This window comes from Marinobacter sp. ES-1 (assembly GCF_000475255.1).
GTDB lineage: Bacteria > Pseudomonadota > Gammaproteobacteria > Pseudomonadales > Oleiphilaceae > Marinobacter > Marinobacter vinifirmus.
On the sequence record NZ_AXBV01000052.1, the window covers coordinates 1 to 115,343 of the forward strand.

Sequence of the window (115,343 nt, forward strand, 5' to 3'; positions counted from 1 at the left end):
TGCCTGGCGCACCAAAAAAAAAAGCAGATCCGCTTGGATCTGCTTTTTTCAAAACTGGTGGGTGGTGCAGGGATCGAACCTGCGACCCTCGCCTTGTAAGGGCGATGCTCTCCCAGCTGAGCTAACCACCCGGGAAAAAGGTTGGCGGAGCGGACGGGACTCGAACCCGCGACCCCCGGCGTGACAGGCCGGTATTCTAACCAACTGAACTACCGCTCCGCAACGATCCAACTTTATCGAAAAAGTTAAACCGGCAATCCGCTTTAAAAGTGGTGGGTGGTGCAGGGATCGAACCTGCGACCCTCGCCTTGTAAGGGCGACGCTCTCCCAGCTGAGCTAACCACCCACTTCGTAGCCTTACTGTTCTTCAGGCTTAAAGCGGTCACTTGCTGCGCTTGGCGCTTGCTGATTCAGCGTTGCTGTCTCAACCAAGTGAGACGCGCATTTTAAGCATTTCGCTCACAGTGTCAAATGTTTTCCCGAAAATTTCTTAAATTTTTTCCGGCACCGGCAATATTGACCATTTGTTGATCAAAATCATAAGCTTGAGCGCTAAAAGATCCACCATCTCCCGCCGGATTCCTCTTCACGCCTGCGTTCGCGCTCACGCTCGAGCATGGCATATTCCCGCTCAAGCTCCTCCATCTTGCGATCCGCCTCAAGCGGCACGGTTGGGCCGCCACCGAAGGGCCAGTACCAGGAGGCAGACTCGTACCTGCCTTCCTCCTTCAGGCGTTCGATTTCGATCTCTCTCTCTTCTTCCAGTGCGGCTTTGCGCTTTTCGTAATCTTCATCCTCATTCACTTCAACAATGGAAGTAGCCGCATGGTTCGGCGCCAACAGATCGCTGTTCAGAAACAGCGTAGACACAATCTGGTCTGCCTGCATGGCGTAGTCACGGGTCACCAGCTGCAAATCGCCGGACGCCAGCGGATGCTCCGGGTCCAGGCCCGGGTTCGGCTGTTCCGGCTCGGTCAGTTCGTTATAGCGAAGGTAGTAAATCTGCCCCGGCTTAACTTCCAGCGTAGCATCGGCAATCAGGCTCAGGCTGAAGGAGTTCAGACCCTCCAACCCCAAAAGCGGCCGGCGCATGGCAATATGCCGCTCACCCGGTTTTACCTCAAGCCAGGTGTAGCTGTTGTTGCGGATATTGAAGTAATGATGGTCATCAATATAGACACTGGGCGATTCGATCTCATCGGCCGCCCATTGGGAGTGGGTCCGGTAGAAATACAACAGGGCGTTGTTCTGGTCCCACTGGTCGTTGTCGATATGCACAAAGTCGTGGCCGGAAACCGGGTGCAGAAATGCCCCCACGCTTTTACCAATCGACTGGTAAACCGTACAGCCGGACAACATCGCCACACAAAGCAGTGCAGCCACTGGCTTCGCAGGCACCGCAACCGGCCTCAGGAAAGGTACTCGGATTTTCATTGTTATGTGCTCTTCATCCCTTATCGAGTTGGCTGATCATAACAACTGCCAACTCCAAGAAATGAGAGCTACCGCAAGGGATGGCTACAAACCGTTACACGACGCCGGAAAAGCTCCTGCCTAAGCTTACTGGGCGCGCAGCTGATTAACCTCCTCAGACAAACGAACCAGGCGGGAAGTCAGCTGCGAACGGGAAGCATCAATCGCCGCTACGGTTTTCTTCAGCTGAGCCAGCTCATTACGCAACGCCCTCACCTCCGCATCGCCGGCACTGCTGTCTGATGCTTTCTCCAAAGACCCAATCCGGCTTTCGATGCCATCCAGTGTCAGCTTCTGTTCCTGCTGGAACCGGCGAATACGACCATCAACCAGCTCATCAACCCCGGCCACCTGCTCAGATACCTCCGCAACCTCCCCTTGCAGCGCTTCACCCGCCTTGGCCAGCTCGGCCACCCGGGTTTCCACCGCGTCCACATCCGAAGCCAACCCAGCCCGGACCTGCTCAACCTGTTCGCCCACCCCGGTAATTGCCTTCTCGGCCTCAACGAGCTTGCCATCTATCGACGCCAGCCGCTCCTGGTGCTCGTCCAGTCGCTTCTTGTTGCGTTCATTGGCAATCGCCCAGAGTTTGCGGATCTCGCTGTCGGCCGCATCAATCTGCTTCTTATTGGCCGCCAACTGCTCCTCAAGAGAAGCGCCCCGCTCCTGCAAAGATTCTCCGGTCTCCGACAGCTCACCCTCAAACCGCGCCAGCGCCAGCTTACTCTGCCGCGCCCAGTAATCAGCCTCCTCCAGCTGCCCCTCCAGGGCCTGAATCCGCTGCTCCTGAAAATACCAGCCCGCCCCGGCACCCGCAGCAACCACCAGCAACAACAACCAGACCAACCCGGAACCACCCCCCGAACCCCCGGCCTTATCCTGCTTCGGCGGCCTGGGTGGTTTTGGCGGCTTCTCAGCCTTCTGCTTCGGCTTATCCGCCTTCACCGGCTTCTGCTTTCCGGGCGCAGTTTCCCTGGGCTCTGCGGCACCAAAAGGCTCGTCAGCAATCAGCTCGTCATCATCCGGGCGGATAGGTTCCATTACAGCTCCTGAAAAATGCGTATTAACAATAATGGCCTCGATAATACCCGCTGTTACGTGACTCTTAAAATGACAGCTTATAAAGGTTTATCAGTGGCGGATAACTGCACCGAATTCCGGGATTCGTCCGGGCCGTCTTTTCCGGAAATTTCGAAGGCCATGGATGGCCTGAGAGAAGCGCCCATGGACGGGCTTGTAGCGGTTTCCGGAAAAGACGGCCCGGACGGATCCTATAACAAAGCAGAAGTTGCATGGTAAGTAGCCAAAACATACAATGGCCGGCTTTCCAATTATCACAGGACAGTTGCACATGCAGCCGCTTGTAGGACTCATCATGGGCTCGAAATCCGACTGGCCCACCATGGAACACGCCGCCGAAATGCTCGAAAAACTCGGCGTAGCCTACGAAACCCGGGTAGTCTCCGCCCACCGCACCCCAGACCTGCTCTTCGACTACGCCAAAACCGCCTCAGACCGCGGTTTAAAGGTAATCATCGCAGGCGCCGGCGGGGCCGCACACCTTCCCGGCATGGTTGCCTCGCAAACCTCTTTGCCGGTACTGGGTGTACCCGTACAATCAAAGGCCCTGAACGGCCTGGACTCATTACTGTCCATCGTACAAATGCCCGGCGGCATCGCCGTCGGCACCCTGGCCATCGGCAAAGCGGGTGCCACCAACGCCGGCCTGCTGGCGGCCCAGATTATCGGCACGCACGATGACAGCGTGCGAAAGGCCGTAGACGAATTCAGGGCAACCCAAACACAAACGATTCTGGACAACCCTGATCCGAAAGATCAGTAGAACCAGCTCCGGAGGCTGAATGAGAATTGGTGTACTAGGCGCTGGCCAACTAGGGCGCATGCTCGCCCTGGCCGGATACCCGCTGGCCAAAGACTTCGTTTTCTATGACATGTCCGGCAGCCCAAGCGCAGGCCTGGGCGAGACCATCGTAGACCGCGACGGCAAGTACCTGGACGACTTCCTGTCCAGGGTCGACCGCGTAACCTACGAATTCGAGCACCTTCCCGTAGAAGTTGCCGAAGAACTCGCCAAACACAAACCGGTACACCCCTGCCCCCGGGCCCTGCAGGTCTGCCAGAACCGCGTCGCCGAGAAAACCCTGTTCGGCCAGCTCGGCATTCCGACCCCGGAATGGAAAGTGGCCGACAGCGCAGATTCCCTCAAAGCTGCTGCTGAAGAGCTCGGCTGCCCGGTAGTCGCAAAATCCATCACCGAAGGCTACGACGGCAAAGGCCAGGCTGTACTGAAAAGCCCGGACCAGGCCGACGACGCCTGGGATATGATCGGCCACCCACAGGTTATCGTAGAGAAATTCGTCAATTTCAGCCGCGAAGTCTCCATCATTGCGGTACGGGCCGAAGACGGTGACGTTGCCTTCTATCCCATTGCCGAAAACACCCACCACGAAGGCATCCTGCGCTACTCCATCGCCCCGGCACCAGGCCTTCAAGCCCACGTCCAGAAAGACGCCGAGCGCTACATCAAGGCCCTGCTGAACGAACTGAACTATGTGGGCGTATTAACCCTCGAACTGTTCGAAACACCGGAAGGACTGGTAGCCAACGAAATGGCACCCAGAGTGCACAATTCCGGCCACTGGAGCATCGAAGGCGCCATGACCAGCCAGTTCGAGAACCACATCCGTGCCGTCAGCGGCCACCCGCTCGGCAGCGTGGAATCCCGTGGCCTGAGCTGCATGATCAACATCATCGGCGAGCATGGCGACATTGAACGGATACTGGAACTGCCCTACGCTCATGTGCACCTTTACAACAAAGGCGAACGGGCGGGGCGCAAGCTGGGCCATGTGAACATCCTGGCAGACAGCTACAAAGAACTGGTATGGCGCGTGCGCACCTGCGCCCAGTTCCTGCCGGGCTGCCCGGAGTTTAAAAGTTCATTAACGGCAAAGGGTTGATTTAACTCAAACCGCCCTTATATTGCTTGAACGTACATCCATAAACACAGAGAGACAGGGAGAACGACCTCATGGCATTTGAACTTCCCGCACTGCCTTACGAAAAGAATGCACTCGAGCCGCACATGTCCCAGGAAACGCTGGAATACCATTACGGCAAGCACCACCAGACTTACGTAACCAAGCTGAACGGTCTGGTTGACGGCACCGATAATGCCAGCAAGTCCCTGGAAGACATCATCAAGAGCGCCAGCGGCCCGCTGTTCAACAACGCCGCCCAGGTATGGAACCACACGTTCTTCTGGAACTGCCTGAGCCCGAACGGCGGTGGCGAGCCCACTGGCGCAGCCAAGGAAGCCATCGAGAAGGCTTTCGGCTCTTTCGAAGATTTCAAAAAGGAATTCAACGACAAGGCCGCCAACAACTTCGGTTCCGGCTGGACCTGGCTGGTGAAGAAGGCTGACGGCAGCGTTGCCATCGTAAACACCAGCAACGCGGAAACTCCGCTGACTGGCGCCGACAAGCCGGTACTGACCGTCGACGTATGGGAACACGCCTACTATATCGACTACCGGAACAGCCGCCCGAACTACCTGGAGGGCTTCTGGAACCTGGTGAACTGGGATTTCGTGAACGAAAACCTGGCCTGATCAGCCACCAAGCGCATCAGCGGGTAAACTGCTGACGCCCCAAACGCCCGCCCGGGGTTACCCGCGCGGGCGTTTGTGTTTCTGAACACCATCAATCCGCTACAATCAGATACAAGGCAAATCACAAAACTCCGAAAAAATCGTCCATACTCCATGCAGTTACAGTAAATCTGGACCATACTGTTGTCCTGATCGGACAAACCGTGACAAACCCTCAAAAACACCCGTGCCGTTAACACAAGAAACTGCAGGATGCCCAGAGCCTTGGATGTAGAGCAACACCTCGGATACCGGATTCTACGCTGGATGCTGGCTACAGCCGTCATCTGCGGCGTGCTGGTGAGTTCCGTACAGGTGGTCCTTGATGCCCGCAGAGTCTCCAAGGAACTGGAAGCCCAGGCAGCGCAAACCATCAGCATGGTCCGCGATGCCGCCACCCAATCGGTGTTCAGCATTGACGACATACTGGCCCGGCAAGTCATCGACGGCCTCTTTGCGCTCAAACCTATCCATCTCGCCAGGATCACCCACCCTACGGGCGAAGAACTGGGCGGCCGCGTTCGCCCCCTGAGGGATAACGCTTTCCGACCGATCACCGACCCGATTTTCGGTGCTGTGCAGGAGTACCGCGAAAGCCTCAGCCGCAGCGCCAGCCCGGACACCGTCTACGGTTACCTGGAAATCCACTTTGATACCGCTCCGCTGGCAGCCACCTGGCTCACCCGGGCCGCCGTTACCTTTGCCTCCGGCATTGCCCTGGCGCTGATACTGGGCCTGATCATGTTCGTGGTGTTCCACCTGCTGCTGACCCGCCCCCTACTGCGCATTGTGCATTCGGTAAAGAAAGTCGACCCGGAAAAGCCCGACGACCGGCTGATTGCCTTGCCCAGGGGCCACAGAAACGATGAGCTGGGGCTCTGGGTCAATGCCACCAACAACCTTCTGGTTGGCATCGGAGACAGCCAGAAACGCCACCGAGAGGCGGAAGACCGGGTCAACAAGCTGTCCCGCTACGACCAGCTCACCGGCTTGCCAAGCCGGGATACCTTCCTGGAATCCCTTCGGGACGAAATAATCACGGCCCAGAAGAACAGCCGGACACTGGCACTGATGGTCTGCGGCATTGATGACTTCAAGTCGGTAAACGACCAATGCGGCTTCCGCACCGGCGACATCATCCTGCAAACCATGGCCAGCCGCCTGACCGCCAACCTGCCCGCCGAGCGCTTCATGGTGGCGCGCCTTGGCAGTGACCAGTTCGTCATCGTGGAGAAAAACCTGAAAGACGGCTTCCAGGCTGCAGAAACCGCAGAAAAGATCCTCGCCAGCTTCGCAACACCGGTGAATGCGGGCAACCACCGAATTTCACTGACGGCCACCATCGGCATCGCCCTTTATCCATCAGATGCCAAGAAAGCAGACCCCTTGCTGCAAAGCGCCGAGCAGACCATGGCACTGGCCAAGCGCAGCAGCCACAACCACTTCCAGTTTTACGTGGCCAGCATCGACAAACAGATCCGCGAGCGCAAACAGCTGGAGAAAGACCTGGCCTCCGCCCTGGTAAACCACGAATTCCACCTGGTGTACCAGCCCCAGATCAACCTGAGCAACAAGCAAGTGATTGGTGCCGAAGCCCTGCTGCGCTGGGAGCACCCGGAGAAAGGCCTGGTTCCGCCGGATTATTTCATCCCGGTAGCGGAAGCCAACGGATCCATCGTGGAAATCGGCCAGTGGGTTCTGGACCAGGCCTGCTGGCAGGCCGCCCGCTGGGCCAGCGAGGGCAAGTCACTGCGTGTGGCCGTTAACCTTTCGGCGGTTCAGCTACGGCAGGAGTCTATTGTGGAGGATATCCTCGGTGCACTGGATCGCCATCACCTGCCCGCCGCCCTGCTGGAACTGGAAGTGACAGAAACCAGCTTCATGACCAACATGGCCGACGCCATCCGAAAGCTGAACCAGCTACAGCAGGCAGGCATTGTGATCTCGGTGGATGATTTTGGTACCGGCTACTCCTCCCTGACCTATCTGAAGAAGATGCCGGTACACAGCCTCAAAATCGACAAACAGTTTATCCGGGACCTCCTGGTCAACGAGGAAGACACCCGCATTGCCAACATCATCATCGACCTGGGCCGCAGCCTGAATCTCAAGGTTATTGCCGAGGGCGTGGAGACTGCGGAACAGGAGGCTTACCTTACCCGCAGAGGCTGCGATATCGGCCAGGGCTACTTTTTCAGCAAACCGGTACCACCCAGGGATTTTGAGAGCTTCTTAAAGACATTCCACCGGAATATCGTGGAAAATAACACCTGAACAACCTGTTAACCCTCCAAGGAGTCGTCATGGGAACCACTGTCATCGGCCTTGTTGTTATTGCCGTTGTCGTTTTCTACCTGGTTTTTATCTATAACCAGCTGGTATCACTGCGCAACCAGTTCAAGAACGGGTTCGCCCAGATTGATGTGCAACTGCAGCGCCGGCACGATCTGATTCCCAACCTGGTGGAATCCGCCAAGGCGTATATGGATCATGAAAAATCCACCCTCACCCAGGTGATGGAAGCCCGAAACAACGCCGTCAGCGCCCAGAAAGATGCCGCCACTGACCCCAGCGACAGCACCAAGATCCAACGCCTGGGTGGCGCTGAAAACCTGCTGACCAAGGCCCTGGCCAATTTCTACGCGGTTGCCGAGAACTACCCGGACCTCAAGGCCAACGAAACCGTACAGCAGCTGATGGAAGAACTGTCCAGCACCGAAAACCGGGTTGCCTTCGCGCGGCAGGCCTATAACGACGGTGTCATGAGCTACAACATCTTCCGGGAGAAATTCCCCAACAACATTGTTGCCGGCATGTTCGCCTTCAAGGAAACTGCCCAGCTGCAACTGGAGACCCCGGAAGCCCGCCAGGCACCGAAAGTCAGCTTCTGAGGCCTGAGCCATGGCAAACCCCGGTTTCTTTCAGCGCCAGGCCCACGCCCGGCGCAACACCGGCCTGCTCGTTGTCCTGTTCCTGACCGCTGTTATCCTCATTACCCTCGCGGTATGCCTGGTGGGCTACGCCACCACCCGCAGCGACACCTCCTACCTGCCCTTCCACACCTGGCTGATGTCGAGCCATGGCCTGGTCACTGCCGTGGCCGTGGTATTGCTGGTCGGGATCGGCTCGCTGATCCGCTGGGTGGACCTAGCCGGCGGTGGCAGCCGGGTAGCGAAGATGGTCGGTGCACGGCTCATTGAACCCGACACCCGGGACCCGGAAGAGCGGAAGCTGCGCAACATTGTCGAAGAAATGGCTATCGCCAGCGGCGTGTCGGTACCGGAACTCTATGTAATGGACCAGGAAACCGGCATCAATGCCTTTGTGGCGGGCTACACACCCGGTGAGGCGGTGATGGTGGTAACCCATGGCGCCCTCACCCACCTGAGCCGCGACGAGCTTCAGGGCGTGGTGGGCCACGAATTCAGCCACATCTTCAACGGCGACATGCGCCTGAACGTGCGCCTTATTTCCCTGCTTGCGGGTATCCTGATGATTGGCCAGATCGGCCACTTCCTGCTGCGGGCCGGTTTTTACAGTGGCGCCCGCAGCCGTGGCAACCGGGATGGCCGTGCCCAGGCATTGATCGGCCTGATGGGCCTGGCCCTGATGATCATCGGTTATGTGGGGGTATTCTTCGGCCGGCTGATTCAGGCGGCAGTCTCCCGCCAGCGGGAAATGCTGGCCGATGCGTCATCGGTGCAGTTCACCCGTAATCCGGAAGGCATTGGTGGTGCACTGTTTAAAATCGGGATGAAAGGCGGCTACCTGGACACCACCAGCCACGCCAGCGATATGAACCATATGTGTTTTGGCGAATCCGCCCGGATGAAATTCACCAGCCTGCTGGCTTCGCATCCCCCCGTCGACGAACGCATCAACGCCATCCAGCCCGGGCTACTGGCGCGCCTGCGCAGCCGGCTGAGGGATACCGAACCGGACAGCGCCCTGCGCAAGAGGCCGGCAGAGAGCGCCAGCACACACGTTGGCGACCTGGTCAATCAGGTCGTCGAACCCGCCCGCGGTAGCCATGGTGGCAACCGCTTCTCCCCTGTGCGCTCCTCGCTGGCCGCCGGCACCGGAGAAAACGCAGCCACCCTGTCGAAAAGAGTGGGCACCGTTACCCCCCAAAGCGAGGCTTTCGCGGCCCACCTTCTGCAGCAACTGCCATCCACCTTCCGCAGCCTGCTCTATACCCGGGCCGGCGCCATTCAGCTCTGCTATGGTCTGTTGATCCGTGAACTGCCGGGCCAGCAACAGCAGGAATGGCTTGCTCTGATTCCCGAGCATTCGCTGCTGGGCGCCAAGGCGACCCTGCTCGACAAATTACTGCCCACCCTGGCAAGGCTGGGCGATTCCGCCCGTTTCCCGGTACTGGAGCTGGCCATGCCCGCCCTGAGAAAGCTGGACCCGGACGAACGACAACAGCTGATCAGCAATGTTCAGAAGCTGGTGGCAGCAGACAAGCGGGTGAACCTGTTCGAGCTGGCACTCACCACCTTCCTCAACCGCCACCTGGGTGCCGGTGCCGAAGAGATCATTCCGGTGAAATACCGCAACTACCGGCAGGTATTGCCGGCGATCAGCCGCGTGCTGAGCCTGTTTGCCCGGGCGGGCAGCGACTCAAGCGAGCAAGCCGGTCAACTGTACCGGCAGGCCATGGCCGGTTTTGGCAGCGGCACAGAGCAGGACGCAGAACAGAAAGTGTCTATGCGCCAGCTGAGCGAAGCCCTGCATATGCTGAGCCGCCTGTCGCCACTCTTGAAACCGGGCATCATCGACGCCTGTGGCTACTGCATCAGCCACGACGGCAAGGTAGATGTAAAAGAATACGAACTGATGAGACTGGTGGCAGACCAGCTGGATTGCCCGATGCCACCACTTTGATTTCGCCCGGCAGAAATAAAAAGGCCAGGCTCTTGAATGGGAGCCTGGCCTTTTTCGATTCGGCGTCTGTTACTGGCGACGACCTTCAAACAGCATGTCGACAGATGGCTGCTGGTCCGGGGCTGGCAAGCCAAGCTTCTCACGCACGCTCAGGTCCACATCCCACAGGCGATTAAACTTCTCGGTGGTTGCCGCCACGCTCTCGTCTTTGCCCAGCATAATGGTCGGGCGCAGGAACACCAGCAGGTTACGCTTCACGCGGGTTTCGGATTCCGAGGAGAACAAACGGCCCAGCAGCGGGATATCTCCCAGCAGCGGCACCTTGCTTTTGCTCACCTGGTAGTCGTCTTTGATCAGACCACCCAGCACCACGGTTTCGCCGTCATCGGCCAGCACCGTGGTTTTGATTTCCCGCTTGTTGGTGATCAGGTCAGAGGCACCGGCCACGTTGGTGGTAGAGATATCCTCGGTGGTCTGCTCAACCACCAGCCGTACCAGGCCATCGGCACTGATGGTTGGCGTCACCTTCAGGGACAGGCCCACATCCCGTCGCTCGATGGTAGTGAACGGGTTGGTGGTACCGTCCCCGGTTACCGTGGACTCACCGGTCCGGAACGGAACGTTCTGGCCCACGATGATTTCGGATTCCTGGTTATCCAGGGTAATGATGCTCGGCGTCGACAACAGGTTGGCGGCCGAGGAAGACGACAGCGCCTGAATCAACACGCCCCAGGTAATACCGTTTTCGTCACGCTCGCCGGCACCGATGGTAATACCGCCGCCAAGCTGGGGAATCATATCGCCCACCAGCGCACCGATAACCGAGTTCAGGCCCACCATGCCTTCACCGCTGGTCAGGTTGGTGCCGATTGCTGGTACCGAGCCAACAGATTCATCACCGGCCGCAAGCTGAACGCCCAACTGGTCGCCCAGCTCGTCGCTGATTTCAACGATGGCGGCCTCAATCATCACCTGGGCACGACGCACATCCAGGGCCGCCACAATCTGCTCCGCTTCCTGCATGAGAGAAGGCTCACCGCGAACCACCAGGGCGTTCAGGCCTTCATCAGCAAACACGGAGAACGAGGAAGACTGGCGACTGCCAGACCCACCACCGGCAGCACCGCTGGCACCGGGCGCTTCACGGGCGACTTCACCCATCACACCCTTGAGAATCTCGGTCAGCACCTTGGCATCGGCATGGCGAAGGCGGATTACATTGGTGGTACCGCCGGTAGCAGAGGGCTGGTCCAGTTGGCGGATCAGGCCGCGCATCTTGTCGCGGAAGGTCTGGTCGCCACGCAGAATCAGGCGGTTACTGCGCTCATCAGCCGTCACGTTATACTTGCGCGCCACGTTATCGCCACCGGAGCGACCCAGCTCATCCGGGGCCAGTTCCTGCAGCAGCTTAACCATGTCACCGACCCAGGCTTCTTTAAGCTGGATAACTTCGACTTCGTATTTCGACGGGCTGTCCAGTTCGCGCACAATCTGCTCAATGCGCTGAATGTTGGAGGAATGGTCGCTGACAATCAGTGCGTTGGCTGCCGCCACACCGGCCAGGTGGCCATACTTTGCCACTAGCGGGCGCAGGATGGGCACCAGCTCCAGGGCGTTGGCGTTGTCGATCTGGATTACCCGGGTGATCAGCTGTTCCGAAGGGGTAACAGTGAAGCGATCCAGAATCTCGGCAGACTGCTTGGCATCCACCTGCTGAACAATCTTCACCACTTCCTCACCGGGTATGGCGGTGAAACCGTGAACGTTCAGCACGGCCAGGAACAGGTCGTAGATTTCGTCTTTGTTCATGGGGGCGCTGGACAACACCGTTACCTTGCCCTTTACCCGGGGGTCCACCACAAAACTGTAGCCGGTTATATCGGCAACCTGGGTGACAAAGGCCCGGATATCAGCATCCTTGAGGTTAAGCCGCCAGGTTTCCTCCTGGGCCTGAACCACCGACATCACCGGCAGCAGGATTACAAACAGAAGGGTCCGGAGAAGATTGGTTTTGTGGTTATACATCTGGCGATATCATCCTGTTGTAAATTACCCGTTCAGCGCCACTGTTCGGGTATGGCATAACTGACGGTGAGTATGGATCCGTCACGCTCTATTTCTATATCCAGCTGGCTCTGGTTCCGCCAGTCATCCAGCAACGCCTTGTCCTGTTCTACATCACCCAGGCGCTGGCCGTTAATGGCTGTAATGACATCCCCCGGGCGCAGATTGACCGCATTCAGCATCGGGTTGGAACCATCATACACATAACCCGACTGCCCGGACTCGTCTGCCGGGCTCAAACCGTAGGCTGCCAGCGCTGCCGCGCCTTCGGAATCCAGCCTGGCCCGGGCATCGGCAAGATAGGAGTCTGGCGATTGTGCCGCCTGTTGCGGCTGTTCCGCAACCATTGCCTCCACTCCGATGTCTTCCTCGAACGCCAGGGATTCGTATCGACCACCCCGGCGCAACAAAATCCTTTGAGGCTCTACTTCCGCTAACTCGGCGTTGCCCGGTAGCGTATCCCCTACCCGATAATACTCGGTTTCGCCGTTACTGCCGGCGACAATGGCTCCGGACTCTTCCGGCACGGGGCCAATCAGCACACCTTCAAGTTTCAACCGAAGGCCGGTTTCGGGTGCCGAGCGACGTACAACATCCGCCACGCCAGCCTGCCCTTCCGGCCGCCCGAAAAACTCGTACCCGGCCACCGAAGCCAGCTCGCCACCGGCCGGCCCTGACGCAGGTCCACCGGCCTGGCCGTATATCTCCGGAACCGGCCGGTCGTTCCATGCGAACAACCAGGTGATCTTCGCCAGCTCAACGCCAAGAACCACGACCAACACCACCAGCAACAGATTGGCGACCATGCGCGCCATGCGCTCCTGAACCTGTACCGACAAACCTGCCACCTCAGAACCCTCCGGGCAGCAGCGGCTGCCTGACCCGGAAGACTACATCATCCGGGCTTGCGGAATCCGGCCAGGGTTGTCCTGCCAGGTCCACCATGCGTTTGTACACGCGAATCCCCATCATGCCATCGCGGCCTATGCTGGCATCGGCTGCCGGGCCACTGGCACCCTGCTCGGCGATGGTCAGGGCGACTCCGTCTGCCACGGTGTCCAGGTTGGCCTGCATGGGCGGGAACCGTGCCTGGCCGGTGTCGTTACCCATGGGCCAGGTGACCAGCCCTCCGGGCCAGCGTCCTGAACCTTCCGCCTGCTGCAAACGGTTATCGGCCCAGGCCACCTGAAAACGATCAACCGATACCTGCCCTTCTATCATCGCACCACCGCTCTGGCGAATCAGGTCCCTGAATTCGGCCACGGTAACGGCACCCTTGCCGCTTACTTCAAAATTAGCGGGCCAGCCCAGGCTGGCAAGGCATTCAATGCGGGATTGTGACGAAGACACTGAAAATTCGACAGGCAATGCCAGTTCCGTGACCGAAGGCCAACGTAACTGCCAGTGCACCCTTGCCGGGAAGCCTCCGAGGTTCAATCCGGCGGCGCCATTCCAGAGCTGCCCGGAAACCTGCTGCACCTGAATCTGGGGAGGTAACTGGATGTGCCCGGAAGCCTTGTGCCAAAGCCATCCGGCGGGCACCCAGAACACCAGCGTTACCCCATAAACCACAAGGCCGAGCAGCAGCAGAAGAATAAACTTGCCGGGGCCAAGGAAGGATTTTTTCGGGGATTCGCTCATTGCATCCTGCACATTTAAAAACCGGTAGCCGAGTCTATCAAAGCCACCCTGCAAGTTCATGACAAAAAAACGAAAAACCCCGCGCCAGTGTGAACCAGCGCGGGGTTTCTCAGGGGTAGATCGGGCCAAGCCTCAAAAACTGAGACCTGGTCGGGACCTGGCCGGCATCACATCATGCCGCCCATGCCTCCCATTCCGCCCATACCACCCATGTCCGGCATGCCGCCGCCGGCTTTCTCGTCTTCCGGCTCATCTGCAACCATCGCCTCGGTGGTGATGATCAGAGACGCAACAGAAGCCGCAGCCTGCAGTGCAGAGCGGGTTACCTTGGCAGGATCCAGGATACCCATCTCCAGCATGTCGCCGTACTCTTCAGTGGCCGCGTTGTAACCGTAGGCGCCCTGGCCTTCTTTTACCTTGGCCACAACAACTGAGGACTCACCACCAGCGTTGAATACGATCTGACGCAGCGGAGCTTCCATGGCACGACGCAGGATGTTAACACCGGCCTTCTGCTCTTCGTTGATGGCATCAACCTTGTCCAGCGCAGCGATAGCGCGGATCAGGGTTACACCACCACCGGCTACGATGCCTTCTTCAACGGCAGCGCGGGTAGAGTGCAGCGCGTCTTCAACGCGAGCCTTCTTCTCTTTCATTTCCACTTCAGAACCGGCACCGATCTTGATTACGGCAACACCGCCAGCCAGCTTGGCTACGCGCTCTTGCAGTTTCTCTTTGTCATAGTCAGAAGTGCTGTCTTCGATCTGCTTGCGGATCTGCTCAACGCGGGCTTCGATGTCGCCCTGGGCACCGGCACCGCCAATAATGGTGGTGTTTTCCTTGGTTACGTTAACACGCTTGGCCGTACCCAGGTCATCCAGAGTGGTGTTCTCCAGAGTCAGGCCTACTTCTTCGGAAATCACAGTACCACCGGTCAGGATGGCGATGTCCTGCAGCATTTCCTTACGACGGTCACCAAAGCCAGGCGCCTTGACGGCGTTGACTTTAACGATGCCACGCATGTTGTTCACAACCAGGGTTGCCAGCGCTTCGCCTTCGATGTCTTCAGCGATGATCTGCAGCGGCTTGCCCGCCTTGGCGACAGCTTCCAGCACCGGCAGCAGTTCGCGGATGTTGGAGATCTTCTTGTCTACCAGCAGGATGTACGGGTCATCCAGTTCAGCAGACATGCTGTCCTGGTTGTTGATGAAGTACGGGCTCAGGTAACCACGGTCGAACTGCATACCTTCGACTACGTCCAGCTCGTCTTCCAGGCCACGGCCTTCTTCAACAGTAATAACGCCTTCTTTACCTACACGCTCCATGGCGTCGGCAATGATGCGGCCGATTGTCTCGTCGCCGTTGGCAGAGATAGTACCAACCTGGGCGATGTTGCGGCTGTCGTCACAAGGAGTTGCCATTTCACGGATGGCCTTTACGGCTTCAGCGGTGGCTTTGTCGATGCCGCGCTTCAGGTCCATCGGGTTCATGCCGGCGGTTACCGCCTTGATACCCTCACTCACAATGGCCTGGGCCAGAACGGTTGCGGTGGTCGTGCCGTCACCGGCGGTTTCGTTGGCCTGGGAAGCAACTTCCTTGACCATCTGCGCGCCCATGTTTTCGAACTTGTCTTTCAGTTCGATTTCCTTGGCTACGGAAACACCGTCTTTGGTTACAGTCGGAGAACCGAACGACTTCTCCAGAACCACGTTACGGCCTTTCGGGCCCAGCGTTACCTTTACGGCGTCTGCCAGAACATTTACACCTGCAACCATGCGTTTGCGGGCGCTATCACCGAACTTAACGTCTTTTGCTGCCATGTCTTCTATTCCTGTTCGTTAAACCGAAGTTGAATCAGATCGGGTTAATGAGCGTTCGTGCTTATCGCGGTTGCGATCACTCAAGCACGCCGTAGATTTCGCTTTCGCTCATAATGAGCAGCTCTTCACCATCAACCTTAACGGTGTTACCGGCATACTGGCCGAAGACCACGGTGTCACCCACCTTGACCGCCAGTGCACGGGTTTCGCCGTTATCCAGAACACGGCCGTTGCCTACTGCAACAACCTCGCCCTGGGAAGGCTTCTCTTTGGCGTTACCCGGCAGCACGATGCCACCCGCAGTTTTCTCTTCTTCTTCCTTACGGCGTACGACAACACGATCGTGGAGCGGACGAATTTTCATTGCTCTGTTTCTCCAATAGTCAGATTAATGTGGCAATGACAATTGCATGTTAAAAATGTCTGGCCGGAACCCCGGACCGGACAAACTGCCCCGGCATCCAAGCCACTGATAGTCAGTAGTTTTCAGCCTGAGACGAATCTGTGGTGAGTTAATGGGGTTGCCGGAAACGTTTTCAACACCCCTGAACGAAAAATTTTTCACTTTTTTTCGAGGCGATCGCGGTCTGTCCGGGTCTGATCCTGGTACTCGCCCTCGATAATGTCGCCATTGGCGCCCCGGGATTGATAGAAAAAACTCCGGCTGTGAACCTGCCCGGCCACGGTCATCCGCTTCAGCGCCTGCGCCGCCAGCCAGTGCCGCGTACCCGGCAACAAACACAGAAAACCGAAGGTGTCGGTAATGAAGCCCGGAGTCAGCAACATGGCACCACCCACCGCAAGAATCAGCCCTTCGGCCACTTCCTTCGCCGGCAGTTCACCACTGTTGAGCCGTTCATTCGCCCGCAATAACGTGGCCAGCCCTTGCTGGCGCAACAACCAGGCACCGATTACCGCAGTAAGAAAAACCAGCCCGACGGTGTTCAGCACGCCAATCAAGCTGCCAACCTGAATCAGCACCGCCAGCTCGGCGATAGGCATAACGATGAAAAGAAAAAAGAAAACGGGCAAAATGCCTCCCATAAAAACGACGCAGACACACAGAACGTAGAACCACTTCTGACTTTAATTAGGGCAAACAATGAAACTTCAAGACTCGGTAATTGCAATCACCGGCGGTGGCCAGGGCCTCGGCCGCGCCATGGCGGAATACCTGGCAGCCAAGGGCGCCAGGATCGCCCTCATCGACCTGATGGAAGACAAACTCGTTGAGGCTGCCGAAGCCTGCAAAAAAGCCGGTGGCGATGCCAAAACTTACGTCTGCAACGTGGCTAAAGAAGAGGATGTAGAGGCTACCTTCCAGGCCATCATCAACGACTTCGGCCACCTGAATGGCCTGGTGAACAACGCCGGCATTCTGCGCGACGGCCTGCTGGTGAAGTTCAAAGACGGCAAGCTGGAAAAGCGCATGGAGCTGGCACAGTGGCAATCCGTTATCGACGTAAACCTCACCGGCGTGTTCCTGTGTGGCCGTGAAGCCGCCACCCGCATGATCGAAAACGGCGACCAGGGCGCGATCATCAACATTGCCTCCATCTCCCGCGCAGGCAACATGGGCCAGAGCAACTATTCTGCCGCCAAGGCCGGCGTGTCTGCCCTGGTTCCGGTCTGGGCCAAGGAGCTCGCCCGCTACGGCATCCGCTGCATGGGCATCGCCCCGGGCTTTATCGAAACGGAAATGACCGCCTCCATGAAGCCGGAAGCCCTGGAGAAAATGACCGCCGGCATCCCGCTCAAGCGCATGGGCAAGCCGGAGGAAATCGCCTCTGCGGTGGCATTCATCCTGGAGAACGACTATGTCTCCGGCCGCATGATCGAAGTGGACGGCGCCTTGCGCCTGTAACCCGGCCAAACCCGGAGCTCTGAATGAACGAGTCCGAAAAGGAACCGACAAAGGAGCAGAAAATCTGGCAGGTAGTGGCCGCTATTCCCGAAGGGAAAGTGGCCAGCTACGGCCAGGTAGCCGCCATGGCCGGCCTCGGCCGCCAGGCGCGCTTCGTTGGCCGGGCGCTGGGCAAGCTGCCCGCCGGCCACAGCATCCCCTGGCACCGGGTTATCCGGAGCAACGGCCAGATCGCTTTTCCTGAAGGCACAGAAACCTGCCAGCTTCAAACCGAGAAGCTGAGGCTCGAAGGGGTGGATGTATATAAAGGAAGGGTAAAAATGAAAGACTTTCAGTGGCAGCCCTGAGCCAAAAGCCCAGGGCCGCACTGATATTACCGCAGACTCAGATCAAACCGCCTTGGCAGCAATGATCTTGTCGTGCCACTCAACCGGGCCGGTCTGGTGCACGGAGCTGCCGCGGGAATCTACCGCTACGGTGACCGGCATGTCTTCCACTTCAAACTCGTAAATGGCTTCCATACCCAGCTCTTCGAAGGCCACAACCTTGGCACCCTTGATGGCCTTGGACACCAGGTAAGCGGCTCCGCCTACGGCCATCAGGTACACCGCGCCGTGCTTTTTGATCGCGTCGATGGCAACCTGGCCGCGTTCGGCTTTACCGATCATGCCGGTCAGGCCGGTTTTCTCCAGCATGGTGTCGGTGAACTTGTCCATACGGGTGGCGGTGGTGGGGCCAGCCGGGCCAACCACTTCTTCGCGAACGGGATCAACCGGGCCCACGTAATAAATGAAGCGACCTTTCAGATCCACCGGCAGCTCTTCGCCGCGCTCGATCATATCCACCATCTTCTTGTGGGCAGCATCACGGCCGGTCAGCATCTTGCCGGACAGCAAAACAGTTTCACCCGGCTGCCAGTCTTTCACGTCTTCCGGTGTCACGGTGTCCAGGTTCACGCGGCGAACATTCTCGCCCACTTCCCAGGTGATTTCCGGCCAGTCGTCCAGGCTCGGCGGCGTCTGCAGGGACGGACCAGTGCCATCCAGCACAAAGTGCGCGTGGCGGGTAGCGGCACAGTTCGGGATGATCGCCACCGGCTTGTTGGCCGCGTGGGTCGGGTAATCTTTTACCTTCACATCCAGCACGGTAGTCAGGCCACCCAGACCCTGGGCGCCGATACCCAGATCGTTTACCTTCTCGAACAGCTCAAGGCGCAGCTCTTCAGCGCGGTTGGAGGCGCCACGGGCCTGCAGATCGTGAATATCGATCGGATCCAGCAGGGCTTCCTTGGCCAGTTCCATCGCCTTCTCGGCGGTACCACCAATACCGATACCCAGCATGCCAGGCGGACACCAGCCGGCACCCATCTGCGGAATCATTTTCAGAACCCACTCCACCACAGAGTCAGAGGGGTTCAGCATGGCAAACTTGGACTTGGCTTCAGAACCGCCGCCCTTGGCTGCCACGTGGATTTCCACGGTGTTACCCGGCACCATCTTGTAGTGGATGATGGCCGGGGTGTTGTCCTTGGTGTTCTGGCGCTTGCCGTCCGGGTCTGCCAGCACAGAGGCCCGCAGCACGTTGTCCGGATGGGTATAAGCGCGGCGAACGCCTTCGTTGATCACATCGTCCAGCGCCATGTCGCACTCGAACTTCACATCCATACCGATGTTCACGAACACGGTAACAATGCCGGTGTCCTGGCAAATCGGGCGATGGCCCTGGGCGCACATACGGGAGTTAATCAGAATCTGGGCCATGGCATCCTTGGCCGCCTGGGACTCTTCCCGCTGGTAGGCCTCGTACACGGCCTGGATGAAATCCTTCGGGTGGTAGTAGGAAATAAACTGCAGCGCATCGGCTACGCTTTCGATCAGGTCGTCCTGGCGGATTACGGTGGTCATAGTCGCCTCATCAGCTTTCTGATTATGGGAATGGTGCGGAACTGCCAAGGCAGCCCCTGCCTTTAAATAAGGAAGCGAGAGTTTACCAGAAATTCCCGCCGGCGCGTGATGCGACGGAAGGCGAACGGCGCTATTACCTGAAACGGCAAAATCTATGGCCCGTTCCGTTGATATTCGCAACAAATTGTTAAAAGCGACGGTTCTGTGCACCCGGCCACTCGACAAACCCCTCACAGCCCACTATTTTTCAGGAAGGCCACTCCAACCGTGCGAGGAGGGATTCCAGAAGCAGAATCACACTTTTGGCTGATCAACACTTGCCACTGTGTCGCTATAGTCAAAGCTACAGAAATTGGCTAAACGTGCTGGCTACAATTTCAGACAACCAAACAGACAAGCAGAACAGGCAAAAGAGCGGAATTCAGGGGCCGACCGGTTCCGTCTAAGCCGGATATAACGAAACAACAACAGGAAAAGGTTCCACCCATGTTCAAGAAAACTCTAATAAGTCTTGCCGTGGCTTCTTCCCTTGGGTTGACTGGCTGTTTTGACAGCGCTTCCAGTGGGAAAAATGCGAATCCGGACTATCAGATCGAAGACACGACGATTGATAAAAGCCTCGTGAGACCGATCTTCGACCCGAACCCGCTCTCTCAGAACTTCAGCGTACCTACCCACTTCGACCTTCTGTTACTGTTAGGCGCAACGCTTGGCGCGAACCACGATTTTACGGCCCCTGCATCTGGGCCCGAGCCGGTAAGCAGCGCACTGGATAGTCTGTCTGGCTTTTCGACTACGAGTGCTTTTAATGTACGTTTCGATGGTGAGCTAAATGCGGATTCTGTAATCGCAGGGCAGACAGTTTTCCTTATCGCACTTGAAACCGACTCGCCTCTAAAGGGAACGCCAGCAGAGCTCGCATTGCCAGCGGTCAACCCAGCTGATATCGCAGGACTGGCCCCAGATGCAAATCAACCAAAGTTCAGAGCTGAAGCTGTCAACGTCGATAACGGCGTCAACAATGCCATCCGTATTACTCCTCTCGAGCCACTAGAAGAAGGCCGCAAGTACCTTGTTCTTGTTGGTAATGGCGTTAAAGGAGCCAACGGGAAAAGTGTAGACCAGTCAGTTCAGGGCCGAGCAATCGCTGAAGGCGCTCTCGGCAATGCAGCACTTGCAAACGTAAAAGCTATCGTTAGCGGGCTTAATGATCTGGGAACAAGTATAATTGGCGTGTCCGGCCAGGAAGTCGCACTGTCATACACGTTCACCACCAATAGCGACTCTGATGTACTTCGCGCCATGGCCGCACCGATCCCTTACTTGACAGCCCTGGGACAGAAAGTTGGCTTTACAGCACAGCTCAAGGCCGTACGGGATAATTTCCCTGATCTGAACTTCTCTGAGTTGACTGCAAAACTGGCCGATCTCGGAGAAAAGGCAACCCAACTTGAAGCTGGCGCCATCACACCGGCAGACCTCACCGCAGAAGAGCTGAATGCCTTGACGGACCTCGGTGCCGCAAGTGCTATTGCGGAAAACATCCCGGCTGCAGTCCAGGCACAGATCGGCACAACACTGCACGTGGCGCAACCCCGTCCGTTCGTAAAACTGAGCGATAAGCCGGCAACGGATCTGCTGACAATCCAGAGCCTGGCACCTGCCGATGGCACCCCTGTGAATGAATGGAATCCGATCTATGCCGCTGCCACACAGGTAACCGTTTCTCAAGGCGCCGTTACATTGCCCTACTACCAGCACCTGCCTGGCGAAAGTGGTGATGGCATTACTGACGGGTTCTGGACTGGCAACACAGATCTTGAAGACTCCCTGAACACCATCCTTGCGGGTGAAGGGCAGGAAATTTTCAAGTTCCTGAGAGATGCCGATGGCTCTCTGAATGTGAACGGTAATTTCCCGTTCCCGCAACTCCAAGGAACGACAACCGTCCCTGTCGTTGTTTTCCGACCCAATGTAGGTGCAAATCAGCCTGATGCATGTCTGAAACCTGATGAAACGACCTATGCTCCAGCCAAAGGCGTGACCATCCTCCAGCATGGCATTACTGTGGATCGCAGTGCGGCCATGCTTCCAGCAATTTCGCTAGCAGCGTCGACTTGTCAAGCTGTGGTAGCGATAGACCAGCCGCTGCACGGCCTTGCTGGTGATAACGAAGATATCCCTGGAATCCAACCGGGCACGCTGATAGGCCTTGATACCCTTGACGATGCTGCAACCACAGAACTTAAAACTAAAGCTGAGCAAATCCAGGCAGCGTACGTTGGGGCTTTGGGAGGCGATCCCTCAGCAGTGTGTGGTGAACCTCCAACTCAAGAAGCTCAGTATGCGTGCCTTCAGGTAGACTTGATGGGCAAACTGCTTTCTTCTGACTACTTCGGTGAACGCCACTTCAACTTCACCAATGATGGCAACCTGAACGCAGTTTCAGCACCAATTGAAGATGTGAGCTCTGGCAGCTTGTTCATAAACCCACTGAATATGCTGAACAGCAGGGACAACCTTCGCCAAGGCGTAATCGACTTGCTCAACCTGTCTTCTACCGTTCAGTTGATGCCAATTCTCGACGTAGACGATAACAAACTGGATGATCCAATCTTCGCCGATCTGCCAGTTAATTTCGTGGGCCATTCCCTTGGCGGGATTTCTGGATCGGTCTATGCCTCGCTGGCTAATGATCCCGCTACCCAGTTCATCGGTGTAGATCCGGAGACAGGCCCGATCTCAAGCCCTACTGCGGAGTACCTGCCTGAACTGAACTCTGTCGTCCTGCACGACACAGGTGGTCAGGTAACCAGGCTGATCGAGAACTCGCCAAGCATTTCTCCAGCAATTCTCGGAGGTCTTGCCAGCAAAGGAGTTGCCCAGGGAACCAGTGACTTCGAGAATTTCTTCTACATCTTCCAGTCGTTGCTCGATGGCGGTGACCCTGTCACCTTTGCAAATGAGCTGGGAGCGTTTGGAGACAGTCTATTGATCACGGAAGTTGTTGGAGACAGCACCGTACCTAACGAGGCAAACGTTAACCCGCTTGACAGCGCTTACTCCGCGCCACTCGCGGGAACAGAACCTCTGATGGCACTTCTCGATATCGGGGCTGGCGGCGCCACTCTGGCAGACGGAGCTGAAGGACTGGGCATCATGGAACTGGGAGCTGATAGTGGTGTCCAGATGCCCGTTGCAACGTTCTTTGACGGCACGAACCCATGTTCCGATGCTAACCACGGAACCTTCGTAGCTCCGGTTGCTCCAAATGCTCAGTGTCCGGGTGGTTTCGCCGACACCAGCATTGCATTCAGCGCTATGGTAAGACAGACCGGTGCAGCGCTTTCCGGCTTGACCATCCAGGCAACACCCGAGGATATCGCGGCCTCTCTCGGCGACAGCACTACCCTGGAAAATGCACTGGACCAGGATCAGTCCCAGTAAAACACCAAGGACACGGTGAAACAGAAAGCCCCGGAAATTTCCGGGGCTTTCTCGTTAGTAGGTGCCGGGAAGCCAATTAGAACTTCCCGACCCTTTACAAAGCTACCTCACTCCTGCGTAACCACTACCTCACTCTGAGGCAACAGGTTCGCCTCAATGTCCTCCTCAGCAAAAGGCAGCAGACGATACTCCTTATTGGAATACATCTCGCTCTGATCACTAAAGTACGGTGACATGGCGTCCGTAGACTGCGAGTAGCTAACCAGCCCGTAGGCCTCCGGTCCGTTATCCGTAAACTCCAGACCAAAGTGCCAACTGGTTCCGCGCGCCATCAACCAGCCATCAATCCCATCAGTTCCATCCGATAGGCCGGCTGTATTCGAAATAGTGGAAGGGACAATACGCGGGAAACGGGTGTCCTCCAGGAACGGATCCGTCACCACACCGATGGCATTGAATGCACCATCAATGTTGCCGTCACCACCGTGCCAGGGAATAGGCTGCGTTAGGGTCACAGGAACACCGTCAGTGCCCGGAACAACCCCACCCGAGGCCTGGTAATATTGAAGGTCACCAAGAACAGCTGTGGGCGCAATTCCCTGTGAGTCCAGCGAGCTTGCACCGGCGGCAAGAGCGATAAGCATCGGATCGCTTGCGGTTCCTGCGTTCTCTTCAGACGGGTCTGCAGGCGTATAAACCGGATCTGTAGGATTAAATGAAGTAGCCAGATCAGAATCCATGTCATCAATGTAGTTGGCCATGAAGACCCGAAAAATGTGGGCACCCACACTGTCCTTGTCATAGAGACCATCCCAGTTCGCCAGAGCCTGGCACCACGAAGTCAGATCTACTTCGTTCACAGGCGTGGCGCCAATTGCAGCACATCGATCACGCAACTCCGGCAAGAACTGTTCGGCGTACCAAGCCCGGTTGTTCCAGATCACGCCAATCAGGTCCTTTGCCCCGAACTTGCCATCCTGGCCAGCGGGAAGCGGTGCATCCGGGAAGCCGGCATCCATTGGGTTCTGGAGCATCTTGATACCGAGACGCGTCCTGGCATTAATGGGAGCATTTTCTTCCCCGAAGAGCGGAGAATACCCAGTCAGGAATTCATCAGGATTCGTGGCCCAGTAACTGCTGTTGGAATTCTGCACCCAGTCAGCACGTACCAGCTTTGGCTTCTGGTCATAAGGAACCAACGGACCACATTCGGTTTCAACCCAGTCTTCCTGGGAAAGACGGCCATCCAGTAACGTCACTCCCTGATCGAATAGACCAGCATAGGAGGAACTGGCAGCCCGTCGGAAATTGACCAGCGCAATGGCTTTCTCCGAGAGGTTTGGCACCGAACTGCTGTCGATATAGAAGGCATTGCCCTGATCATCGGCATAGGTCGTGTTGGTCCAGAGCGTGGAACCGCAGTTTCTGAAGACGCCCTGGAACTGCTCCAGATTGGTTGCCCGACTCATCTGTAACCATGTATCCAGCAATCCGCCGGTATTGGCGTTGGCATCACGATAAGTGATTGCCACCGGCACCTCAGAGTTCAGTGCTCCGGTATCTCCCCATGCCGGCAACTGACTGCTGACAGCATTCGCTGCAATCATCGGGCCGTACTCAGAGAAGTAAAAATCTCTCTCCAGAACCACCGGCTCCATGAGCCCCATGTCGACCTCGATCTGATAGGTCTCGACCTCAATCGGCTTTTCAACACCATCCTTCACATAGGCGAGATTGTCACCGTCCTTGAGAACCAACTCATACCAGGTGAATCGGCGGCTGGTCGTTACAGTATGAGACCAGGCGAGGTTCTGGTTGAAGTTGATAAGCGGGATTGCTGTACCCAGCAAACCGGCACCATGCACATTCAGATAACCAGGTACTGTCATCTGCACCTCATAAAGGCGGCGGTGTCCGGTGTACGGGAAATGCGGGTTTGCCAACAAAGCGCCCCTGCCCTGCTCGGACATGGTTTTACCGATACCCCACGCGTTACTGGCCAGCCCTATATCACTGAAGTTCTGAATCGACTTGGCCCCGGCACTGGCAGTGGCTACCACCTGCTTCCGGAGTTGCTCAACTTCCTCAGCCTGGGCCACATCATTTGCTGCGACAGGCGCGGGGCTTACGCCAGGGGGAGCAGCAAGAAAAACCGCCCCCGTGGCAAACAGGGCGCCACTGGCGTACTGACCCACGACCCGGTAATGGGCGAGCAGATCAAGAGGCGTGATGGGCTGAACCCAGGGTTGGTCCCGACACTCAGCAGGAAAGTCTGCCGAATCGGTTTGGCTTACGTATTTGTTGTATCCGGCTACAAAGCCATCGACGAGAGCCTTGCTCTCATCACTGAGAGTTGGATACTCGGCTTCCGCGCCACTGTAGATCTTTTGGGCTTTGTAACTGAAGTCGTTGACGATGTTCAGGCCAACGCCAAACTGGGTATCCGGGCCGGGCCCAAAGTACTTGGATCGCTCACTGCGGGCCTTGACCACCGCCTCTGCCAACATACAAACATTATCCTGGGCCTGAGCATATCCATGCCCAAAGGCCGCAGATTTAAGATTGTCTGCCTTGACGTGCGGTACGCCGCCGGTAGTCCTTCGAATAGTTGCTTCAAGCGTCCCATCTGCGGAAAAAAGATTGGTATTCAGTTCAGGCTCCGAGCTTCCGGAAGAACTGTCCCCGTCAAAGCAGCCCCCCAGAAAAGCACTGCTAACTATAACCAAACCCAACCCAAGCCTTCGCCCGGTTGTCTGGAATTTCCTGATTTTCATAGTGTCGTCCTTATAGTTGTTCACTACGGTGTTATCGCCAAAGGCGACACTATAAAACCTAGCAGAGTGTCAGGTTTTCCATCGGAAAGCCTGAAGCCCTGTTCAGGAATAAATTCTTCTAAGTAAAGGACTCCTTAGTACTGTTTTAATAAACCGGGTTACATCAGACGAACTTGATGGGGTTGCCTGATTGCCTCTGCATCTCCCCATCCCCCCGATCAACCTCAATCACCATCCCCCTGACCTTCAACTGCGGATGCTCCGCCGCCTCTGAAATCGTCAGCACCGGCTCGACACAGGCATCCTGCCCGGCAAAAATTTCCTGCCACTCCGCCAGCGTCTTCTCTTTCACTTTCTCCTGGATGGCCGCCTTGAGCTGCTTCTGATCATCCGGCTTCTGGCTCAAGGCCTGGCTTTTCATCTCGGACAGCCCCAGCGCGTCACATAGTCGGGCCGAGAACTGCGGCTCCAGGCTGCCCACAGACAACCAACGGCCATCGCTGGTCTGGTAGTAGTCGTAGAAAGTGCCGCCATTAAGCATGCCACCTTCGGGTTTCTGCTCCACACCGCCAGCCAGTGCCGCAGCGCCGGCCATGGCATTCAAGGCAAAGGCGGCATCGGTCATGCTGATGTCGATGAAGGCGCCCTGCCCGGTTTGCTGGCGCTGGATGACAGCGGCGAGGATGCCCATGACGGCATGGTGGGAGCCGCCGGCTACGTCGGCAATCTGGATACCCATGGGGGGCGGGCCGCTGTCGGCGCGGCCGCAGTGGCTGGCAACACCGGAGATGGCCAGGTAGTTGATGTCGTGGCCGGCGCGGTCTTTGTGGGGGCCGGTCTGGCCATAGCCGGTGATGGCGCAGTAGATCAGTTTCGGGTTGATGGCTTTCAGGGTTTCATACCCCACGCCCAGGCGGTCCATTACGCCGGGGCGAAACTGTTCCACCACAATGTCGTAGTCCTTCACCAGTTCCTTGATCTTCTCCACGCTTTCCGGCTGCTTCAGATTGAGCTGCAGGGTTTGCTTGCCACGGCTCAGGTAAGAAAACGTAGTACTGAACTTGCCATCAAAGGGCGGCATTACCTTGGCCAGGTCTACCCGGTCGGGGGCTTCTACCCTCAGCACTTCGGCGCCCATATCCGCCAGCATCATGGTGGCGTAGGGGCCGGGCAGCAGGGTGCTGAAATCCAGGACTTTCAGGGTACTCAGTGGGCCGGGCATGGAGGTGCTCCTTTTCGTTGTTATGGGTATAGGGTTACTGTGCATCATGCTGCCGTGTTTTGCCGGCGGGGCCAACTGCCGGTTACTTCATTCCTATTGGCAGTTTCTTCCAATGTCCGGCAAATCAGGTGGTTGCATTGTGGCGCCGGCCACTTATGATGAAACACGTTTTAATTTTGGCTCAGGTTATGTCTACCCTCACGGTTTCCAAACACTTTGTTGAAGCATCCCTGTCCGGCGCACAAAGGCTGGGGCTGGATGTGCACGAGTTGTTGCAGGAAGCCGGTATCTCGCCGGATTTGTTGCGTATCGAGAAAGCGCGGGTCAGCAGTGATCAGTTCAGCACCCTGATGCAGGTAATCTGGAGCCGCACCGGTGATGAGTTTATGGGGCTGGGTTCGCGCCGGGCCCGTACCGGCACTTTCGCCACCATGTGTGCACTGGTGATTGACTGCCAGACCCTGGAAGAGGTGTATCAGCGGGCGTTTCAGTTCTCCCGCCTGTTCGAGCCCATGATCGCCCTGGAGCTGGAAGTGGGCGAAGACAGCGCCCGGCTGGTGACGCGAATCGAAGGTAAAATCCACGACCCGGACCACTACCTGCGGGAAAGCATTCTGGTGATCTGGCACCGCTTAGGCAGCTGGCTGATCGGTCAGCCGGTGGAGCTGGAGAAAGCCGAGTTTGATTACCCTCGGCCGGAGCATGGCGATGAGTACCGCCATATCTTCCACTGCCCGCTGAGCTTTGACTCTGATTGCACCGCCCTCACCTTCAGCAAGCGCTTTCTGTCTGTCCCGGTGATTCGGGATAAGCCGGAGATGCGGCAGTTTCTGAAAACTTCCCCTGCGGACCTGCTATCCCGTCCAGATGAAAGCAACACCTGGACCGGCCGCATCCGGGGCCTGATTGGCCGGGATTTCTCCAGGCCCATGCCGGATTTCGACTGGATTGCCCAGGAGCTGCATACCAGCCCGCAAACCCTGCGCCGAAGGCTGAAGCAGGAAAACACGTCGTTTCAGGAGATCAAGGATTTACTGCGGCGGGATATGGCCATCTACTACCTGAGCCATCAGGAACTGCCCATTAACGATATCGCCGAGCGGGTAGGCTTTACCGAGCCTTCCACCTTCCACCGGGCCTTCAAGAAGTGGACCGGGGTTACCCCGGGCGCCTGGCGGGAAGGCGAGCGGGGCGACCTGGTGTAATAATGCCCGCTCAGGAGCCGGAACGGCCCTGCTGCAGGTTACGAATTAGCCTACCCAGGGTCTGGGCCGCTTCCCGGGCTTTGTCCTGGTTCTGGGCCATCTGGAACAGGCGGGAGCCATCCCTCGGGTCGTATACCCAGCAGGCGGCGACGGCGGGCTCGCAATCCCAGCGCAGCTGAGGGTTTACACCGAACACAGGCAACACGCTGGTTTTACGCACAAAGCTGTTATCCAGCTCCCGGCGAATCTCCTGGACATTCACGTTGCTGTTATCAATCGTTACCCGGTACTGAATGTCGGCCGGCCGGTCCAGCCGCACCACGGTTTTGTCTCTGCGCCAGCCTGCGGTATCCAGCACCGCATTCAGGTGAATAACCAGCGCTTCCCGGTCAGTTCTGGCCAGGTACAGCTGACGCAGGGTTTTAAGGCTTTCCTGCCCGGCCGGTTCGATCACGGCAACCGACTCTTCTACCTGCGCAGCGCCTTCGGCCAGAGCGCGTACGTTATCCCGGTTTACCTTCTCGATATCGGTAATGAGCTTCAGGGATTCCTGATAATGCTGGCCTTCTGCGCCCGCCTGACTCACGTAGGTTTCCAGTGCCGCCCGGGCTTCGTTCAGGTGATTGGCCTTGAGCATTGCGCGGCCGCGATAATAGTGGTACTCCGCCGGTTTCTCACCTTCCATCGCCTGCAGGCGGTTCAGGAACTCGCCGGCCTCGGCCCAGTTGTCAGCCTGCACGGCCGCTTCGGTGGCCAGCATCAGCCGGCGGATTTCATGCTCGGGCTCCAGGGCAAACGCCTGTCCGGAAAAGGCCGCCAGCGCGGAAGACAGCACCAGGCCGGCCAGCCATGAACGCTTTGCCAGCGTTTGCCGCTTGTTCGATACCAACATTCTGCTACTCCTGAGTCTTCTCTGTGCTGTCTTCAGGCTCATCGGGCTCGTAAGGGTCGTCCGCATCTACCTCAGCCTGTTCCGTAATACTTTTGGGCAACTCTTTTTTAACCCGCACGCCCAGCTCCACAAACCGGTTGGCCTGGGAAATCAGGTTGCCGCGGCCACGGGTCAGGGTATTCATGGCGTTGTCGTAAGTGCCCTGCGCGGTGTGCAGCTGGCTGCCCAAGCGTTCCATAGCTATCACAAACACCCGCAGTTTGTCGTACACCGCGCTGGCCCTGTCGGCGATGCGCCGGGCATTCTGGCTTTGCCGTTCGTACCGCCAGATGTTCTCGATTGTCCGCAGGGTGGCCAGCAAGGTGGTGGGTGTCACCACAATAATCTTTCGCTCGAAGGCTTCCGCGAACAGGTTCTCGTCCTGCTGGAATGCTGCCACAAAAGCCGGCTCAATGGGCATGAACAAAAATACAAAGTCCGGTGAATGCAGGCCATTCAGCTGGCTGTAGTCTTTCTCGCTCAGGGTTCTGATGTGGTTGCGCACGGCTTCTACATGCTGTTTAAGGGCCTCTTCACGCGCGCTGTCTTCCTCTGCCACCACCCATTGCTGATAGGCCACCAGGGAAACCTTGGAATCGATCACCAGGTTGCGCTGGTCTGGCAGGTGCACAATCACGTCCGGACGCAGCAGCTGGTTGTCGTCGTCCCGGTAGCTGCCCTGGGTTTCATACTCCACGCCCTTGCGCAGGCCGGAACGCTCCAGCACCCGCTCCAGAATCAGCTCGCCCCAGTTGCCCTGCACTTTCTTGTCCCCTTTCAGGGCCCGGGTCAGGTTGGCGGCTTCTTCGGTAATCTGGCGGTTCAGCTCCTGTAGGGATTTGATCTCGCTGCGCAGGGCCTGGCGGTCGCGGGTTTCGGTGGTGTAAACGTCCTCCACCCGTTTGCGGAAGTCCTGTAACTGGTCGCGGAACGGGTTGAGCAAGGAATCCAGGCTGGTTTTGGATTGCTGGCTGAAGCGCTCAGTTTTCTGGTCGAAAATGCGGTTAGCCAGGTTCTCGAACTCCTGCTTTAGGGCATCCCGGTTGCGTTCCAGCAGTTCCAGCTTTTCATTGGCATTGCGGCGTTCTTTATCCAGGGTTACCTGCTGCTCCCGCAGATCGGCTTTCAGTTCGGTTACCTGGTTACGCCAGCCTTCAATCGCCGCTTCCAGCTTTGCCGACCGCGTTCTCTGCTCTGTCAGCGACTGCTCCAGGTGCTGAACCTGCTGGCTGTGAAGGGCGCCAGTATGCTGCTGCCCGGCCTTCAGCCTGAACAGCGCCCACAGCGTCAGCACCAGCAGAACAACACAGGCCGCAATCAGCCCCAGAAACCAGCCCGCCATCCACTCGGGGCGTTCAGCCATTGCCCGGATGAGTACGTCTGTCACAAGATTGAACTCCTTGATACGGGAACCATCAAACCCGAGAGTGTACCTGATTGCCACAAGCTTGTTACGGTGGCGGAACCACCACGCAAATCGGGTATCGACTGTTTGGCAATTAAAGGAATTGTATAGATCTGTTGCTGGACGCCCGCCGTAAATTCATCTAAAACGGATTAAAGGTTAATCAAAACCTTTCTCGTGTTGCGCTCACTGGCAAGGACAGGAGCATGTTGAAGGAACTCTGGAGAAAACTGGGAGCAGAATTTCTGCACAGCGATGGCGCCGATGGCCAGCGCAGCGACGGCTTGTATCCCGGCGGTGCAGGCGTGTCTCACGGTGTACGGCTATTGCCCCACATTACCCACACCGGCGAGTTCCACCTGGAGCGCCTGACCACGCTGCTGCGTGCGCGCTACGGCAAAAGCTTTGTTGTGCCGGACGACACCGCCGCCAGCGACCAGTCGCTCAAGCAGGTGATCAGCTTTGCAGCACGCACCCAGGACCAGGATATTCAGCGGGAATTGCTGCTGTTCTACCTCAACTGTTCGCCGGTGATCCAGGAGTACCTGAGGGCGGAAACCCCGCTCGGGCAGGGTCCGTTTTTTGCCGGCTAAAGCGCCTTAACCATCTGTAAAGTCAACACACAGATGCTTGTAGTATACTTCCCCGCCTGACCGACAACACATCCAACGCTACCGCTTTAATGACCACCGGCGGGCAGCCGTTTCAGGGGATATTCATGGGTTACAGGTTTCCGAAAGCCCGTACACTTACCTTTCTGGCCATTACCGGGCTCGCTGTAGCCTTGGCGGGCTGCTCCACAGACCGCTACCTTATGGTTCCCAAGGATGGGCTTGAAGACGTTCGCGCCACGGTAAAAACCCAGCGCTCCACACTGGTTACCATGGAAGAAAACGCCAACGTTCGGCACAACCAGCTGCTTACCGATAACCGCCAGTCTACCCAGACCATCCTGGATGCCATCGCCACCCAGGTTGAAAAACCCGTGTGCCCGCCGGTTAAAGAAAAAGTATGCCCGCCAATCCCCAAAGACACCGGCCGCGCAGACCGCCTGAAGGGCAAGGTGATTGTGGGCGAGGTGGAAAAATTCTACCTGGCTGACCCGGGGCTGATTTACACCGCCCGTATCGACAGCGGCGCCGAAACATCGTCTATCCACGCCCAGAACATCAAACGTTTCGAGCGGGATGGCAGCAACTGGGTTCGCTTTGACGTGCCGGTACCAGGCACCGACTACGAACAGTGGGTTACCCTGGAACGGGAAATCTCCCGCCGGGTACGCATCATCCAGTCGGCCGCCGATGAAGCCGAGCGCCGGGTGGTGGTCGAACTGCAGTTTGCCATTGGCGACCACCAGCAAGTGGCGGAGTTCACCCTGGCAGATCGCACCAACTTGACCCACGAAGTGCTGATCGGCCGAAACATACTGAGGGATGTAATGCTGATTGATGTTGGCAAGGAATACGCCACAGAACTGCCGGCCTCCTATCGCGAACAGGCCGAAAGCGGAGGCAATGAATGACCGCCCGCTCACGAGTTCCGTTCTATGTGTTTGTCTTCCTGCTGATTGCGGCCGGGATTTCTATTGCCACCTGGCGCCACCTGGAACTCGGCATTCCCTGGATGACCGGCGAACAGCGCCCGGTATGGATGATTGAAGCCCGGGTGGATTTCGACGCGCTGAATGACGCCGCCGAAGTCAGCCTGCACATTCCTGAGCAGCCGCCCGGCTTTCGCATTCTGACCGAGCAGGCTGCCTCTCCCGGCTACGGCTTCTCCATCCTCGAATCCCCCAGAAGCCGGCGGGCGGAATGGACCAAGCGCGAAGTGTCTGGCCCCCAGACCTTGTATTTTAAGGCCCAGTTCGTTCCGGATGAAGATGTTACCGAGCAAACGCCGGTGCGCACGCCCCGGCCTCAGGCGGTATTCTGGGAAGAACCCCAGGCCACCGCGGTTCGGGAACTGCTGGACCAGGCCATGGAACGCTCCAGCAGCCCGGAAAGCATGACCCGGGAACTGATCCGCCTGATGCAGCCAGACACCCGCACCCAGAACACCACCCTGCTGGTCTCTGAAGACAATTACCTGCAGCTGATGGTGCGCATGCTCAACCACGCGGGCATTGCCGCCCGCACCGCCGACGCCCTGAAGCTGGAAGATGCCCGCCGGCGTCAGCAGCTGGTGCCCTTCCTGCAAATCTACAACGGTGAACGCTGGCTGACCTTTGACCCCCGCACCGGCGAGCAAGGCGTACCGGAAAGTTTGCTGCTGTGGCGCCAGGGCTCGGAATCCCTGCTGGATGTTCTTGGTGGCGACAACTCCCAGGTGAGCTTCTCCATGTTGCGGCAAACCGTGCCGGCACTACAACTGGCCACGCTGGAAGCCAACCATAACGGGCTGGGCGTACTTAGTTTTTACCAGCTGCCCATCGAAGAACAAAGCATGTTCCGCATGCTGTTGTTGTTACCGCTGGGCGCACTGATTGTCGCGTTCATGCGGATTGTCATCGGCATCCGCACCTCCGGCACCTTCATGCCGGTGCTGATTGCGGTGGCCTTTGTGCAGACCACCCTGGTGCCCGGCCTGATAGCCTTCCTGTCTGTGGTGGCCATCGGCCTGGTGCTGCGGGGCTACCTGTCGAGCCTGAACCTGTTGCTGGTCTCTCGGATATCCGCGCTGATTATCCTGGTGATCTTTATTACCGCCGGCCTGAGCATTATCGGCTACCAGATGGGCTTCAACACCGGCATGACGGTAACCTTCTTCCCCATGGTGATCATTGCCTGGACCATCGAACGCATGTCCATTCTCTGGGAAGAGGAAGGTGCCCGGGAAGTTCTGGTACAGGGCTCCGGCAGCCTGTTTGTGGCGATTTGCGCCTACCTGGTCATGAGCCTGCCGCTGGCCGGCCATCTCACGTTCAACTTCCCGGAATTGCACCTGGTGATTCTGGGGCTGATCCTGCTGATGGGCCAGTACACCGGCTACAAGCTCAGCGAACTGCGCCGATTCACCCCCATGAAGGCCTACGACTGATATGGGCGGCTGGATATCTCCGCGCAGGCTCACCCGGCTTGGCATGCTGAACATGAACCGGCGCAATGTGGATTACATTGCCCGGTACAACGAGCGCTCGTCTTACCCGCTGGTCGACAACAAGCTGAAGACCAAGCTGGCAGTCAGCGAATACGGGGTAAAAACCCCGAAGCTTCTCCAGGTTGTGCGCCAGCAGCATGAAATTTCCCACTTTCGGGAAATGGCCGAAGACCTGGACGGCTTTGCCATCAAACCCGCCAAGGGGTCCGGGGGCAAAGGCATTACCGTAATCACCGGGCGCGATGGTGACGACTTCGTAAAAGCCTCCGGCGCCCGCATCAGCGTGGCCATGCTGGAGCGACACCTGACCAACATCCTGGCCGGCCTTTACTCGCTGGCCGGTACGCCGGATGTGGCGATTGTCGAAGACCTGGTGCAATCCTCCCCTGCCCTGGCGAAATATTCCTATCAGGGCGTTCCGGATATCCGCATCATCATCTTCCAGGGCTACCCGGTAATGGCCATGCTCCGGCTGGCCACCAAGGCCTCTGACGGTAAGGCCAACCTGCATCAGGGTGCGGTGGGCGTCGGCCTGGACATTGGCAAAGGCCAGAGCCTGAACGCCGTGCAATTCAATCGCCCGATTACCCTGCACCCGGATACCGGCCTGGCCCTGGAAAACATCCGGATTGATGACTGGGAAAACATGCTGGAAATGGCCGCCCGCTGCTATGAAGCGACGGACCTCGGCTACATGGGTGTAGACCTGGTAGTAGATGCCCATCAGGGCCCGCTCCTGCTGGAGCTGAATGCCCGGCCGGGGCTGGCCATCCAGATGGCAAATGGCTGCGGCCTGTTGCCCCGCCTGAAGAATATCGAAGCCCTGAAGCGGCCCCACTTCAGCCCGAGGGAACGGGTGCACTATGCCATGGAGACGTTCGGCAAACTTTGAACGTTTTCTTCAGCCATAAAAAAACCGGGGCCTTTCACAGCCCCGGTTTTTTATTCCGTTACTTCAGCTGATCAGAGCAATTCGCCCCGCTGAAGCAGCAGTTTCCGCTCATGGGTGAGGCCCTTGAGCAAGCCCCAGGTCATGATCAGCAGGATCACCGTGAACGGCAAGCCCGCACTGATGGCCACGGCCTGAATAGCGCCAAGTGCATCATCACCGCCGCCAAAGATCAGCGCCGCGGCAATGGCACCTTCCATAACCACCCAGAACACACGCTGTGCAGTGGGCGCATCGGTTTTACCGCCAGCAGTGATGCTGTCGATAACCAGCGAACCGGAATCCGATGAGGTTACAAAGAACACGAGCACCAGGATAATCCCGACGAAGGAGATAATGCCGGTCAGCGGCAGGCCTTCAAACATCTGGAAGGTGGCCAGGGACACTTCAGTCAGCCCATTCTCTGCCAGCACGCCAACGCCTTGCTGGATCTGCTCCAGCGCGGTGCCGCCAAAGCCGCTCATCCACACGGTAGTGATCACGGTGGGGATAATCAGCACAGCAGTCACAAACTCACGCACGGTACGGCCCTTGGATACACGGGCAATAAACATACCTACGAACGGTGACCAGGAAATCCACCAGGCCCAGTAGAACACAGTCCAGCCCTGCATCCAGGCGGAATCTTCACGGCCGAACGGGTTGCTCAGGGGCACCACATTGGCCACATAGCTGGAGGACGTTACCCAGATCGTTTCCAGGATAGTCATGGTGGGGCCGGCGAACAGGATGAAGAACAGCAGTACGCCAGCCGTTATCATGTTGATGTTACTCAGCACCTTCACACCGCCGTCCAGGCCGCGCAGAACCGAGACCAGGGCCACTGCGGTAACACCCACAATGATGGCCATCTGCACGTTGGTTCCGGAACCCAAGTCGAACAGGTAATCCAGGCCGGAGGCTGCCTGCTGGGCACCGAAGCCAAGGGAGGTTGCCAGGCCGAAGATGGTCGCAACAACCGCCAGCACATCAATGATGTGCCCGGGCCAACCCCATACGCGGTCTTTCAGCAGCGGGAAGAACGCCGAGCGGATGGTCAGTGGCATGTTCTTGTTAAAGGCGAAGAACGCCAGGGACAAAGCCACAATGGCGTAGATTGCCCAGGGGTGAAGGCCCCAGTGGTAGATGGTTGAACCCATCGCCAGGTCGCGGGCTGCGGGCGTGTTCGCCTCGACATTGAAGGGCGTTTCGTACCAGCCCGTGTAGTAGGCAACCGGCTCGGCGACGGCCCAGAACATCAGGCCGATACCCATACCCGCCGCGAACAGCATGGCAAACCAGGACATAGTGGAAAATTCCGGCTTGGCATCCTGGCCACCCAGGCGGATTTTGCCCACCGGCATGAAGATCAGCGCCAGGCTGACAATCACGAAGATGTTGGCACTGAGCAGGAAAAACCAGTCAAAACTGGCAATAATTCCCCACTTTGCACCATCAAGCGTTTCCTTGGCCATAGCCGGAAACAGCAGAGTGGCTATAACAAACAGAACTACAATAACTGCTGTTACCGGGAACACCCAGTTATGCAGGTCCAGGCCAAACGGACTGATATTATCCTGGCCTGCGACGTAGTCCGTCTGATACTCGTCTTTCACTACCTCGCCCACGTTGGAGCCTCCTGATTCTGGTGTGATTTTTGACAGTTCTATATTCAGACGCATGAATGGATATTCAAACGTTACAGGCGCGTCATCTTATTACTTTGATCTCAAAATATCAAAGCAGCAAAACGATCACGCCACCAACCATAAGCATAGACAAACGTTCAGGAAGTGCCTGAAAACTTTCACAATCAGCGGTTCCAACCCGGCAAGGTTTCCGTAAGATAGGTTTTGTAGCCGCAGGCTTCACACATCCGTTCGTCCCCCCAGAGGTCACTATGGCGAAAACCACCACCTTCCCAGTACGTTATTCCGCTTACGCCATCAGCATTGCCGGGCTGGTCATCTCCCTGCCCGTTACCCTGTGGCTTGGCGGCTGGTACCTCATACCAGCAATCTTCGCGGCGCTGACCGCCCTGGGCACCTGGGACTTACTGCAGCGAAGTCATACGGTGAGCCGCAATTATCCGATCATGGCGAACTTCCGCTACCTGTTCGAATCTGTGGGGCCAGAAATCCGCCAGTACTTTATCCAGTCCGACACCGAAGAGCGCCCCTTCTCCCGGGAACAGCGCACCATCGTTTACCAGCGCGCCAAGCAGGTTCTGGACAAGCGCCCTTTCGGCTCCCAGCTAAGCATGTACGAGGAAGGCTTCGAGTGGATGAACCACTCCCTCACCCCGACGCGGCTGGATAACAGCGACTTCCGCATTGTGATTGGCAGAAACTGCGCGAAACCCTACAGCGCCAGCGTGTTCAACATTTCCGCCATGAGCTTTGGCTCCTTGTCCGCCAATGCCATCCTCAGCCTGAACGCCGGAGCCCGCAAAGGCGGCTTCTACCACGACACCGGCGAAGGCTCGATATCCCGCTACCACCGGGAACCCGGTGGTGACCTGGTCTGGGAGATAGGTTCAGGCTACTTTGGCTGCCGCAATCCGGACGGCAGCTTCAACCCGGACATGTTCCGGCAGAATGCCACGCTGGACCAGGTGAAAATGATAGAGGTCAAACTATCTCAGGGGGCAAAACCCGGCCACGGAGGTATTTTGCCCGGTGAAAAAGTCACCCGGGAAATCGCCGAAGCCCGTGGCGTTCAAATGGGGGAAGACTGCATATCACCGGCCAGCCATTCCGCCTTTTCCAACCCGGTTGAGCTGTTGGAATTCCTGGACCAGTTGCGGGAACTCTCCGGCGGCAAACCGGTGGGCTTCAAGCTCGCGATCGGCCATCCATGGGAATGGTTTGCCATCGTCAAAGCCATGCTGGCAACCGGCAAGAAACCGGATTTTATTGTGGTGGATGGTGGTGAAGGTGGTACCGGTGCCGCACCGCTGGAATTCATCAACCGGCTGGGTATGCCGCTGACCGAAGCCCTGCTGCTGGTTCATAACACACTGGTTGGCGCCAACCTGCGGGAAGATATCGCCATTGGTGCCGCCGGCAAGATCACGTCTGCGTTCAACATTGCCCGCACCCTGGCCCTGGGCGCCGACTGGTGTAACGCGGCACGGGGCTATATGTTCGCCCTGGGTTGCATCCAGGCCCTGAATTGCCACACCGGCCGATGCCCTTCCGGCGTTGCGACACAGGACCCCCGCCGGGGTAACAAACTGGATGTCCCCCTGAAGAGCGAGCGGGTGTACAACTTCCACAACAACACCCTGGATGCCCTGCAGAACCTGCTGGAAGCCTCCGGCCTGAAGCACCCGTCTGAACTGGGGCCGGAACATATTGTTCGCAGGGTTTCCAAAACCGAGGTGCACAGCTATCTGGACCTCTTCCCCTTCCTGGAGCCCGGCGCCCTGCTGGAAGGCAAAACCGGTCTGACCGTTTTCGACAAATACTGGGACGATGCCCGGCCCGACACCTTCGAGCCGCCGGAATTCATCCTGAAACTGCGGGAAACCAAGCTCCGGTAATTCCGCGAAGAAAATCGCCAGCCCCCTGTTTATTTTTACCGTGGGCTGGTGTAGACTTCGCTCCCGCTAAGCCACTGAGATAAACCTCTTTTCTTGGTGGACAGCAGTTTACGGGGCGTAGCGCAGCTTGGTAGCGCACTTGCATGGGGTGCAAGGGGTCGTAGGTTCAAATCCTACCGTCCCGACCAGAATTCCCTACACAAAGCCCGGGCCGAAAGGCCCGGGCTTTGTTGTTTCTGGCTCTCAGGTTTCAGTACAGCGTATTCAGCTCGCAAACCAGTAGAACATCCGGGAATCCTTCCCCAGCACCGTTACCGGTTCCATGTCATCTGAAGCTCGCCCGGCCATGCCGTAGCACACGTGCAGAGGCAACAAGTGCTCCTCCCTCGGATGACAGTAGCGCGCAAAGGGCGCTTCGTCCCAACGGGCCAGACGTTCGGTACGCTCGGCTTCAGTCAGGTCGGCACCGGCACACGTCTCCGCCAGCCAGTCCTGAAACTGCGCGTTTTTCGTATCCGCTTCGGTATCGGAGCGATCAAAGAACGCCCGCATGTTATGGAATGAGAACCCTGAGCCGATTACCAGCAGATTGTCGTAATCCAGATCAGCCAAGGCCTGACCAATCGCCAGATGCGCCCCGGCATCCAGGGAGTTCACCAGCGACAGTTGCACGCAGGGAATATCGGCATCCGGGTACATCAGTTTCAGGGGCACGAACAGGCCGTGGTCAAAACCACGCTCGCCATCCAGCTTCGAGTCTATGCCCGCCTGGTCCAGGGCTGCCCGCACCTTATCCGCCAACACCGGCTCCCCCGGGCAGGGGTATTCAATACTGTAAGACTCCTCCGGGAACCCGTAGTAGTCGTAAATCAGTGGCGGATTAGCACCGGAGGTGAGCGTGGGCACTCCTTCCTCCCAATGGGCGCTCACCACCAGAATGGCAGAAGGTGTGGGAAACCGCTTCGCAGCAGCTTGCAGGCTTTCTACCATCTGACGATGCCCGGGATCCCCCAGCAGCGGCATGGGACCGCCGCCGTGAGACAGGTAAAACAGGTTCACCTTGCTCACCGCATCGCCTTCAGGGCCTGCGCCCACTTGGCCATTTCTTCGAGCATCACCGTTGCGGACTCGGAATGGGGCTGCGCGGGCTGAAACTTACCGGCATCGTCCATGTGCTCCCATGGCATCTGCACCATCACACCTTCCACCATCGGCATCATCTTCAGGGTGGTTACCAGCTGCTTAGCGTTCTGGGCCGAGCGCAAACCACCAGACACGCCACCGTAGCTTACAAAGCCGCACGGCTTGTAGTTCCACTCGTTGTAGAGATAGTTCAGTGCATTCACGAATGAAGGAGGTGGGCAGTAGTTGTACTCGGGAATGACAAATACATAGGCGTCGGCCCTGGCCACGCTTTCAGACCACGCCTTAGTGTGGGCATGCTCATATTTCTGCATGCGCGGGTGGTTGGGCTCGTCGAAGACGGGGAGATTGAAATCCGCCAGGTCCACCAGCTCACTTTCAAAACCGCCCTGCTCATTGGCATGGCTGTTGAACCATTCAGCAACAGACGGCCCCTTACGGCCCGGGCGGGTACTGCAGATAATAGTTTGAAGCTTCAGAGACATGTTGTTCAGTCCTTTTTTGTGGGCATCCAGGTTGAAGGATGACTATAGGAACAACAAGCCCGGAATGAAAACGGAGAATTCAGCAAAGCTTATTCAGTTTGTCTGATCAAGGCATCACAGGGCGGGGTCTGACCCCGTGTCGAACAATTTGCGCATTTGCAGCAGGGCAACCGCGATCAGTGCGCCGGACAGCCCGAAAGCCAGGGCAAATCCGCCCAACTCTAGCAAGGCGCCGAACATCAGCGGCGCCAGGAAGTGAATGGCGCGGTTGGCCATCAGGCGCATCCCGAGTGCACCGGAGCGCTTTTCCCGCTCCACGCTTTCGGCCAGGATAACCATCGAGAGTGGCTGGGTGAGGCCGGACCCAATGCCCACCAGCACCGCCAGCAGCCCCAGTAAAACCATGTGTTCGAACAGGCCCAGCAGGCCAATGCCTGCGGCGAGGGTTCCCAGAGACAGCAGCACCGTATTCCCGCGCCCGCCCGCCAAGGCAATCATTCGAGCCATAAAGGGCCGGATCAGCATCGATACACCGGCCCGCAGGCTGACCAGTACCCCAATCACCACCGGTGTCATGGCCAGGCTTTCCAGGTAAACCGGCAGGTAGCTTCCGTACACGCCCAGGGCAAACATCCCGAGCACAGTAACCAGCACGGAGAGCTGGACGCCCCGGTTAGCCTTCATTAACATCCACTGAGCCCGGAAGCCCGCCTGTTTTCGGGTGATCGCCATCCGCTCCCGGGCCTGGCCGGTGAGGCGTAATCCAGCCAGAACTGCCAGCGCAGCAAACAACGCCATCACCAGAAAGACATTCCCCCGGCCGGTTTCGCTTGCCAGCAGGGCGCCGGCCAGCAAGGGCCCCACCACCTGCCCGCCGGACAGCCAGGTGGAATACCAGCCGAAATACTTCTCCAGCGTGGGCCCGGTGCCCAGGTTGGAAATAATGGTCTGGGCGGACAGCACCATCTGCAGGTGCGCCAGCCCCACCAGCAACTGGCCCAGCACAAGGCCGCCAAAGCCATACCAGAAGTGCATGGACAACAGCCCCGCCACCATCAACACTCCGCCGGCGATCAATGTGGCACGGCCACCGTAACGGGTAACCACGCCCCCGAGGGGAATCGCCAGCAACAACGGCAACAAATACTGGGTACTGAGCACCGCACCCAATACCAGCGGCGAGGCGCCCAACTGCAATCCATAAACCGGCACCGCCACAATCAGCATGGAATACACCACAAAGCAGAAGGTGAGCGAGAGGCAGACTGCAAAAAAGTTTCGGGCAGCGTCGGGGCTTATGGATGAAGGCAAGGGGTCGTCCTGATGGGCCTGGCGGATGGTTAGGCGACTATCTTAACGCGGCCGGCAAGCGGGGTGAAATCCACGCCCGTAAAAGAAAGGCCAGCCCCTTTCGGAAGCTGGCTTTAATGATCAAGCCTGTCATCTCAGGCCTTTCAACCCCGGGGTCTGACCCCGGGTCTGACCCCGGGGTTGACGCCCGCTTATTCGGCTGAGGCGATCAGGCTGGCGTTGCCGCCGGCGGCGGTGGTGTCGATACACAGGTGGCGTTCAATCACGTAGCGCTGGTCCAGCTTGTGCTCGGTGATGATCGGCAGCAAGGCACCATCGCGCTTGGCCAGGGCCTGGCGGTACTGCTTCAGCAGCGGCTTTTCAGCCACGCTGGTAACCGCTTCATAACCGTTGAGCTGAAGCAGCGCGTCGGGCTCCAGCAGGCCGTCTACGGCGGCTACTGGCAGGCCGGCTTTGATGGCGTCGGCCAGAAGATTTTCAACACCCGGTGCGATCACGACCACCTTGTTGCCCTGGGACAACGCAGTGCCCGCCTGCTCTATCGCAGATTCCGCATCCGGCCCAAGGCAAAGCACAACACCACGGGCATGGCAGGACAGATGGTTCTGCTCGCCAGTCGGCCCCGGCATTTCCTCGTAGCCTTCATCCAGCGGTGCGGGCAGGTCGCCAAAGTACGGCTTGAGCGCCTGTTGCCGGCCTTCTGCGACCGGAGCATCCACCTTCGCCAACTGGTCGATCAGCTTCTGCACCTTGCTGGCCGTAACCGATTTGGCATCGGCAGGGGCCGCCTTTTCAACCACCTCGCCTTTGATAAACCGGCGCACATACTGCGGGCCACCGGCTTTCGGGCCGGTACCAGACAGGCCTTCGCCGCCGAACGGCTGGGAGCCCACAATGGCACCGATCTGGTTACGGTTAACGTAGGTGTTGCCCACCTTGATACGACTGGAAATGTGCTCGATGCGGCGATCAACACGGCTGTGGATACCAAACGTCAGGCCATAACCCTTGGCGTTCACGGCATCGATCACCTTGTCGATGTCCTTCGCTGCGAAGGTGGCCACATGCAGCACCGGGCCGAAGATTTCCTCTTCCATTTCTTCGATGCCGCTGACCTTGAGCACCGCCGGCGACACAAACCGGCCCTTCTCCGGCACCGACATTTTCTTCAGCAACTTACCCTGCTGCTCGAACTTTTCGCAGTGATCCGCAATTTTCTTGCGGGCGTTCTCGTCGATCACCGGGCCCACGTCTGTAGACAGCAGCCACGGGTCGCCAATGCCCAGTTCTTCCATGGCACCGTAGAGCATTTCCAGCAGGTTCTCGGCGATGTCTTCCTGCACGTAGAGCATACGCAGGGCGGAACAGCGCTGGCCGGCACTCTGGAATGACGAAGCCAGTACATCCCGCACCACCTGCTCCGGCAGCGCCGTAGAATCCACAATCATGGCATTCAGGCCACCGGTTTCTGCCACCAGCGGGGCATCCGGCGCCATGTTCTCGGTCATGGCCTTGTTAATGCGCTGTGCCGTGGCGGTAGAGCCGGTGAAGCACACGCCGGTCACCCGGGCGTCTGAGGTCAGAGCTGAGCCCACGGTTGCACCGGTACCCGGCAGCAACTGCACGGCGGCTTTCGGAATACCCGCCTGGTGCATCAGTTCCACCGCACGAACGGCCAGCAGCGAGGTCTGTTCCGCCGGCTTGGCCAGCACCGCGTTACCGGCAGCAAGGTTCGCCAGGATCTGGCCGGTGAAGATCGCCAGCGGGAAGTTCCATGGCGAGATACAGCACATCACACCCCGGGCCTGGCCATCGTCCTTGTAGCGGATGCCTTCGTTGGCGTAGTACATGGCAAAGTCGACGGCTTCGCGAATTTCCGCCACCGCATCGAGCAGGGATTTACCGGCTTCACGGGTGGTCAGCGCAAACAGCTCGTGCACATGCTCTTCGTACAGGTCACCGACTTTGCGGATCATCTCGGCCCGCTGCTCCGCCGACACTGCCGACCACTGGCTGAAGCCGTCCCGGGCGGCGTCCATGGCCGCATGGATGTCGGCTTCGGAGGTGTAGGTAATATGGCCCACCAGGTCATCCGGATCGGCCGGGTTACGCACTTCCACCACTTCATCACTGGTGGATTCCACCGCCAGCACCGGGCCGCCCTGCCACTGATGGGATTTGTACCGGTTACGGCTGGCGTCAATTTCCGCCACCGTCACCGGATCGGTAATGTCCCAGCCCTTGGAGTTACGGCGCTGGTCACCGAAGATCTTCGCCGGCGGCACAATGGCCTTGCTCGAAATGTCATGGCCCAGCTGCATCACCACGTCGATCGGGTCTTTGGCGATTTCTTCCGGGGTGATGCTGGTGTCGACAATCTGGTTTACGAAGGAGCTGTTAGCCCCGTTTTCCAGCAAGCGACGCACCAGGTACGCCAGCAGGTCTTTGTGGGCTCCGACCGGCGCGTAGATACGGCACGGCACCTTGCTGTCTTCCAGTACCTGGTCGTGCAGTGATTCACCCATACCGTGCAGGCGCTGGAACTCAAATTTGTCCCGGCCCAGGTCCTTTGCCAGTTCCAGCACCGCAGACACCGAGTGGGCGTTGTGGGTAGCAAATTGCGGGTAGATCCGGTCGGTCATGCCCAGCAACTGGCGGGCACAGGCCAGGTAAGACACGTCACTGCAGGCCTTGCGGGTAAACACCGGGAAACCGTCCAGGCCCATCATCTGGGCGCGTTTGATCTCGGCATCCCAGTAGGCGCCTTTTACCAGGCGCACCATGATGCGGCGATCCAGTTTTTCAGACAGGGCATACAGCCAGTCCAGGGTCTGGGAAGCCCGCTTCGCAAAGGCCTGGACCACCACGCCAAAGCCGTCCCAACCTTTGAGTTCTTCGTCTGAGAGGATAGCTTCGATCACGTCCAGAGACAGGTCCAGGCGGTCCTGCTCTTCGGCATCGATGTTGAAGCCCATATTGGCAGCAGCGGCTTTTTTGGCGAGTGTCAGGGCGCGGGGGACCAACTCGGTCATCACCCGTTCCTTCTGGCCGTATTCGTAACGGGCCAGCAAGGCAGACAGTTTTACGGAAATACCGGGATTGGTGCGCACATCGCCTTCGCAACGCTTGCTGATGCTGTCGATGGCATCCGAATAGGCCTTGAAGTAACGCTCGGCATCGGCATCGGTACGGGCCGCTTCGCCCAGCATGTCATAGGAATAGGTGTAGCCCTGCTCTTCCTGAGATTTGCCGCGATCCTGGGCTTCTTCAATGGTACGGCCCAACACAAACTGCCGGCCCATTTCTTTCATGGCCTGGCCAGCGGCGGTGCGCACCACCGGTTCACCCAGGCGCTTCACCATCTTGCGCAGGGTGTCACCCACGCTCTGGCGCTCGGAGTCTTTCAGCAGGTTGCTCGTCATCAGAAGGGCCAGGGTGGCCGAGTTGATCAGGCCGGACTTGGCTTTACCCACGTGGGCGCCCCAGTTACCGGAGGTGATCTTGTCTTCGATCAGATCCTGGATGGTGAGGTTATCCGGCACCCGCAACAGCGCCTCGGCCAGGCACATCAGGGCCACGCCCTCTTTGGTGGTCAGGCCGTATTCAGCCAGGAACTTTTCCATGATGGTGGGCTTGGCGTTATCACGCACATCCCGCACCAGGTCCGCTGCCCGGGCTGAAATGGCCTTGCGGGTTTCATCAGACAGCTGAGCCTGCTCAATCAGCTGGTGAATCACTTCATATTCATCCGCCAGGTAGTTATTGCGGATGGCCTGGCGAATGTCCTGAAGCCCGGGGGACACGGATTGCTGCAGACTCATGGATGTACCTCCTGATTATTTTGATTACTGACCGCATTGTAGCCAACGGGGAATATGCTATTTACCTAATACAGCGCGACACACCGAGATACTTTCCTTTTCTGATACGTTAAAAATTACCATTTCGCCCACAAATTCACTAAAATCAGCCATATTCACCAAATCAATGAAAGCCAGCCACCTCCTTCAAGGATAGCAGCCATGTCAGATCTCGACAGGATCGACCTTTCCATCATCCGGGAACTCCAGAAAAACGGGCGGATCACCGTCACCGAGCTGGCCTCGCGGGTGGGCTTGTCGAAAACCCCTTGCCAGGTGCGCATGCGCCGGCTCGAAGACCAGGGCTATATCACCGGCTACAGCGCCATGGTGAACCAGACCAAGCTGGGCCAGTCCCACGTCGCCTTCGCCCAGGTAACGCTCAACGACACGTCCAGCAAAGCCCTCGCGGCGTTCAACACTGCGGTCAAACAGATCTCTGCGGTGGAGCAATGTCACATGATGGCCGCCAACTTCGACTACCTGCTGAAGGTAAGAACAAAGAACATGGCCGAATACCGCCAGGTACTGGGCGAGCAGATCTCCAGCCTGCCCCATGTACTGCAGACCAGTTCGTTTGCGGTGATGGAGAATGTGAAGGATCGGGGGTTATAACATGCGCATCGTCATCGCCCCGGACTCTTTCAAGGAATGCCTGGCTGCCGAACAGGTAGCCAGTGCCATCGCCCGCGGCTGGCGCCGGGCGGCGCCGGAGGACCAGATTACTGAAGTACCGCTGGCCGATGGCGGTGAGGGTACTACCGTTGCACTCACCGAGGCCCGTAAGGGCGAACTGCATGAGGTGACGGTAACCGGCCCGCTCGGACAGCCGGTGACTGCCCGCTACGGGCTGGTGAATGATGGTGAGACGGCGATTGTGGAGGTGGCTGAAGGTAGCGGCCTGCATTGTGTGCCCGCCAACGCCAGGGATGCCCTGACCGCCTCCAGCCAGGGCACCGGAGAGCTGCTGCTTGCCGCGCTGGCTCACCGGCCGAAAACCCTGATCATGGGGCTAGGTGGCAGCGCCACCACCGACGGCGGTGCAGGAATTCTTCAGGCAATGGGCGCCCGGCTGCTGGACGCCCAGGACCAGGACATTCCTGCCGGCGGAACCGGCCTGGAGCAACTGGCCAGTGTAGACCTTAAACCTGCTATTAATCGCCTGTCCGGAGTGCGTCTGGTCGTCGCTTGCGATGTGAATAATCCCCTGCTCGGCCCTAACGGCGCTGCCGCCGTTTTCGGGCCCCAGAAAGGCGCCAATGCCCAACAGGTTGTGCAGCTGGATGCCAATCTGGGGCACTTTGCCGCGCTGGTGCAACAGCAGGGCTTTGATATCGCGAGTTTTCCGGGCAGCGGTGCGGCCGGCGGTATTGGCGGTATGGTGGCCGGAATACTTGGCGCACAGTTGCGCCCGGGCATCGAGCTGGTGATGGAAACCGTCGAACTGGAAAGCCATGTGAAAGGTGCAGACCTGGTGATCACGGCCGAAGGGGCCATCGACGCCCAGAGCGCCTACGGCAAAACACCGGCCGGCGTGGCCGGCCTTGCCAGCAAATACGGTGTACCGGTGATTGGGCTGGCCGGCAAACTGGGCTCGGAACTGGGGGAGCTACACAAGCTTGGCCTGACCGCTGCGTTCTCGATCACACCTGCCCCAATGGACCTCCAGCAAGCCTACCAGCAGGCTGAGGCCAACCTGGAGCAATCCGCCGAGCAACTGGCCCAGCTGCTTCATGGCCTGTCAGGCCGTCGCTGAACGCTTCTTCAAGCCGGTCAGCTCAATCTTGCCGCGGGCCAGGCCAACCTGGCCCCGGCGCTCCAGCTCTTTCAGCAAACGGCTGATCACTTCCCGGGCGGTACCCAGTTCCGTTGCCAGCTCCTGGTGCGTGATGGTCAATGTCCGCTGCCCCTGCGCCGCCCTAGCCTGCAACCACTCTTCCAGGCGCTCATCCATGCGGTGAAAGGCGACTTCCTCTACCAGCAGCATGAGGTCGTCCAGCCGCCGACCATAGGATTCCATGATGCCCAGGCGGAATTCCGCAGACTGGTCCATCAGGCGGTCAAACAGCCCCCGGGGAATGATAGCAGCCTCGGCTTCTTCCTCCACAATGGCCTCGGCACGGTAGCCGCGGCCTGTCATCAGGCAACCGATGGACAAGGTGCAAATATCGTCAGAACCCATGCGGTACAGCACGATGCTGTGGCCGGACAACCCGGTCATCTGGACTTTAATGCTTCCGCCCAGTACCAACGGCAGGCCACGGCAATGTTCACCGGCACTGAACAGCACCTGCCCGGGAGGAAAGCGCATGGTGCTGATGCCGGCTAGCGTATCTTTTCGCAGCGAATCGTTGAGGGTGTCCAGAATGCTGTGCCTTGCCATGAATGGCGCCCTGTTTGCTTGGTTTATTAGGTTCTGTGTGACTTTATCACTGAACAGTCACGGATTGCGGACTATAGTTGTTTCAACATCCGACATCACACAGGAGAAAGAACGATGACGGTTAATATGGGATCAGCAGACCGGATTATCCGCGCAGTTGTGGGCATTGTACTGATTGCCCTGGTATTTGTGGGCCCGCAAACCCCCTGGGGCTGGATTGGTATTGTGCCACTGGCCACTGCGTTGATGGGCAACTGCCCGGCCTACTCTATCTTCGGCATCAAAACCTGCAAGAACAAGTAAGCCCTGGCTCAGCCTTAACGCAAAAAGGCCGGGGCAAAATGCCACGGCCTTTTCGTTACAGTACCTTGCTGCGGGATATTCGCCTCAGGACGCCGGCGAATTCAGCACATCCAGTACTTCTTCCAGTTCGGTAATCATCTGGCGGATCAGCTGCTTGTACTGGGAGGTATCGTCTTTCACCTCACTGCTGCTGAGCTTTTGCTTGGCACCGCCAATGGTGTAGCCCTGATCGTAAAGCAGGCTGCGAATCTGGCGAATGGTGATAACGTCTGCCCGCTGATAGTAACGGCGGTTACCCCGGCGTTTCACCGGCGACAGCTGCGGGAATTCCTGCTCCCAGTACCGCAGTACATGGGCCTTCACCGCACACAGATCGGCTACTTCACCGATGGTGAAATAGCGCTTCCCCGGAATGGCGGGGAGTTCGTTGTTATGACTCGGTTCCAGCATACGTTTCTACTTTTTGCTTGAGTTTCTGGCCTGGCCGGAAAGTCACGACACGCCTGGCACTGATAGGGATTTCCTCACCCGTTTTCGGGTTCCGTCCCGGCCGCTGCTTCTTGTCCCTGAGGTCGAAGTTGCCGAATCCCGACAACTTCACCTGCTCGTTGTGGCTGAGTGCGCCCCTGATCTCGTCGAAGAAAGCTTCCACCATTTCCTTGGCTTCCCGTTTGTTAAGACCCAATTCCTCATACAAACGTTCCGCCATGTCCGCTTTCGTCAAAGCCGCCATCTGTCAACTCCTCAGTGTTGCCCCCAACTCTTCCTTCAGGGCGTCGATGACCCCGTTGAAGAGCGAATGCACTTCGTCTTCGTTGAGCGTGCGCTCCGGATGCTGCCAGAACAGGCTGACCGCCAGGCTGCGGTTGCCTTCGCCCAGGCTTTCGCCTTCGTAGACATCAAACACACGCATCGCTGTCAGGTGCTCGCCGGCATGCTTGCGGGCGACTTCTTCAACCTGAGCAAACGCCACATCGCTCCCGATAATAATAGCCAAATCCCGACGAACTTCCGGGAATTTCGAAATATCTTTGAAATTAGGTACATATCCGGTAACGATCGAATTCAAGAATAGCTCAAACATCAGGATCGTGCCATTAAGTTCAAGATTTTTCTGCACTTGCGGGTGCAATGTACCCAACCAGCCCACATGCTCACCGTCGCGCAGCAATTCGGCGGTCTGGCCCGGGTGCAGAGCCGGGTGCAGGCTGGCGAGGAACTGTATCTCGATACCCAGCACTTTGAACAGGCTCTCCAACTCCCCTTTTACATCAAAGAAGTCGGCGGTTCTGCGACCGTTTACCCAGTTTTCCGGTACCTGGTTGCCAACCACGACACCGGCCAGCATCGGCTGCTGATCGATGGCATCACCATTCTGCTCAAAGCGCAGGCCGGTCTCGAACAGGCGAATCCGTGGCTGCTGACGGTTCTGATTATGGGCAACCGTTTTCAGCAGGCCGCTCCACAGGGTGGTACGCATGACTGAAAGATCAGCGGAAATCGGGTTCGCCAGGGCGATGCCCTCACGTTCAGGATCCAGCAGCTGCTGGACCTTCGGGTCTACGAAGCTGTAGGTCACTGCTTCCTGGTAGCCCTGCGCCACAAAGAAATTGCGGATAGCAGACAGCGGGCGAACCGCTTCTTCCCGAGCACGAAGACCCAGGGAACCGGTTGGCTCGGTAACCGGCAGGTTGTTGTAACCGTAAATCCGGCCCACTTCCTCGATCAGGTCTTCCTCGATGGAAATATCCGGGCGGAAGCTGGGTACGCTGATGCGCCAGCCGTCTTTCAACAGCTTGTCGGTACGCAGACCAAGGCGTATCAGGATTTCTTCAACCGTGGTCCGGTCGATCGCCAGGCCCAGCACATCCGCCAGGCGCTGCTCTCGCAGGTCGATGGTACGCGCCTTGGGCAGGTGTTCGTCGCTGTACACTTCAACAATTTCGCCGGGCTCACCACCGACAATCTCCATCAACAGGCTGGTTGCCCGCTCCATGGCATCCCGGGCCAGCTCGTAATCGACGCCACGTTCGAAGCGGTGGGAAGCATCGGTGTGCAGGCCATACTCGCGCGCCTTACCGGCCAGGGTAATCGGGTCGAAATAGGCAGACTCCAGCACCAGGTCCCGGGTCTTGGCGCTCACACCTGAGTGCTCGCCACCCATCACACCGGCAATGGCCACCGGCTTCTCGTGATCGGCAATCACCAGGGTGTTTTCAGTCAGTTCCACTTCCTGGCCATCCAGCAACACCAGCTTTTCAGCGGGCTTTGCCATGCGCACCACAATGCCGCCCTGGATCTCTTCGCGATCGAACGCGTGCATGGGCTGGCCAAGTTCCAGCATGACGTAGTTGGTGACATCCACCGCCGCGTCAATGGAACGGATACCGGAACGACGCAGCTTTTCCTGCATCCACAGCGGGGTTTCTGCCTGCAGGTTCACGTTGCGCAGTACCCGGCCCAGATAGCGGGGACAGCCGGCGGGAGCTTCCACACGAATGTCAGGAACCTCTGAATGCACGGCCTCAACCGGCTCGATAGCCGGTGCGTTCACCAGCAGGCTGTTCAGAACACCCACTTCACGAGCCAGGCCTTTGATGGACAGGCAGTCACTGCGGTTCGGGGTGAGATCTACATCAATGGTGATGTCGTTCAGCTTGAGGTAATCCGCCACGGACTGGCCGACAGGGGCATCGGCAGGCAGCTCCATCAGGCCATCATGATTCTCGGACAACGCAAGCTCGGACTCGGAACAGAGCATGCCTTCGGAAGGCTGGCCGCGCAGCTTGGCCTTCTTGATCTTGAAGTTGCCAGGCAACACCGCGCCGACAACCGCGAACGGCACTTTCAGGCCGGCACGCACATTGGGCGCACCACAAACAACCTGCACGGTGTTGGTACCATCGCTCACCTGGCACACACGCAGCTTGTCAGCATCCGGATGGGGTTCGGCGGAGATCACCTCGCCAACCACCACGCCGGTGAATTCGCCAGCCACCGGTTCGAAGCCGTCCACTTCCAGCCCGGCCATAGTGATCTGGTCCATCAATTCCTGGGATCCCATATTCGGGTTAACCCATTCGCGCAGCCACTGTTCACTGAATTTCATCGTTCTTGCCTTGTCCTGATGCGATTTGTGCGGTTGATTCTGAGCTCTGCGTACGCCGTTCTGCCCTGGGGCTTACCGGAACTGGCGCAGGAAACGCAGGTCGTTTTCGAAGAACATGCGCAGGTCTTTCACGCCGTAGCGAAGCATGGCCAGGCGCTCTACGCCCAGGCCAAAGGCAAAGCCACGATATTCTTCGGCATCAATGCCGCAATGCTCGAACACTTTCGGGTGCACCATGCCGCAGCCCATGACTTCCAGCCACTTGATGCTGCCGTCTGCTTCCCGGCCCCACTCGATATCCACCTCGGCGGATGGCTCGGTGAACGGGAAATAAGACGGACGGAAACGTACTTTCAGGTCACGCTCGAAGAACACCCGCAGGAATTCTTCCACCGTGCTTTTCAGATCCGCAAAGCTGACGTTCTTCTCAACCAGCAACCCCTCCACCTGGTGGAACATGGGGGTGTGGGTCATGTCGGAGTCGCAGCGGTAAACGCGGCCCGGGCAGATCATACGGAACGGCGGCTTGCCGGCTTCCATGGTACGGATCTGGACAGGAGAGGTATGGGTGCGCAGCAGGGTACCGGGATTGAAGTAGAAGGTATCGTGCATGGCGCGGGCCGGGTGATGCCCGGGAATATTCAGGGCCTCGAAGTTGTGGTAATCGTCTTCGATCTCGGGCCCTTGCTCCACGCTGTAACCGGCGCGGGCAAAAATTTCTTCAATACGCTGCAGGGTGCGGGTTACCGGGTGCAGGCCACCCAGGTCCTGGCCACGGCCCGGCAGGGTAACATCAATGGATTCGCTGGCCAGCCTGGCCTCGATGGCCGCCTTCTCGAGATCCGCACGGCGGGCATTGATGGCCTGTTCAACCTGCCCCTTGGCTTCGTTGATCTTCTGACCGGCCGCAGGGCGTTCCTCTGCCGAGAGCTTGCCCAGGGTCTTTGCCTGCTGGGTGATCACGCCCTTCTTGCCGAGGTATTCCACGCGAATTTGATCAAGTGCCTGCAGGTTGTCTGCCTTTTCAACGGCGCTCAACCCGTCCTGAACCAATTGCTCCAGGTTTTCCATTGACCCTGCTCCAAACCAGAAATGGGGTAGGTTAAAACAAAAATAGGGGAAGAGCGTGCCCTTCCCCTATCAGAGGGTGCATTCACGATGACATGAAGCACCCGGATCGATCAGTCATCGATGAAAGAGCTTAAGCGATCACAGGGACGCTTTGGCCTTCTCAACAACAGCGGCAAACGCCTGCTGCTCGTTCATGGCCAGGTCAGCCAGAACCTTACGATCGATTTCAACATTCGCTTTCTTCAAGCCAGCGATCAGACGGCTGTAAGACAGACCGTTTGCACGGGCGCCAGCGTTGATACGGGCAATCCACAGTGCACGGAACGCGCGCTTACGGTTGCGACGGTCACGGTAGGCATACTGACCAGCCTTGATAACCGCCTGCTTGGCAACGCGGAATACACGACTACGAGCGCCGTAGTAACCCTTGGCCTGCTTGAGAATCTTCTTGTGACGACGACGTGCTACCACGCCACGCTTTACACGAGCCATACTATAATCCTTCTACCTTTACTTTCTAAGGAACGTTTCGCGCGGCTGGATCAGCACGCGGTCATGCGCTTGATAGATGCAACATCTGACTTGGCGATGAGCTTGGTGCCGCGCAGCTGACGCTTACGCTTCGGGCTCTTCTTGGTCAGGATGTGGCTGGTGAAGGACTGCTTGTGCTTGAAGCCAGTGGCGGTCTTTTTGAACCGCTTGGTAGCTCCGCTCTTGGTTTTCATCTTCGGCATTTTTAAAACTCCGCATTCTATTTTTAAATAAAACAAATTGTGTCCCTGAACGACAAATCCCCCGCCAATGCGGGGGACCCGTCAGAGGATCAGGTTCACTTCTTTTTGCGGGGAGCCACGATCATGGTCATCTGACGGCCTTCCATTTTCGGCCGCATTTCAACCGTTGCAATCTCTTCGATATCGGCTTCAATCCGGCCCATGAGCTTCATACCAAGTTCCTGGTGTGCCATCTCACGGCCGCGAAACCGAATCGTGATCTTGCCGCGGTCCCCGTTCTCAAGGAAACGTACCAGGTTGCGTAGTTTTACCTGGTAATCCCCTTCTTCAGTTCCTGGACGGAACTTAAGCTCTTTGACTTGCGTCTGCTTCTGTTTCTTCTTGGCAGCAGCCTTCGCCTTTTTCTCGTCGAAGATCTTCTTGCCGTAATCCATTATCTTACAGACGATCGGATCGGAATCCGTAACCTGTACCAAATCCAGGGTAGCCTCCTCCGCCATCCGGAGGGCTTCCTCGATTGCTACAACACCTACCTGGTTGCCTTCGGCATCGATCAGGCGGACTTCAGTTGCGTCAATATTCTCATTGATAGGCGCTTTAGGAGTGCGCCCACCCCGATTCGTTCGCTGTTTAATAATCAGTTCTCCGTCTTGGTTCTGCCCTTGCGTTGAATGTCGTCAGCCAGCAGCTGTTCAAACGCTTCGAGCGATAAGGTTCCCAAATCTTCACCTTTGCGAGTACGTACGGCAACGGCGTTGTTTTCGATTTCCTTGTCGCCTGCAACGACAAGATAGGGAACCTTGTTAAGAGTATGCTCGCGGATTTTAAAGCCGATCTTCTCGTTTCTCAAGTCAGCATTAACCCGATATCCCAAAGAATCCCACTTTTCGGCCAGTTTCTGACAGTAGTCACGCTGATTATCAGTGATATTCAGGATCGCAACCTGCGTCGGTGCCAGCCAGGTGGGGAAAGCCCCTTCGTATTCTTCGATCAGTATACCGATAAACCGCTCAAAAGACCCGAGCACCGCCCGGTGCAGCATAACCGGCGTTTTCCGCTCGGAATTATCGGCCACATACTGGGCGCCAAGGCGACCCGGCATGGAGAAATCGACCTGAATGGTACCACACTGCCACACCCGGCCGAGACAATCTTTCAGGGAGAACTCGATCTTGGGCCCGTAGAAAGCACCCTCACCCGGCAACAATTCCCAGTCTACGCCTTCGCGATTCAGGGCTTCTTCCAGGGCGGCCTCGGCCTTGTCCCAGACTTCATCGGAACCTACGCGCTTTTCCGGGCGGGTAGACAGTTTGTACAGAATCTCGTTAAAGCCGAAGTCTGCATAGACTTCGTGCAGCATTTCGATAAATGCCGATACTTCCTGCTGGATCGCATCTTCTTCGCAGAAGATATGCGCATCATCCTGGGTAAATCCACGCACCCGCATCAGGCCGTGCAGTGCGCCGGAAGCTTCATTCCGGTGGCAGGAACCGAACTCCGCCAGGCGCAGCGGTAAATCCTTGTAGCTCTTCAGGCCCTGGTTGAACACCTGCACGTGGCAGGGGCAGTTCATGGGCTTGATGGCATAGTCGTGTTTCTCGGACTCGGTGGTAAACATGCCGTCCTTGAACTTGTCCCAATGCCCGGATTTCTCCCACAGGGTACGGGACACCACCTGCGGAGTCTTGATTTCCTGGTAGCCATGCTGGTGCTGCTTGGCCCGCATGTACTGCTCAACTTCCTGGTACAAGGACCAGCCATCCGGATGCCAGAACACCATGCCGGGAGCTTCTTCCTGCATGTGGAACAGGCCCAGCTTCTTGCCAATCTTTCGGTGATCCCGCTTTTCGGCCTCTTCCAGGCGATGCAGATAGGTTTTCAGGTCTTTCTTGTTACCCCAGGCCGTGCCGTAGATACGCTGCAATTGTTCATTGCTGGTATCACCGCGCCAGTAGGCACCCGCAACCTTGGTGAGCTTGAACGCTTTCAGCTTGCCGGTGCTGGGCACGTGAGGACCACGGCACAGGTCAATAAAGTCACCTTGACTATAGAACGACAGATCTTCCTCACCGGGGATATCCTCGATGATCCGAACCTTGTATTCCTCACCCATTTTTTCAAACAGTTTGACCGCTTCCTCCCGGGACATGATGGAACGGGAGACCGGCAGGTCCTGTTTGGCGAGTTCTTCCATACGCTTTTCGATGCGCGCCAGGTCTTCGTTGGTAAACGGGCGCTCGTATTTGAAGTCGTAGTAGAAACCGTTCTCAATCACCGGCCCGATGGTTACCTGGGCGCCGGGGAACAGATCTTGTACCGCCATGGCCATAAGGTGTGCCGTGGAGTGGCGAATCACGTCTACGCCGTCTTCATCGCGCTCGGTTACGATGGCCAGATCCACATCGTTTTCGATCAGGTAGCTGGTATCCACGAGTTTGCCATTCACTTTTCCAGCCAGGGCGGCCTTGGCAAGGCCTGCACCAATATCGGCGGCAACGTCGTGAACGGTTACGGGTTCGGCAAAACTACGGTGGCTGCCATCGGGCAGAGTAATAACGGGCATGATGCTCTCCTGTGGTTTCTCAGCGGTGATCTATACCAAAGATCACATGGTGGCCGGCTGCCGCGATACAAACCGCGGGTCGGTTTGGAGGCGAGTTTAACAGAAAAAAACCCGGCAACAATGCCGGGTTTGTACGAACGCCGATTCAGGTTACGCAGCCTGGGGCTGGGCATCCTCCCTGGCTTTCCGCTTAAGCTGGCCAAAGGCCACCAACGCAAGCAGCAACAGGGCCGGGATGAACATCACTTCCTTCGGCGGCCTGTCGAGCTTGGCCTGCACCGCTTCGATGTTCCAGCCGAAATCGATACCGGCTTCTTCCGCGGCACTGCCGAAGTTCACGAAATCAACTGCCAGCATATCGCCACTGACAGACACCTCCAGGCCTGCAGCAGACAACCGCTCAGTTGCCGAATCGCCGGCAGGAATCTCCAGTTGGGTGTAGGTTGTGGTATCACTGCCATCCAGTGCCATACCGGAAACACGGAACACCACTTTCTCGCCTGGCTCAGCCTGCTCGACGTACTCCATGATGGCTTCGCCCTGGCGCTCCTCGTATGGCGGATAAACCATATCCCACCAGAAGCCGGGCCGGAACATGGTGAAGGTAATCAGCAGCAGCAAAACGGTTTCCCACTTATAGCTACGGGTAAACCAGTAGCCCTGGGTAGCCGCAGAAAACACCAGCATGGCGGTCACTGCACTGAAGACTGTAATCAGCAGATCCACCCAACCGGTCAGCCCGATCAGCAACAACTGGGTGTTGAAGATGAACATGAACGGCAGGATCGCGGTCCGGATATCGTAGGTGAAGCCCTGAATACCCGTTCGTATGGGATCTGCCCCGGATATGGCGGCCGCCGCGTAGGCGGCCAGCCCCACGGGCGGCGTGTCGTCCGCCAGTATGCCGAAGTAGAACACAAACAGGTGCACCGCAATCAACGGCACCAGCAGGCCGTTCTGGGCCCCCAGAGTCACAATCACCGGCGCCATCAGGGTGGACACCACAATGTAGTTGGCCGTAGTGGGCAGGCCCATACCCAGGATCAGGCTGATCACCGCGGTAAACATCAGCATCAGCAACAAGTTACCGCCAGACAGGAATTCCACGAACTGGGTCATCACCAGCCCGATACCCGTCAGGGTAACCGTACCCACCACGATGCCGGCAGTGGCCGTTGCCACACCGATACCCACCATATTCCGGGCACCGGTGGCCAGGGAGTGGAACAGATCACCGATACCACCGGTGAACTCGTCCATGAAGCCGCCATGCTTGCGAAAAAACGCCTTCAGCGGGCGCTGGGTGATGACAATGAACACCATGAACAGGGTGGCCCAGAACGCCGACAGCTGGGGCGAGAATCGCTCAACCGTCAGGCACCAGACCAGCACCACCACCGGAAGCAGGTAATACAACCCGGTTTTCACCGTAGGGCCGACTTCCGGAAGTTCATCCATGGCCTTGTCCGGATCATCTTCCTCCAGTTCCGGGAAGCGGGTGGCATAGCCAATCAACGCCACGTAGATGGCAACCAGGACGGGGCCAAGCACCCAGGGTGCCGCTTCTCCAAGCACACCCTTGGTCCAGCCGACGCCGTAATAGACGGCAAAGGTCAGCACAATCAGCCCGATCAGCACCACCACCCAGTTCAGCATGCGCTGGGCCAGGGATGGCCGGTTCGGCCGTTCAATGCCGTGCATCTTCAGCTTGCAGGCTTCCAGGTGCACGATGTAGATCAATGCCACATAGGAAATCAGCGCCGGCAGAATCGCATGCTTGATCACTTCCAGGTAGGAAATGCCCACATATTCCACCATCAGGAACGCCGCAGCGCCCATGATCGGCGGGGTCAGCTGACCGTTGGTGGACGCAGCCACCTCAACCGCACCGGCCTTGGTAGCCGGGAAACCCACCCGCTTCATCAGCGGAATGGTAAAGGTACCGGTGGTCACCACGTTGGCAATGGAAGACCCGGAAATCACACCGCTCAGGCCACTGGACACCACCGCCGCCTTGGCCGGGCCGCCCTTCATATGGCCGAGCATTGCGTAGGCAACCTTGATGAAATAGTTGCCGGCGCCCGCCCGCTCGAGCAGAGCACCGAAGAGCACAAACAGGAAGACGAAGCTGGTGGAAACCCCGAGAGCAACACCGAACACGCCTTCTGTGCCCAGCCACTGGTGTGAAGCCAGTTTATTCAGGCTGACCCCTTTGTGGGAGATGACATCCGGCATATAGGGGCCGGCAAGGGAATAGCCTATAAACACCGCTGCAACAATCGTCAACGGCAGGCCAAGCGCCCGCCGGGTTGCCTCAAGTAACAGCACCAGGCCAACCATTGCCACCCACAAATCCGCGGTAATCGGTGCACCCGGTCGCGTCGCCAGCTGGTCGTAGAAAACGTAGAGATAAGACGCCGCAAAGGCCGCGGCCAGGGCCAGCACCCAGTCATAGATGGGCACCTTGTTGGCATGAACCCCCTTAATCATGGGGAATGCCGAAAACGCCAGAAATACCGCAAACGCCAGGTGAATGGAGCGGGCTTCTGTCGAGTTGAAAATACCGAAGTTCAGAATGAACGGCAGGGGTGATGCGATCCAGAGCTGGAACAAAGACCAGCATACCGGAATGATGAAGAGGAGTACCGCTGCTGGGCCCTGCAGGGCACGGCCACCGGTTTCGGTCTGCAGTACCTCGCTTACCTTTGCGGCATCCGCACCTGCCCCGGTGCCCGGGTCATTCGTTGCCATAGAACGTTCCTGCAAATAAAAAACAGTCTGACTGAATCAACAGAGCGGGCTTGGCGCCCGCTCTGCTCTCTACCCGGCTGATCAGTCGATCAGACCAGCTTCACGGTAGTACTTGGCCGCACCCGGGTGCAGCGGTGCACTCAGGGCATCAGAGACCATTTCTTCCTTCTTCAGGTTGCCAAACGCAGGGTGCAGGCGCTTGAAGCTGTCAAAGTTCTCGAATACCGCCTTGACCACTTCGTATACCACGTCGTCCGGCACATCGGTGGAAGACACAAAGGTAGCTGCCACACCGAAAGTGGTTACGTCATCGTCGGAACCACGGTACATGCCGCCGGGGATAACCGCCTTACGGTAGTACGGGTTATCGTCGATCAGCTTCTTGGTGGCTGCGTTATCCACGTTCACCAGTACGCTGTCACAGGAAGTGGTGGCTTCCTTGATGGCACCGGAGGGGTGGCCAACGGTATAGAAGAAGGCATCGATGTTGCCATCACACAGGGCCTGGGACTGCTCTGCCGCCTTGATTTCGGCCGCCAGGGAGAACTTGTCCAACTCCCAGCCCATTTCCTTCATCAGAACTTCTGCGGTCGCGCGCTGGCCGGAACCCGGGTTACCCACGGAAACCCGCTTGCCTTCCAGGTCTTCGAAGTTCTTGATGCCGGAGCCTTTGCTGGCAACAACGGTGAACGGCTCCGGGTGCATGGAGAATACCGCGCGCAGCTTTTCATTCTTGCCTGCATCAGTGAACTCGCTGGTGCCGTTGTAGGCGTGGTACTGCCAGTCAGACTGGGCAACCGCCAGGTCCAGTTCGCCGGCACGGATGGCATTCAGGTTATAGACAGAACCACCGGTGCTCTCTACCGAGCAACGGATACCGTGTTCCTTACGATCCATGTTCACCAGACGACAGATCGCGCCACCCGCCGGGTAATAAACGCCGGTTACACCGCCAGTGCCGATGGTTACGAAGCGCTGCTCCTGGGCAGAAACTGCAGTCGATGCAGCTCCCAGAGAAACAGCTGCAGCCATGGCAAAAGCGGACGCTTTGAGTTTCAGTGTCATGTGTGCTCTTCCTTTTTCTTGGTCGTTGTAATCAATTGCCCGCCCAGAAATACGGACAAACATCCGGTTCGTTTTAAAACATAGAACACTTCGGGCGATAAATAAAGAAAGGATTAGTTCGCTAACCAGCTGAGTATTCAAGAAAAAAGCCCGCTTACGCAGGCTTTCGGGGGCTTTAGCCAATCATTAAGACTTGGCTGCGCGGGCTTTCGCCAGCATTTTGTCCGGTCTCAGCAGGAAGCGGGCCAGTGCTGGCAACAGCCAGATCGCTCCCACCATGTTCCACAGGAACATGAAGAACAGCAGGAAGCCCATATCCGCCTGGAACTTGATCGGCGAGAAGATCCAGGTCACTACACCAAGGCCCAGGGTCACGCCGGTGAAGATAACGGCCTTACCGGTCGAACGAAGGGTTTCGTAGTAAGCCTCCTGCAGCGTCTTGCCTTCCAGCAGGAACTTCTCGAGCTTGGCGTAGATGTAGATACCGTAGTCGACACCGATACCCACGCCCAGCGCGATTACCGGCAAGGTCGCCACCTTGATACCGATACCGGACACCGCCATGATCGCCTCACACAAAATGGAGGTCAGGCCCAGAGGAATCACGATACAGGCCACCGCACGAAGTGAACGGAAGGTCAGGAAGCACAGCAAGCTCACCACACCGTAGACCAGCAACAGCATCATGTCCTTGGCGCTGGAAATCACTTCATTGGTCGCCGCTTCAATACCTGCGTTACCGGCCGCCAGCAGGAAGGTGTGCTCTTCGTTGCTGTTGGTCTGGGCGAAGGCTTCAACGCGCTCAACCACGGTTTCCAGGGTTTCCGCCTTGTGATCTTCCAGGAACACCAGCACCGGAGTCAGGTCGCAACTGGTGTTGATCAGGCCGGCCGGCGCGTCCCGGATAGACGCGTTGATGATGGTCTGGTTGCGGGAAATCTCATACCACTTCCAGTTACCCTCGTTGAGGGCCTTGGTCACCAGCTTGGAGACATCTGCCAGGGATGCGGAACTCTGCACGCCCGGGGTGTTCTGCAGCTGCCACTGAAGGCTGTCCATGGCGCGCAGCACGTTGTACTGGGTGCACTGCTCTTCCGGGGTTTTCACCATCACCACCAATACATCGGCACTGGTGGAGTAGTTGTTGATGATGTAGGCGTTGTCCTTGTTGTAGCGGGAATCTGCACGCAACTCCGGCGCACCCTGGTCCAGGTCACCTACTTTCAGATCCTGCTTGTAGTACATGCCAAGACCCAGGCCAATCACTGCAATCAGCAGGGAAATCGGCGCAACCCCCGGATGGGCGAAATAGGACATGACCCGCCACTTGCGATCCTGCTTTTCACCATGATTCTGTACGTGCCGGACACCGCCTTTGGAGATGCCGATGTAAGACATGATCAGTACATGCAGCACCAGGTTGGTGATGATTACAAACGCCACACCCAGGCCGGCGGCAACGGCGAGGTCACGGATAACGTCGATTTCGATGAACACCAGGGTCAGGAAGCCCATGGCGTCGGAAATCAGCGCCAGCATGCCCGGGATATACAGGGCACGGAATGCCAGGCGGGCTGCTGTGACGGCATCAAAGCCCTTGGCCGCTTCCACAGCCATGGCGTTAACAATCTGTACGCCGTGGCTGATACCGATCGCAAACACCAGGAACGGCACCAGCACCGAGTACGGGTCCAGGCCATAGCCCAGAAGCCGGAGGGTACCCAGCTGCCAGAACACAGCGATGATGGAGGTCAGCACCGGGATCAGCGTGCCGGCGATGCAACGGGAATACCAGAACAGCAGCAACGTGGTCAGCAGGATGGTGATGCCGGCAAACCAGGCAATGGAACCGATACCTTCAATCAGGTCGCCCACTTTCTTGGCAAAGCCAACGATGTGGATGCTGATTTCCGGGTTCTGCTTCTGGTATTTGCTGCGAATCTTTTCTTCGAGCTCTTTGGAGAACGCGGCGTAATCCAACGGCTCGCCGGTTTCCGGGTTGGTCTCGTACAGCGGCGCGTACACAATCGTGGAACGGAAGTTGTCTGAAATCAGGCGGCCTACTTCGTTCGAACGCAGTACGTTCTGGCGCAACTGCTCAAGACTCTCGCGAGTGCCGTCGTAGGTGTCCGGAATCACGGTACCACCCTGGAAACCCTGCTCGGTCACTTCCACCCAACGTACGTTGGAGGTCCAGAGAGACTTCAGGCCGGAACGGTCAACACCGTTCAGGTAGAACATCTCATCGGTAATCTGCTTCAGGGTTTCCATGTATTCGGCGGTAAAGATATCGCCGTCTTCCACCGCAACCGCAATACGCACGAAGTTACCCAGGTTTTCCAGGTCGTCCCTGTGTTCGAGCATATTCACAATGTACGGATGCTCAAGCGGAATCATCCGCTCGAAGCTGGCGTCTGGCTGGATCTTCACGGCGTTGTAGCCGAGGAACAGCGTCAGCACAAAGAACGCGATAAGAATCAGCGCCCGGTTATTAAAAATCAAACGCTCAAGGAACGGCTCCGCCTTGGGCGTTGTCAGGTAATGTTCACCCCTGTCATGCATCGGGTCAGACATTAAAAAACCCCTCTATCCATTAAATCCGTTGATGCCACACCAGGGCGTTATTACAGGTCCCGGCCGCGAGAATCGGTGATCATTACACCGCCCTCGCCTACCAGAAGAAGATTGGTTCCGCTCAGTGGAACCACACCCATGACACCCTCCCGGTCGTTCCGGAAGTGCGCGCGGAAACTTTCACCACCGTTGCTGCTCATCAGCACCGCGCCGCTGTTACCCACCAGGGTGACCCGGCCATCGTCTGCAACCGAACCGTTGTTCAGGGTGGTGCCGCCTTCGTTAGCAACCATGGTCCAGCTGCGGCCGAGATCCGTCGATAACATGGTGTTGCCGCGAAGACCGAAGGCCAGCACTTCATTCACCTTGCCGGTACCCATCACGCCAAACAGTGAGCCATCGTAGGGGCTCTCGCGCCGCTCCCAGGTATCACCGTTATCGACGGATACATGCACCTGGCCGGCTTCGCCCACGATCACCAGCCCACCACCGGTTACCCGGGCCACGCTGTTCAAATGGAAGTTCTGCGGGTTGCTGAGCTGCGGGCCCCAGTCTTCCCAGGTTTCACCGCCATCCTGCGTGCGCAGGACCATGCCGTAGGCACCCACCACGAAGCCGTGCTGGTCGTTTTCAAACCACACATCCAGTAACGGGTTAACCGGGCCGATTTCCATGTCTGCCTGCACGTTCTCCAGGGCAAAGAACAGGTCATCCAGCGCCCATTCCAGGTCGCCCTTTTCGGCTTCCGGAGCCTGTTCGATACGCTCTTCCATCGCAGCAATCTGCTCTTCCCGGCTTTCGATCACCAGCTCAGCCGCCTGCAGGCCATCGAACTGCAGCTGCCAGGTAGCCCCGGCATCCCCGGAATGCAGCACCACACCACTGTGGCCAACAACCCAGCCGCTGCTGTCGCTGCCAAAATCCACGGCGTTCAGTGTCACCGATACAGGCACCTCGGCCTGGGTCCAGGTTTGCCCTTCATCATCGGAGTAAATCACATGCCCGCGCTCGCCAACGGCAACAATGCGGTCACCCGCACGGGTGGCATCGTTGAGCAGGGATTCCGGAGCCAGGTCCGACATTAAAGCCGGGGTCTCGATGATATCTGTCAGCGCAAACGCCGCAGGTGCTGCCAATGCCATGGACAGACCAAGACAGGCAGAACCCAGTGTCTCGCACATGAACCTATTAGCCATTCAGATTGCCTTTACGTTGGTTAGATCAGAAAGCTGCCGGCGCGGGCCTGAGCCCGCGCCAAAACTCAGCGTACACTTCGTCTGCGCAGGGAAGCCGGCGAGAAGTAACGCTTGCTGGGCACGTCGTCAGTGAACACTCGGGTGTTGGGTTCTTCGGTATCCAGGCCCAGAACATGGTAACGACGGGCCTGCAGGTCGTGGTACACGTCCAGTGCTGTCCACACACCCGGCATGTCGTAATAGTTCTTAGCGATACCCATGGTTACGCGCCAGAGCTCACCACGGCCGTCGTACTGGTCGAGCAGCAGAGTGTTCCAGCTGTCGGCATCGACATAGAAACGACGCTTGGCGTAGATGTGGCGTTCACCATCCTTGAGGGTGGCTTGAACCACGTGCACCCGGTGCAATTCCCAGCGGGTAAGGTCAGGATTCAGGTGGGAAATACCCAGAATCTCGGAATACGGAGTGCCCTTTTCGCCAATCTTGTAGTTGTTGTAGGGCACGTAGATTTCCCGCATCCCTTCGTAATTCCAGTTATAGCGATCCATGGCACCGTTGAAAATATCGGTGTCGTCGGCCGTCCGAAGGTTATCGGCCGCCGCGATCGGGGAGTCGTAACCCAGGTTGGGTGCCCGGCGCACACGGCGCTGCCCGGCGTTATAACCCCAGCCATTACGGGGGCTGACGATCTGGTTCAGGGTTTCATGAACCAGGATCGCACCACCGGCAAGGCGGGGCGGAGACTGGGTGAAAGACAGGTAGTAGAAAATGATGTTATCGAGATCTTTTTCACTGCCTTCAGGGCTGTAGAAGTTGAAAAAGGCTTCCTGCTGGGACGTCACCAGACCGTAATCCCCGTTGGGCTGCACGGCCACTTCACTGGAACGACGGGTAAGGGATATACCGCGCCAGCGGGTCAGGTGGTTCCAGATCACCTGCCAGGCTTTTTCTTCGTTATTGCCATGCAGGATCGGGAAAGGATAGCCACCGAAGGCGCCTTCCAGGCCCTCGGATTCACCCACAATTTCCGCATTCACCGCGTTCTTGCGAGTATTCTCGGCAACCCAGTCAGGAACCGCATGGGTACGGCGGGACTGGTAAACCGGAATCTGGAAGGTGGTCGGGTAGGTTTCAAACATGGCCTTCAGGCCATCGGTCAGGTGCTCGCTGTACTGGTCCATGTTGGACGCATTGATGGTGAACAGCACCTGGTCGTTCGGAAACGGGTTGATATGGTGCTGGCCACTGCCCTGATAGCCGGCCGGAGGCTCTGTCAGGCCGCCGTCCCACGCGGGGATGGTGCCATCGGCGTTTCCGGCCTTGACCGAACCGAAAGGGGTCAGGTCATTACCCAGCCGTGCTGCTTCTGAAGCAGACACAGCCGCGTAAACGGGGGATGCGGCAAAGGAAGCTGCCAGCAGCCCACCCAAAAGAACGTTTTTGTTGTATCTCATTGTGCAACCTTTCCGTCTGGAAGCCTCTGTCGGGCTTTATTGTTATGGTCTGATGCAATCGCAGACTTTCCAACAGATTAGCCGATTGAGCAACATTGTCTATCGACCGAAAGTGCGATTTTGTATCAGGCTGTGACGACGGTTGAAAAAACACAAAACGATACACAGCCAGCGCGGGCCCGTGCGCCTGGCTCGGGCCCCGCCAGCAGGTCAGCCTGCCAGGCTCTTATGCACAACTTCGTACAGGTCACGGGACAGGTTATCTTTGTCCCGGATGCCTTCCAGTGCCGCTTTCATCTGGCTGGAGTAGGCAGGTGCGAACTTCCGCCAGCGCGTTAACGGCGTTACCAGGCGGGAGGCAATCTGCGGGTTGCTGTCATCCAGGCGGCAAACCTGCCCGGCCAGGAACTGATAGCCACTGCCATCAGGATTATGGAACGCCGCCAGGTTCTGGCCGGCAAATACACCCACTACGGAGCGCACCTTGTTCGGGTTTTTCCAGTCAAAGGCCGGATGCTCCAGCAGCTGCAGGATGTGTGGCAGCTGGCCGGCCTGGCCGCTGGACGCCTGTACCGAGAACCAGAGCTCCACCACCTGCGGATCATCGCTGAAGCGCTGGTAGAAGCTCTCGAGGGCCTGCTCACGATCTGCTGCAAAGCCGGAATTGACCAGCGCCCGCAGGGCACCCAGGCGATCCGTCATGTTGTCTGCACTGCGGAACTGCTCTAACGCCAGCTCCCGGGCCCGCTCATCGTCAATACTCATCAACCAGCCCAGTGCCGTATTACACAGGCTGCGACGGGCAATGGCATCCGGGCCCAGCTGGTAATCGCCCTGCTCCCGGTTGCGCTGGTAACAGGCCAGCAGGTCATCTTTCAGCTCTTGTGCCAGGTGCTTCAACACCCGCTCCCGGGCCGCGTGGATAGCCGGCACATCGGCCTGCTCCGCCAGTTCTACCAGGTAGGCTTCCGACGGCAGCAACAGCATCTTGGCCACCAGCGCCTGGTCCAGAGAGGCATCGTTCAGCAATTTGCGGTAGGCATCCGCCAGCCGCGGCTCAACCTCGGCCTGCTCCGGCGCACCCACCAGAGACTGGATAACATCCACGGCCAGGCGCTGGCCCGCATCCCAACGATTGAAGCCGTCCGGATCGTGGCTCATCAGGAACAACAGCTGTTCCCGGCTCCACGGATACTGCACCCGCACCGGCGCCGAGAAATCCCGCAGCAGGGACGGCACAGGCCGTTCGGCCAGGCCATGGAATTCGAAACGGTGCTCGGCCTCAGTCAGCTCCAGCACCCGCTCCAGCGGGCCGTCCTGCTCGCCAGCGCAGGCATTCAGCGGCAACGGCTGGCCTTCGCTGTCAAGCAGGCCCATGGCGAACGGAATGTGCTGAGGCTTCTTGCCGGTCTGCCCCGGCGTATCGGGAATGTTCTGGCGGATGGTCAGGCCATACACGCCCTTATCCGCATCGTAGTCATCTTCCACGCTAACCACCGGCGTGCCTGCCTGTTCGTACCACAACCGGAACTGGCTCAGGTCACGCCCGGAGGCATCTTCCATGGCCTTGACGAAATCATCGGTGGTCACCGCCTGGCCATCGTGGCGCTCGAAGTACAGATCACTGCCCTTGCGGAACAGTTCGTCGCCAAGCAGGTTGTGAATCATCCGTACCACTTCCGCCCCTTTCTCGTAGATGGTCAGGGTGTAGAAGTTGGAGATTTCCATGTAAGACGCGGGCCGCACCGGATGGGCCATGGGGCCGGCATCTTCCGCGAACTGTGCGGTGCGCAACAGGGTAACGTCTTCAATGCGCTTGACCGTTGGCGATCCCATGTCGGCGGAGAACTGGGAATCCCGGAATACCGTAAAGCCTTCCTTCAGGCTCAGCTGGAACCAGTCCCTGCAGGTAACCCGGTTGCCGGACCAGTTGTGGAAATACTCGTGGGCGACAATGGCTTCGATACGCTGGAAGGTGGCGTCGGTCGCCGTGTCCTGGCTGGCCAGCACGCAGGACGAGTTGAAAATATTCAGGCCCTTGTTTTCCATGGCCCCCATGTTGAAGTCATCCACCGCCACGATCATGAAGATATCCAGGTCGTATTCGCGGCCGTAGACGTCTTCATCCCAGCGCATGGAGCGCTTGAGGGCGTCCATGGCGAAATCGCACTTCTGCGCGTTGCGGGGCTCCACGTACATGCGCAGGTCAATGTTACGGCCGGAACAGGTAGTGAAGGTGTCTTTTTTCTCCACCAGGTCTCCGGCAACCAGCGCGAACAGATAAGCCGGCTTGGGGAACGGGTCTTCCCAGGTGACAAAGTGGCGGCCGTTTTCGAGCTCGCCCTGCTCTACCGGGTTACCGTTAGACAACAGTACCGGGTAGGCGCCTCTATCCGCTTCAATCCGGGTGCGGAACCGGGCCATCACATCCGGGCGGTCCGGGTAGAAAGTGATGCAACGGAAGCCCTCGGCCTCGCACTGGGTACAGAACATTCCGGAGGACTTGTACAAACCTTCCAGCCGGGTGTTGTTCTGCGGCTCGATCCAGGTAACCACCTGCAATTCGAATTGCTCCGGTACCGAAGGCACGATCAGCGCATCGCCACGGTCTTCGAAATCACCGGCAGCCAGCGCTGAGCCATTCAGGGCCACCGACTCCAGCTTCAGGCTATCGCCGTGCAGGAACAGGGGGGCACCGGTGTCTACCGACTCAGGATTACGGCGTACAGACAGGGTACTGTGCACCCGGGCGCCATCTTCAAACAATTCGAAACGCAGATCCACGTGGTCAACCAGATACGCAGGAACCTTGTATTCACTCAGGTAAATGGTTTGTGGCTGGTTGGTTCGCATTCATACTCTCCAGACAAAAGACATGGCGGGCTCAGTCGAGAACCCGGAACCGGACTTCATAGCCGGTAAATTTGCGGATATTGATCACCCCGGTGTCCAGCATCAGGTACTGCCCCTTGACACCTTCAAGCAGCCCTTCCACTTCCGGCGTTTTATCCAGATTATGGGTTTTCACTTTCGCCGGCCATACCTGAACCGGATAACCCAGCCCAAGTGAGGCCTCGTCCACAATCCGGATGCTGTCTTCACCGTGCTCTGCGCGCAATTGCGCCAGGTCGTCTTCGATCAGCTCCAGGATTCTCTGGCGCTCCTGGGCCAGGTCCAGCTCCGGCACATCGCCCTTGAGCATGGCCCGCCAGTTGGTGCGATCGGCCACATGGCTCTTGCACGCCACTTCCACCAGCCCGGAAAGGTAGCGGCTGGAAACCCGCAGCATGGGGATCGCCGTCACCGCGCCCTGGTCAATCCAGCGCGTAGGCACTTGCGAGCCCCGGGTAATACCCACCTTCAGGCCACTGGAATTGGCCAGGTACACCACGTGCTCCACCATGCAGTTGGCGTCGCCCCATTCCGGCTCCCGGCAGGTGCCCAGGTGAAAATGGCACTTTTCCGGGCTCATGATGCAGCTGTCACAAGCTGCCAGCTTGCGGAAGCAGGGGTAACAATAGCCCTGGTTGAAACTCTTCTTGGTGGTGCGATCGCAATGGATACAGCGGATCACGCCATCAAAATCCAGCCGGACCTTGCGCCCTACCAGATCATTCAGCGGAATGCGGGTATCGCCCACCGCCAGGGTATAGGCTACCGGGTCGCCGGCTTCGGCCGGCATCTTGCGAAGACGGCCGGTTACATCAATGGAGTCGCTCAAACCTTGACCTCTACAAACTGATCCGGATCGACATCATCGTTGCCCTGGCGATCCTTGCGGAACTGCACAGACGGGTCACAGGCGGTACCCGCCTTTTCGCCCCGGTCGAGGTAGCCGACACGCTGCTCTTCCGGCACCTTGTGCTTTTCTTCGTAATAGATCACCGCTTCCAGGCTGATTTCCCGCTGCTCACGGGTCATGGCACGGCCGTCCGGCCACTTGCCCAGCTCAATCGCCTGTTTCAGATTGCGGTACACGTTCGGATCCAGCCGCTCGATCAACTCTTCGTAGGTCATTGCCCACCTCCTGAAAATTTGTTCATTGAAAAATCGGCAAATCCGTTTGACAGACGCAAATGATAACAATTATCATTACCTCACCAAATGACAGACGGTCGTATCATTTGGTCTCTCTCATCAGGAGCTAAACGCTCTTTTTATGCCCCACCTTCCGGTGGGGCTTTTTTTTTGGTTTATCGCCAGCGCTTGCCCCGCAAGGGCGACAACGCAGCCACCAGCAACCCTGCCACAAAACCGCCCAGATGGGCTTCGTTGGCCATGCGGCCAAGGCCAAGCATTTCCGGCAACGGCGTAAAGCCGATCACCATCCACACCAGCGCAAAGGTCACCAGGGCCGGCGGGAACTGGAAACGCGGGCGCCTGCGCTGGCTCATCCAGCAGTAACCTAGAATGCCGTACACCACACCGGACAAGCCACCAAACAGCGGGCCGGACACCAGGTACTGCAGGCCATTGGACAGCAGGCTTGCCACCACAAACAGCACCGCCAGCCGGGCACGGCCGTCTATCCACTCAATCTGACTGCCCAGAAACCACAACATCACCGAGTTGAAGATGATGTGGGTCCAGCTGAAGTGCAGGAAATCCGGGGTAATCAGCCGCCACACCTGGCCACTGGCCAGGGACGCCGACAGCGCCTCCAGGCGGCCAGCCAGCGAGCTAAACACCTCCCAACTGAATGGCCGGGGATCCACAAACATCAGGTTTGCCGCCAGGGCGTTCTGGCCCATGCCGGTAAACCACACCATCACCACCGCGATCACTATGGTTGCGATCACAAACGGGGCGTGGCGTGGCGCGGGCTGCCAACGGCCGTCCGGGGTAATCGGGTAAGACCTTTCGTTATCCACCTGCTCTCCCAGCCTCAGCGTGCCACACTGTCTTCACTGGTCGGATAATCCGGCTGTTCCGGCCGGTCTACATCCACCCAGACAAACTTGTCTTTCGACAGCACGTCTTCGCCGTCCATCCGGTACGCCACCAGCTTGCCGTACTTCACCGCACTGTAATCGATACAGGCCACATTGGCCTTCAGCGGCGCCGGCTTGCCATCCATCCAGTAATGGCCCACAAACACCGGGGGCGCATCCAGCGGGTAGGTGATCAGTTGCCGGTACTCGGCATCCGTCAGCTCCATACGGGCCACTTCCGGCGGCAGCGGGTCTGGCTGGAACACCACGTCGGCGTAGGTTTTCGGATCATCGGCCCAGAACTTGGTGCGGAAGAATTCCCGCACATAGCCGTCCTTGCCGGTAATCGACATGCCTTCCGGCAAGCGCAGGTCGGTTCCCCGCAGCAAGGTATCCATCACCTGCCCGGCAAACGACTCGATAGCTGCAGAGGCATGCAGGAAGTCTTCATCAATGCAGACTCCGCCCTGGTTTTGCCTGAACTTGTCGATCAGGTCCTGGTCCCAGCACGCGTGCACCACCCGGAAATCCTCGTCGTCGATGAACAGCGGAATGGTGTAAAACCATTCCAGGAATTCATTCCACTCATGAGGATACGCATCAAACTGCTCAAGGGTTTCCTTGATCAGCCGGTCGTGCCGCGGGTTGTGCTCTCGCAGGAACTGCTTGCCACTGCCCGGGCGGGCCCGGGTGCAGTAACCCAGCGCATTGTACTCATGGTTGCCCATGACAATACGGGCAGCGCCATGCTCCACCATATCCCGCACCAGGTGCAGGGCCTCGCGGATGCGCGGGCCGCGGTCGATAATGTCACCGATAAAAATTGCCTGCCGCTTCGGGTGCCGGTAAACCCCGTTCACCTTGCGGTAGCCCATCTGATCCAGCAGCCGCTGCAGCGTGTTAGCGCAACCGTGGATGTCGCCGATAATGTCGTAACCCGCCATACTCAACTCGCTGTAATCGTGCTTGCCCAGCCCAGCTTGTCACGGCAGGTGGCATAGAAGTTGTGGTCGGTGGGGTGAATCAGCCGAACCTTGAAGGGCTTCTTGGTGATGCGAATGATGTCACCCGGCGCGCAGGAAATGTTCATCTGGCCATCGAAACTGATCTGCGGATAGGTTTCGTTGGTCTCGCCGATCACCAGCTTGATCTCGCTCTTGCCATCCACCACGATCGGGCGACTGCTGAGGGTATGGGGGAACATGGGCACCAGCACCACGGCATCCAGCTTGGGATGCATAATCGGACCGCCGGCAGACAGTGAATACGCCGTCGAACCGGTGGGCGTGGCCACAATCAGGCCATCAGAGCGCTGGCTGTAAACAAAGTGGCCGTCGATAAACAGGTCGAAACCGATCATCCGGGTAGACTTGCCCGGGTGCAGCACCACGTCGTTCAGGGCAGAGCCATAGCCAAGAGGCTGGCCGTTGCGCTCTACGTGGCCGTCCAGCAGAAACCGGGATTCTTCGATGTAGTCACCGGCCAGCACCTGGGCCAGCCGCTCTTCAAGGTCGTTGGGGGAGATATCGGTCAGAAATCCGAGGCGACCCCGGTTAACGCCCAGCAACGGAATCTTGGCCTTGGCCATTTCCCGGGCGGCGCCCAGCAAACTGCCGTCACCACCGACCACGATTACCAGGTCGCAGATTTCACCCAGGAGCTTCTTGCTGGCCACCTGCAGGCCGTGGCCCGGAATCATGGTCGCGGTGTCTTCTTCGATAATGACGTGGTAGTTGTTTGCGGTCAGGTACTGTTTCAGCTGGCGCAGCGACTCAACTACCTTGACGCTGCCCATGCGCCCGATAATCCCGATATTCCTGAACTGGTCCATGAAGTATCCCGTGGTGTCTGAATGAGACGAACAGACCCACAGTTTAACGAAACTCGGGCGGATACTGAAAAAACTTCGCGGGATCAGGCTTTATGCTGTTCGCAGCGGTCGTCTTTGCCGGCCTCGAAATCCGCCGGCTGGGACACTCTCATGATCGGTTCACCGCACGCATTGCCGTCGGCACCAGCATGGTTGCACACAGGGTTTTCATAGTGGGCCAGCCACTCCCGGTAGGCGGCCTCGTTCATGCCGCACTGGTCAGCGGCGTAGGCCTGGGGATTGGCAAAGTAAGTTTCGATATCATCGTACGGCAGTGTAATGTGGCCGACACCCGGGTGATAAGCCACCAGGAACACCACCTGGTTTCGCAACTGTTCCAGCAGCGAATCTTCCGGCACTTCGCGATTTCTGAGCTCCTGGTTTTCCTGTTCGAGGGCAACCAGCCTTTCCTCCCGCAGCTCCAGCTCCCGCTCCTTGCGCTCCAGCTGCTCCCTCAGCAGGACCGTTTCGGCATCCGATTTGCCGCCCTCAACGTCGGGCCCTGCGTCCGGATCGGCCGGGGTCTCTTTACCCAGCTGCTCCTGTAGCGCGAGGTATTGCTCATTACGCTCCTGCAGGCGATTCTTGAGCTGCTCCTTACTGACCCGAAGCCGTTCGTACTTCTGGTCCAGCTCGGTCATCTCCGAACGCAAAGCCTGCATCTCCAGGCGATGGTCACGCTGCAGGTCAGACACCGCATCCCGGTGCACGCTCTGCAGGGTTTTGATGCGCAGCCGTTGCTCCCGAAGCACCTGGGCCAGGCGGGCACGTTCGATATCGACACGCTCGTCGGTGGCCGCAGACGACGAATTCACCAGTACAGGGATATTCTCTTCTGCTGGCTCAGCCTGGCGGAAATGCAGGGTATTGGCTTCAACAGCCTTGCGAATCGAGTGGAAATGGTTGCTGCCCGGGGTCATATCCGGGTCCCAGAGTTCTTCGGCAAAAGCAGGGTCCGGACACTGGCTGCGACACACCAGGCGGATTGCGCCACCGCCCAGGTCGGGGCCCTTGGCACCCTTTTCCGCCAGCGCTTCGATGGGCACGTTCCAACTGCTGTCTGCGCGGCCTTCTTCGTCAAACCAGATCCGGAAGAACACCAGGGAGGCCACCGTCAGGTCAGGGTTGAGATTGACCAGCACGGCGCGTACATCGGTTTCGGCAAGGTCCGAAAGCCCAACATAGCCATCCAGAAAGGCACCAAACTCCGACCAACGCATCTGCCGGGACACCTGGCTACCATCCATCAAGAAGACAGCTGAGTTACCCTCGGCTGCCTGGGCGGCACTGACCATCAACCTTCTCCATGCTTGTAACTTGTTATTCGAACGACAGGGCCGGCCCGAGGGTTCCCTACCCCCTTGCCGGATTTCCATAGTCTAGCCAGACCGGCCCCAAAACACAGAGAAAAACTGCAACGATTTGTGATCAGATCTCCGCTGCCAGGCGGCTGCCCTGATCAATCGCCCGCTTGGCATCCAGCTCGGCGGCAACATCTGCGCCACCAATCAGGTGCACCGGCAGGCCTGCGGCTTCAAGGCCTGCCTGCAGTTCGCGCAACGGCTCCTGGCCGGCACACACGATGATGGTATCCACCGGCAGCAGCTTGTCTTCGCCCTGCTCCGCGCCCTTGGGCGTAACCGTGATGTGCAGGCCTTCGTCGTCAATCTTGCGGTAAGACACACCCGGAACCATCTGCACATTGCGGTTCTTCAGGGATGTACGGTGAATCCAGCCGGTGGTCTTGCCCAGGTTCTTGCCCACCTTGGAAGCCTTGCGCTGCAGCAGGAACACCTCACGGGCCGGGGCCGGTACTTCCGGCTGCACGCCCTGAATACCACCACGATGCGCCACAGTCAGGTCGACACCCCACTCTTTCATAAAGTGTTCGGTGTTCAGTGACGGCGATTCGCCCTGATGCACGATGAATTCGGACACATCAAAGCCGATACCGCCAGCACCGATTACCGCGACACGCTGGCCCACCGGCTTGCGACCCATCAGGGCATCCAGGTAGCCGATCACCTTCGGATGGTCGATACCTTCGATATCCGGGGTGCGGGGCTCGACACCGGTGGCCATAACCACTTCATCGAAGCCACCGGCTTTCAGGTCGTCTGCACTCACCCGGGTGTTCAGGCGGACATCCACGCCGTGCTTGTCGAGCATCACACGGAAATAACGCAGGGTTTCGTAGAACTCTTCCTTACCCGGAATCCGCTTGGCCACGTTGAACTGGCCGCCGATCTCGCTGCCGTCATCAAACACCGTCACCTTGTGGCCACGCTCTGCGGCTACGCTGGCAAAGGCGAGGCCTGCCGGGCCGGCACCCACCACCGCGATGGATTTGGGCTGGGCGGTTTTCACATAGGTCAGCAGGGTTTCGTTACAGGCGCGCGGGTTCACCAGGCAGGTGGTGAGCTTGCCGCTGAAGGTATGGTCCAGGCAGGCCTGGTTACAGCCGATGCAGGTGTTGATTTCCTCGGCACGGTCTTCGGCTGCTTTCAGTACCAGCTCGGCATCCGCCAGGAACGGCCGGGCCATGGAGACCATGTCGGCATCGCCTTCGGCCAGGATCTTCTCGGCCACATCCGGCATGTTGATCCGGTTGGTGGTTACCAGCGGAATGCTTACCTCGCCTTTCAGGTGGGCAGTTACCTTGGTAAAGGCACCGCGGGGTACCGAGGTGGCAATGGTAGGCACACGGGCTTCATGCCAGCCGATACCGGTGTTGATAATCGTGGCGCCGGCTTTTTCGATTTCCTTGGCCAGCTGCACCACTTCTTCCCAGGTGCTGCCGTCTTCGATCAGGTCCAGCATGGACAGGCGGTACACAATGATGAAGTTCTCGCCCACCCGCTCACGCACACGGCGCACGATTTCAATCGGCAGGCGAATGCGGTTTTCATAGCTGCCACCCCACTGGTCGGTACGGTGGTTGGTGTGTTTGACGATGAACTGGTTAATAAAATAACCCTCGGAGCCCATAATCTCGACGCCGTCGTAGCCGGCGCGCTGGGCCAGGGCGGCACAGTTCACGTAGTCGTCAATCTGCTTCTGGATACCCGCTTCATCAAGTTCTTTGGGCTTGAACGGGTTGATGGGTGCCTGGATGGCAGAGGGCGCTACCAGCTCCGGAGAATAGGCATAACGGCCAGCGTGCAGGATCTGCATACAGATCTTGCCATCGGCCTCGTGCACGGCCTGGGTGATCACCTTGTGCTTGTCAGACTCTTCCTCGGTGCTCATCTTGGCCGCGTGCTGGAACACCGCGCCTTCGCTGTTGGGGCCGATGCCGCCGGTCACAATCAACCCGGCGCCGCCACGGGCACGCTCGGCATAGAATGCCGCCAGCCGGTCGAAGCCACCCTTCACTTCCTCAAGACCCGTGTGCATGGAGCCCATCAGGGTGCGGTTGCGAAGTTTGGTAAAGCCCAGGTCCAGGGGCTCAAGCAGGTGCGGGTACTTGCTGGTGCCAGGTGTTGCGGTCATTGCGGTGCTCCTCATCAGATTATCAGGCGGGATGTCGAGGCTCCCGTTGTTATGGGCCTACACTACCCAGCACCGAAGGCGCCAACAATATCCAGACCAGACATTTTATTATCTCTGGATAACAGCAATAATACCGGCATGCCTGAAAATAGCCCCCCTAAACAGAACGCCCTCGGCGATATCAGCCTGCTGTATGCGGCAGTACTGCTGCGCGCAACCGAAGCCGAAGGCGGCAATATCGACAAACTGAAAGCGAGGTTCCGGCTGGATGATGCTGCACTGGCCTCGGCTGATGCCCGCATCAGCATCCCCCGTTTTATGCGTCTTGGCCATGCTGCCATCACCGTGACCGGCAACCCCGCCCTGGGCCTGCGCATGGGCGCCCTGACTCGGCCGGTGGACGCCGGCATGGCCGGACTGGCCGCAGAAACTGCCAGCTCGGTGCGCCAGGCCTTCCGTAGCCTGATTCGCTATTCCCTGCTCACCAGCCAGAATTCCCGGGGCGAACCCTCGGTCGATGAATTCCAGCGCACCGTGCGCTTCTACTCGATCCAGCCCTACAACCCGTACAACTACTTTGTGGTGGATTCCATACTGGCGGCCTGGACCCAACTGGCCCGGCATATCACCGGCCGCTACGACGTGCTGGAAAAGGTATGGATAGAGTATCCATCCATTGGCCTGGACGACGTGTTCGAAAGCTGGTTTCGCTGCCCGGTAGAGTTCGGCGCCCGGGAAAACGCCATCCGCTTCAAGGAAAGCGTGTGGCGACAAAGCCCGTCCCAGGCCCATGAGGGCATGTACGACAAGCTGTCAGGAGTCTGTGAACGGGAGCTGCGGCAAATCCGCAAAGGCTGGAGCGTGGCCGACCGGGTGCGCCATCTGTTAACCCCCCTGCTGCGGGGTGAAACACCTACGCTGGAAACACTGGCGGCCCGGCTGGGCACCACGGCCTGGACCCTGCAACGGCAACTGAGCGCCGAGGGTACCGGGTTCCGGCAACTGCTGGACGACACCCGCAAACAACTGGCAGAGGATTACCTGAAGGAAACCGATACATCACTGGCGGAAATTGCCTGGCTGCTGGGCTTTGCCAACCCGCCGGCCTTTCACAAGGCATACCAGCGCTGGCACGGAACAAGCCCGGGCGAACGGCGAAAACAAATCAGGTCAGATAGCTGAGAAAAAGCTGGAAATAAAAAGGGGATATCGAAAACAAGGGGGAGGAGATAAATGGCGGAGCGGACGGGACTCGAACCCGCGACCCCCGGCGTGACAGGCCGGTATTCTAACCAACTGAACTACCGCTCCGCGCGGCGTGCCTGAGCTGTCTTGCGACTGCTCTGTGACAACGAGGGCGCATTATAAAGACGCCCCCGTTTATGTCAACGCTTTTGAAGAACTTTTTTCAGATTTTCAGAAAACCGCCTTACATGGCGTCGACCATCACATCCTTGGTCTGGGCGGTTTTACGGTACTCGATCGGCGTCATGCCGGACCAGCGCTTGAACGCACGGTAGAAGGTGCTGGGCTCGGAGAAACCGGTCAGATACACAATCTCGTCGATGGACTCGTCGGTGGTTGCCAGCAGCTGACGGGCCAGCCGGTACCGGAAATCCGCCAGTACCTGGTTGAAACTGGTTTCAGCTTCGGTCAGCCGGGTGCGCAGGGTTCTGGGTTTGATGCCTAGCCGTTCGGCCACCGCATCCAGTGTCACCTCACCGCTGTCCAGCAGCTCGGCAATAATCCGTTCCACCTGCCCTACGATGTCTTTCTTCTCGAGCCTCGCTACCTGCTCACTGGCAAAACGCTCGTGCAGGGCCAGCAGTTCCGGCTCGGCATGGGGCGAGGCATAGGACAGAATTTCCACCGGGAAGTACAGACGGTTTTCACGGGCGCCGAACACCACATCACAACCGAGCACTTCCTTTGCGTGGTCGATACCTTTTTCCCGCTCATGCTCGAACTCGATGCGGGAGGGATAAAAACGGCCATCGGTGATGGATTTGAAGAAGGTAATCAAGCCCTGCACAAAACACTCGTTGAAGTGCCGCAGCCGGCTGACTTCTTCCGAGGCTGCATCCAGCACCATGCAGGCTTCGTCGCCTTCCACAAAGAAATCGGTATTGGCCGCATCACTCAGCAGGCGCTGATAGTTCTGGGCCCGGCGAAGACCTTCGCCAAAGGTGGGGCTACTCAGGAACAGGTATTCCAGTACCTGCCCTTTGTAGGCCGGCAACAGTGGCCCCAGGTGCAGGCCAACATCTTCATCACCGGATACATCTTCAACCGCCTGCCAGAAATACAGCTGGGCATTGTGGGGAGTTCGGAGCTGATCGGTATAAACATACTGCTCGTCTACACCCAGACGGCTGAAAATAGCATTGGTATCAATGCCCTTTTTCTTCATCGCCTCATAAATCAGGCGCAGCATCACGCCCGCATCACGTAGTTCCTGCATAGAGTCCCGCTTTTTTATTTATCAGTTACCACTTTGACCCACCGGACAGGGTCCGGAGCACGCCGGGTCAATGCCACCTCTGGCCGGGTTTGCCAGACTTTCGTCGTACATTAGAGCATATCAGGCCACGCACGCACAGTTGTACCTGAAACCATTAATAATCGGGAGAAAGCCTTAATGCCGGATTCACTGGTCTACCACAGCGCACCGCCGGCCTTGCTGCCACTATATGGCAAGGCCCTGCTGCCCAAACAACACAAGCCGGGCGAGCAAACCCGCATTCCGGACCTGCAGGCAGACCTGCTGGGGATTGCCACCAACACTCCGGCCCTGAAAACCTATCAGCGCATATGCGGGTTCAAACCTGGCTCCCGGGCCCCCATTACCTGGCCCCACATCCTGGCGTTCCCCCTGCACCTGAAGCTGCTGACGGAAAAAACCTTCCCGCTGCCCTTGCTGGGGCTGGTGCACCTGCGCAACACCATCATCCAGCATCGCCCGGTCAGTGCCGGCGAAAACCTGGATATCCGGGTAACGCTGGGCAACCAGCAGCGCACAGACAGGGGCATGGAGTTCGACCTGATTACCGAAGCCCGGGCCGCCGGCAAGCTGATCTGGGAAGAAACCAGCACCAACCTGTTCCGAATGGCCGGCCAGGGAACCTCCGGAGGCAGCAAGAATCCCCCGCAACTGGACCATTACCCTTTCTCTGAAGCCATCAAGGCGCCGGAAAGCATCGGCCGGCAATATGCGAAGGTATCCGGTGACCGCAACCCCATCCACATGCACGCCCTGAGCGCCCGGGCTTTCGGTTTTCCACGGGCGATTGCCCATGGCATGTGGAGCAAGGCCCACGCACTGGCACTGCTGGAACAACAGGAAGACTGGCAAACAGGGCCCGTGAAGGTCAGCTGCCAGTTCAAGAAGCCGCTGTTCCTGCCCGGCACCGCGCAGCTGAACTGGCGCACCGGGGCAGACGGCTGGGACTATCAGATTCTGAATGCCAAGGGAGACGCGCCCCACCTTACCGGGCGCATAGACTGGCTATAAGGGAGTCAGACTTCGTCGGGGATGCAGGGTGCGCCCTCGGCGCCTGCAATGGGCAATACAAACCAGAAACAGGCACCGTCGCCTTCCGGGCGCTGGTAGCCGATATCGCCACCCTGGGCCTGCATCAGCGAGCGACAGGTAGCAAGGCCAATGCCCATGCCATCTTCCTTGGTGGTGTAGAACGGGTGGAACAGCTTGTCCTCGGCCTCTTCCGGCACACCGACACCGTGGTCACGCACCTCTACCCGAACGCACTGCTCACCACAACGCCGTGCTGAAACCTCCACAGGCTGGGACGAACCGGCACTGCGTGTTGCCTCCAGGGCGTTGCGGATCAGGTTCAGGGCCACCTGCTGCACCTGGATGGGGTCTGCCAGTACACCCGGCAGATCGTCGTCTATCCGCACCTCAATGCCGCCCTCATTGTTGCGCATGTCCACCTCGGCAAACTGCCGGGTGTCTTCCAGCAACTCGGGCACCGACAATTCTTCCTTACCGGTGGCAGGCTTTTTCATAAAGCGGCGGATGCGGCGGATAATCTCGCTGGCCCGGTGGGACTGGGCATCGATTTTATCCAGGGTTTCACCCAGCAGCTCAAGGTCAGGCTCGTCCTTGGCCATCATGCGCTTGGAAACCCGGGCATAGTTGGAAATCGCGGTCAGCGGCTGGTTTACCTCGTGGGCGAAACCGGCGGCCATCTCGCCCATGGTGGTCAGGCGGGACGTATGGGCCAGCTGGTCACGCTGTTCCTGCACCAGCTCACGGGCTTCTTCCAGGGCTTTTTCGCTTTCCAGCTCGGCGGTAATGTCGTGAAACACCACCACTGCGCCATGCAGCTCATCGCCATCAAGCTTGGGGGTGGCCCGGTATTCCGCGGGGAAGCTGCTGCCATCGGCACGCAGCATCTGGATATCCCGCTGGTGTTCAGGCACACCTTTGTTACAGGTCGCCATCACCGGCAGGCTGTCACGGCATTCTTCAGCCGTGGCAAAGTGCAGGTCAAAGAAACATTTGCCAATCAGGTCTTCAACCGGGCGGCCGGCAATCGCGGCGGCCGCCGGGTTGGCAAACTCGATCAGGCCATTTTCGTCCAGCCCGTAGATGCCTTCGCTGATGGAATCCAGGATGCGGGTCTGGTCGCCCTGCAGCTCCCGGTTGCGGGCCTGCAGCTCACGTTCCAGCCGGATAACCCGGGCATGGGTTTTCACCCGGGCAATCACTTCCAGGGACTGGAACGGCTTGGAGATGTAGTCGGCCCCGCCCAGGGAAAAGCCCTTCACCTTGGCCTGAAGGTCATCGAGGGCGGACAGGAACACCACGGCGATGTCGGCGGTTTCGGGATCGGCCTTCAGGCGCTCGCACACCTCATAGCCATCCATCTCCGGCATCATAATATCCAGCAGGATCACTTCCGGGTGGTGACGGTGGGCCAGGTCCAGTGCTTTCTCGCCTTCGTTGGCAATCAGCAGGCGGTAGCCTTTGTCTTTCAGGGTCTCGTAGAGGACTTTCAGGTTCTGCGGGTTGTCATCAACCAGCAGGACCGTCACCTCTGAGTTCTCACTGACAACTTCAGTCATACAAGCGTGGCCGGTTATAAACGTTCTGGCATGATGACCACAGCAACCGGCTTAGTCGATAAGGTCCTTTACGGACAGAACCATACGCACCAGATGTGCAAGGGAATGTGTACCCATCTTGTGCATAACCCGGGAACGGTGGATTTCCACGGTGCGCTGGCTGATCTCCAGCTCGATGGCAATCACCTTGTTGGCCTGGCCGGCAATCATGCGGTCCATGATTTCGGCTTCCCGCGGGGTCAGGCTTTTCACCCGGCGGATGATTTCCTGTTTTTCGTCCAGGGTCTTGCGCTGTTCGAGGTCCTGCTCCAGGGCCGCCTCAATCTTTTCCAGCAGGGCTTCTTCCCGGTACGGCTTCTGGATGAAGTCCACTGCGCCTTCCTTCATGGCGTCTACCGCCATCGGCACGTCACCGTGGCCGGTCACAAAGATAATGGGCAGAATCGAATGCTTTTCGTTCAGCTTCTTCTGCAGCTCCATGCCGTCCATACCCGGCATACGGATATCCAGCACAATGCAGCCGGCCATTTTATCGGAGTAGTCCTTCAGAAAGGCGTTGGCGCTCTCAAAGGTCTTCACCGGCTTGCCATCGGATTTCAGCAACAACTCCAGGGAGTCGCGGACGGCTTCGTCGTCTTCTACCACGTACACAGTTTGCTGGATATCAGTCATGGATCTCTATTCTCCTGTCCGTTTTATTATGGTCCCGGTCAGTGGATGGACGGGTCTTTGTGCTCGTCCCGCGCGTGTTCCTGCCGCTCGTGTTCCCGCATTTTCTCAAGCCGCTGCTGAATAATGCCAAAAACACTCTGCCTGGGATACCGGCCTTTGTCATTCGCCTTGCCGGCGGGCTTGTCCAGCAGCAAGGTAACGGCCTCTTCCACCCGGCTTACCGGGTAAACCGCAAACTTGCCATTGCGCGCAGCCTGCACCACTTCACTGTCGAGCATCAGGTTCTGCACGTTGGTTTCCGGAATGATCACACCCTGGGTGCCGGTCAAACCGCCCTTGAGCTCGCAGGTGGCAAAGAAGCCTTCAATTTTCTCGTTCACACCGCCGATGGGCTGCACCTCGCCAAACTGGTTCACTGAACCGGTAATGGCCAGGTCCTGGCGCACCGGCACACCGGACAACGACGAGATCAGCGCCACCAGCTCCGCCAGCGATGCGCTGTCGCCGTCTACCTCACCATAGTTCTGTTCCATGGTCAGGCTGGCGGACAGGTGCATGGGATCGTTCACCGCAAAGTAAGACGCCAGCCAGGAGCTGAGAATCATCACACCCTTGGAGTGAATGTTGCCACCCAGCTTTACGTCCCGCTCGATATCCATCACGGCACCATCACCATAGTAGCAGGTTGCCGTTACCCGGTTAGACAAGCCGAACTCGAAACCGCCGGTAGACAGCACAGACAACGCATTCACCTGCCCCACACATGTGCCGGAGGTGGTAACCAGTGTGGTGCCGTCGCGAATGGAGTCGTAGAACTGGTCACGAATACGACTGCTGCGGTAACGGGCACTTTCCAGCGCCCGCTCCACGTGCACCTCGGTAATCAACCGGGCGCCGGCCTGGCGGGCCCAGAAATCCGATTCCCGCAGCAGGTTGGCAATATCCGCGGCATGCAGCGATAACCGGTCCTGGTGGTCGGCCATACGGGCGCTGTGTTCAATTACCCGTGCCACCGCCCTGGTGTTGCAATGCAGCAGTTTCTTTTCCACCACCAGGCTGGCAATAAACTTGGCGTACTGCAGCTGACTTTCCGCCGTGCGGTACATTTCATTCTCGAAGTCCGCCGTTACCCGGAACAGCTCGGCAAACTCGGAATCGTATTCCTGCAGCAGCATCCAGGTTTCGCGGTCCCCGAACAGCACAATCTTCACATCCAGCGGCACCGATTCCGCCTCGATGGAAATGGTCCCGGAGAGGGTCAGTTCCCGCTCCAGGGAGTTGATCTGAAGGGTACGGGAGCGCAGCGCCCGCTTCAGGCCATCCCACACGAAGGGCTGCTCCAGCACCTTGATGGCATCCATCAGCAGGTAACCACCGTTGGCCTTGTGCAGGCTGCCGGGGCGAATCAGCGAGAAGTCGGTAAACACCGTGCCCTTGTAGGTGACGTTTTCCACGTAACCGAACAGATTGTGGTAGGTGGGGTTATCTTCCACCACCACAGGTACTTCGTTGCTGGTCTGGTGTACCAGCACATTCACGATGTAGCGGCGGGGTGTTTTCTTGTCCAGTGACGCATAGGCAATGGCCGCCTGCTCTTCGTCGTCTTCCAGGAAGATATCCAGGTTTTCAGCCAGGTCTTTGCGCACCGCTTCCAGGTAGGCCGTTACGTCTGGCAGCTCTTTATACTTGTCTTTCAGCTCGTCAATCTGGTGGCCGGAGATGCCTTCCAGGGTTTCCTGGTTCAGGGCCTGCTGTTTCTCGGCGTATTCCTGCTCCCAGTCTGCCAGCTTGCGCAGAACCTGCCGGAGTTTCTTCTCCAGCTTGTTGATAACTTCCTCGAACTTGTCCCGCTGCTCCTGGGTCAGGGCCTGGAAGCTTTCCGCCGTGTGGGGCTCTTCGCCGTTCATAGCCACCAGCCGGTATCCGCCGGGGGTGCTGATGGTCAGGCGCACTTTCTTGCGCTTGGCCTGGTTGGCCACCTTTTCGAGTTCGTCTTCCTGCAGTTTGACGTAGTCGTTCTTCAGCTGCTCGGCGCGCTCCAGAAAACTGTCGCCCTCGAAGGTCTGGGGAATCATCTTCACCAGCCGGGCCATCAGCTTTTCCATGTCCTGCTTCAGCTGGGTGCCCTTGCCCGAGGGCAGCTTCAGCAGCTTCGGGTTACGAGGCTCTTCGAAATTGGCCACGTAACACCAGTCATGGCTTTGCTGCTCGGTGTCTACATGGTGCTCCAGGTAGCGCAGCATCATGGTGCGCTTGCCCAACCCGTTCCGGCCTACCGCATACACGTTGTAACCACCATGGGGCATGGCCAGTGCGAAGCGCACGGCTTCCTGGGCACGGTTCTGGCCGACGATCTCAGCCAGCGGCTCAAGTTGCCGGGTGGTTTTGAATGGCAGCTCTTTCAGAACACAGGATTTGTAGAGTTGGTGCAGCGGCAATGACTTCAAGTTTGCTTCCCGTCGACATCGGTTTGAATGGTTTTGAACCCGCCATTGTAGTGTTTGCCAGACAGACTGTCGCCTACCGGTTCCGGTTTTATCCGATCAGGCCGGAGCAACTGCCGGGTGAGACGCCAGTCACACTTTTCATGTTGATCAATTTTCAGACAACCCGGTGCTAGCTACACTTGAGGGTCCGGATGGCTTCCGGAAACAACAAAGACAAAAAGACAGTGGATGCAGCCATGGCAAGTAAGCCCTCAGATCGCCGAATCAAGGAACGGTTTCCCGCCACCTGCCTGAACGTGCAGCTCAGTGAACGCGGCTTTTTTGGCCGTGGCAAGAACCCGGTGGCGGTGAACTGCCTGGATATGAACCGCTACGGCATGGCGGTTCAGTGCCCCCGGCCGGTCGAACCCGGCGCCCGCCTGTACCTGCAAATCCGCGGCAAATACATTAACGAACCCCGCGTGGCGGCCCGGGTGGTCCGCTGCCAGCCATGGCGCACCGGCTTCCGGGTGAGCGTTCAGTTCAGTTACTGCCTGGACCAGAAACGCTATTCCCGGGCCGTCGACAATGCCCTGTCACGCATTGAAGGCTTTTACAGCCGCCTGGCCGGCTAGGCCACCGCCTGCCCGCTTACCCGCTTTTTCCAATCCACTGCACCAGGTCCTCGAACACCATGGGCCGGGCAAAGTAGTAGCCCTGGAAGCTCTCGCAACCATGGCTCTTCAGGTAGCAAAACTGCTCCTGGGTTTCCACGCCTTCGGCTACCACGTTCAGCCCCATTTCCCGGGCCAGGGTGATCACACCCTTGCACACCGCCGCGTCTTTCTCGTTGGTGGTGACGTTGTCTACAAAGCTGCGGTCGATCTTGATGTTGTCCACCGGCAGGTCTTTCAGGTAACTGAAACTGGAAAAACCGGTACCAAAATCATCAATGGCCGTGGCAACCCCCATGCCGTTCAGGGCATTGAGAATATCAATGGCGCCTTCGCTGTCTTTCATCAGGATGCCTTCGGTCAGCTCCAGCTCCAGGTGTTCCGGCGCAAGACCGGTGTCTTCCAGAATCGACCTGAGCGCTGTCAAAAAGCCCGGGCGGTGGAACTGCAGCGGCGACAGGTTCACCGCCATACGGCCCTTCAGCAGCCCCATCTCCAGCAACCGCCGTGCATCTTTACACGCCTGGGTGGTTACCCACTTACCCAGGTGGGCAATCTGGCCGGTTTCCTCGGCTACGGGAATAAAGTCTGCCGGTGAGATAAAGCCTTTCTCCGGATGCTTCCATCGAACCAGCGCCTCCAGGCCGCAAAGGTGACCGTCCTGATCCACCTGGGGCTGGTAATTCAGGAACAGCTGGCCGGTTTTGATGGCTTCCTGCAATTCATTACGCAAGGCCACCCGCTTGGACAGTTTCGTGTCCAGGTCTTCGGAATAGACTTCGCAGGTATCCCGGCCTTGCTGCTTGGCTTTATACATGGCCATGTCGGCCTGCTGTATCAGTTTTTCCGGGCTGTCCAGATGCTCATCCAGCAGGCTGATACCGATACTGGCCGAGATGTACAGCTCGTGGCTGCCCACCTGGTGCGGGTCTGCAATCTCATCCAGAATACGGTTTGCCACTTCCTCGGCCTGCGCCGGCGACGTCAGATCCGGCAGCAGCAATACAAACTCATCGCCGCCAAAGCGGGCCAGGGTATCTTCCGGGCGGGTAACCTTGTCCAGCCGCCGGGCAATGCTGATCAACAGGCCATCACCCACCTTGTGGCCAAGGGTGTCATTGATCGGCTTGAATTCGTCCAGGTCGATAAACAGCACCGCCAGCTGCTGGCTGTTTCGGCGAGCCAGGGCAAAGTCATGCTCCAACCGGTCTTCAAACAGGCTGCGGTTGCCCAGGCCGGTCAGCACATCGTGGGTGGCCTGGTACGCCAGCCGGTGCTCCTGTTCTTTCTTCTCGGAGATGTCCGTCATAATCGCGGTAAAGTGGGTAATCTCCTGCTTATCATTCTTTACCGGCGCCAGGGACACATGATTCCAGAACGGAGTTTCATCCCGGCGATAGCTTTTCAGGATAACCGTAGCGGGCTGGCCTGCCCTGACCGCTTCGCGAATCTGCTCCATAGCCGCATCCTCGGTCGCCGGCCCCGTGAGCAGGCGTACCGGGGAACCGAGGACTTCCTCCCGGGTGTAACCGGTCACCTCGGAAAAGGCCGGGTTGGCAAATACCACCGGCAGGTCTTTCGCCCGCACATCGACTACCACAACAGCGTTGTCGCTGGATTCCAGGCTGCGCTGCAGGATGCGCTGGGCTTCCTGCGCCTCGTGCCGTTCGGTCACGTCCTTGGTCAGGGCAAAGACACCGACGACTTCGCCATCAACCACTGTGGGAACGAAGGCAACATCGAACAGCCTTATCTCGCCACTGGCATTTTTAAAGGAAACCTCAAACCCCTGGGGGTGTCCCGCTACGGCATTTCGGAAGGCGGTATCGAAAACAGCAAAGTCGCCTTCACTGATCGCATCAGACGTAAGTACGTCCTGGTAGCAGGTCACACCAATATTCTTCTCGGTAAAACCAACCAACTCTTGCGCCGCCGGATTCACTGCCTGGTAAACGCCCTCACGGTCAAACGCAAAAACGGCATCCGGAGATTGGGTAAACAAGGAACGGAAGCGCTGTTCTGCAGTGAGAATTTCACGCGCCTGGTCTTTCTGAACACTCAACAGACTGCGCCCCATCACCAGCAGGTAACTCATAAGAACGCCGAACCCGAACAGCGCCGGAGGCAACATGCCCCGCAGGGTCAAAATCGAGGCCGGGCCGGCTGTGGCACTTAGCACCAACTCAGGCCCGTTCGGAATACTCACCGGGAGATATTCAAACACCTCGAATTCGGCATGGTGATTAATCATGGCAGTCTGGATGACCGGGCTATCCACGCCTTCAATACGGATTTCGTAGTCGTGGTAATTCACCGAAGAATCAAGGGACAGCAGAGCCGATACATCAAAGACCGCGAGGAAATACGCCCCGGCTCCCATCTCCGGCCGGACCAGGGCAATGCCGGTAAATGGCCGGCTCTTGTCAGGGAAGATCCAGGCACTGGGCAGGCGATTCTCCCGGGCATTTCGCATCCAACGCAGCACCTGGGGGTTCACGGTTTGCTCCATTACCCACAACAGGTCTTCCGGTGCACGGCTGCGAGGCCACAAGGGTGCGGATCCCTCACGAAACAGCAGCAGGGACTCGAGCGCAGGCAAGTCTTTAAAGTAGAGCCGCACCTCGGTTTGCTCCAGAATCTCCGGCACATCGAAATCGAGCGATGCCCAGCGGTTAGCCAGCCGGTCGATGACCGCAACGGAAGACTTCAGCTCATACTCAAGTTCGCTGGCATAGTAACGAACCGTAGACGCGGCAGCCTGGTGCCGCTCCTCGTGAGTACCCCAACTGGCAATCATCGAAAGCAGAAACGTACCCAGAACACCAACCACGCCTGCCGTTACACCATCCCGCTTCAGCAGGAAGGGCTTGTTCGGGTCTCGCTGGGCCAGGATCAGCAACGCAATGCCAAAACCCAGGCAAAACAATCCGGCAATCAGCGAAAACCCGCCCACAAAACCGCCCGCGTCTCCGGTAATACCCTGCCGCAGATACTCCAGCACCGCGTAGGCACCCACCGGCAGACCGAAACAACCCGCAAGAAACGCCACCAGTCGCCCGCCGCCACTGGCCAGCCCGACAACCGACACCACCCCCAGCACCATAACGGCAAAGGCCGGAACTGTTTTCAGACGGACTTCCCCGGTTAGCAGCGACAGCCCGGAATCTTCTGCCCCAGCCAGCACATTGTGGCCCAGGCTGTAGCCACCCAGAAACAACAGGACCACCCCAAGCACCAACTGCCACATGCGCTTGCGGAAGAATATCGCCGTCATGGCCGCACCGCCCGCAATCACGGCGAGCGCACCTTCCAGCGACAGCCTCAGGCTTTCAGGCACCGGCACCATCGGAAACATGGCAACCACCAGGCCCACCAGCCCGGCAAAGAATCCGCACAGGAAGAGCACCAGCAGGCAGGCCTGAAGCCTCAGATCATTGGGGGTTTGCGTCATAGTACAAAGTTTGCTTACTCAACGAATTAACGGAACGCCGGCGATACTAGCACTGGTGAAATCCCAGTTCCGTTACTGCCATGTAAACAGTGTAAAATCTTGCAAATTCCAGCTTAGATCGAATGTTCGCGGCTTGTTAGCCAGCCGGCAACAAAGTGAAGCTGGACCGCAGCTTTGTGCAGAAAACCCTGTCGGACCGGCGCATGGCGGCCATTGTGCAAGGTGTGATTACCATGGCCCATCACATGGATATGATTGTGGTTGCCGAAGGTATTGAAACCCGGGAGCAACAGGACGACCTGGCGCGCCGTAACTGCGACATGCTGCAGGGCTATCTGTTTGCCAGGCCCATGCCGTTGGCGGAGTTGAGTAAGCTACCGGAGCTGTTACCGGTGGCCAGCAGCGATTAAACGCCGTTGCGCCGGGGTTTTCAGATAATTCCGGCATCCAGGCTGGCCGCCACAAACAGCCCCAGCTCTTCACACTGGTCGGAAAATTCGGGCTGGTAGTCACCCCGGCACAGCAGGGGTTCTTGGATAAGTTTCCAGCGCAGGCCAGTGGTGATGCTGTCTATGGCGCGGCGAGTGCCGGTGCCGTCGTGGCCGGCGCGGATATAGAAAGTAAAAGGCAGGCCCTGGGTTTTCTCCAGGCAGGGGTAATAGCTACGGTCAAAGAAGTCTTTGAGGGCGCCCGACATATAGCCGAGGTTTTCGGTGGTGCCAAGTATGATGGCGTCACAGGCGAGGACATCTTCGGGGCCGGCTTCGAGCGGCGCTTTCACCACCACTTCCACCGCTTCAATATCCGGGTTACGGGCGCCCTTTTCCACGGACTCCCGTAACCGCAGGGTATTGGGAGACGGTGCATGGGCTACTATCAACAGTCGCTTCATGTAACGCCTCCCGGGTTCTTACTTAGAGCAATTCACCGTTCGCTTCCGCGGGCGCTTCTGCCGCTTCTTTCTTCACCGGCTTGGGCATCAGCTTGTCACGAACCTTGGCTTCGATTTCGTTGGCGATGTCCATATTCTCTTCCAGGAACTTGCAGGCATTGGCCTTGCCCTGGCCGATCTTGTCGCCGTTGTAGGCGTACCAGGCACCGGATTTGTCGACGAAGCCTTCTTTAACACCCATGTCCAGAACTTCGGCCATGTGGTAGATGCCCTTGCCGTACATGATCTGGAACTCGGCCTGTTTGAACGGCGGCGACACCTTGTTCTTGACGACTTTTACGCGAGTCTCGTTACCTACCACTTCGTCGCCGTCCTTCACCGCACCGATGCGGCGGATGTCCAGGCGTACGGAAGAGTAGAATTTCAGGGCGTTACCGCCGGTGGTGGTCTCTGGGCTGCCGAACATCACACCAATCTTCATACGAATCTGGTTGATGAACACCATCAGGCAGTTGGCGTGCTTCACGTTACCGGTCAGCTTACGCAGCGCCTGGGACATCAAACGGGCCTGCAGGCCTACGTGGCTGTCGCCCATTTCGCCTTCAATTTCCGCTTTCGGAGTCAGGGCCGCTACCGAGTCGACGATGATGACGTCGATGGCATTGGAGCGTACCAGCATATCCGCGATTTCCAGGGCCTGCTCGCCGGTGTCCGGCTGGGAGACCAGCAGGTCGTCGACGTTTACGCCCAGCTTTTCAGCGTAGATGGGGTCGAGTGCGTGCTCGGCGTCGATGAAGGCACAGGTTTTACCGGCTTTCTGCGCTTCGGCAATCACTTGCAGGGTCAGGGTGGTTTTACCGGAGCTTTCCGGGCCGTAGATTTCTACAATCCGGCCATACGGCAAGCCACCGATACCCAGGGCCACGTCCAGCCCCAGGGAGCCGGTGGATACCGCAGGAATGGCTTCACGGGGCTGGTCGCCCATTTTCATCACGGCGCCCTTGCCGAACTGACGTTCAATCTGGCCCAGTGCTGCGCTGAGTGCTTTCTTGCGGTTGTCTTCCATTGTTACCTGCCCCTCACTATTCGATATGACGACACCGGAGGTGTATCCAGTGTTTTCCTGTATATTTGAACAGTATTAAAACATAAGCCTTGGCACAGACCAACCCCTGCCGGGGTGAAAAACATCACAGTGTTTTCAGAAACTCCGTAACCCCTTGCAACACATACAAAACCGATTGCCGGCGGACCTGTTCCCGGTCGCCGTCAAAGTGCTGAACACGGGTTTGTGTGTTGTCCGGGCCGGTTCCCCAGGCAAACCATACCGTGCCTACCGGCTTTTCCTCGCTGCCGCCGCCAGGGCCGGCGACGCCGCTGATGGCCACGGCCACATCCACACCGGTGGCGCGAACGGCACCGGCCACCATCTGGCGCACCACCGGTTCGCTGACAGCGCCGTGCTCGGCCAGCACCTTTTCTTCTACGCCCAGAATGGCCTGTTTTGCCTCATTGCTGTAGGTCACCAACCCGGCCATCACATAGGCAGAGGAACCCGCCCTGTCTGTCAGCACCTTGGCCACCCAGCCACCGGTGCAGCTTTCAGCGGTGGCCATGGTTCTGCCCTGCTGTATCAACAAGTCTCCCAGCGCATTGCCGGCGGTTTCCAGTTGCTGATCGGTTGCTTGCATAGCCGTCTCCAAGCTTCTGTTGCCAAACCCTTCGTTTCATCCCGGGCGTTATTTTCTTACAATCCCCGCTTTGACCCAAACGCACGATCAACCGGACGCTTCCATGCCTGCAACCCAGACCGATCTTTCCAAGCATACTCCCATGATGCAGCAGTACCTGAAGATCAAGCGGGAGCACCCGAACGAGCTGGTGTTCTACCGCATGGGTGACTTCTACGAGCTGTTTTACGACGATGCCAAAAAAGCGGCCGAGTTGCTGGACATTACCCTGACCGCCCGGGGGCAGTCCGGCGGCAATCCTATTCCCATGGCCGGCGTGCCTTTCCACGCGGCTGAGGGTTACATTGCCCGCATGGTGCGCGCGGGTCAATCCATTGCCATTGCCGAACAGATTGGCGATCCGGCCACCAGTAAGGGGCCGGTGGAACGGAAGGTGGTGCGCATTGTTACCCCCGGCACCCTCAGCGATGAAGCCTTCCTGGAAGACCGCCGCGACAACCTGCTGGCGGCTATTTTCAGCCATAAAGAGCAGTTCGGCTTTGCCTCGCTGGATATTTCCAGTGGTCGCTTTGCGGTGTCTGAACTTGACAACCTGGAAGCCCTGCAGGGGGAACTGCAGCGGCTACGCCCGGCCGAGATCCTGATCAGCGAAGACTTTCCTTTCGGTGACCTGCTGGAAGGCTTCACCGGTGTCCGCCGGCAAGGCCCCTGGCTGTTCGAGCTGGATTCGGCCCGGCGGGTGATTACCCAGCAGCTACAGGTGCGTGACCTCACCGGTTTTGGCTGCGAAGACCTGCACCTGGCCATTTGTGCCGCCGGCTGCCTGCTGCAGTACGCCCGGGAAACCCAGCGCACCGCCCTGCCCCACATTCGCAAACTGACCCGGGAGCGCCGGGAAGACGCAGTGATTCTGGATGCCGCCAGCCGCCGTAACCTGGAAATCGACACCAACCTGATGGGCGGCCAGCAATACACCCTGGCCTGGGTGATGGACCGCACGGCCACCGCCATGGGTGCCCGGGAATTGCGCCGCTGGCTGAACCGCCCGCTGCGGAATGTGGAAGTGGTTCAGCAACGCCAGCAGTCAGTCTCGGCCCTGCTGGACGGTTTTCACTATGAACCGGTGCACGACCTGCTCAAGCGTGTGGGCGACATCGAACGGATCCTGGCCCGGGTAGCCCTGCGCTCTGCCCGGCCCCGGGACCTCGCCCGCCTGCGGGATGCTTTCCAGACCCTGCCGGAGCTTCAGGAAGTCCTGAAGCCCGTTAGTTCCAGCCATGTAGCCCGGCTGGCCGGAACCATTGGCGAATACCCGGAGCTTGCTGACTTGCTGGAGCGGGCCATTATCGAAAACCCGCCGGTGGTAATCCGCGAGGGCGGCGTGATCGCCGAGGGCTTCGATGAAGAGCTGGACGAGTTGCGCAACATCAGCGAGAACGCAGGTCAATACCTGCTGGATGTGGAAACCCGGGAGCGTGAGCGCACCGGCATCTCCACCCTGAAAGTGGGCTACAACCGGGTACACGGTTATTACATTGAAATCAGTCGGGCCCAGTCTGCCCAGGCGCCGGTGGATTACATTCGCCGCCAAACCCTGAAAAACGCCGAGCGCTTCATCACGCCCGAGCTGAAAGAGTTCGAAGACAAGGCCCTGAGCGCCAAGAGCCGCGCCCTGGCCCGGGAAAAAGGCCTGTATGACGACGTCTTGGAAACCGTCGCCGAACAACTGGCGCCGCTGCAGGATGCCGCCCAGGCCCTGGCTGAGCTGGATGTACTGAGTAACTTTGCCGAGCGCGCCACCAGCCTGCGCTTTACCGCACCGGAGTTTACCGACCAGCCCGGCTTTGATGTGGAAGAAGGCCGCCATCCGGTGGTGGAACAGCTACTGGACGAGCCCTTCGTACCCAACAACCTGCTGATGGATGCCAAACGCCGGATGCTGGTGATTACCGGCCCGAACATGGGTGGTAAGTCCACCTACATGCGCCAGGCCGCCCTGATTGCCCTGCTGGCCTACACCGGCAGTTTCGTGCCCGCCAACCGGGCGGTACTGGGGCCGGTAGACCGGATCTTCACCCGTATGGGTTCTTCCGACGACATCGCCGGTGGCCGCTCTACGTTTATGGTGGAGATGACCGAAACCGCCAACATCCTGCACAACGCCACCGAACACAGCCTGGTGCTTATGGACGAAGTGGGCCGGGGCACCAGCACCTTCGACGGCCTGTCGCTGGCCTGGGCCACGGCAGAGCACCTGGCGAAGGACATTCGCTGCTACACCCTGTTCGCCACCCACTACTTCGAGCTGACGCAACTGGCGGATGACCTGGAACATGCGGTGAACGTGCACCTGACCGCCACCGAACATGATGATTCCATCGTGTTCCTGCACAATGTGCATGACGGCCCCGCCAGCCAGAGCTATGGTTTGCAGGTGGCCAAGCTGGCCGGCGTGCCACAGGATGTTATCCGTAACGCCAAGGCCCAGCTGGCACACCTGGAAGGCAGTGCCAGCCCCTCAGCGCCGGCCCCGGAGCATGTGCATGAACCGGCGCCGAAAGCCGTCAAACAACCGACCAGCGCGGAAACGGTTTATCAGGGTGATATGTTCGCCATGGCGGAGCCAAGCGCGGTGGAAGAGGCCTTACAGCAGCTGGATGTTGATGGCCTGTCGCCCCGGGAGGCCCTGAACCAGCTGTATGAACTGCGGGCATTATTGAAGAAATAACAGAAAACTGGGCCAAACTTGATCTGTGTAATAAGGTTATAGCAGCCCAACGCTTGCGGCTGCGGGGGCCGCTCCCTACAATATCGCGCACAAAATTATAGATGGGGCCGGATTTTCAGGGCTCCTGATGAGACTGAATGTTCTACGAACCAGGGATCTGACTATGGCGTTTATCGTTACTGATAACTGCATCAAGTGCAAATACACCGACTGCGTGGAAGTGTGTCCGGTAGACTGCTTCTATGAAGGCCCCAACTTTCTGGTGATCGACCCGGACGAGTGCATCGATTGCGCCCTGTGCGAGCCCGAGTGCCCGGCGGAAGCCATCTTCTCTGAAGACGAACTGCCTGCAGGCCAGGAAGCCTTCGTTGAGATCAACGCGGACCTGGCCGGCAAGTGGCCGAACATCACCGAGAAGAAAGACCCGCTGCCAGACGCCGACGAGTGGGACGGCCAGCCCGACAAGCTCCAGTACCTGGAGCGCTGAGGCCAAAAGCTGTCAGCAGCTACAAAAAAGCCGGAAGAGCGATCCTCTTCCGGCTTTTTTTATATCAGGCCTGTGCAGCCCGACTTAGCCCTCTGCCAGCAACTTCTTCGCGGCAGCAGACTTGTAGAAGCTTCCCAGCCTTCTGCGCACCAATGCCTCCACATAACCTTCCTTGTGCAGCACATCGATAATCGGCAGGCCCAGTTCGGCAATTTCCGTAACAATCACGTCCCGGGTCACCCCAATATCATTCAGCAGGTCCATCACCGGTCGGTCGCCATACTTGGCAAACAGGTGCTCGACCACGGCCCGGGCGCAACCTTCAAAGTAGGCGGTTTTACGGAAGTTCAGCCAGAAGTCATAACCCAGTACCACAAACTCCTGTAGCTCCACCTCACCCAGCCCGTCCTGGAGCTCGGCAATGGTCTGGTTCTCCAGCGATACCCAGGCCGCCATCACGCTGTCGCGCAATTCATCGTCGGTCAGTGCCCGGTGCAGGAACTGCTCGCTGCGTACAATCAGCCCCGGCAAGCTCTCTGCCAGCCAGGCCTTGATGCGACGTTCGAAGGTTTCATCCAGCCCCGGCACGGCCTTGTTGGCCATTTTCTTGCCGAACTTCATCACCGAACCCACTCCCGGCACCGAGCGGGTAATCAGGTTGTCTTCATACAGGTAATTCACCAGCCCGTGGTACACCACGTTCGACACCAGCTCCTGGTACACCGGGTGCGCCATGATCTCGCTGATGATCCGCTCCCGCTGCTGGCGCAGCTCCAGGGCCTCTTCGATAAAGCCGCTGGCCTGCTCCCGTGACAGGATTTCGCCCAGCGTGGTGTCTGCCTGAACCGGTGCCTTGAGCACTTCTGCCGCCATCTCCGCAGCCAGTTCCGGAATGCCGGCATCCAGTTCCATGTTCACGGCGATGCGCTTGATCACGCCCATTACCTGCTCGGGGCTGATCAGCCGGCCCAGCGGCACTTTTTCGGCATAGCCAAGCAATTCATCCACTTCCTGTTCCAGGAACTTCTTCAGCTTGGCGCCTTTGAGGGCGGCCACTTCGTGCTTTACGTGGGCTTCAAACAGGGTATCGACAAGACTGGGGGCAGTTTTGCTCATAGAGCTGGCATCCTTTGGCTGAATTCCTGAAGTATGCCGGTGAGGCTAACACGGAAGCAGGCAGCTGGGGTTTGCCGGAATTACCGGCGGACCCGTGATTATGGGCCAGTCCGGCGACCAGCCCGGCAAAAACAGACGGTTACTGGAAGTCTGAAAACTCGTGGGGTTCCGCCGCCAGCGCCAGGCACAGGCTGCCGGGGCCAACGTAGATGGAGCTGGTAATGCCCATCTGCGACAACAGCAACTCTACACCGTGCTTTTCACAGGCATCGCGCAGGCGATTCAGGCCCGGCAGCTCTTCGATCTCAGTCCAGCTCAGGCCGCAGGACAAACTCACATAGGGTGTCAGCAAACCGGCTTCCAGGCGGCCGATGGCGTAATTCATCACTTTCTCGACCGCCACGTTGAAGTCGCGGGTTTTGGCCACGGGCTTGCCTTCAACGCCCTGCCCGAAGATCACCGGGTTGATGTTCAGCACCTTGCCCATGAAGGCAGCCATCGCAGATACGCTCTTGTCACCACGGCGCCGGGCCCGTTCACGGATATAATGCAGATCTCGGGGAATCACGCAGGTGTAGATCTTGTCAGTGAAGGTTTCCACCTCGTGGCGCAGGGCATTCTTGGAGACTTTCTGGTTGATCAGCCGCAGGGTGTGGGCCGCCAGCAATCCCTGGCCCGCAAAGATCTGCTTACTGTCGATGACCCGCATGGAGAATTTGCCTTCCCGTCCAGCGGCCTTGCGGGCGCCTTCGTAGTTAGCCATTACGGTGTTCATGGCTTCGGAGGCGTGATCGAAAATCTGGCTACGGCTTCGGGTGACGGTTTCACAGATGGCCACGTCAAACTCGGTGACGATCTTTTCCATGAACAGGTTGTGGATCTGCTCTGCGGTAAAGGCTTCAGTTTCCGCCTGGTGGCCCTTATCAAGCAGGCCGCTCTGGTAAAACTCCTGGGTACGCACAGGATCGTGGGTATCGATGTAAGTCTGGCCATCAATAATGGCCGTTACCGGCAGCACAAACAGATCGTGTTTGCGGGAAAATTCATAGGGTAGATCACAGGCGGAATCAACGATCAAACCAACTCGCATGTGCAAAAGCCTCCGGGGTTCGGGTGTTTCCTCAGGCGGGAGCACCCTTTCTTGTGATTATTCTGGAGACACAAGTCTTGCACATGCCGGCGATAATTTCAGCCGCCCCGTGAAGCAGTTAACAAAAAGGCCCACGACAACAAATCCGGTAACCGAAAACAAAAAAAAGGAGGCCGAAGCCTCCCAAGGACACACAGTGGGTTGGTGCCGCTGCTAGCTCAGCGGCACCGGGTTCAGAATTACTCGCTCTTCTCGGCGCCCGGCGCTTCCGGGTCAGAGGTAAACTTCAACAAGTGAGTACGCTCGATCAGGTAGTACAGGATGGCACCGGTGGCCAGGCCCCAGCCTGCGCCGTACACCGCCAGTACCACACCCATGGTGCCGGCAATGCCACGCTCAGTGTTGTTCTCCAGCTGCTCCAGGCCCACCATCAAACAGATGTAACCGGTCAGCAGCAGGGTCAGTGACAGGGCAATCGGCAGCACCGGCTGGAAGAAGCTCACCAGCGGCAGCACGAACAACGCAATGAAACCGGTAATCCAGAAGGTGCCACCACCGCTGTAGATGGAATCCATAGCATTACGGCCATACTTGTAGCGCTCGGCCATAGTAGCGGTTACGGCGGTCCAGATTGGGCCGGCCAGGCCAGGATACGGCGCGAAGAACGCATGGCCACCGTTCCGGATGGCGGTTACCAGGTGGGCGCGGTCGATGCTGTTGTCGATGTCTTCATCTTTGCGCAGGTGGTCGACACGGCTCATCAGGGATTGACCCACCACGATGTCACCAAAGGCGATGACATAGGCGATCACCGCGGTCGGAATGGCATACAGGAAGATGTTCAGGTCCGGGAAACCCACGCTGAACGGCAGGTAGTTCCACAGCTGGTCAAAGGCCGGCTTGGTGATGCCCCACTGCACGTCGGGGACTTCATACTCGCCAACGGCAAAGCCCACCAGGATAGCCACAACCATGCCCGGCACCATGCCGTAGTTGGCAATCTTGCGGGCAATGTTGCTCTTGTCCACAAAGCCTTTGAAGGAAACGGAGAACATCAGGTACAGGCACACCAGACCGCCGACAATCAGGGAGATCGGCGTATTGGCCAGGCGGCCGCCGGCTTCGATTTCACCCATCAGTGCAGCAATACCGGCACCGATGATAATACCGCCCTTCATGGACCGGGGAATCCAGTTCACCAGCTTGCTGCCAAGCCGGGTAACACCCAGAAACAGGAAGATCAGGAACACCAGGAATTGCAGGGCAAACAGCGCCTGGATGGCCTCGGGGCCGGGCTCGTAATCTGAAAGGAACAGCAACACCACGGGGATACCCGGGGTAATCCAGCCGGGCACCAGCGGTACACCCAGCAGGGCCGGCAGCATGAAGCCGATACCACACACCACAACGTAGGCCAAGGCCACGTCGTAGGGAACGCCCAGGTATTTTTCCAGCAGGGGAATCATCGCCAGGCTGACCACGAACATGATCAGTGCCTGCACCATCTCCGCGAATTCCCAGCGATAGTGAACAAACGGCAGACGGATTTTGAACGGTCCAGCCGGCCAGAACGGCTGCTCTTCACCGTTTTTTCTGTGGAACATTTGCATAACAGTACCTCCGGGCACACCGGTGTCGGGTGCCAGTCAATGTTGTTTTTGTGGAAAGAGGTGTGGCTGCGCCCGGCGGCGCAGCCTTGCCGGATCAGTTCAGTTCTTTGGCCTGGTCCCGCAGTACGAACTTCTGGATTTTGCCAGTCGATGTCTTCGGCAGCTCCGAGAACACCACGGTTTTCGGCACCTTGAAGCGGGCCAGGTGCTCGCGACAAAAGCTGATGATGTCTTCTTCAGTGACATTACCGGCTTCCGGCTTGAGGGTTACGAAGGCGCAGGGAGTCTCACCCCACTTTTCGTCTGGCCGGGCAACCACCGCCGCTTCCATCACCGCCGGGTGGCGGTACAGAGTATCTTCAACTTCGATGGTAGAGATGTTCTCGCCACCGGAGATGATGATGTCTTTCAGGCGGTCCTTGATTTCCATGTAACCGTCTTCGTGCCATACGGCCAGGTCTCCGGTGTGGAACCAGCCGCCCCGGAAGGCTTCTTCGGTGGCACTCGGGTTCTTCAGGTAGCCCTTCATCACCGTGTTACCACGCAGGAAGATCTCGCCGATGGTCTTGCCGTCTTTCGGCACCGGCTGCATGGTGTTGGGATCGGCCACCATGGTGCCGCCCAGGGTGTGATAGCGAACACCCTGACGCGCCTTGACCTTCGCACGCTCCTGCAGGGGCAACTCGTCCCATTCGGATTTCCAGGCACACACGGTAACCGGGCCGTAGACTTCAGTCAGGCCGTATACGTGGGTCACTTTGATGCCCATCTCTTCGATGGCACCAATCACCTGGGCTGGGGGCGCCGCACCGGCGGTCATGGATTTCACATCGTGGTCGATACCGGCCTTGGCTTCCGGAGACGCATTCAGCAGCGCGTTCAGGACAATCGGCGCACCACACATGTGGGTTACCTGGTGATCGCGGATCAGCTTGAGGATTTTCTCAGGGTCTACCCGGCGCAGGCACACGTGGGTGCCGGCCATGGCGGTGATGGTCCAGGGGAAACACCAGCCGTTGCAGTGGAACATCGGCAGGGTCCACAGGTACACCGGGTGCATGTCCATAGACCAGACCGCCTGGTTACCCAGCGAGTTAATATAGGCACCACGATGGTGGTAAACCACGCCCTTGGGGTTACCGGTAGTACCGGAGGTGTAGTTCAGGGAAATCGCATCCCACTCGTCGGCGGGGAAGTTCCACTGGTATTCGGGGTCACCCTCCTGCAGGAAGGCTTCGTAATCCAGGTCGCTTACCTGAACGCCTTCACCGTACTCGGGATCGTCAACATCGATCACCAGCGGCTTGTGTTCAAGGTGACGAACAGCATCTTTGACCACCTGACCGAATTCACGGTCGGCAATCACCACCTTTGCTTCACCATGCTCCAGCATGAAGGCAATGGCTTCGGCATCCAGGCGCACGTTCAGGGTGTTCAGCACAGCACCAATCATCGGCACACCAAAGTGGCATTCCACCATGGCCGGAATGTTCGGCAGCATCACCGCAACGGTATCACCACGGCTGATTCCGCGGCCCTTCAGGGCAGACGCCAGCCGGCGGCAGCGATCGTAGGTTTCGGCCCAGTTACGACGGATGGCACCGTGAATAATCGCCGGATAATCCGGGTAAACACTGGCGGTACGTTCGATGAAATCAATGGGGGACTGGACCGCGTAGTTTGCGTTCCGGGGCTCAAGGCCCTGATCAAAGATCGAAGTCATTGGTGTGGTCCTCGTATGCTTATGTTGTTCTTATGCGTGTTCAGTAGAAACGCCAAAGCAGCTATACTTTGCATTAACAACAATGGTAGTTAACGAAATCAATACTAGAAACTCTACCATGGTATTATAGGAACGTTACTATAATCTATGAAAACCCCCGAGAAAGACCCCCAACCCACACTCGTGACCAGCGCCGATGCCCGGGTTTTAAGCTGCAATGCCGCCGCCCGCCAGCTGGTGGAAGCCGCGCGCCTGGCCGAGGCCGGGGAACTCTTGCCGGTAAACGCCCCGGCCCTTGCTGCCTCGGCCCTGAACCAGGACCGGGCCATCGAGAACGTGGAATCCCGGTTTGCCGACAAGATCTGCCTCTGGACTTTCATTCCGGACTCCGACAAGCAGCAGGTCATGATTCGTGGGCGAGACGCCACCACCGATGTACTCACCCAGGAAGAAGCCCTGCGTTCCAGCCGGCTTTACCGGCTGATTACCGAGAACACCACAGACCTGATCTCCCGCCACGCCCCGGACGGCCGGTTTATCGACGCCACACCGGCCTCCTGGCGGCTGCTGGGCTACTGGCCGGAAGAGCTCAGGGGCAAATCCCTTGAAGAGGTTTTCGGCAACGACAAGGTGGCGGAACAACTGACTCACACCCGCAATCGCCTGCAGGAAGACGGCTACGCCACCCTGACCCTGGAAATCCAGCACCGCAACGGCAGCCGCCGCTGGTTCGAGATTGCCAGCCGGGCCATCCGGGAAACCTATACAGGCGCTGTGGTGGAAGTGATCAGCGTGTCCCGCGACATCACGCCCCGCATCGAGCAGGAAGAACAGAATCGCCTGCTGGCCGAGGAGCTGGCCCACACCGCCCGGCTGGCCACCCTGGGCGAACTGGCCTCGAGCATTGCCCATGAGATGAACCAGCCGCTGGCCTCGATTGTGAATTTCGCCAGCGCCAGCCAGCGCTTTATGAAAGAAGCCGACAAGCGCCCGGAGAAACTGGCCAAGGTAGAGGATGGCTTGCAGAAGATCGTGCACCACGCCAACCGGGCCTCGGAAGTGATCAAGCGCCTGCGGGCCTTCCTGCGCAAAGGCCAGAAACAGATGGCCCCGGTGCAGTTAAACTCGGTGGTAAGCGACGTGGTTCGCCTGTGCCAGTGGGAAGGTGAAAAGAACGGCGTAAAGCTGCAAGAGAACCTGGCGGAGAATTCCCCGGTGATCACCGCAGACCCGATTTTGCTGGAGCAGGTGTTGATTAACCTGATTCGTAACGGCATTGAAGCCAACGTGGAAGCTGCCAACCAGGGCGAGAACCTGGAACCGTCCCGCATTACCGTATGCACCTGCATCAACGACCAGCAGGAAACCCTGATCCAGGTAACCGACGAAGGCCCGGGGCTGGACGACGAAGGTATTCGCCAGATGTTCCAGCCGTTCTATACCAGCAAGCCCAAGGGGCTGGGGCTGGGCTTATCCATGAGCCGATCCATCATTGAAGGCTTCGGCGGATTCCTGGACGCCACCCCTGCCGGCACCGGCGGTCTTTCACTGATTTGCCGCTTTCCGGCCAACCTTTCCTTCAACAACAGCCGCGGGAGCTCTAGAATGACCGCCGCCAACAATAATACGGAGAGATCCCCTGATGTCCGCTAGCACTCCTGCCGAAGCCAACACCGTGTTCGTGGTAGACGACGATGCCGGTATGCTCGAGTCCACCCAATGGCTGCTGGAATCGGTTGGATTACAGGTGCGGGCCTACAGCGACGGCCGCCAGTTTCTGAACGATGTGGCCGAAAACCGCCCCGGCTGTGTGGTGCTGGACATCCGCATGCCCGGGCTCGGCGGCCTGAACGTGCAGGAAGAACTGCAGAAACGCGGGCTGGAGATTCCCATCATCTTCGTGTCCGGCCATGCCGATGTGCCCATTGTGGTGCGCGCATTCAAATCCGGCGCCTTCGATTTCATCGAAAAGCCATTCAACGAGCAGTTGCTGCTGGACAGTGTGCAGCAGGCGCTTCAGGAGGCATCCTCAGCTCCGGAAAAGATCCCGGTCAGCGCCGATACCGAAGCCCTCATCAGCACCCTCACCCGTCGGGAGCGAGATGTGTTCCTGCCTCTGGCCCAAGGATACACCAGCCGGGAAATTGCCGAGCAGCTGGATGTGAGTGTCAAAACCATCGACCTGTACCGGGCCCGGGTGATGAAGCGCCTGGGCGCCGAACGGCTGCCGGATGTGACGGGCCTGGCCATCGCCGCCGGCCTGTTGGACCCCGAGCACCTGCGCGGCGTTCAGGCGCCCTGATCACGGAGCTCGTGGGCCAGGGCGCCCAGGCGGATAACCGCCTTTTCAATGCGCTCAGTCCAGGGATTGCCGCCATTCAGCCGCAAGCAGTTCTCAAACTTGTTGGTGGTGGAGAACATCAGGCCAGGCGCCACGTTGATGCCTTCCTGCCGGGCCCGACGGTACAGCCCGGTGCCTGACACACCCGCCGGCATCTGAACCCACAGGACAAAACCGCCCTGAGGCCGGCTAACCGCCGTGCCCTCTGGAAAAGACCGGGCCACCGCCGCGCGAAGCCGCTCAATGCCCTCACGATAATGCTGCCGGGCCTGACGCAGGTAACGGTCGTATCCACCCTGCTCAAGAAAATGCGCCATTGCCAACTGCGGAATGGTCGAGGTGGCCAGGTTCACAAAATATTTGTGTTGGCGGGCGCTGGCCATGTGGCGCCCCGGGATCATCCAGCCCAGCCGAAGACCAGGCGACACGGTCTTGGAAAACGAACTGCAGAAAATAACGTTGTCGGAGCGGTCGAAGGCTTTGGCCGGCCGCGGGCGCTCACCCGAGTGATAGAGATCACCGTATATATCATCCTCAATCAATGGCACATTGGCCGCCGCCAGCATGGATACCAGCTGCTGCTTGCGCTCGTCACTCATTCTGGCACCCATTGGATTGCTGTGATTGGGCACCACCACGCAGGCCTTCAGTGGCCATTGCTCAAGCGCCAGTTGCAGACCCTCCAGGCTCATGCCTTCTGATGGATGAGTGGGAATTTCAATCACCCGCAAGCCCACCACCTCCAGCGCCTGCAGGATACCCGGAAAGGATGGCGACTCTACCGCAACAATATCGCCAGCCTGGGTGACCGCCCGCAGTGCCAGAATAATCGCTTCCTGCGCGCCATTGGTAACCAGCACATCATCCGGTGACACCGGAACCCCCAGTGTTGCCATGCGCTGGGCAATCTGGCGCCGGAAACTTTCCTTGCCGGGAAAGGCGTAATCCAGCGTTTCCAGCCCACGCCTCGCGGCCCAGATCGTGCTCTGCTGGATCTGCCGGACCGGCAGGTAATCCGGATGGGGAATGGCCGTTGCCAGCGGCACCATCCGTTTTTGCTCATCGGCACACAGGTCCAGCGTCATCTCCCGGGCAGACACCGGCAAAGGCCGGGTGCGATGTTCCGGCATGGTTGGCTCCGGCACATCCCGGGCCGGCAGACGCACGAAATAGCCGCTGCGCTCCCGGGCCTGAAGGAAACCACGGGCTTCGAGGGTCTGATGGGCCTGCAGCACGGTAGAAATGCTCACCCCGAACTGACGGCTGAGCGCCCTCACGCCCGGCAGGCGGTCTCCTGTCCGATAAACACCGTCTGCTATCAGCGCCTGCAACTGGTCAGCCACCTGGTTATATAGCGCACCCATACTTGCCTCCCACAATCACCATTCATCGCTCCATCACCTATTGGACCAGAACCACCAACAAAACCGACAGTACAGATCGGCCACTTTTTATGCAGTACAGCCCCCTGAAAATGACAACTGTACCGGCTCAATAGAAACTTATCTGAATCTGTTATGGAAGTCTGGCCCGTCAGACAATGGTGTCCGGATCAGAGAAGAAGGAATTTCACCATGGCCGCATCACTTTCAACACCTGCCCGTGCAGGCGAGAGGACACGCCCTCACTACCGGAGAAATCGCAAGGACGTACTTGGTCTTGCTGATGCCGGTGAAACCGGACACCCCACCCTGTTACAGGCCTTCCAGAAGCTCGCGCAGGCTGGCTTCAGTGTTAACCAGACCGCGCCAACGCACTGGATCATTCGAGGCAGAACGCCACTGCCAGAATTTCATTGCTACAGTGAACTGGAATTACAGCAGTTCACTGCTAACCGAACATAGGACGAACCATGCAGACACCGATCTTTCAGATAGATGCCTTTACCAACACACTGTTCGGCGGCAACCCGGCCGCCGTCATGCCCCTGCAACGCTGGCTGCCAGACTCCTTGTTGCAGGCCATTGCCGGGGAAAACAACCTGTCGGAAACCGCCTTTCTGGTGGCAACACCGGAGCTTGATGACGCCGACTTCCACATTCGCTGGTTCACCCCCACTGCCGAGGTGCCGTTATGCGGCCATGCCACCCTGGCCTCAGCCTGGGTGGTGTTCAACAAGCTGGACTGGCCCCACAACATCGTTCGATTCCAGTCAAAATCCGGGCCGCTGGCGGTTTCGCAAAAGCCGGACGGCTGGCTGGAACTCGACTTTCCAAACCTGGCCTTCGAACGCTGCCCCACTCCGGCCCTGATTACCGAAGCGCTGCCCGGCTCGCCGGATGAGGCCTTTTTCGTACCCAACGACACCAACTACATGGTGGTTCTGGAATCCGAGGCAGAGGTCAGGTCCGCCGTCCCGGATATCCGCAAACTGGCACAGCTGGGCAATCAAGGCCTGATTGTGACGGCGGAGGGGGAACACTGTGATTTTGTCAGCCGATACTTCGCGCCGGGCGTGGGTATCGATGAAGACCCGGTCACCGGTTCGATACACAGTATGCTAACGCCTTACTGGGCAGAACGTCTGGGCAAAACCTGCCTGCAGGCGCGGCAACTCTCGGCCCGGGGTGGTGAACTGCGCTGTGAACTGAAAGGCGAACGCGTGGCCATTGCCGGCCAGGCGGCGTTCTTCTTGGAAGGCTCCGTACAGCTGCCCTGAGACTGATATACTGCCCGCCGGTTTTCTATCAGCGGCGGGCAGGCAATGGCAGTATCCACATCCCAGTATGACGTGATCATCATCGGCGCCGGTGCCGCCGGGCTGATGTGCGCGGCCACCGCCGGCTATCGCGGCCGCAAAGTGCTGGTGATTGACCACGCCAACAAGCCCGGCAAGAAGATCCTGATGTCCGGCGGTGGCCGCTGTAACTTCACCAATCTGAACAGTACGCCGGCGAACTTCCTTTCGGACAATCCCCATTACTGCATCTCTGCCCTGAAGCGTTATACCCCGCAGGATTTCGTCGAACTGGTGGACCGTCACGGGGTGGAATACGAAGAAAAAGCACCTGGGCAGCTGTTCTGCAAGGACAGCGCGAAGGACATTCTCAATGTGCTGTTAACCGAGTGCGAGTGGGCCGGTGCGGAAATCCGTATGAACACCGCTGTTTCCGGCGTTCAGGCCTCCGGTTCCGGCTATGCCGTCAAAACCACTGCCGGCAGCCTGAAATGCCAATCGCTGGTGGTTGCTACCGGCGGCCTGTCCATCCCCACCATGGGCGCGACCGGTTTCGGCTACGAACTGGCAAAGCAGTTCGGGCTGGCAGTATTACCCACCCGCGCCGGGCTGGTACCTTTCACCCTGCACCCGGAGCTGAAACAACAGCTCGCGCCACTGGCAGGTGTCAGTTGCCCCGTGGACGCAAGCTGCCGCAAACAACATTTTCGCGAGCCCATGCTGGTCACCCACCGGGGCCTGAGCGGGCCGGCCATGCTACAGGTATCCAGTTACTGGCAACCGGGGGACGAGTTGCACATCAACCTGCTGCCGGCACAAACCGTCCAGGACGACCTGTTTGCCCTGCGCAAGCAGAAACCCCAGTCCACCATGGCGCAGTACCTGAACCAGCACCTGCCCAAACGCTTCGCCCAGGCCTTTAATGAACTGCAGGGCTGGAGCCGGCCGCTGCAGGAGTACCGTAACCAGGATATCGAGCGGATTGCCGACACCCTGGGCAACTGGACCATCAAACCCGCCGGCACCGAAGGTTACCGGACCGCCGAGGTGACGTTAGGTGGGGTGGACACCCGGCAGTTATCCTCGAAAACCATGGCCGTGCTGGAGCAACCCAACTTGTTCTTTATCGGCGAGGTGGTGGATGTGACCGGCCATCTGGGCGGGCATAACTTTCAATGGGCGTGGGCGTCCGGCGTGGCGGCAGGCAACGAGGCCTGAGCCGGTTACAGATATTTCTCGATAGGTAACCAGGACAGGAAGCGCGACGTCGCCCGCCGCCAGAACCCGACGCCCGGCTCATGGCCAACCTGCTCGCCCGTAGACTGCCAGACCAGGTCGCCCTGCTCGTCCAGCGTTACCTGCCAGCTGTTTTCCGGCGACATGGCATAGCGGATGTCTTCAGCAACGGCGGTGGCCAGTTCCGGGCTATGAATAATCAGCACGGTTTCGCCATTCAGGTAGATCGAGCGCAGGTTGACGTTGAACGAGCCGATGAACAGGGTTTCCCGGTCAAACACCACTGCCTTGGAATGCAGGCTGACAGCACCCTGTTCGCAGGCCGGGCGGCTGGCTACCCAGTGCTGGCAGGCCGGCGCATCCGGGCGCAGTTCGTATAGTTCGATGCCCTGCTCCAGCATTTCCCGGCGCCAGCGGGCATAGCCGGAGTGGTTGGTCACCAGGTCGTTGGTTGCCAGGGAATTGGTTAACGCCGCCACCTTCAGCGGCTGGTTGTCCAGCGCTCCGAGGTTGTCGAGCTGGTTGTCTGCCAGGATCAGGTAAGCGGACTCAATCAGGATTTCGGATTGGGCTGCCTGAACCAGTCCGTACAAGGCCCTGGCGGTGTTCTGGGGGGAATCCGCCGGAACCTGGGGATTTTGCGGTGGCGGGTCAAACACCAGTTCGCCCGGGGCCTGCACCAGACCGGCAAACCAGCCCCTCAGATAGGTTTCCGCCGCGTCCTGTTCCTGGTGCGGAACTGCCCGGATACCCGGATCAGCCGCCGTTTCCCTGAGCAGTTGCGACAGCGCATCGCGGCCAGCGAGGTTGTCAGGCAGGTCATAGAGGGTAGCCAGCGGGTAGGCCCACTGATTGTTCCAATAGGCCTCGAAGTTGGCAGTCATATCTTCGGCAAGTGGCCCCAGAACCATCACATCCCGGTCCCGGAAATTCAGGCTGGGATGTTCGTCAAAATATTCGTCGCCAATGTTACGCCCGCCGGCGATGCCCACCTGGCCGTCCACCACAAAGGTTTTGTTGTGCATGCGCCGGTTGATGCGGTCGAAGTCGGTAATCAGCGACAACCAGCGCCCCACCCCGCTGCGGGAACGGGCCGGGTTGAAGATACGCACCCGGATGTTGGGGTGTATTGCCATCGCAGCAAACAGCGGCTCCTTGCCAGCCACGTTGATGTCGTCCAGCAGCAGGCGCACCTGAACGCCACGGTCTGCAGCGGCTACCAGCCGGCCGGCCAGATAGCGCCCGGTGGAATCGTTATTCCAGATGTAATACTGGGCGTCGATAAACTGTTCGGCGGTTTCGATCAGCGCAGCCCGCACCAGGAAGGCATCACGGCCACTGTTCAGCAGCTGAAAGCCGGTGTTCGGGGAGTCTGGGGCAAGGTGCATCCGGCGCTGATCCGTTATGAAGGAATCCTTCACCGAGGATAGCCGGAAATCCGGGTCATGCACGACCGGTTTCAGGGCGGTGGAACACCCGGCCAGCATCAGCAACACGCAGAGGCTGGCGACAAACGAAAGCAATCGCTGACCGGGCATAGGCTGGGCTCCTTAGCGAAGGATAACCAGGGGCTTCTTCGCGGTTTTCAGCATGGTGGTTGTGGTGCTGCCCACCAGGAACTGGCGAATGCGGGAATGGCCATAAGCGCCCATGACCAGCATGTCGATGTCGTGCTCGTCCTGATAGGCATGGAGCGTGGGCTCCACATCGCCGGCGCGGATGGCGAGCGTGATCTCCACATCCAGGCCTGCCAGCATTTTCTCGGCCTTCCGTAGCTGTTCCCAACGGTCTGCCGTATCGGCTCCCACCATCACCAGGTGCAGGGGCATGTCTTTCAGAACCGGGCTGGCGGCCACCATTTCCACGCCTTTGAAGGCGGTTTCGCTGCCATCAAAGGCCAACATGGCGCTCTTCGGCTGGGTAAATTCGTCGGGCACCAGCAAAATCGGGCGGTGAACGCTGCGGATCACGGTTTCCAGCTGGCTGCCGATGTGAATATCCCGGTCGGAGCTGCTTTCACCGTGCAGACCCATCACGAACAGGCGGGTTTCTTTCTCCAGGGCCAGCAGCGAATCGGTCAGATTATCATGGCGCTGGCGCTTTACCACTTCGGCAATGCCGGCCTTCTGTACCCGCGCTTCGGCTTCATCCAGCATGTGGTGGCCGTGCTCCAGGGCCAGTTTGGAGCGTTTCCGGTCAAGGTCTGCCAGCTCGTCCAGCAAGTGCTCCCGGCTACCCAGCCCGATGCTGCCAGCCAGGTCCGGTTCCGCGGGGTAGCGCTCTTCATCCAGAACGTGCAGCAACATCAGCGGTGTTTCCATGTGCCGGCTGGCCCAGGCGGCGTAATCACACACCGCGGGGGCTGCCCGGGAACCGTCGATACAGGCCACTACTCGTAACATGTTCGCCTCGCCTTTCTGATTCATGGTCAGTGCCCTCCCATCAGCTGGTCAACGGCTTCGGGCTTGTCATGCACCCCGAAACGGTCAACGATGGTGGCACTGGCTTCGTTCAGGCCGATTACCTCAACGTCTGCACCCTCACGGCGGAACTTGATGACCGCCTTGTCCAGCGCACCTACGGCAGTAATATCCCAGAAGTGTGCGCGGCTCAGGTCTATCACAACATTATCCACCGCTTCCTTGAAGTCAAAGGATTCGAGGAATTTTTCCGAAGAACTAAAGAATACCTGGCCTACAACCGTGTAGCGACGGGTGTCGGTTTGCTCGTCCAGTTCGGAGGTCACCAGCATGTAATGGCCCACCTTGTTGGCGAAGAACAGGGCTGCCAGCAAAACACCGGCCAGCACGCCGAATGCCAGGTTGTGGGTGGCCACCACCACAATCACCGTCACCAGCATGACAATGTTGGTGGACAGGGGATGCTCCCGAAGATTGCGAATGGAATCCCAGCTGAAGGTACCGATGGATACCATAATCATCACCGCCACCAGGGCGGCCATGGGAATCTGTACCAGCCACTTGTCCAGAACCAGCACCAGAATCAGCAGGAACACGCCGGCTGTCAGCGTCGAGAGCCGGGTACGGCCGCCGGATTTCACGTTAATAATGGACTGGCCGATCATGGCGCAACCGGCCATGCCGCCCAGAAGGCCGGAACCGATGTTGGCAATGCCCTGGCCTTTACACTCGCGGTTGCGGTCACTGGTGGTGTCGGTCAGGTCATCCACAATGGTCGCGGTCATCAGCGATTCCAGCAGGCCCACGACGGCCAGGCCGAGGGAGTACGGCAGGATGATCATCAGGGTTTCCAGGGTCAGGGGCACATCCGGCCACAGGAAAATCGGCAGGGTATCCGGCAGCTCGCCCATATCTCCGACAGTGCGGATGTCCAGCCCGACAATCATGGCCACGGCCGTCAAACCCACAATACACACCAGCGGAGAAGGGATCAGCTTGCCGACCACAGGCACCAGCGGGAACAGGTAGATAATGCCCAGGCCCGCAGCCGTCATGGCATAGACGTGCCAGGTTACGTTGGTCAGTTCCGGCAGCTGGGCCATGAAGATCAGGATAGCCAGCGCGTTCACAAAGCCGGTAACCACCGAGCGCGACACAAACCGCATCAGCCCACCCAATTTAAGGTAGCCGGCTGCAATCTGGATGACACCAGTCAGCAGGGTAGCCGCCAGCAGGTACTGCAGGCCGTGCTCTTTCACCAGCGTAACCATCAACAACGCCATGGCACCGGTGGCTGCAGAGATCATCCCCGGCCGGCCGCCAACAAAGGCAATGATTACGGCAATACAGAAAGAGGCATACAGGCCGACTTTCGGGTCTACGCCCGCAATGATGGAGAACGCGATGGCCTCCGGGATCAACGCCAGCGCCACCACAATACCGGCGAGCAGGTCGCCACGAATGTTCGAGAACCAGTTTTGCTTGAGTGCATTTATCATGGCAGGAAATATCGCTTTAACTTATTGGGAGGTCATATCGGGGCCGCGCAGGTTACCAGAAACCGCCTGAAAAGTATGGCAGCGCGATGTTGCTAACCGGCTAAAGGGTGACCTGGCCACCGGTAATTGCCTAGAATGCAAGGCAAATCTATTTTTTCAGGGACACGCGGCCTGTGGATGACGTAGCCAGCCAGTTTATTGCCTCTAACCAGACCACCATTAACCTGGCCGTGGCCCTGTTGCTGGGCGCGATTGTTGGCCTGGAGCGGGGCTGGGATGCCCGGGAGCAGAAGTCCGGGGAGCGAATCGCCGGTATCCGCACCTTCTCGCTGGTGGGGCTGCTCGGTGGCATCTCGGCAGTGCTGGCCTCGGAGATTACAGTTTGGGCATTCCCGGTGCTGCTACTCAGCGTGGTGGCCATGGGGCTGGTGGCTTACAGCGAGCGGCTCGAACACATTCGCAATTTCAGCATCACCGGGCTGGTGGGCATGCTGCTGACCTTCTGTTTTGGTGCGGTGGCGGTCGCGGTTGACCCGGTGATTGCCACGGCAGCGGCGGTGGTCACCGCCATTATCCTGGACAACAAGCAAGAAATTCACGGCTGGGTGCAGAAGCTCCAGGCCCATGAACTGGACGCGGCCCTTAAACTGCTCCTGATCTCCGTGGTGATGCTGCCCCTGTTGCCCAACGAGCGCATGGGCCCGGGCGGTGTGCTGAACCCCCGGGAAATCTGGTGGATGGTGGTGATGATTGCCTCCATCTCCTTTGTCGGCTACTTCGCCATCCGGGTGGCCGGCGCCCGCAAGGGCATTCTGTTCACCAGCCTGTTTGCCGGCCTCAGTTCGTCCACCGCCCTGACCCTGCACTTTGCCCGCCAGTCCCGAAGTAACGAAGGCTTCAGCCCCCAGTTTGCCGCCGGCATCCTGATTGCCTGCGGCACCATGTTCCCCCGCATCCTGGTGTACTGCCTGGTGATCAACACTGCCCTGCTGCCCAGCCTGGTCTGGCCGGTGCTGGTTATGACTATCCTGCTCTACGGCCCGGCGTTGTACATCTGGCAGAAAAACTCCAAACAGCTGCAGGTCAGCCAGCCCAGCTTGTCCCAGAACCCGCTGGATCTGTCTTCCGCACTGGTGTTCGGGTTGCTGCTGACCGCTATCCTGCTGCTGGGGGAATTCCTGAAAAATGCGTTTGGCGATGCCGGCATCTTCGCGCTGGCGGCCACCTCCGGCGTGGCAGACGTGGATGCGATTACCCTATCGCTCACCCGTATGTCCAACAACGGACTGGCGATGGACACCGCTGTGCTGGGCATCGTGATCGCAGCGGCGGTGAACAACCTGGTGAAGTCCGGTATTGCCTGGAGCATCGGCAACCGGCAGACCGGACTGCTGGTGGCCGGGCCCATGGTGCTGTCACTGGGGGCCGGCTTGCTGGTGGCGTGGATTCAATAACTAACTGCCTGAATTTTCAGCGCAAGCGTCTAAACTGACGGTAGGCTTCCATTTCCTTCAAGGGCTCTCCATGCAGCAACACCGTCAACTCGCCCAGGTTTCACTGGCTTTTTTGATTGCCTCCGCAGTTACCCTGGGCATGTTGATTCTGACCATCGTTCTGGTGGGCCAGAGTTTCCGTGGCATGGAGCAAGCCAAGGTCACCGCAGCCACGGCCACCGCCCGGCAGCTGGCGATCAGTGTGGATGACCGGATTCAGGCCATTACCCAACCCCCGTCCACCGCCCTTGCGGTGCTCCGGCACGACCCACTCACCGAAGCCGATACCCTGGAACAACGCCTGGACCGCCTGCCGGTTGTGGCCGACATCCTGGCCAGCAGCGAGATTGTCAGTGCCGTATACGCGGGCTATGAAAACGGCGACTTTTTCCTGTTCCGGAAATTGCAGAATTCGAGCACCAGGCAGTTTCCGGATGCGCCGGCCAACAGTCATTACCTGCTGCAAAGCCTGGTTCGCACCGGCAACGATCACCAAGGCCGCTGGCATTTCTATGGCCGCAACCTGAACTTGCTCGAGCAAAGGGACCTGACCAGTTACAACTTTGATCCGCGCGAAAGACCCTGGTACCAGGCCGCCCGGGAATCAGGCACCCTGGAGTTATCTGCGCCCTATGTGTTTTTTACCACCCAGGAAACCGGCATCACCCTGTCGCAGCGTGCCAGCGAAAAGGCAGGAACCGTTCTGGGCATTGATGTCACGGTAACCGATCTTGGTGCCCAGCTGGCGGAACTGAAGCAAACCCCCGGCAGCCGCATTGCCATCCTGAACGCCTCGGGCCAGCTGCTGGCAAGCTCATCACAGGGCAGTGAGCCAAGCGAGGTAGTTCTCCAGGCCCTGCAACCGGAAAGCCATAGCGGCATCAGCCAGTTCACCCGCGACGGGCGAAGCTGGTACGGCATCAGTGAACCCCTTGAGTCTCTGCCCGGCGAGGAATTGTCCATTGTTGTCGCCATACCCTCCAACGAGTTACTGGCCGATGTCTGGGCCGCCCTCACCCGGCAAACCCTGATCGCCGGGGCCATCGCCCTGCTGTTACTGCTGGCAGGCTGGGTGCTGGGCAGGCAGGTCGGTAAACCTATTGAACTGCTGACCGGGCAGGTCAGCCGGCTGTCCAGGTTCCGGTTTGATACGCCGATGCGGTCGACCTCCCACATTCGCGAAGCCTCCGAGCTGAGCATCGCGCTGGACGATATGGCCCACACCATTCGAAGCTTCCAGAGTATCTCGACCGTGCTGAACCGGGGCCAGGATCTCAAACAGTTGCTAAACGACATCCTCGAACAGCTTGTGAGCATCGTCGGGCAGGAACGGGGTGCGGTGTATCTGTTCAACAGTCGCGAGCAAAAACTGGAACTGTCTGTTAACCGGGGGCTGGAGTTGCCACAGGCCGTAAACCCGGTCGCCCCGGACGCCAGCGACTACGACGTTATTCAGGAGCTTCGCCGATACATTGCCGGGCACCCGGTGTTTGCGGTACTCAGGAACCGCCGCAGGAAACTGATCGGTGTGCTGGTTATCGAGATCGAAAACGGTGATCAAACCAACCTGAGTGATGACCTGATTACCTTTGTTGATGAGATTGCCGGCTCTGCCGCGGTTGCCATCGAAACCCGGGAACTGATCGAAAGCCAGCAGGCCCTGCTGGACGGCATTATCCGGCTGGTAGCAAACGCCATTGATGCCAAGTCACCCTACACTGGCGGCCATTGCGAGCGGGTTCCCAAACTGGCGCAGATGCTGGTTGAACAGGCGGAGCAGAGTTCCGAAGGCGCCTTCGCCAGCTTCGGCATGACGGAAGACGAGCGCTACGAATTCCACCTGGCGGCCTGGCTGCACGATTGCGGCAAGATCACCAGCCCGGAATACGTCGTCGACAAAGCAGTGAAACTGGAGACCATCTACAACCGCATCCATGAAATCCGCACCCGGTTTGAAGTGCTGCACCGGGATGCCGAAATCACCTGCCTGAAGGCCATCCTGGCCGGTGGGGATCCGGACCAAGCGCGGCAAGACAAAGCCGACGTCCAAACCCGCCTGCAGGAGGACTTCCGCTTTCTGGCCGCCGTTAATCAGGGCAGCGAGAGCATGGAGGATGCTGACATCGAACGCATCCACGCCATTGCCGGGCAAACCTGGACCCGCCATTTCAGTGACCGGCTGGGGCTGTCAGAGGAAGAGCAACAGGCCTTGAAAGGCCATCCGGAGCCCCCGCTGCCTGCCACCGAAACACTGCTGGCCGACAAACCCGGCCACCTGAGAGCCTGGGGTGAGCATGTGCCACCGGTGCGCAAAGATGACCCGGAAAACCGCTGGGGCTTCGATATGTCGTTGCCGGAATACGCCTATAACCAGGGCGAGCTGCATAACCTGACGGTGCGTTACGGCACCCTGACCGAGGAAGAGCGCTTCAAGATCAACGAGCACATTGTGCAAACCATCTGCATGCTCGATGCCCTGCCCCTGCCCGACCGCCTGGCCAGGGTACCGCGACTGGCGGGCACCCACCATGAGCGGACTGACGGCAACGGCTACCCCTGCCGCCTGACCGGCGATGACATGGGCGTTCCGGAAAAAATCATGGCCGTTGCCGATGTGTTCGAAGCCCTGACCGCCTCGGATCGTCCCTACAAGCGGGGTAAAACCCTGTCGGAATCCCTGACCATTATGGCCGGCATGGTTGAAAACGGGCACCTGGATGGCGAGGTTTTCCGGCTGTTTGTAAGCTCTGGCGTCTGGCGTAACTATGCCGAACAGCACCTGCATGCCGACCAGGTCGACACCGTGGATGAAAGCCTGTTCATGAAGCCTTGACCAAAAACCCGTATATTCTACGGACTGATTTACTAGCGAAGGAACTCTGAATGCTGTTTGCAATTATCTTTGGTGGCCTGATCGGTTATGCCTTTGGCCGTTTTCCGGGATTTCTGGTGGGGGCTGCCATCGGTGCCTTCCTGTTCCAGCGCATGAAAAAGCGCCTGATCGGCAAGCTTCAGAACCTTCAGTCCGGCTTTATCGAATCCATGTTCGCGGTGATGGGCGCCCTGTGCAAGGCCGATGGCGTGGTCACCCGGGATGAAATCCGCATGGCCGAGACCATGTTCGCCCGGTTCCGTCTCAACGAAGCCCAGAGAGCCGTGGCAAAGGAAGCCTTTAACCGGGGCAAGTCGGAGGATTTCGACCTGGATGCCGAGCTGGACCGGTTCCTGCGCAGCACCGGCCGGCAGCCGGCCTTCCTGCAGATGTTTCTGCAGGTTCAGGTTTCTGCCGTGGCCGCCGATGGCGTGGTGCACCCGGCCGAACACGAAATGCTGGTACACATTGCCCGCAAGCTGGGCTTGCCGGAAAGCCAGGTAGACCAGCTGGAAGCCATGTTGCGGGGCGCCCATGCCGGCCAGGCAGGCGGTGCGTCCAACTATTCCACCAGCCAGCAGCTGGACGATGCCTACAAGGTGCTGGGGGTGTCACCCTCGGTGTCGGACGCCGAACTGAAACGGGCCTACCGCAAGCTGATGAGCGAAAACCATCCGGACAAGCTGGCCGGCCGGGGCATGCCGGAAAGCATGCGGGAAATGGCCGAAGAGCGTACCCGGGAGATCAGCCACGCCTACGATGTGGTCAAGGCGGCCCGCAGCCGGAACGGCTAATACCCGAAATGACATATCGTCACATTTGAAGGTGCGGTATGGTTCAGGGCAAACAACAAGCTCGGAGTGAACCATGCCCCACACGTCTTCTTCCCCTTTCCACTGTTTTCGAGATGATGCGGTGGGCGAGTCTGATGCCACGGAGCTTGCCGCCCGCATCCGCAGCGGCGAAGTTTCAGCGGAAGACGTAGCCCGGGCAGCGGTACAAAGGGCAAGGCTGGCACAGCCCGTTCTGAACGGTGTGGTGGCAGAGAACTACGAGCAGGCCCTGAAGCAGGCCGCCAGCCTGCCCGACCCGGACGCCCCCTTTGCCGGCGTGCCCATGTTTATCAAAGACAACACCGATGTCGCCGGCCTACCCACCGGCCATGGCACTGCAGCGGTGCCCGCCAATGTTGCCAGAGCCACCGGCGCCTTCGCCCGGCAGATGCTGGCCCAGGGTTACCTGAACCTGGGCAAAAGCACCCTGCCGGAGTTCGGCTTTAACGCCACCACAGAGCCGGCCCACGCCGAGCCTACCCGCAACCCATGGAATCCGGCCTATTCCTCCGGCGCATCTTCCGGTGGCGCTGCGGCGCTGGTGGCAGCCGGGGTGGTACCGGTGGCCCACGCCAACGATGGCGGCGGCTCCATTCGCATCCCGGCGGCCTGTTGTGGACTGGTCGGTTTGAAACCCACCCGGGGCCGGGTGGTGGATAACGATGCCGCCAGGGATCTTCCGGTCAACATCGTCAGTGATGGCGTGGTTACCCGCTCGGTTCGGGACACCGCAGGTTTCCTGGCCCACGCCGAAGACTACTTCCGCAATCGCAAGTTGCAGGAAATCGGCCATGTGCACGGGCCATCCGGCCGGCAACTGCGCATTGGCCTGGTACTGGATTCGGTGAATGGTCACCCGACGGACCCGGTCACCCGAAGCACGGTGGAGAACACCGCACGCCTGCTGGAAAAACTGGGGCATTTGATCGAACCCATGGCGGTGCCCATCAATAAATCCTTCCCTCAGGACTTTGCCTTGTACTGGGCGATGCTGGCTTTCGGCGTAAAAGCCCGGGGCCACAAGCTGATGCACCCGGATTTCGACAAGCGTAAAACCGATGGCCTCACCAATGGCCTGGATGCCATGTTCCGGAAGCATTTCTGGCGTCTGCCTGCGGTTATCTGGCGCCTGAAGCGTTCATGGAACGACTACGCCCAACACATGACCAACTACGATGCGGTACTGACACCGGTGCTGGGCCAGACCACCCCACCGCTGGGCCATCTGAGCCCCACGGTGCCGTTTGACCTGCTGTTCGAGCGGCTGAACAGCTATGTAAACTTCACCCCGCTGGCCAACGCCACCGGCGCCCCGGCGATCTCGGTACCCATGGCACTGACCGAACACAACCTGCCGGTCTCGGTGCAGTTCATGGCCCGCCACGGGGATGAACGCACCCTGCTTGAACTTGCCTACCTGCTGGAAGCGGAGCAACCGTGGCCACAGATTACGCGGTTCTCGGCAACAGCCTATGACAACGCAGTTGCCGAAATGCTCTGACACTTGTGCGGGTCTGAAGCCACACGGTTCCGGCCCAGATTCTTGGCCTGGTACAGGGCATCATCCGCGCAGGTAAAGATTTCCTTGGTGGCGTCGGCCCGCGCTGGCGTGGCACTGCATACGCCAATGCTGACCGTTACCCGCAGAACTTCGCCGGATACCCGGAACCCGGTTGCTTCGATTTCATTCCGTATGCGCTCGGCCACCCGGAGGGCGCCCTCCTCCGGCGTATCCGGCAGCAGCACCACAAACTCTTCGCCACCGTAGCGGGCCGCCATATCCTGGGGACGGGTAATGTGCCGGCCAATGCACTCGGCGACCATCCGCAGGCAGTCGTCCCCCACCAGGTGGCCGTAGGTGTCGTTGAAAGACTTGAAGTGGTCAATATCCACCACCAGCAGAGACAACGGCTGCTGGAAACGATAGGCCCGCACCACATCCTGCTGGAAGACTTCATCAAAGTGGCCGCGATTCTTCAGGCCGGTCAGCGGATCCCTGGCGTTCAGCTCCAGCAACTTCAGGTTAACGGCCTCAAGGTCACGGGTGCGCTCCTGCACCCGCTGTTCCAGCATGGTGTTGGCTTCCTGCTGGACGCGCAATGAGTCTTCCTGGGCCATGCGGGCTTTTCGCTCCTCGGCCAGCAGGCGCTGCTG

At 58.6% G+C, this 115,343-nt stretch carries 90 protein-coding genes and 5 tRNA genes (1 of these 95 running past the window's edge); 34 read left to right on the forward strand and 61 right to left on the reverse strand.

Going from position 1 to position 115,343, the window contains the following annotated elements:
• Positions 1 to 55: 55 nt before the first annotated feature.
• The 5 genes from Q668_RS09255 to Q668_RS09275 form a co-directional block, all read right to left on the reverse strand.
• Positions 56 to 131, reverse strand: a tRNA-Val gene (locus Q668_RS09255).
• Between the two features lie 11 nt (positions 132 to 142).
• Positions 143 to 219: transfer RNA gene (locus Q668_RS09260), tRNA-Asp, on the reverse strand.
• Positions 220 to 270: 51 nt separating this feature from the next.
• Positions 271 to 346, reverse strand: a tRNA-Val gene (locus Q668_RS09265).
• Between the two features lie 206 nt (positions 347 to 552).
• The gene (locus Q668_RS09270; RefSeq protein WP_022989330.1) at positions 553 to 1,434 is read right to left on the reverse strand and encodes a DUF2846 domain-containing protein; all 882 of its coding nucleotides are present in this window, start codon (positions 1,432 to 1,434) and stop codon (positions 553 to 555) included.
• Between the two features lie 126 nt (positions 1,435 to 1,560).
• The gene (locus Q668_RS09275) at positions 1,561 to 2,514 is read right to left on the reverse strand and encodes a hypothetical protein (RefSeq protein WP_022989331.1); all 954 of its coding nucleotides are present in this window, start codon (positions 2,512 to 2,514) and stop codon (positions 1,561 to 1,563) included.
• A gap of 310 nt (positions 2,515 to 2,824) precedes the next feature.
• Here Q668_RS09275 and purE point away from each other — a divergent pair, with 310 nt between their 5' ends.
• From purE to Q668_RS09305, 6 genes are all read left to right on the forward strand, one after another.
• Positions 2,825 to 3,316: a 5-(carboxyamino)imidazole ribonucleotide mutase gene (purE, locus tag Q668_RS09280; RefSeq protein WP_022989333.1), complete on the forward strand. Its 492-nt coding sequence runs from the start codon at positions 2,825 to 2,827 to the stop codon at positions 3,314 to 3,316.
• Between the two features lie 19 nt (positions 3,317 to 3,335).
• Complete coding sequence (locus tag Q668_RS09285; protein WP_036219640.1) at positions 3,336 to 4,454, forward strand: 5-(carboxyamino)imidazole ribonucleotide synthase; 1,119 nt, start codon at positions 3,336 to 3,338, stop codon at positions 4,452 to 4,454.
• Positions 4,455 to 4,525: 71 nt separating this feature from the next.
• Positions 4,526 to 5,104, forward strand: a complete 579-nt coding sequence (sodB, locus tag Q668_RS09290) for a superoxide dismutase [Fe] (protein WP_022989335.1) — start codon at positions 4,526 to 4,528, stop codon at positions 5,102 to 5,104.
• A gap of 252 nt (positions 5,105 to 5,356) precedes the next feature.
• Positions 5,357 to 7,417, forward strand: coding sequence for a putative bifunctional diguanylate cyclase/phosphodiesterase (locus tag Q668_RS09295; protein WP_036219642.1), 2,061 nt, complete (start codon positions 5,357 to 5,359; stop codon positions 7,415 to 7,417).
• 29 nt (positions 7,418 to 7,446) lie between these two features.
• On the forward strand, positions 7,447 to 8,034 hold the full coding sequence (locus Q668_RS09300; RefSeq protein WP_022989337.1) for a LemA family protein: 588 nt from the start codon (positions 7,447 to 7,449) through the stop codon (positions 8,032 to 8,034).
• 10 nt (positions 8,035 to 8,044) lie between these two features.
• Positions 8,045 to 10,030, forward strand: a complete 1,986-nt coding sequence (locus Q668_RS09305) for a M48 family metallopeptidase (protein WP_022989338.1) — start codon at positions 8,045 to 8,047, stop codon at positions 10,028 to 10,030.
• Positions 10,031 to 10,099: 69 nt separating this feature from the next.
• Here Q668_RS09305 and gspD read toward each other — a convergent pair whose 3' ends face one another.
• The 6 genes from gspD to Q668_RS09335 form a co-directional block, all read right to left on the reverse strand.
• A complete protein-coding gene (gspD, locus tag Q668_RS09310; protein ID WP_022989339.1) occupies positions 10,100 to 12,055 on the reverse strand; it encodes a type II secretion system secretin GspD in 1,956 nt (651 codons plus the stop codon).
• 32 nt (positions 12,056 to 12,087) lie between these two features.
• Positions 12,088 to 12,942: a type II secretion system protein N gene (locus Q668_RS09315; protein WP_022989340.1), complete on the reverse strand. Its 855-nt coding sequence runs from the start codon at positions 12,940 to 12,942 to the stop codon at positions 12,088 to 12,090.
• A gap of 1 nt (position 12,943) precedes the next feature.
• The gene (gene gspN / locus Q668_RS09320; RefSeq protein ID WP_022989341.1) at positions 12,944 to 13,735 is read right to left on the reverse strand and encodes a type II secretion system protein N; all 792 of its coding nucleotides are present in this window, start codon (positions 13,733 to 13,735) and stop codon (positions 12,944 to 12,946) included.
• A gap of 167 nt (positions 13,736 to 13,902) precedes the next feature.
• Complete coding sequence (gene groL / locus Q668_RS09325; protein ID WP_022989342.1) at positions 13,903 to 15,555, reverse strand: chaperonin GroEL; 1,653 nt, start codon at positions 15,553 to 15,555, stop codon at positions 13,903 to 13,905.
• Between the two features lie 76 nt (positions 15,556 to 15,631).
• Positions 15,632 to 15,919: a co-chaperone GroES gene (gene groES, locus Q668_RS09330; protein ID WP_022989343.1), complete on the reverse strand. Its 288-nt coding sequence runs from the start codon at positions 15,917 to 15,919 to the stop codon at positions 15,632 to 15,634.
• A 197-nt stretch (positions 15,920 to 16,116) separates the two neighbouring features.
• Positions 16,117 to 16,587, reverse strand: coding sequence for an FxsA family protein (locus Q668_RS09335; RefSeq protein ID WP_036219659.1), 471 nt, complete (start codon positions 16,585 to 16,587; stop codon positions 16,117 to 16,119).
• A 70-nt stretch (positions 16,588 to 16,657) separates the two neighbouring features.
• On the opposite strand from Q668_RS09335, the gene Q668_RS09340 reads away from it, so the two are divergent.
• Together Q668_RS09340 and Q668_RS09345 are read left to right on the forward strand one after the other, a co-directional pair.
• Positions 16,658 to 17,419, forward strand: coding sequence for an SDR family oxidoreductase (locus Q668_RS09340; protein WP_022989345.1), 762 nt, complete (start codon positions 16,658 to 16,660; stop codon positions 17,417 to 17,419).
• A 23-nt stretch (positions 17,420 to 17,442) separates the two neighbouring features.
• Positions 17,443 to 17,766, forward strand: a complete 324-nt coding sequence (locus Q668_RS09345; RefSeq protein WP_022989346.1) for an MGMT family protein — start codon at positions 17,443 to 17,445, stop codon at positions 17,764 to 17,766.
• Between the two features lie 42 nt (positions 17,767 to 17,808).
• Here Q668_RS09345 and Q668_RS09350 read toward each other — a convergent pair whose 3' ends face one another.
• A complete protein-coding gene (locus Q668_RS09350) occupies positions 17,809 to 19,323 on the reverse strand; it encodes a fumarate hydratase (protein ID WP_022989347.1) in 1,515 nt (504 codons plus the stop codon).
• A 486-nt stretch (positions 19,324 to 19,809) separates the two neighbouring features.
• Here Q668_RS09350 and Q668_RS09355 point away from each other — a divergent pair, with 486 nt between their 5' ends.
• Positions 19,810 to 22,770 (forward strand): hypothetical protein, encoded by a 2,961-nt coding sequence (locus Q668_RS09355; protein WP_022989348.1) that lies wholly within the window; start codon positions 19,810 to 19,812, stop codon positions 22,768 to 22,770.
• A 107-nt stretch (positions 22,771 to 22,877) separates the two neighbouring features.
• On the opposite strand, the gene Q668_RS09360 is transcribed toward Q668_RS09355, so the two are convergent.
• Both Q668_RS09360 and Q668_RS09365 read right to left on the reverse strand, forming a co-directional pair.
• Positions 22,878 to 25,544 (reverse strand): penicillin acylase family protein, encoded by a 2,667-nt coding sequence (locus Q668_RS09360; RefSeq protein ID WP_022989349.1) that lies wholly within the window; start codon positions 25,542 to 25,544, stop codon positions 22,878 to 22,880.
• A 163-nt stretch (positions 25,545 to 25,707) separates the two neighbouring features.
• Positions 25,708 to 26,766, reverse strand: coding sequence for a CaiB/BaiF CoA transferase family protein (locus Q668_RS09365; protein ID WP_022989350.1), 1,059 nt, complete (start codon positions 26,764 to 26,766; stop codon positions 25,708 to 25,710).
• Between the two features lie 188 nt (positions 26,767 to 26,954).
• Here Q668_RS09365 and Q668_RS09370 point away from each other — a divergent pair, with 188 nt between their 5' ends.
• Entirely contained in the window at positions 26,955 to 27,971 is a 1,017-nt protein-coding gene (locus tag Q668_RS09370) for an AraC family transcriptional regulator (RefSeq protein ID WP_036219660.1), read from the forward strand.
• Between the two features lie 10 nt (positions 27,972 to 27,981).
• On the opposite strand, the gene Q668_RS09375 is transcribed toward Q668_RS09370, so the two are convergent.
• Together Q668_RS09375 and Q668_RS09380 are read right to left on the reverse strand one after the other, a co-directional pair.
• On the reverse strand, positions 27,982 to 28,863 hold the full coding sequence (locus Q668_RS09375; protein ID WP_022989352.1) for a hypothetical protein: 882 nt from the start codon (positions 28,861 to 28,863) through the stop codon (positions 27,982 to 27,984).
• A gap of 4 nt (positions 28,864 to 28,867) precedes the next feature.
• On the reverse strand, positions 28,868 to 30,265 hold the full coding sequence (locus tag Q668_RS09380) for a DNA recombination protein RmuC (RefSeq protein ID WP_022989353.1): 1,398 nt from the start codon (positions 30,263 to 30,265) through the stop codon (positions 28,868 to 28,870).
• A 248-nt stretch (positions 30,266 to 30,513) separates the two neighbouring features.
• On the opposite strand from Q668_RS09380, the gene Q668_RS09385 reads away from it, so the two are divergent.
• The 4 genes from Q668_RS09385 (at position 30,514) to Q668_RS09400 (ending at position 34,295) form a co-directional block, all read left to right on the forward strand.
• Positions 30,514 to 30,900 (forward strand): hypothetical protein, encoded by a 387-nt coding sequence (locus tag Q668_RS09385; RefSeq protein WP_022989354.1) that lies wholly within the window; start codon positions 30,514 to 30,516, stop codon positions 30,898 to 30,900.
• A 125-nt stretch (positions 30,901 to 31,025) separates the two neighbouring features.
• Complete coding sequence (locus Q668_RS09390; protein ID WP_022989355.1) at positions 31,026 to 31,829, forward strand: ATP-dependent zinc protease; 804 nt, start codon at positions 31,026 to 31,028, stop codon at positions 31,827 to 31,829.
• On the forward strand, positions 31,826 to 33,343 hold the full coding sequence (locus Q668_RS09395; RefSeq protein ID WP_022989356.1) for an inactive transglutaminase family protein: 1,518 nt from the start codon (positions 31,826 to 31,828) through the stop codon (positions 33,341 to 33,343). Before Q668_RS09390 ends, Q668_RS09395 begins: the two co-directional genes overlap by 4 nt.
• A gap of 1 nt (position 33,344) precedes the next feature.
• Positions 33,345 to 34,295, forward strand: a complete 951-nt coding sequence (locus tag Q668_RS09400; RefSeq protein WP_036219643.1) for an alpha-L-glutamate ligase-like protein — start codon at positions 33,345 to 33,347, stop codon at positions 34,293 to 34,295.
• A 71-nt stretch (positions 34,296 to 34,366) separates the two neighbouring features.
• On the opposite strand, the gene Q668_RS09405 is transcribed toward Q668_RS09400, so the two are convergent.
• Positions 34,367 to 35,959, reverse strand: coding sequence for a BCCT family transporter (locus Q668_RS09405; protein ID WP_022989358.1), 1,593 nt, complete (start codon positions 35,957 to 35,959; stop codon positions 34,367 to 34,369).
• Positions 35,960 to 36,231: 272 nt separating this feature from the next.
• Here Q668_RS09405 and Q668_RS09410 point away from each other — a divergent pair, with 272 nt between their 5' ends.
• Positions 36,232 to 37,875: an FMN-binding glutamate synthase family protein gene (locus tag Q668_RS09410; protein ID WP_022989359.1), complete on the forward strand. Its 1,644-nt coding sequence runs from the start codon at positions 36,232 to 36,234 to the stop codon at positions 37,873 to 37,875.
• A gap of 111 nt (positions 37,876 to 37,986) precedes the next feature.
• A tRNA-Pro gene (locus Q668_RS09415) sits at positions 37,987 to 38,063 on the forward strand.
• 76 nt (positions 38,064 to 38,139) lie between these two features.
• Here Q668_RS09415 and Q668_RS09420 read toward each other — a convergent pair.
• The 4 genes from Q668_RS09420 to putA form a co-directional block, all read right to left on the reverse strand.
• Complete coding sequence (locus Q668_RS09420; protein WP_022989360.1) at positions 38,140 to 38,970, reverse strand: DODA-type extradiol aromatic ring-opening family dioxygenase; 831 nt, start codon at positions 38,968 to 38,970, stop codon at positions 38,140 to 38,142.
• Complete coding sequence (locus Q668_RS09425; RefSeq protein ID WP_022989361.1) at positions 38,940 to 39,503, reverse strand: NADPH-dependent FMN reductase; 564 nt, start codon at positions 39,501 to 39,503, stop codon at positions 38,940 to 38,942. Before Q668_RS09425 ends, Q668_RS09420 begins: the two co-directional genes overlap by 31 nt.
• Before the next feature lie 114 nt (positions 39,504 to 39,617).
• Entirely contained in the window at positions 39,618 to 40,814 is a 1,197-nt protein-coding gene (locus Q668_RS09430) for an MFS transporter (RefSeq protein ID WP_227498335.1), read from the reverse strand.
• Positions 40,815 to 41,005: 191 nt separating this feature from the next.
• Positions 41,006 to 44,635, reverse strand: a complete 3,630-nt coding sequence (gene putA, locus Q668_RS09435) for a bifunctional proline dehydrogenase/L-glutamate gamma-semialdehyde dehydrogenase PutA (RefSeq protein WP_022989364.1) — start codon at positions 44,633 to 44,635, stop codon at positions 41,006 to 41,008.
• Positions 44,636 to 44,836: 201 nt separating this feature from the next.
• Between putA and Q668_RS09440 the strand changes: the two genes are divergently transcribed.
• Entirely contained in the window at positions 44,837 to 45,289 is a 453-nt protein-coding gene (locus Q668_RS09440; protein ID WP_022989365.1) for a winged helix-turn-helix transcriptional regulator, read from the forward strand.
• A 1-nt stretch (position 45,290) separates the two neighbouring features.
• Positions 45,291 to 46,430, forward strand: coding sequence for a glycerate kinase (locus Q668_RS09445; RefSeq protein WP_022989366.1), 1,140 nt, complete (start codon positions 45,291 to 45,293; stop codon positions 46,428 to 46,430).
• Here Q668_RS09445 and Q668_RS09450 read toward each other — a convergent pair.
• Complete coding sequence (locus Q668_RS09450; protein WP_022989367.1) at positions 46,416 to 47,057, reverse strand: Crp/Fnr family transcriptional regulator; 642 nt, start codon at positions 47,055 to 47,057, stop codon at positions 46,416 to 46,418. The genes Q668_RS09445 and Q668_RS09450 overlap by 15 nt on opposite strands.
• A gap of 114 nt (positions 47,058 to 47,171) precedes the next feature.
• Between Q668_RS09450 and Q668_RS09455 the strand changes: the two genes are divergently transcribed.
• Positions 47,172 to 47,360, forward strand: a complete 189-nt coding sequence (locus tag Q668_RS09455; RefSeq protein ID WP_022989368.1) for a DUF2892 domain-containing protein — start codon at positions 47,172 to 47,174, stop codon at positions 47,358 to 47,360.
• Between the two features lie 84 nt (positions 47,361 to 47,444).
• Here Q668_RS09455 and Q668_RS09460 read toward each other — a convergent pair whose 3' ends face one another.
• From Q668_RS09460 to Q668_RS09560, 21 genes are all read right to left on the reverse strand, one after another.
• The gene (locus tag Q668_RS09460) at positions 47,445 to 47,810 is read right to left on the reverse strand and encodes a MerR family transcriptional regulator (protein ID WP_022989369.1); all 366 of its coding nucleotides are present in this window, start codon (positions 47,808 to 47,810) and stop codon (positions 47,445 to 47,447) included.
• Positions 47,791 to 48,093 carry an integration host factor subunit alpha gene (gene ihfA / locus Q668_RS09465; RefSeq protein WP_022989370.1) on the reverse strand — a complete coding sequence of 101 codons (303 nt, stop codon included), beginning with the start codon at positions 48,091 to 48,093 and terminating at the stop codon, positions 47,791 to 47,793. The genes Q668_RS09460 and ihfA overlap by 20 nt, the downstream gene beginning before the upstream one ends.
• A gap of 3 nt (positions 48,094 to 48,096) precedes the next feature.
• A complete protein-coding gene (gene pheT / locus Q668_RS09470; protein WP_022989371.1) occupies positions 48,097 to 50,469 on the reverse strand; it encodes a phenylalanine--tRNA ligase subunit beta in 2,373 nt (790 codons plus the stop codon).
• 72 nt (positions 50,470 to 50,541) lie between these two features.
• Positions 50,542 to 51,540 (reverse strand): phenylalanine--tRNA ligase subunit alpha, encoded by a 999-nt coding sequence (pheS, locus tag Q668_RS09475; protein WP_022989372.1) that lies wholly within the window; start codon positions 51,538 to 51,540, stop codon positions 50,542 to 50,544.
• 138 nt (positions 51,541 to 51,678) lie between these two features.
• Entirely contained in the window at positions 51,679 to 52,032 is a 354-nt protein-coding gene (gene rplT / locus Q668_RS09480) for a 50S ribosomal protein L20 (RefSeq protein ID WP_022989373.1), read from the reverse strand.
• A 50-nt stretch (positions 52,033 to 52,082) separates the two neighbouring features.
• On the reverse strand, positions 52,083 to 52,274 hold the full coding sequence (gene rpmI / locus Q668_RS09485; RefSeq protein WP_007151842.1) for a 50S ribosomal protein L35: 192 nt from the start codon (positions 52,272 to 52,274) through the stop codon (positions 52,083 to 52,085).
• 95 nt (positions 52,275 to 52,369) lie between these two features.
• Complete coding sequence (gene infC, locus Q668_RS16850; protein ID WP_081697581.1) at positions 52,370 to 52,915, reverse strand: translation initiation factor IF-3; 546 nt, start codon at positions 52,913 to 52,915, stop codon at positions 52,370 to 52,372.
• Positions 52,912 to 54,837 (reverse strand): threonine--tRNA ligase, encoded by a 1,926-nt coding sequence (gene thrS, locus Q668_RS09495; protein WP_022989375.1) that lies wholly within the window; start codon positions 54,835 to 54,837, stop codon positions 52,912 to 52,914. The genes infC and thrS overlap by 4 nt, the downstream gene beginning before the upstream one ends.
• Positions 54,838 to 54,987: 150 nt before the next feature.
• On the reverse strand, positions 54,988 to 57,588 hold the full coding sequence (locus Q668_RS09500) for a TRAP transporter permease (RefSeq protein ID WP_022989376.1): 2,601 nt from the start codon (positions 57,586 to 57,588) through the stop codon (positions 54,988 to 54,990).
• An 81-nt stretch (positions 57,589 to 57,669) separates the two neighbouring features.
• On the reverse strand, positions 57,670 to 58,653 hold the full coding sequence (locus Q668_RS09505; protein ID WP_022989377.1) for a TAXI family TRAP transporter solute-binding subunit: 984 nt from the start codon (positions 58,651 to 58,653) through the stop codon (positions 57,670 to 57,672).
• A 186-nt stretch (positions 58,654 to 58,839) separates the two neighbouring features.
• Positions 58,840 to 61,227 (reverse strand): efflux RND transporter permease subunit, encoded by a 2,388-nt coding sequence (locus Q668_RS09510; RefSeq protein ID WP_022989378.1) that lies wholly within the window; start codon positions 61,225 to 61,227, stop codon positions 58,840 to 58,842.
• 50 nt (positions 61,228 to 61,277) lie between these two features.
• Complete coding sequence (locus Q668_RS09515; RefSeq protein ID WP_227498336.1) at positions 61,278 to 62,423, reverse strand: WD40/YVTN/BNR-like repeat-containing protein; 1,146 nt, start codon at positions 62,421 to 62,423, stop codon at positions 61,278 to 61,280.
• A 65-nt stretch (positions 62,424 to 62,488) separates the two neighbouring features.
• The gene (locus Q668_RS09520; protein ID WP_022989380.1) at positions 62,489 to 63,877 is read right to left on the reverse strand and encodes a DUF1329 domain-containing protein; all 1,389 of its coding nucleotides are present in this window, start codon (positions 63,875 to 63,877) and stop codon (positions 62,489 to 62,491) included.
• 210 nt (positions 63,878 to 64,087) lie between these two features.
• Entirely contained in the window at positions 64,088 to 66,730 is a 2,643-nt protein-coding gene (gene pepN, locus Q668_RS09525; protein WP_022989381.1) for an aminopeptidase N, read from the reverse strand.
• A 31-nt stretch (positions 66,731 to 66,761) separates the two neighbouring features.
• Positions 66,762 to 67,598, reverse strand: coding sequence for a DUF2797 domain-containing protein (locus tag Q668_RS09530; protein WP_022989382.1), 837 nt, complete (start codon positions 67,596 to 67,598; stop codon positions 66,762 to 66,764).
• On the reverse strand, positions 67,595 to 67,894 hold the full coding sequence (locus tag Q668_RS09535) for a YeaC family protein (protein ID WP_022989383.1): 300 nt from the start codon (positions 67,892 to 67,894) through the stop codon (positions 67,595 to 67,597). Before Q668_RS09535 ends, Q668_RS09530 begins: the two co-directional genes overlap by 4 nt.
• 176 nt (positions 67,895 to 68,070) lie before the next feature.
• The gene (locus Q668_RS09540; protein ID WP_200861354.1) at positions 68,071 to 68,760 is read right to left on the reverse strand and encodes a rhomboid family intramembrane serine protease; all 690 of its coding nucleotides are present in this window, start codon (positions 68,758 to 68,760) and stop codon (positions 68,071 to 68,073) included.
• Between the two features lie 2 nt (positions 68,761 to 68,762).
• Positions 68,763 to 69,752, reverse strand: a complete 990-nt coding sequence (locus Q668_RS09545; protein WP_022989385.1) for a metallophosphoesterase — start codon at positions 69,750 to 69,752, stop codon at positions 68,763 to 68,765.
• Positions 69,753 to 69,754: 2 nt separating this feature from the next.
• Entirely contained in the window at positions 69,755 to 70,639 is an 885-nt protein-coding gene (locus Q668_RS09550; RefSeq protein WP_022989386.1) for an NAD(+) kinase, read from the reverse strand.
• An 83-nt stretch (positions 70,640 to 70,722) separates the two neighbouring features.
• Positions 70,723 to 71,973, reverse strand: a complete 1,251-nt coding sequence (locus tag Q668_RS09555; protein WP_022989387.1) for a hypothetical protein — start codon at positions 71,971 to 71,973, stop codon at positions 70,723 to 70,725.
• Between the two features lie 133 nt (positions 71,974 to 72,106).
• A complete protein-coding gene (locus Q668_RS09560) occupies positions 72,107 to 74,170 on the reverse strand; it encodes an NADPH-dependent 2,4-dienoyl-CoA reductase (RefSeq protein WP_022989388.1) in 2,064 nt (687 codons plus the stop codon).
• A gap of 138 nt (positions 74,171 to 74,308) precedes the next feature.
• Here Q668_RS09560 and Q668_RS09565 point away from each other — a divergent pair, with 138 nt between their 5' ends.
• Positions 74,309 to 75,352, forward strand: coding sequence for an AraC family transcriptional regulator (locus tag Q668_RS09565; protein WP_022989389.1), 1,044 nt, complete (start codon positions 74,309 to 74,311; stop codon positions 75,350 to 75,352).
• Between the two features lie 52 nt (positions 75,353 to 75,404).
• Here Q668_RS09565 and Q668_RS09570 read toward each other — a convergent pair.
• Positions 75,405 to 75,481: transfer RNA gene (locus tag Q668_RS09570), tRNA-Asp, on the reverse strand.
• A gap of 118 nt (positions 75,482 to 75,599) precedes the next feature.
• Positions 75,600 to 76,631 (reverse strand): AraC family transcriptional regulator, encoded by a 1,032-nt coding sequence (locus tag Q668_RS09575; protein WP_036219645.1) that lies wholly within the window; start codon positions 76,629 to 76,631, stop codon positions 75,600 to 75,602.
• Between the two features lie 177 nt (positions 76,632 to 76,808).
• Here Q668_RS09575 and Q668_RS09580 point away from each other — a divergent pair, with 177 nt between their 5' ends.
• On the forward strand, positions 76,809 to 77,681 hold the full coding sequence (locus Q668_RS09580; RefSeq protein WP_022989391.1) for a MaoC family dehydratase: 873 nt from the start codon (positions 76,809 to 76,811) through the stop codon (positions 77,679 to 77,681).
• Between the two features lie 5 nt (positions 77,682 to 77,686).
• Here Q668_RS09580 and Q668_RS09585 read toward each other — a convergent pair whose 3' ends face one another.
• The 3 genes from Q668_RS09585 to Q668_RS09595 are packed head-to-tail and all read right to left on the reverse strand — an operon-like array spanning position 77,687 to position 82,377.
• The gene (locus tag Q668_RS09585; protein WP_022989392.1) at positions 77,687 to 79,258 is read right to left on the reverse strand and encodes a response regulator; all 1,572 of its coding nucleotides are present in this window, start codon (positions 79,256 to 79,258) and stop codon (positions 77,687 to 77,689) included.
• 51 nt (positions 79,259 to 79,309) lie between these two features.
• Complete coding sequence (gene fixJ, locus Q668_RS09590; RefSeq protein ID WP_022989393.1) at positions 79,310 to 79,930, reverse strand: response regulator FixJ; 621 nt, start codon at positions 79,928 to 79,930, stop codon at positions 79,310 to 79,312.
• Between the two features lie 38 nt (positions 79,931 to 79,968).
• Positions 79,969 to 82,377, reverse strand: a complete 2,409-nt coding sequence (locus Q668_RS09595; protein ID WP_036219647.1) for a Lon protease family protein — start codon at positions 82,375 to 82,377, stop codon at positions 79,969 to 79,971.
• 236 nt (positions 82,378 to 82,613) lie between these two features.
• Between Q668_RS09595 and Q668_RS09600 the strand changes: the two genes are divergently transcribed.
• Positions 82,614 to 82,991, forward strand: a complete 378-nt coding sequence (locus Q668_RS09600) for a PilZ domain-containing protein (RefSeq protein ID WP_036219667.1) — start codon at positions 82,614 to 82,616, stop codon at positions 82,989 to 82,991.
• A gap of 16 nt (positions 82,992 to 83,007) precedes the next feature.
• On the opposite strand, the gene Q668_RS09605 is transcribed toward Q668_RS09600, so the two are convergent.
• Positions 83,008 to 86,481, reverse strand: coding sequence for an EAL domain-containing protein (locus Q668_RS09605; RefSeq protein WP_022989397.1), 3,474 nt, complete (start codon positions 86,479 to 86,481; stop codon positions 83,008 to 83,010).
• Between the two features lie 155 nt (positions 86,482 to 86,636).
• On the opposite strand from Q668_RS09605, the gene Q668_RS09610 reads away from it, so the two are divergent.
• Positions 86,637 to 86,891, forward strand: a complete 255-nt coding sequence (locus Q668_RS09610; protein WP_022989398.1) for an EAL domain-containing protein — start codon at positions 86,637 to 86,639, stop codon at positions 86,889 to 86,891.
• Positions 86,892 to 86,911: 20 nt separating this feature from the next.
• Here the strand turns inward: Q668_RS09610 and Q668_RS09615 are convergent, their stop codons facing one another.
• From Q668_RS09615 to pncC, 3 genes are all read right to left on the reverse strand, one after another.
• Positions 86,912 to 87,373, reverse strand: coding sequence for a flavodoxin family protein (locus tag Q668_RS09615; protein ID WP_022989399.1), 462 nt, complete (start codon positions 87,371 to 87,373; stop codon positions 86,912 to 86,914).
• Positions 87,374 to 87,395: 22 nt separating this feature from the next.
• Positions 87,396 to 88,439, reverse strand: coding sequence for a recombinase RecA (gene recA / locus Q668_RS09620; protein WP_022989400.1), 1,044 nt, complete (start codon positions 88,437 to 88,439; stop codon positions 87,396 to 87,398).
• A gap of 124 nt (positions 88,440 to 88,563) precedes the next feature.
• A complete protein-coding gene (pncC, locus tag Q668_RS09625) occupies positions 88,564 to 89,064 on the reverse strand; it encodes a nicotinamide-nucleotide amidase (RefSeq protein ID WP_022989401.1) in 501 nt (166 codons plus the stop codon).
• Between the two features lie 103 nt (positions 89,065 to 89,167).
• Between pncC and mutS the strand changes: the two genes are divergently transcribed.
• Entirely contained in the window at positions 89,168 to 91,792 is a 2,625-nt protein-coding gene (gene mutS / locus Q668_RS09630) for a DNA mismatch repair protein MutS (protein ID WP_022989402.1), read from the forward strand.
• Between the two features lie 163 nt (positions 91,793 to 91,955).
• Positions 91,956 to 92,279, forward strand: coding sequence for a ferredoxin FdxA (fdxA, locus tag Q668_RS09635; protein ID WP_022989403.1), 324 nt, complete (start codon positions 91,956 to 91,958; stop codon positions 92,277 to 92,279).
• Positions 92,280 to 92,363: 84 nt separating this feature from the next.
• On the opposite strand, the gene Q668_RS09640 is transcribed toward fdxA, so the two are convergent.
• The 4 genes from Q668_RS09640 to Q668_RS09655 all read right to left on the reverse strand — a co-directional run bounded on the left by Q668_RS09640 (position 92,364) and on the right by Q668_RS09655 (position 97,818).
• Positions 92,364 to 93,395, reverse strand: a complete 1,032-nt coding sequence (locus Q668_RS09640; protein ID WP_022989404.1) for a hypothetical protein — start codon at positions 93,393 to 93,395, stop codon at positions 92,364 to 92,366.
• 139 nt (positions 93,396 to 93,534) lie between these two features.
• Complete coding sequence (locus tag Q668_RS09645; RefSeq protein WP_022989405.1) at positions 93,535 to 94,485, reverse strand: DegV family protein; 951 nt, start codon at positions 94,483 to 94,485, stop codon at positions 93,535 to 93,537.
• Between the two features lie 239 nt (positions 94,486 to 94,724).
• Positions 94,725 to 96,095 (reverse strand): solute carrier family 23 protein, encoded by a 1,371-nt coding sequence (locus tag Q668_RS09650; protein ID WP_022989406.1) that lies wholly within the window; start codon positions 96,093 to 96,095, stop codon positions 94,725 to 94,727.
• A gap of 94 nt (positions 96,096 to 96,189) precedes the next feature.
• Positions 96,190 to 97,818, reverse strand: coding sequence for an acyl-CoA synthetase (locus Q668_RS09655; RefSeq protein ID WP_022989407.1), 1,629 nt, complete (start codon positions 97,816 to 97,818; stop codon positions 96,190 to 96,192).
• Positions 97,819 to 97,965: 147 nt separating this feature from the next.
• On the opposite strand from Q668_RS09655, the gene Q668_RS09660 reads away from it, so the two are divergent.
• Together Q668_RS09660 and Q668_RS09665 are read left to right on the forward strand one after the other, a co-directional pair.
• Positions 97,966 to 99,471: a sensor histidine kinase gene (locus Q668_RS09660; protein WP_022989408.1), complete on the forward strand. Its 1,506-nt coding sequence runs from the start codon at positions 97,966 to 97,968 to the stop codon at positions 99,469 to 99,471.
• Entirely contained in the window at positions 99,461 to 100,120 is a 660-nt protein-coding gene (locus Q668_RS09665; RefSeq protein WP_022989409.1) for a response regulator transcription factor, read from the forward strand. Before Q668_RS09660 ends, Q668_RS09665 begins: the two co-directional genes overlap by 11 nt.
• Here Q668_RS09665 and Q668_RS09670 read toward each other — a convergent pair.
• On the reverse strand, positions 100,108 to 101,523 hold the full coding sequence (locus Q668_RS09670; protein ID WP_022989410.1) for a PLP-dependent aminotransferase family protein: 1,416 nt from the start codon (positions 101,521 to 101,523) through the stop codon (positions 100,108 to 100,110). The genes Q668_RS09665 and Q668_RS09670 overlap by 13 nt on opposite strands.
• A 210-nt stretch (positions 101,524 to 101,733) precedes the next feature.
• Between Q668_RS09670 and Q668_RS17070 the strand changes: the two genes are divergently transcribed.
• Genes Q668_RS17070 through Q668_RS09680 form a run of 3 tightly spaced genes read left to right on the forward strand, consistent with a single transcriptional unit; the run spans position 101,734 to position 104,054 of the window.
• Positions 101,734 to 102,003 carry a hypothetical protein gene (locus Q668_RS17070; RefSeq protein ID WP_152521774.1) on the forward strand — a complete coding sequence of 90 codons (270 nt, stop codon included), beginning with the start codon at positions 101,734 to 101,736 and terminating at the stop codon, positions 102,001 to 102,003.
• 8 nt (positions 102,004 to 102,011) lie between these two features.
• Positions 102,012 to 102,818, forward strand: a complete 807-nt coding sequence (locus Q668_RS09675) for a PhzF family phenazine biosynthesis protein (RefSeq protein WP_022989411.1) — start codon at positions 102,012 to 102,014, stop codon at positions 102,816 to 102,818.
• A gap of 45 nt (positions 102,819 to 102,863) precedes the next feature.
• The gene (locus Q668_RS09680) at positions 102,864 to 104,054 is read left to right on the forward strand and encodes an NAD(P)/FAD-dependent oxidoreductase (protein ID WP_022989412.1); all 1,191 of its coding nucleotides are present in this window, start codon (positions 102,864 to 102,866) and stop codon (positions 104,052 to 104,054) included.
• 5 nt (positions 104,055 to 104,059) lie between these two features.
• Here Q668_RS09680 and Q668_RS09685 read toward each other — a convergent pair whose 3' ends face one another.
• From Q668_RS09685 to Q668_RS09695, 3 genes are read right to left on the reverse strand one after another with little or no spacing between them, the layout of a single operon-like run.
• On the reverse strand, positions 104,060 to 105,610 hold the full coding sequence (locus tag Q668_RS09685; protein WP_022989413.1) for a phospholipase D family protein: 1,551 nt from the start codon (positions 105,608 to 105,610) through the stop codon (positions 104,060 to 104,062).
• Positions 105,611 to 105,622: 12 nt separating this feature from the next.
• Positions 105,623 to 106,498, reverse strand: a complete 876-nt coding sequence (locus Q668_RS09690; RefSeq protein WP_022989414.1) for a universal stress protein — start codon at positions 106,496 to 106,498, stop codon at positions 105,623 to 105,625.
• A 2-nt stretch (positions 106,499 to 106,500) separates the two neighbouring features.
• A complete protein-coding gene (locus Q668_RS09695; RefSeq protein ID WP_022989415.1) occupies positions 106,501 to 107,991 on the reverse strand; it encodes a SulP family inorganic anion transporter in 1,491 nt (496 codons plus the stop codon).
• Between the two features lie 173 nt (positions 107,992 to 108,164).
• On the opposite strand from Q668_RS09695, the gene Q668_RS09700 reads away from it, so the two are divergent.
• From Q668_RS09700 to Q668_RS09715, 4 genes are all read left to right on the forward strand, one after another.
• A complete protein-coding gene (locus Q668_RS09700) occupies positions 108,165 to 109,445 on the forward strand; it encodes an MgtC/SapB family protein (protein ID WP_022989416.1) in 1,281 nt (426 codons plus the stop codon).
• A 70-nt stretch (positions 109,446 to 109,515) separates the two neighbouring features.
• A complete protein-coding gene (locus tag Q668_RS09705) occupies positions 109,516 to 112,317 on the forward strand; it encodes an HD domain-containing phosphohydrolase (protein ID WP_022989417.1) in 2,802 nt (933 codons plus the stop codon).
• Positions 112,318 to 112,367: 50 nt separating this feature from the next.
• Entirely contained in the window at positions 112,368 to 113,150 is a 783-nt protein-coding gene (djlA, locus tag Q668_RS09710) for a co-chaperone DjlA (RefSeq protein WP_022989418.1), read from the forward strand.
• A gap of 73 nt (positions 113,151 to 113,223) precedes the next feature.
• A complete protein-coding gene (locus tag Q668_RS09715) occupies positions 113,224 to 114,690 on the forward strand; it encodes an amidase (RefSeq protein WP_036219648.1) in 1,467 nt (488 codons plus the stop codon).
• Here Q668_RS09715 and Q668_RS09720 read toward each other — a convergent pair.
• Positions 114,660 to 115,343 carry the 3' portion of a diguanylate cyclase gene (locus Q668_RS09720; protein ID WP_022989420.1) on the reverse strand. It continues 1,194 nt past the right edge of the window, so only the last 684 of its 1,878 coding nucleotides appear in the window; its start codon lies off the right edge, out of view; the stop codon is at positions 114,660 to 114,662. The genes Q668_RS09715 and Q668_RS09720 overlap by 31 nt on opposite strands.

Excerpts from the sequence above, each read along its gene's own strand:
- Q668_RS09640 (WP_022989404.1), bottom strand. The coding sequence starts at position 93,395 with ATGAGCAAAACTGCCCCCAGTCTTGTCGATACCCTGTTTGAAGCCCAC.
- Q668_RS09605 (WP_022989397.1), bottom strand. The coding sequence starts at position 86,481 with ATGACGCAAACCCCCAATGATCTGAGGCTTCAGGCCTGCCTGCTGGTG.
- Q668_RS09515 (WP_227498336.1), bottom strand. The coding sequence starts at position 62,423 with ATGGCTAATAGGTTCATGTGCGAGACACTGGGTTCTGCCTGTCTTGGT.
- pheS (WP_022989372.1), bottom strand. The coding sequence starts at position 51,540 with ATGGAAAACCTGGAGCAATTGGTTCAGGACGGGTTGAGCGCCGTTGAA.
- pheT (WP_022989371.1), bottom strand. The coding sequence starts at position 50,469 with ATGAAATTCAGTGAACAGTGGCTGCGCGAATGGGTTAACCCGAATATG.
- Q668_RS09425 (WP_022989361.1), bottom strand. The coding sequence starts at position 39,503 with ATGTCTCTGAAGCTTCAAACTATTATCTGCAGTACCCGCCCGGGCCGT.
- Q668_RS09295 (WP_036219642.1), top strand. The coding sequence starts at position 5,357 with ATGCCCAGAGCCTTGGATGTAGAGCAACACCTCGGATACCGGATTCTA.
- Q668_RS09675 (WP_022989411.1), top strand. The coding sequence starts at position 102,012 with ATGCAGACACCGATCTTTCAGATAGATGCCTTTACCAACACACTGTTC.
- Q668_RS09660 (WP_022989408.1), top strand. The coding sequence starts at position 97,966 with ATGAAAACCCCCGAGAAAGACCCCCAACCCACACTCGTGACCAGCGCC.
- Q668_RS09355 (WP_022989348.1), top strand. The coding sequence starts at position 19,810 with ATGTTCAAGAAAACTCTAATAAGTCTTGCCGTGGCTTCTTCCCTTGGG.
- recA (WP_022989400.1), bottom strand. The coding sequence starts at position 88,439 with ATGGAAGACAACCGCAAGAAAGCACTCAGCGCAGCACTGGGCCAGATT.
- Q668_RS09500 (WP_022989376.1), bottom strand. The coding sequence starts at position 57,588 with ATGGCAACGAATGACCCGGGCACCGGGGCAGGTGCGGATGCCGCAAAG.
- thrS (WP_022989375.1), bottom strand. The coding sequence starts at position 54,837 with ATGCCCGTTATTACTCTGCCCGATGGCAGCCACCGTAGTTTTGCCGAA.
- rplT (WP_022989373.1), bottom strand. The coding sequence starts at position 52,032 with ATGGCTCGTGTAAAGCGTGGCGTGGTAGCACGTCGTCGTCACAAGAAG.
- Q668_RS09380 (WP_022989353.1), bottom strand. The coding sequence starts at position 30,265 with ATGGCTGAACGCCCCGAGTGGATGGCGGGCTGGTTTCTGGGGCTGATT.
- Q668_RS09390 (WP_022989355.1), top strand. The coding sequence starts at position 31,026 with ATGGGTTACAGGTTTCCGAAAGCCCGTACACTTACCTTTCTGGCCATT.
- Q668_RS09350 (WP_022989347.1), bottom strand. The coding sequence starts at position 19,323 with ATGACCACCGTAATCCGCCAGGACGACCTGATCGAAAGCGTAGCCGAT.
- djlA (WP_022989418.1), top strand. The coding sequence starts at position 112,368 with ATGCTGTTTGCAATTATCTTTGGTGGCCTGATCGGTTATGCCTTTGGC.
- Q668_RS09545 (WP_022989385.1), bottom strand. The coding sequence starts at position 69,752 with ATGGCGGGTTACGACATTATCGGCGACATCCACGGTTGCGCTAACACG.
- sodB (WP_022989335.1), top strand. The coding sequence starts at position 4,526 with ATGGCATTTGAACTTCCCGCACTGCCTTACGAAAAGAATGCACTCGAG.
- Q668_RS09385 (WP_022989354.1), top strand. The coding sequence starts at position 30,514 with ATGTTGAAGGAACTCTGGAGAAAACTGGGAGCAGAATTTCTGCACAGC.
- groES (WP_022989343.1), bottom strand. The coding sequence starts at position 15,919 with ATGAAAATTCGTCCGCTCCACGATCGTGTTGTCGTACGCCGTAAGGAA.
- Q668_RS09685 (WP_022989413.1), bottom strand. The coding sequence starts at position 105,610 with ATGCCCGGTCAGCGATTGCTTTCGTTTGTCGCCAGCCTCTGCGTGTTG.
- Q668_RS09555 (WP_022989387.1), bottom strand. The coding sequence starts at position 71,973 with ATGGTCAGTGCCGCCCAGGCAGCCGAGGGTAACTCAGCTGTCTTCTTG.
- Q668_RS09450 (WP_022989367.1), bottom strand. The coding sequence starts at position 47,057 with ATGGCAAGGCACAGCATTCTGGACACCCTCAACGATTCGCTGCGAAAA.
- Q668_RS09360 (WP_022989349.1), bottom strand. The coding sequence starts at position 25,544 with ATGAAAATCAGGAAATTCCAGACAACCGGGCGAAGGCTTGGGTTGGGT.
- pepN (WP_022989381.1), bottom strand. The coding sequence starts at position 66,730 with ATGCGAACCAACCAGCCACAAACCATTTACCTGAGTGAATACAAGGTT.
- Q668_RS09550 (WP_022989386.1), bottom strand. The coding sequence starts at position 70,639 with ATGGACCAGTTCAGGAATATCGGGATTATCGGGCGCATGGGCAGCGTC.
- Q668_RS09600 (WP_036219667.1), top strand. The coding sequence starts at position 82,614 with ATGGCAAGTAAGCCCTCAGATCGCCGAATCAAGGAACGGTTTCCCGCC.
- Q668_RS09300 (WP_022989337.1), top strand. The coding sequence starts at position 7,447 with ATGGGAACCACTGTCATCGGCCTTGTTGTTATTGCCGTTGTCGTTTTC.
- Q668_RS09445 (WP_022989366.1), top strand. The coding sequence starts at position 45,291 with ATGCGCATCGTCATCGCCCCGGACTCTTTCAAGGAATGCCTGGCTGCC.
- Q668_RS09565 (WP_022989389.1), top strand. The coding sequence starts at position 74,309 with ATGCCTGAAAATAGCCCCCCTAAACAGAACGCCCTCGGCGATATCAGC.
- gspN (WP_022989341.1), bottom strand. The coding sequence starts at position 13,735 with ATGAGCGAATCCCCGAAAAAATCCTTCCTTGGCCCCGGCAAGTTTATT.
- groL (WP_022989342.1), bottom strand. The coding sequence starts at position 15,555 with ATGGCAGCAAAAGACGTTAAGTTCGGTGATAGCGCCCGCAAACGCATG.
- Q668_RS09400 (WP_036219643.1), top strand. The coding sequence starts at position 33,345 with ATGGGCGGCTGGATATCTCCGCGCAGGCTCACCCGGCTTGGCATGCTG.
- Q668_RS09410 (WP_022989359.1), top strand. The coding sequence starts at position 36,232 with ATGGCGAAAACCACCACCTTCCCAGTACGTTATTCCGCTTACGCCATC.
- Q668_RS09575 (WP_036219645.1), bottom strand. The coding sequence starts at position 76,631 with ATGCAGGAACTACGTGATGCGGGCGTGATGCTGCGCCTGATTTATGAG.
- Q668_RS09365 (WP_022989350.1), bottom strand. The coding sequence starts at position 26,766 with ATGCCCGGCCCACTGAGTACCCTGAAAGTCCTGGATTTCAGCACCCTG.
- Q668_RS09375 (WP_022989352.1), bottom strand. The coding sequence starts at position 28,863 with ATGTTGGTATCGAACAAGCGGCAAACGCTGGCAAAGCGTTCATGGCTG.
- Q668_RS09510 (WP_022989378.1), bottom strand. The coding sequence starts at position 61,227 with ATGTCTGACCCGATGCATGACAGGGGTGAACATTACCTGACAACGCCC.
- Q668_RS09580 (WP_022989391.1), top strand. The coding sequence starts at position 76,809 with ATGCCGGATTCACTGGTCTACCACAGCGCACCGCCGGCCTTGCTGCCA.
- Q668_RS09615 (WP_022989399.1), bottom strand. The coding sequence starts at position 87,373 with ATGAAGCGACTGTTGATAGTAGCCCATGCACCGTCTCCCAATACCCTG.
- putA (WP_022989364.1), bottom strand. The coding sequence starts at position 44,635 with ATGAGTCTGCAGCAATCCGTGTCCCCCGGGCTTCAGGACATTCGCCAG.
- fixJ (WP_022989393.1), bottom strand. The coding sequence starts at position 79,930 with ATGACTGATATCCAGCAAACTGTGTACGTGGTAGAAGACGACGAAGCC.
- Q668_RS09645 (WP_022989405.1), bottom strand. The coding sequence starts at position 94,485 with ATGCGAGTTGGTTTGATCGTTGATTCCGCCTGTGATCTACCCTATGAA.
- Q668_RS09585 (WP_022989392.1), bottom strand. The coding sequence starts at position 79,258 with ATGACTGAAGTTGTCAGTGAGAACTCAGAGGTGACGGTCCTGCTGGTT.
- Q668_RS09715 (WP_036219648.1), top strand. The coding sequence starts at position 113,224 with ATGCCCCACACGTCTTCTTCCCCTTTCCACTGTTTTCGAGATGATGCG.
- Q668_RS09275 (WP_022989331.1), bottom strand. The coding sequence starts at position 2,514 with ATGGAACCTATCCGCCCGGATGATGACGAGCTGATTGCTGACGAGCCT.
- mutS (WP_022989402.1), top strand. The coding sequence starts at position 89,168 with ATGCCTGCAACCCAGACCGATCTTTCCAAGCATACTCCCATGATGCAG.
- pncC (WP_022989401.1), bottom strand. The coding sequence starts at position 89,064 with ATGCAAGCAACCGATCAGCAACTGGAAACCGCCGGCAATGCGCTGGGA.
- Q668_RS09460 (WP_022989369.1), bottom strand. The coding sequence starts at position 47,810 with ATGCTGGAACCGAGTCATAACAACGAACTCCCCGCCATTCCGGGGAAG.
- Q668_RS09345 (WP_022989346.1), top strand. The coding sequence starts at position 17,443 with ATGAACGAGTCCGAAAAGGAACCGACAAAGGAGCAGAAAATCTGGCAG.
- rpmI (WP_007151842.1), bottom strand. The coding sequence starts at position 52,274 with ATGCCGAAGATGAAAACCAAGAGCGGAGCTACCAAGCGGTTCAAAAAG.
- Q668_RS09455 (WP_022989368.1), top strand. The coding sequence starts at position 47,172 with ATGACGGTTAATATGGGATCAGCAGACCGGATTATCCGCGCAGTTGTG.
- Q668_RS09650 (WP_022989406.1), bottom strand. The coding sequence starts at position 96,095 with ATGCAAATGTTCCACAGAAAAAACGGTGAAGAGCAGCCGTTCTGGCCG.
- Q668_RS09340 (WP_022989345.1), top strand. The coding sequence starts at position 16,658 with ATGAAACTTCAAGACTCGGTAATTGCAATCACCGGCGGTGGCCAGGGC.
- Q668_RS09305 (WP_022989338.1), top strand. The coding sequence starts at position 8,045 with ATGGCAAACCCCGGTTTCTTTCAGCGCCAGGCCCACGCCCGGCGCAAC.
- Q668_RS09665 (WP_022989409.1), top strand. The coding sequence starts at position 99,461 with ATGTCCGCTAGCACTCCTGCCGAAGCCAACACCGTGTTCGTGGTAGAC.
- Q668_RS09560 (WP_022989388.1), bottom strand. The coding sequence starts at position 74,170 with ATGACCGCAACACCTGGCACCAGCAAGTACCCGCACCTGCTTGAGCCC.
- Q668_RS09285 (WP_036219640.1), top strand. The coding sequence starts at position 3,336 with ATGAGAATTGGTGTACTAGGCGCTGGCCAACTAGGGCGCATGCTCGCC.
- Q668_RS09440 (WP_022989365.1), top strand. The coding sequence starts at position 44,837 with ATGTCAGATCTCGACAGGATCGACCTTTCCATCATCCGGGAACTCCAG.
- Q668_RS09270 (WP_022989330.1), bottom strand. The coding sequence starts at position 1,434 with ATGAAAATCCGAGTACCTTTCCTGAGGCCGGTTGCGGTGCCTGCGAAG.
- Q668_RS09395 (WP_022989356.1), top strand. The coding sequence starts at position 31,826 with ATGACCGCCCGCTCACGAGTTCCGTTCTATGTGTTTGTCTTCCTGCTG.
- ihfA (WP_022989370.1), bottom strand. The coding sequence starts at position 48,093 with ATGGCGGCTTTGACGAAAGCGGACATGGCGGAACGTTTGTATGAGGAA.
- Q668_RS09680 (WP_022989412.1), top strand. The coding sequence starts at position 102,864 with ATGGCAGTATCCACATCCCAGTATGACGTGATCATCATCGGCGCCGGT.
- Q668_RS17070 (WP_152521774.1), top strand. The coding sequence starts at position 101,734 with ATGGCCGCATCACTTTCAACACCTGCCCGTGCAGGCGAGAGGACACGC.
- Q668_RS09505 (WP_022989377.1), bottom strand. The coding sequence starts at position 58,653 with ATGACACTGAAACTCAAAGCGTCCGCTTTTGCCATGGCTGCAGCTGTT.
- Q668_RS09705 (WP_022989417.1), top strand. The coding sequence starts at position 109,516 with ATGCAGCAACACCGTCAACTCGCCCAGGTTTCACTGGCTTTTTTGATT.
- Q668_RS09695 (WP_022989415.1), bottom strand. The coding sequence starts at position 107,991 with ATGATAAATGCACTCAAGCAAAACTGGTTCTCGAACATTCGTGGCGAC.
- Q668_RS09655 (WP_022989407.1), bottom strand. The coding sequence starts at position 97,818 with ATGACTTCGATCTTTGATCAGGGCCTTGAGCCCCGGAACGCAAACTAC.
- Q668_RS09535 (WP_022989383.1), bottom strand. The coding sequence starts at position 67,894 with ATGACCTACGAAGAGTTGATCGAGCGGCTGGATCCGAACGTGTACCGC.
- Q668_RS09670 (WP_022989410.1), bottom strand. The coding sequence starts at position 101,523 with ATGGGTGCGCTATATAACCAGGTGGCTGACCAGTTGCAGGCGCTGATA.
- fdxA (WP_022989403.1), top strand. The coding sequence starts at position 91,956 with ATGGCGTTTATCGTTACTGATAACTGCATCAAGTGCAAATACACCGAC.
- Q668_RS09370 (WP_036219660.1), top strand. The coding sequence starts at position 26,955 with ATGTCTACCCTCACGGTTTCCAAACACTTTGTTGAAGCATCCCTGTCC.
- Q668_RS09690 (WP_022989414.1), bottom strand. The coding sequence starts at position 106,498 with ATGAATCAGAAAGGCGAGGCGAACATGTTACGAGTAGTGGCCTGTATC.
- Q668_RS09520 (WP_022989380.1), bottom strand. The coding sequence starts at position 63,877 with ATGAGATACAACAAAAACGTTCTTTTGGGTGGGCTGCTGGCAGCTTCC.
- purE (WP_022989333.1), top strand. The coding sequence starts at position 2,825 with ATGCAGCCGCTTGTAGGACTCATCATGGGCTCGAAATCCGACTGGCCC.
- gspD (WP_022989339.1), bottom strand. The coding sequence starts at position 12,055 with ATGTATAACCACAAAACCAATCTTCTCCGGACCCTTCTGTTTGTAATC.